Raw genomic sequence first — 103757 nt, forward strand, 5'->3', positions numbered from 1 at the left:
GCTGCGGACTTCGTCGTCGGGAGTCAGTGACATGCAACGAAAGTACCTTGCGCCTCCTGCCTCAGAGCGCTTGACGAGCAATAGGAGCATCAACGGCGTCCGGGCGAGGGGGCGGAGCGCGCGACGACCGTCCGCAGGCTCCTGATCCCCGCTGTGCGGGGAGTCCGGGGCGCCTGCGGCGGTCGGCTCGTGGTCCTCAGCGACGTTCGCGGGCGAGCTGCTCGTAGTGGTGCAGCAGGTCGAGGTTGTCGATCGAGCCCGGGTTCACCGCCTTCTCCAGCGGAGTGCCCTGGAGGAGGCGCTTGACCGGGACCTCGATGCGCTTGCCGGTGAGGGTGTGCGGGACGCCCGGCACCTCGATGATCTCGTCGGGGACGTGGCGTGGCGAGAGCTGCTCCCGGATCGTCTGCTTGATGCGGTTCAGCAGTGCCTCGTCCAGGACGGCGCCGGGGGCCAGGTGCACGAACAGGGGCATCCAGTAGCCGCCGTCGGGCTGTTCGATGCCGACGACGAGGGACTCCCTGATCTCGGGCAGGCGCTCGACGGCCTCGTAGATGTCGGCCGAGCCCATGCGGACGCCCTGGCGGTTGAGCGTCGAGTCGGAGCGGCCGTGGATGACGACGGAGCCGCGGGAGGTGATGGTGATCCAGTCACCGTGGCGCCACACGCCGGGGTAGGTCTCGAAGTAGCTGTCCCGGTAGCGGCTGCCGTCGGGGTCGTTCCAGAAGTAGATCGGCATCGACGGCATGGGGTTGGTGACGACGAGTTCGCCGACCTCGTCGACCAGGGGTTTGCCGCTGGGGTCCCAGGACTGCAGGTCGGTCCCGAGGCCGGGGGCCTGGAGCTCGCCGATGTGGACCGGGAGCGTCGGCACGGCTCCGGCGAAACAGGAGCAGACGTCCGTGCCGCCGCTGACGGACGCGATCCACAGGCCCGCGCCGCTCTCGGCGAACTCGTCGTGCAGCCAGCGGAAGCCGTCGGGCGGCAGCGGTGAACCGGTGGTGGCGACGCACTGCACCGCGGAGAGGTCGAAGTCACGGGCGGGGTGCACGCCGGCCTTGCGGCAGGCCATGACGTAGGCGGCCGAGGTGCCGTAGACGGTGGCCCGGGTGCGCTCGGCGATCCGCCACTGGGCGGCCGTGTCCGGGTAGCCCGGGCTGCCGTCGTACAGGACGATCGTGGTGCCCGTCAGGAGGCCGGAGACGAGGAAGTTCCACATCATCCAGCCGGTGGACGTGTACCAGAAGAAGCGGTCCTCGGGGCCGAGGTCGCAGTGCAGGCCGAGCTGCTTGAGGTGCTCGACCAGGATGCCGCCCTGGGACTGGACGATGGCCTTGGGCAGGCCGGTGGTGCCGGAGGAGTACAGCACCCACAGGGGGTGGGCGAAGGGGACCTGCTCAAAGACGGGCTCGACGTCCGCGCCGGTCAGGGCGGACCACTCCAGCGCGCCCTCGGGGGCCTCGGTGCCGAGCAGGGGGATGTGGACCACGGCCCGCAGGGTGGGCAGTTCGCGGCGCAGTTCGGCGACGATGCCGCGGCGGTCGTGCTCCTTGCCGCCGTAGCGGTAGCCGTCGACGGTGAACAGGACGACCGGCTCGACCTGCTGGAAGCGGTCGAGGACGCTGCGCGCGCCGAAGTCGGGGGCGCAGGACGTCCAGACGCCGCCCACGGCGGCCGTGGCGAGCAGGGCGACCACGGCCTGCGGGATGTTCGGCAGGTAGCCGCTGACGCGGTCTCCCGGGCGTACGCCCAGGGCGCGCAGCTCGGCGGCCAGCGAGCCGACCTGGCGGCGCAGCTCGGACCAGCTCACCGGGGCCGGCTCGTGGGTCTCGTCGACGTACAGGAGGGCCGGTTCGTCCGGGCGGGTGGCGGCCGCGCGCAGGGCGTGCTCGGCGTAGTTGAGCGTCGCCCCGGGGAACCATTCGGCGCCCGGCATGGAACGGTCGCCGAGCACCCGCGCGCACGGCGTGGAGAACCGTACGTCGAACCACTCGGTGACGGCTTTCCAGAAGGTCTCCAGCTCGTCGACGGACCAGCGGTGCAGTGCCGCGTAGCCGCCCTCGGACGGGGCGCCGTGCCGTTCGGCGGCCCAGGCCTGGAACTTCGTGACCTGTGCGCGCGCGATACGCTCCGGATCGGGCTGCCAGAGGGGCTGGGGGTTCTCGGTCGACATGGGGCGGCTCCCGGGCTGTGCGCGTCGTGTGCGTCCTCCGCGCACGGGCTGGGGTGTGCGCGTGACGCGGCTGACACGGACGATGCCATGTGATCGACTTCCGCACCAGGGCGGGGCCCACATAGTCGCTGTCATGAAGATGTGGCCCAGGCACGGGTGAACGGCAGTTGAACGAGCCGCGCGCGCGGGATGGGCAATGGCAGGCTGAGCAGCATGGACGGTCGTGACCTGGTGCGTTCGGTGAAAACGGTTGGTTCGGCGGGGGCGGCGCAGGGGCTGCGCCTCGTACGGGCCGCTTGGCGGAGGCGGCGTGCCGACGCCGGCGCGCTGCCGCCGCGGGGCGCCGAGCGCGCACGGGTGCCCGGCCCGGTGCGGGAGGTGGAGCCGGGCCCGGGGGGCGGTGTGATCCGGTTCGCCCGCTCCGAGCTGCGGATCGTGGTGGCCGTGAGCGGGGCGGTCTTCTGGGGCTGGGACGGGGCGGGCCCCGAGCCCTCGTACGCGCTCGCCGGCCGCTGCCCCGAGCCGGATCCGCGGGCGGTGCTGGAGCCCGACAAGGACGGCGGCTGGCGGGTCGTGGCCGAGCGCGCGACGGTGGCCGTCTCGCGGCACGGCGCGGTGGAGGTGCTCACGCCGGGTGGTGTGCCCGTGCGCCGTGATCTGCCGCCCCGCTGGTGGGAACCGGTCGGGGGCGGCGGCGCGCGCTGGATGCAGCGGACCGAGGTGCCCGCCGACGCGCGGTTCTTCGGGCTCGGCGGGCGGGCGTCGGGGCCACGGCTGCGCGACGGCACGTACCGGCTGTGGAACACCGATCCGGGCCGCCCGTTCGGTCCGGGCGACGATCCGCTGTACATCACGATGCCGGTGCAGCTGGTGGTGGCCGACGCGGCCACGCACCTGGTGTTCCACGACACCTCGTGGGACGGGACGGTGACCCTGCGCGAGGGGGAGGAGGGCGCCGGTTCCGGGCACGACCGGGCGGGGACGTCCGAGCTGCGGGTGGACGGCGGGCCGCTGCGCTGCTGGGTGATGGTGGGCACGCCCGCGCGCGTGCTGCTCGCCTGGGCCTCGCTGACGGGTGCGCCGGCGCTGCCGCCCGCGTGGGCGCTCGGGCATCACCACGCGCGCCGGGGCTTCGGCAGCGAGCAGGAGGTGCGCCGGATCGTCGCGGGTTACCAGGAGCGCGACCTGCCGCTGGACGCCGTCCATCTGGACATCGACCACTACGACGGGCATCAGGTGTTCACGGTCGACGAGGACCGCTTCCCCAAGCTGCCGGTGCTCGCCGACGAGCTGCGCCGGGACGGGATACGGCTGGTGTCCGTCGTGGACCCGGCGGTGAAGGCCGCGCCGGGCAACGCCGTGTACGACGCCGGGGCGCCCGCGGACGCGTTCGTGCGGGACGCGTCGGGGCGGGTGGTGCGCGGTGTGGCGTGGCCCGGAGACGTGGTGTTCCCGGACTTCACGCACGCGCGCGTGCGCGAGTGGTGGGGCGGGCTGTACGAGGAGCGGCTGGCGCAGGGGTTCGCCGGGTTCTGGCACGACATGAACGAGCCCACCTCCTTCGCCGCCTTCGGCGAGACGACGCTGCCGCGGTCGGCCAGGCACTCCCTGGAGGGACGCGACGGCGACCATCGTGAGGCGCACAACGTCTACTCCCTGTGCATGGCCAGGGCGGCCTACGAGGGGCTGCGCGGGCTGCTGCCGCAGGAGCGGCCGTTCGTCTTCTCGCGCTCCGGGTGGGCGGGCATGCAGCGCTACGGCGGGTCGTGGTCGGGCGGCGTGGCGACCGGCTGGCCGGGGCTGCGGGCCTCGCTGTCCCTGGTCCTGGGGCTGGGGCTGTGCGGGGTGCCGTACTCGGGGCCGGACGTGGGCGGCTTCGACGGACATCCGTCCCCCGAGCTGTATCTGCGCTGGTTGCAGCTGGGCGCCTTCATGCCGCTGTTCCGCACCCACGCGAGCGTGCGCGCGGGGCGCCGGGAACCCTGGGAGTTCGGTGCCGAGGTGCTGGAGCACGCGCGCGTGGCGCTGGTCGAGCGCCGGCGGCTGCTGCCGTACTTCGTGACGCTGGCGCATGTGGCCCGGCGCACCGGTGCCCCGTATGTGCGGCCGCTGTGGTGGGGGTCCCCGGAGGACCGCGCGCTGCGCGACTGCGAGGACGCGTTCCTGCTGGGCGACTGCCTGCTGGTGGCGCCGGTCCTCGATCCGGGCACGGAGCGCCGTGCGGTGCGGCTGCCGCGGGGCCGGTGGTACGACACGGTGACGGAGCGGGCGTACGAGGGGCCGGGGCAGGTGGTGGTGGACGCTCCGTTGTCGCGGATACCGGTGCTCGCGCGCGCGGGTGCCGTCATTCCCGTGCGCGGGGCCGGTGGCGGGCTGGAGCTGGAGGTGTGGGCGCCGGGCCGGGGGCGGGCCGGGGGCTGCCTGGTGGTGCCCGACGCGGGCGACGGATGGGCGGAGCCGGAGCCGGAGCGGTACGTCTCCCGCTGGGAGGGCGGACGGGTGGTGGTGGAGCGGGAGGGCGAGAACGGCGTGAGCGAACCGCCCTACCCGGTGCGTGTACGCGGGCTTCAGGAGAGCTGAGTCAGATGTACCGGCCTTCGAACCAGGCCCGGACGGCCAGTGTGTGCAGGGGGAAGGCGAGTTCCTCGGGCCTGCGCAGGAGGTGCCAGCCCTCCGTCTCGTCGGTGGCGGCCGGCTGCGGCAGGCCTTCGGCCGGGCGTTCGGGGAGGAGACCGAACAGCAGCAGGTGCCCGTCGGGTGAGGTCATGGCGTCGATGAGCCGTACGTCGCGGCTCGCCGCGTCGATGCCGGTCTCTTCCTTGAGCTCGCGGACGACGGCCTGCCGCCAGTCCTCGCGGTCGTCGATGTAGCCGCCGGGCAGTGCGACGCCTCCTGGTGCGGGGGCGACGGTTCGGGTGATGACGACGAGGGCCGTGCCCTGCGTGTCGTACACGGGCTGGATCGCGACCGCGACCGGCAGCGGGTTGCGGTAGGCCACGGCGTGGCAGGCCGCGCAGGTGCGGGGCCAGCCGGTGACGCCCTCTCCGTAGGGCGCTCCGCAGCTCGAACAGTGGGAGCCGGGCGCGGAGTTGGGGGTGGAGTGCTGAGTTTCGGACACGCGGCGGAGCGTATCCGATCACGGGGAGGGAGTTACCGGGGGGCGGCTCAGCGGGGGCCGGCGAGCGACTTCGAGGACACCGGGAAGTCGAAATAGGTGTCCGGGTGGGGCTCGGGTTTGAAGGTGTAGTGCCACCATTCCTCGGCGAGGTTCACGAATCCGAGGCCCTCCAGGGTGTTCTTGAGAAGCATGCGGTTGGCCCGCTGTACGCCCTGGACGCGCGGGTCGAGGGTGTGCGCGAGGGTGTCGAAGCAGTCGTAACCGGTGCCCATGTCGACGGAGTTGTCGGGGAACCGCTCGCCCTCGGGGGCGTAGCAGGGCACCAGCGGCTCTCCGGGGTGGTACGGCCTGGTCGGCAGGGCCGGGAGCTTCACGATGGTGAGGTCCATGGTCGAGCCGCGGCTGTGGCCGGATTTATCCGCGATGTACCCGTCCGCGAAGAGGCGGGTCTTGTCGACGTCCGGGTAGAACTCGGCCTTCATCGCCTGGTCGTCGAGGTCCTCCGCCCAGCGCACGAAGTGGTCCACGGCACGCTGCGGCCGGTAGCAGTCGTAGACCTTGAGGGTGTAACCCTCGCGCAGGAGCTCGGTCTGGGCCCGGTGGAGGGCCTCGGCCGCGGGGCGGGTGAGGATGCAGATCGGCTGCCGGTAGCCGTCGACGCGTTCCCCCACGAAGTTGTGCGGGGTGAAGTAGCGCATCTCCTGGAGGATCGTCGGGTCGACGGTGCTGAGCGCGACGAAGTCCTCCGGGGCCCTGGGCTCGGTGTCCGCGCGGGCGGTGGCGCCGGCGGCGGTCAGGCAGAGCAGGGCCGCGAGCACGGTGAGCGGGCCGCGTAAGACGGTGGTGAGTCGTGTCATGTCTCTGCCTCTGCCCATCTCCGGTCCACCATGACACACTTCTGACGTTCCGTCAGGTCCGATGTGCGGGAGGAACCGTGAGGCGTGAGCACACACCCGTGATGGCGGGCTGGTTCGCCGGCGACGGCGACGGCTTCCACCTCCTCGGCACCCGCTGCGCCGTCTGCGCCTCGGTCTTCTTCCCGCGTGAGGACGTCCAGTGCCGAAACCCCGACTGCGCCGGCGGCGAGCTGCTCGAGGTGCCGTTGTCCCGGCACGGACGCGTCTGGTCGTACACGGACAGCCGGTACCGGCCTCCGTCACCCTATGTGACCGATCCGGAACTTCCGTGGGAGCCATACACGTTGATCGCTGTGGAACTGGAGGCCGAGCGGATCGTGGTGCTGGGGCAGGCGGCTCCCGGCGTCACCGTCGCCGGCCTGACGGTGGGCATGGAGGTCGAGGTCGTCCCCGGCGTGCTGAGCGAGGACGCGGAGACGGTCTGGACGACGTGGCACTGGCGGCCGACGGGGGTGCGGGCATGACGGGCGAGGTGGCGGTGCTCGGCGCGGGCATGCACCCCTGGGGCAAGTGGGGGCGCGGCTTCGTCGAGTACGGGATGGCGGCGGCCCGCGCGGCGCTCGCCGACGCCGGGCTGGAGTGGCGGGAGGTGGGCTCGGTCGTCGGCGCGGACACCGTGCGCGGGGGCTATCCGGGGTACGTGGCGGGTGCGACGTTCGCCAGGGCGCTGGGCTGGCAGGGAGCCCGGGTGGCGAGCGTGTACGCGGCGTGCGCGTCCGGGGCGCAGGCCGTCGACGCCGCGCGGGCGCAGATCCTGTCGGGTCTCGCGGACGTGGTGCTCGTGGTCGGGGCCGACGCGGCGCCCAAGGGGTTCTTCCGTCCGGCCGGCGGGGACCGGCCGGACGATCCGGACTGGCTGCGCTTCCGGATCCTCGGGGCCACGAACCCGGTGTACTTCGCGCTCTGGGCGCGCCGCCGGATGGCCGTGCACGGGGACACGCTGGAGGACTTCGCGCAGGTCAAGGTGAAGAACGCGGCCGTGGGCGCGCTGAATCCGTACGCGCGCTACCGCAAGCGGGTGACCGCACTGGAGGTCGCCGCCTCCGCGGTGGTCGCCGACCCGCTGCGCCTGCTCGACATCTGCGCGACGTCGGACGGAGGGGCGGCGCTGGTGCTGTCCAGCATGGAGTTCGCGCGTCGGCACGGCCGGGCCGAACCGGTGCGGATCCGGGCGGTGTCGACGGTGACGCCGCGCTACCCCGCCACCGTGCCGGACCTGCCGGACATCGCGACGGACTCCGCGGCGGCGGTGGCGCCCCCGGCCGGCACATTCCGGGCGTCGATCGCGCGGGCCGCGTACGAGGAGGCCGGCGTCGGTCCCGAGGACCTTTCCCTCGCCGAGGTCTACGACCTGTCCACGGCACTGGAGTTGCAGTGGTACGAGGACCTGGGGCTGTGCGGCGAGGGCGAGGGGGCGAAGCTCCTGCGGGAGGGCGCGACGGCTCTGGGCGGGCGCATACCCGTCAACACCAGCGGTGGGCTGGCCTCGTTCGGGGAGGCGGTCCCGGCGCAGGCCATCGCCCAGGTCTGCGAGCTGACATGGCAGTTGCGACGGCAGGCGGGTGACCGTCAGGTGGCGGGCGCGCGGGTGGGGATCACGGCGAACCAGGGGCTGTTCGGGCACGGGTCGGCGGTGATCGCGGTGCGGTGAGGGGACCGAGCGGAGGACGGCGAGGACCAGGTTCGCGCGTGCGTGCCTGAACCCGCGGCGGCCCGGACCCGCGGCCGGCGGGGGTGCGGACCGCTCGCGGCGCCTCAGGTGGTGACGGCCTGCCGGCCCCGGGCGCTGTAAGCCATCGCGTGCTGGACGACCCCGACGAGGATCGCCTTGACCGACTCGCGGTCGCGGGCGTCGCACAGCAACAGCGGCACGCCCTCGTCCAGGTCGAGCGCCTGGCGGACCTCCTCCACGGGGTAATGGGCGGCGTCCTCGAAGCAGTTGACGCCGACCACGAACGGGATGGAGCGCCGCTCGAAGTAGTCGACGGCGGCGAAGCAGTCCTCCAGGCGGCGGGTGTCGGCGAGCACGACGGCACCCAGCGCACCCTCCGACAGCTCGTCCCACATGAACCAGAAGCGCTGCTGGCCGGGGGTGCCGAAGAGGTACAGGACAAGGCCCTCGCGCAGCGTGATACGGCCGAAGTCCATGGCCACGGTGGTGGTGTGCTTGCCCTCCACGCCGCTCGTGTCGTCATAGGGCCGTCCGGCCTCGGTGAGCAGCTCCTCGGTGCGCAGCGGCCTGATCTCGCTGACCGCCCCGACGAGAGTGGTCTTGCCCACGCCGAAGCCGCCCGCCACCAGGATCTTGAGCGTGACGGGCTCGACCGGAGGCTTGCCGCGCTCAGAACGCCCGAAGATCATCGATTTCTTCTCCTGCTCGATGGGGGTGGGACGGCGGCGGCCCGTAACCTCCGCCGCCGGGTGTCTCGATGACGAGTACGTCGCCGGGGCCGACGTCCGCCGAGTCGCTTCCGGCCAGAACCGTGACGGTGCCGTCCACGCGCTCCACACGGTTGGCGCCCAGCGCGCCCGGCTCGCCGCCCGCCATGCCGTACGGCGGCACCCGGCGGTGCTGGGACAGGGTGGAGACGGTCATCGGCTCCAGGAAGCGGATGCGGCGTACGGCGCCGTCCCCGCCGCGCCACCGTCCGGCTCCGCCGCTGCCGCGCCGGACGGCGAACTCCTCCAGCAGCACCGGCAGCCGCCATTCCAGCACCTCGGGGTCGGTGAGCCGCGAGTTGGTCATGTGCGTCTGGACGACCGGCGCGCCGGGGAAGCCGTCGCCGGCGCCGGATCCGGAGGCGACGGTCTCGTAGTACTGGTGGCGTTCGTTGCCGAAGGTGACGTTGTTCATGGTGCCGGAGCCCTCCGCCTGGACGCCGAGCGCCGCGTAGAGGGCGCCGGTGATGGCCTGGGACGTCTCGACGTTGCCCGCGACGACGGCGGCCGGGGGGGCGGGCGCGAGCATGGAACCGGGCGGCACGACGATGTGGAGGGGGCGCAGGCAGCCGTCGTTGAGCGGGATGTCGTCGGCGACCAGGGTGCGGAAGACGTACAGGACGGCCGCGTTGACGACCGAGAAGGGGGCGTTGAAGTTGCCGGCCAGCTGCGCCGAGGTGCCGCTGAAGTCGATGGTGGCGGACCGGTTGCCGCGGTCCACTCGCACGCGTACGCGGATGACGGCGCCCGAGTCGGTCTCGTAGGCGTACTCACCGTCGTCGAGGGCGTCGACGACCCGGCGGACCGCTTCCTCGGCGTTGTCCTGGACGTGCCTCATGTACGCCTGCACCACGTCGAGGCCGAAGTCGTCGATCATGCGGGCGACCTCGTCGACGCCCTTCTGGTTGGCGGCGATCTGGGCGCGCAGGTCGGCGAGGTTGGTCTTCGGGTTGCGGGAGGGGTAGGGCGCCTCGGTGAGCAGGCGCAGCGTCTCCTCCTCGCGGAAGCGGCCGTTCTCGGCGAGCAGCCAGTTGTCGAAGAGGACGCCCTCCTCCTCGATGGCGCGGCTGCCGGCGGGCATGGAGCCCGGGGCGATGCCGCCGATCTCCGCGTGGTGGCCGCGGGAGGCGACGTGGAAAAGGATCCGGTCACCCTCCGTGTCGAAGACCGGGGTGATGACGGTGACGTCCGGCAGGTGCGTGCCGCCGTGGTACGGGTCGTTGACGGCGTAGGTGTCGCCGGGCCGCATGGAGGCGCCCCTGCGCCGTACGACCTCCTTGACGCTGGTGCCCATCGACCCCAGGTGCACGGGGATGTGCGGGGCGTTGGCCACCAGGTTTCCGTCGGGGTCGAAGAGGGCGCAGGAGAAGTCCAGGCGCTCCTTGATGTTGACGGACTGGGCGGTGGACTCCAGGCGGGCGCCCATCTGCTCGGCGATCGACATGAAGAGGTTGTTGAAGACCTCGAGCAGGACCGGGTCCGCTTTCGTGTCCAGACCGGAACTCTGCGTGACCGCCACGCGTTCCATGACCAGATGCCCGTCGTCCCGCGCCACGGCCCGCCAGCCGTCGTCGACGACGGTCGTCGCACTGGCCTCGGTGATGATCGCGGGTCCGGTGACGGTGTGGCCGGGGGGCAGGTCCTCGCGGCGGTGCAGCGGTACGTCGTGCCAGGCGCCGTGGGTGTGCAGGCGCACGGTGTCCGGGGCGGCGGGGCGGCCCTCGTACGGGGCGAGGGCGGACAGATCGGGGGGTTCGGTGATGCCGGTGGCTTCCACTGACAGGGCTTCGACGACGATCGGCCGGTCGAGGGTGAAGGAGTACGTGGCGCGATGACGTTCTTCGAAGGCGTGCTTCATCGCGTCGGGCTCGGTCAGCTCGACGGTGAGGGTGGTGTCGGTGCCGTCGTAGCGGAGCTGGGCGCGGCGGGTGACCCGGATGCGGTCGTCGGGCACGTCCTCGGCGAGGAGCTCGGCGCGGGCCGCCGTTTCCAGGTCGTCGGCGGTCTTCCGGACGCCGGGCATCGAGGCGGGCCGCAGCGGCGCCTCGACGGACTGCTCGCGCATGGCGGTGGTGTCGGCGAGACCGATGCCGAGCGCGGACAGGACACCCGCCATGGGCGGTACCAGGACGGTGCGGATGCCGAGCGAGTCGGCGACCATGCACGCGTGCTGGCCGCCCGCGCCGCCGAAGGTGGTGAGCGCGTAGCGGGTGACGTCGTGGCCCTTCTGGACGGAGATCCGCTTGACGGCGTTGGCGATGTTGGCGACGGCGATCTGCAGGAAGCCCTCGGCGACCTGCTCGGGGGTGCGGTCGTCGCCTGTCGTCTCGCGGATCTCGTGCGCCAGGGCGGTGAAGCGTTCGCGGACGAGCGCGTCGTCGAGGGGCTGGTCGCCGCCGGGGCCGAAGACGCTCGGAAAGTGGGCGGGCTGGATGCGGCCGAGCATGACGTTGGCGTCGGTGACGGCGAGCGGGCCGCCGCCGCGGTAGCAGGCGGGTCCCGGGTCCGCGCCGGCCGAGTCGGGTCCGACGCGGTAGCGGGAGCCGTCGAAGTGGAGGACGGAGCCGCCGCCCGCCGCGACGGTGTGGATGTCCAGCATGGGGGCACGCAGCCGGACACCGGCGATCTGCGCGGTGAAGACGCGCTCGTAGTCGCCGGCGAAGTGGGAGACGTCGGTGGACGTGCCGCCCATGTCGAAGCCGATGACCCGGTCGAAGCCGGCGAGCTGCGACATGCGGGCCATGCCGACGATGCCGCCCGCCGGGCCGGAGAGGATGGCGTCCTTGCCGCGGAACTGCCCGGCCTCGGCGAGGCCGCCGTTGGACTGCATGAACAGCAGGCGGACGCCCGTGAGTTGGTCGGCGACGTGCTGGACGTAGCGGCGCAGCACGGGCGACAGGTAGGCGTCGACGACGGCGGTGTCCCCGCGCGGGACGAGCTTCATCAGCGGGCTGACCTCGCTGGACAGCGAGATCTGCGGGAAGCCGATGCGGGCGGCGAGCCGTCCGACGGCCTGCTCGTGGGCGGGGTGGAGGTGGCTGTGCATGCACACGACGGCGACGGCGCGGATCCCGTCGTCGTAGGCCTGCTGGAGCGGGCCGGCGAGGGAGTCGGGGTGGAGCGGGCGCAGGACGGTTCCGTCGGCGGCGATGCGCTCGTCGGCCTCGACGACCCGCTCGTGCAGCAGCTCGGGCAGTTCGATGCGGCGCGCGAAGATGTGCGGCCGGTTCTGGTAGCCGATGCGCAGGGCGTCGCGGAAGCCCCGGGTGACGACCAGCAGGGTGCGCTCGCCCTTGCGTTCCAGGAGCGCGTTGGTGGCGACCGTGGTGCCCATGCGGACGGCCTCGACGGGGTCCTGGGAGCCGCCCAGGAGTTCGCGCACGCCCGCGACGGCCGCGTCGGAGTACCGGGCGGGGTTCTCCGACAGCAGTTTGTGCGTCAGCAGGCGGCCGTCCGGGCGACGCGCGACGATGTCGGTGAAGGTGCCGCCTCGGTCGACCCAGAACTGCCAGCCTGTCACGTCAGTACCCCGCTTCCGCGCCGCTCACAGCGCCCGCAGGCCGTTGATCACGTCGCGCAGGATACTCTCGTCCACCAGCTCGGCCGGGGGCACGGGCCGGTTCACGTGCACGAGTTCCGCGTCCACGAGGTCCCCGACGAGGACCCGTACCACGCCGATGGGCAGGTCGAGCTCAGCCGCGAGCTCCGCGACAGACTGCGGGGCGTCGCGGCACAGCCCGACGATGTCCACGTGTTCCGGGGACAGCGTCGGGTCCGCTTCCGGGTCGTCGGCGTGGGGTTCGGCGACGACGACCGCGATCAGGTCGAGGCGGTGCTGGCCGGGGCTCGAGGTGCGGCCGCGCGTCATCGCGTACGGACGGACGACCGGTCCGGCCTCGTCGTCGAACCAGTGGCTTCTTCCCTGACCGTCAGCACTCATGACATTCCACTACCCGCCCGCGGGCAGATCGGTGCGCGGAGCCGCGCCCAGATGCACTCCGACCCGCTTGACCAGCAGCGTCATCTCGTAGGCGACCTGGCCGACGTCCGAGTCGGCGTCGGAGAGCACGGCGAGGCAGCTGCCGTCGCCGGCGGCCGTGACGAACAGGAAGGCGTCGTCGAGCTCGACGACCGTCTGACGGACGTCGCCCGCCTCGAAGTGGCGGCCCACGCCCTTGGCGAGGCTGTGGAAACCGGAGGCGACGGCGGCGAGGTGCTCGCTGTCCTCCCGGGACAGGTCCTTGGACACGCCGGTCGCCAGGCCGTCGCTGGACAGGACGACGGCTTTGCGGATGCTCGCGACCCGGTCCACGAGTTCGTCCAGGAGCCAGTTCAGCTGCCCGTTCCTGTCGGTCGCGGTGTGGCCGGTCGCCTTCGGTGCGGTCATCGACCGTCCCCCTTGTTCGTTCCTTGTGCTGTGCCGCCGTGGGCGTCGTCGCCCGCGGCGTTCTCCTCGCGGCCGCGCTGCCAGCCGCGCTGGAGTGCGGCCATACGGCTGCGTACCTCGTCGGCGTCCCGGTCCGCCAGCTCGGTGGTGTCCCGCGTCCGCCGGTCGGGGCCCTGCCTCAGCTGCGGGGCCAGATTGGCCTGCCGGACGCGCCGGGGCAGCGCCCCCGCCCCCGCGCCGGAGCCGGGTTCCCGCGCGTCCGCGGAGGCGTCGCGGGGGGCGGCCGCGGCGCGGCGGCCCCGCCCGGGAAGTGCGGGGACGTCCCCCGTGTCGCGGGCGCCGCGGCCCGACGGCGCCGCGGGCGCGGTCTGCCCGCCGGACCGGTCGGCTCCGCCCGCGCCGGGGCGCAGCGGGGAGGCGCCGCGCCGGCGGGTCGGCAGCGGTGGCGTGCCGTCCTTCTCCGGCCGGGCCGGTCCACCGTCGGCCGGCGGCTCCTCGCCGAGGCGGCGCGCCGGTCCGGCGGCCTGTGCCTGGGACCTGGCCGGGCCGATGGTGCGCCGGTCCCCGGCGTCCTCGCGGCGCGACCACTGCTCGACGACCGGGCGGCCGTGCGAGCTGACCAGCTTGGGCGCGCGGCGGCGGGGCAGCGGGACCGCGGCGTCGGCAGCCACGTCGCCGCCGGTGGCGTCGTGAGCCCCGCGGCGGGCGTCGGCTGCCTCGTGGAGCGGGTCGCCGTGCGGGCCCGTGGGCTCCTGGTCCGCGAGGGTGAGGGAGCGGCGGGGACGGAACAGCCCGCCGCGTTCGCCGTCCTCGTCGTCGAGGGCGTCGGGGAATTCCCCGATGGCCTCCAGGTCGACGGGGGCCTCCAGCTCGACGGGGCCGTCCAGCAGCGAGGCGGTCAGGCCGGGCAGTTGGACGGGCGCCGGGGAGAGCGCGCCTCGGCGGCCCTCCTCCGGCCCGGCCTCCTTGGTGCGGTGCGGGCGGTCGAGCCGGAAGCCGATGCCGTTGGTGTCCGGGACGTCGTCCGTCAGCAGCGCGTCGGGGATGAAGACGACGGCGGTGGTGCCGCCGTACGGCGACGGCTGCAGGGAGACCCGGACGTTCTGCCGCTGGGCGAGCCGGCTGACCACGAACAGGCCGAGCCGGTCGGTGTCGGACAGCTCGAACTCCGGTGTCTCGGCGAGCCGGAGGTTGGCGTCCAGGAGCGCGTCGGCCGCCATGCCGAGGCCGCGGTCGTGGATCTCCAGGGTGAATCCGTTGGCGACCCGCTCCCCCACCACCTGCACGGCGGTGTGCGGCGGGGAGAACACCGTGGCGTTCTCGAGGAGTTCGGCGACGAGGTGGGTGAGGTCGGCGACGGCCGGTCCGGTGACGGCGACCCGTGGCAGGCGCCGCACCTCGATGCGTTCGTAGTCCTCGACCTCGGCGACGGCGGCCCGTACGACGTCCATGAGCTGGACCGGCTTGCGCCACTGCCGGGAGGGGGCGGCGCCGGAGAGGATCACCAGGCCCTCGGCGTGCCGGCGCATGCGGGTGGTCAGGTGGTCGAGGCGGAACAGGTCGGCGAGTTCCTCGGTGTCCTCGGTGCGGCGCTCCATGGTGTCGAGCAGGGTGAGCTGCTTGTGCAGCAGGACCTGGCTGCGGCGCGCGAGGTTGACGAACACCTCGGAGACGCCGGCGCGCAGTTCGGCCTGCTTGACCGCGGCCTCGACGGCGGCCCGCTGAAGGGTGTTGAGGGCCTGGCCGACCTCGCCGATCTCGTGCTTGTCGTACTCCAGGCGCGGGACCTCGGTCTCCACGTCGACCTGTTCGCCCGCGGACAGCCGGCGCATGACGCTGGGCAGCCGGACGCCTGCCGCGTCGTGCGCGTCCAGACGCAGTTGCCGCAGGTCGCGGATGAGGCCGCGGCCGACCCGGACGGACAGGAAGAGCGACAGGAGCAGGGCTACCAGTCCGAGGACTCCGGCGACGGCCGCCTTGGCGATGACGTCCATGGCGACCGGACGGACCCGGTCCTGGTAGCGGTCGCCGGCCTGGTCGTTGAGGGCGCCGAGTTCGTCGAGCACGTCCCCGGCGGCGGTGTCCCAGCTCTTGGCGCTCACGTCGTGTGGGACGCCGGGCCCGGAGGAGACGGCCGCCTCCTCGGCGACGCGCAGCGGGGCGGTGGCGGCGTTCTTCCAGAACCCTTCGTACCGCTCGCGTTCCGCGGAGGGCAGCAGCGGCAGGCTGACGTCGTAGAGCAGGGTGCGTTGCGCCACGAGGTCGGAGACGTCGCGGATCTCGCGGCGGGAGAGCTTGCCGACGATCAGGGCGGAGCCGAGGAGGGCGTCCTCGCGGGAGAGCAGTTCGCGGGCGCGGGCTAGGTTGACGAGCGCGCGGTACTGCTTGTCCATCTCGACGTTGTCGACGACGTGGAGATTGGCGAGCAGGACGTAGCAGGGGTCGACCAGGCGGTTGTACAGGTCGAGGGCCTGGGCCCGGCTGACGGTGCCGTCCTCGACGCTGCGGCGCAGGGAGTCGATGCCGTCGAAGGCGTCCAGTACGGCCGTCAGCCGCTCGCCGGCGGCGTCCCCCAGGGCGTCGCGGACGTCGGAGTCCTGGGCGTTCTTGCGGATCTCCGAGACGGCGTCGTCGGTGACGCCCCGGCTGCGCCGGAGGTCGGCGAGTCCGTCCGAGGCGCGGGGGTCGGCGAGGTAGACGAGGGTCTGGCGGCGCTCCTGCTGCAGGACGCGGACGGTGTCCTCGATGGGATAGCCGATCTTCTCCACCACGTCCGACACGTCGAAGAGCTGTTGGGCCTCGCGTCCCGTGAGCACCGTGGTGAAGCCCCAGATCGCGGTAAGGGACACCAGCGGCACGAGGAGCAGCGCCACGATCTTCCGGCGGATCGACTTCCCGCGAAAGCGCATGGCCTCCCCCAGCTCGACCCCCAGCGGCCGGGGGCACGGACGTGCGTAATAAACGGCGCGAGCCTACTACCGACGCGCGGCTATCTCGAAGAGCCGTCCGGAGGATGAACTTCCGCTTGAGTGGCGAGAGATACGGAGTTGTCCGGCCATTGCGGGAGATTGCCTCCCGCGATCCCCGCGCCGGGCGACGGAACCGCTCCAGGCGGATCACCGGCCAGTTGGCCGAAATTATCTGGTCCTCGGGAATCTTCGGGACGTGCAGTTCGTCCTTGTACCTGGGAGACGGGGCGGAATCGGCCACAGGAGCCGCATCCCGCGCCGGGGCTGCGTGAAACAGCGCAAGCCGGGCAATCACAGGGGAGCCGTGCGGTCCGGGCACGGGGCAGGCGGTCTGCTGGGGATGGGGAGTGACACGTTGATGGGCACGGCGGAGCGGCATCAGACGCACCGGGGCGGTGTGGCGGCACAGGGGGCGAAGCTGCGGGGCCCCGGAGCACCGGAGCAGCACATCGCGGCGGCCGTGCCGCCGCAGGCGCGGCCGTTGTGGGTGGAGGAGCCGGCCCGGCGGCGCCGGCTGCCCGATCCGGTGCGGACCTCGGCGGTGCGGGCGGTGCTCTTCATCGCGGTGACGCTGATACAGGCGATGGTGGCCTTCCTGTGCACCATGGCGGGCTCGTGGCTGGCCTTCCCCATGGTCATCAGCAGCGTGGTCAGCACCATCGCGGCCACCTGGGGCGCGCTCGACGTCTGGGTGACGCGTCAGGTCTGGAACCAGCGCAACGGCGTGGTGTCGACGCCGAGCAGCACGGCCCGCGCCCTGCGGCGCGAGCGGCGCCGCGCCCGGCGCCAGGCCAGGGCCGCGGAGCGCGCCCAGGCGCGGATACGCAGGCGGGGCGGTGCCGGACGGCTGTCCCATCCCTGAATCCCCGGGCGGCGGAACCCCTGGGCGGCGACCGACTCCCCGAGAGGCGTCCGTTCAGGACAGAAGGGGCGGGCAGCCGCGCCGGGTCCGTCCCACCGCCCCGCCCCGTCGCTACGGAGCGCTGGGCGTCGGCCGTTTGAACATCCGGGTCGCTGTGATCTCGCTGTGCACCGCTTCGCCCTCTCCGGCCGGGGCCGGCTGCGGAAGGCCGGGGCGCAGATGTTCCTCCACCCTGATGTACTTCAGGCCGGCCCTGAGGTCGGCGTCGTTGCGCAGCCGGATGACCAGCGGGAACTCGGCGAGCGCGGTGGTGTCGAACAGGCCGGTGGTGTAAAGGAGCTGGACGCCCAGCGCGTCGGACACCGCCCGCTGGAGCTCCAGCAGGTAGGTCGCGTTGGCGCGGCCGATGGGGTTGTCCAGGAACAGCGTGCCGGCGTGCCGGTGCCTGTCGCGGCCCCGGTCGTTGCTCCTGAGCGCCGCCATCGTGCAGTACAGGGCGATGGCCGCGGTCAGCAGCTGGCCGCCGGAGAACACGTCGCCCATCTGCCCGACGGGGACGCGCTCGGCGCGCAGCACGGCATCCGGCTTGAGGATCTCCACCGCGACGCCCTTGGGCTCGAGGGCGGCCGCGACCCCGCGCAGCAGCAGGGACACGCCGTCGCGCCGCAGGTCGGAGTTCTTCTTCACGGCCGCCCGGGTGGCCTCGTCGATGACCTCGCCGAGCCGCTCGGTGAGCGTGGCCTGGTCGGGCTCCTCGAAGCGGATGCGCAGGAATTCCTGCCCGGACCACTCGCCGAGCCCCTCGGGCAGCCGGGACAGCCGCTGGGCGGAGTGCAGCGTCGCCAGCGCTGACTCGACCAGGCCCCGCAGCCGGTCCACGATCGAGTCACGGTTGCGCTCCAGCTGCGCCAACTCGTCGGTGAGGACACGCAGTCGGGGCGCGAAGGCGTCCGCCCAGCGCTGTGCGTGCTCGGGCAGCGCGGACGCGGGCAGCTCGCGGATCTGCTGGCGGGCGGGGGTGCGGACCTGCTCGTAGCGCGTGGAGTTGGCGTGCCGGACGAGGACGTCGCTCGCCTCGCGCACCGCGGCCTCGGCGGCCGACAGGTCGGCGGCGCAGCCGCGCAGCGAACGGCGGGCCTCGGCGGCGGACTGCCGGGCCTCCTCCAGGCTGCCGGGATACGGCTCGGGTTGCTCCGGTTCCTCCTCGCTCGCGTGCTCGCGCATCAGGTCACGGAGCATCGCGGCCGTCTCGTCGAACCCGCTCGCCGCGTCCTCGGCGGCGCGGTGGGCCTCCAGCAGTTCGGCGTGCGCTTCCCGTGCCTGCGTCAACGCCTCGGTGCGTGAGGCTAGTTCGGCGGTCGCCGTACGCAGCAGCGCCTGGGCGTGCTCGGCGTCGCGCGGGACCAGCTCCTCGGGCAGCCCGGTGTGCGCCTCGCCGTCCTCGGGCGCGTGCCGCTCCGTCTCGCCGCGCAGCCGGCCGAGTTGCTCGCTGGCGCTGGACACGCGGGTCTCCAGCAGCTGCACGAGTTCCTCGGCACGGGCCGCGGCGGCCTGCCGGGACGGTCCGTCGGACCCGTCGGGCGACTGCAGCAACTGCTCCGCCCGCGTGCGGACCTTGTTGCTCAACCGGTCCAGCTCGGCCCGGGCCGCGCTCTCGTCGCTCTCCGCGCGGGCCTGCTCGGCCCGCAGGTCGGCGCCGACCCCGACCTTCTCGTACACCTGCGAAGCGGCCCGGTAGGCCTCGCGCAGGGCGGGCAGGGACGTCTCGGACCGGTCTCCGTCGGTGTCCGGTACGTCGTCGGGGGCGCCGGCGATCTCGGCGCGCTCGGCGCGCAGCGCGCGGGCGGTGCGGCGGGCGTCGTCGGCGGCCCGCTGGGCGGCGCGCCGGTCCTCGTCGGCGGCGCGGGCGCGCTCCAGGCACGCCTGGGCACGGGCCTCCGACTCGGCCGCCTCGTCGGCGAGTTCACGCAGCCCCGCCTGCCAGCCGGCCCGCTCGCGCAGCCGGAAGGCGAGCCCGGCGAGGGCGTCGGCGGCGCGCCGGGCCTTCTGTGCGGTCTCCTGCCGCTCGTCGCGCATCTGGGCGGCCTCGGCGGCGGCTTCGTCGGCCTCGGCCCGGACCGTGCGCGCCTCCGCCAGCTCGGCCTCGGCCTCCTTCGCGAACACGCGCGCGTCGTGCGCGGCCCGCGCGAGTTCGGCGAGCCGTCCGGCCGGGCAGCCCGTCCGCCAGGAGGCGAGCCGCGCCGCCAGCTCCCGGTCCTTGCCGAGGCGGGCGGCGAGGGCGCGGATCTCGCCGTCCCGCTCGGTGGCCCGGGCGCGCAGTGCCTGCCGCTCCTCGTCGGCGGCGTGCTCGTCGTGCATGGCCGGGTTCGGCGGTACGAGGAACACGTCCCCTTCCCCGGCGTCGGGTGCCGGCGTCGGTGCGAGCAGGGCGGCGGCGGTGCCGACGGCCACGGCGGAGCGCGGGAGCAGGGCGGCGTCGGAGAGCGCCTCACGGGCACGCGCGTGCGTGCCGGGGTCGGTGATGATCACGCCGTCGACCAGCTCCGGCCGCGCCGCGAGGACGCGCGCGTGGTCGGCGGGGTCGACGGCCTGGGCGAGATACCGCCAGCCGGGCAGGGCCGGGATGCCGTGCTCGCCGAGGAACTCCACGGTGGCCAGCACGTCCGGGCCGGGCGGCAGCAGTCCCCCGTCGCCGAGCGCTCCGAGGATGCGGGCGTCGTCGGCGGCCACGGTGCGCAGGTCGAACAACTGCCGTTCGGCGGAGGCGACGGCGTCGTCGAGGAGTTCGCGCAGTTCGTCGGCGAAGCTGTCCAGTTCCTCGGCGGTGAGGGCCGCCTCGTCGTCCTCGGCCGCGGCGCGCGGGTGCGGGACCGCGGGCCGTACGGCGCCCCCACCGCCACCGCTGCCACTGCCACTGCCACCGCCGCTGCCGCTGCCGGACAGGCTCAGCAGTTCCGCGAGCCGCTCCTCGGCGGCCAGTGCCTCGGCGATGCGGCGCTCGGCCTCGTGGGACCGCTGGGTGGCCGTGGCGGCGTCGGCCGCGCGGGCGGCCGTCAGCTCCGCGCGGGACTCCGCGGCCGCTGCCTCGCGGGCGTGGTCCGTGGCCCTGCGGGAGGCTTCCCGGGCGGCGTCCCAGGCGGCGACGGCCGTCTTCTCCGCGTCGCTGGCCGCGAGGGCGGCGCGGGCCGGGTCGGCGTCGGGCGCGCTGTCGTCGAGCCAGCCCGCGCGGACCGCCTCGGCGGTCTCCTGCTCGACCTCCGACAGGCGCTGCCGCAGGTGCCCGGCCTCGCTGCGGGCCCGCTGCGCGTCCGTGGCGGCGGCGGTCGAGTCGCGGTACGCCGACTCGCCGACCTCCTGGAGGGCGGCGGACCGCTCCTCCTCCTCGTTGGCGAGGGCCTCGGCCCGCTCCGCGGCCGCGTGCAGGGCCCGTACCAGGTCCACGGCGGCCTTGGCGCGGGCGGCCAGGGCGGGGGCGGCGTCCCGCTCGGCCTCCTGGATGGCGGCGGCCACGCGCGCGACCCGGTCGGCGGCCGCTCGGTGGCGCAGCACGGCCTCGGCGGCCTGCCAGGCGGCGTGCAGGGTGCGCGCGTCGGCGAGTTCGCGCTTCTGCGCGGCGGCCGACTTCTCGGCCGCGGCGAGCGCCAGGGAGGCGTTGCGGTAGGCCAGTTCGGCGGCGATCAGGGCGCTGCGCCCGCGGGCGGCGTCGGAGTGCGTGACCGCGTACGCGGCGGCGGTGACGCGCTGGGCGAGGTCGGCGGCCCGGACGCGCTCCCGCACGCCCCGCGCCGACAGCCGGCGGGCCAGCGTGCGGGTGCGGCGCTCGGCGGCGGCGTGCACGTCACGCGCGCGGGCGCGGGCCTCGGCGGCCTCCACGATCCGTCCGAGCAGGTCGACCGACCCGGCGGTGAAGTCGCGTTCGGCGATCAGCTCGGCCCGGCGCCCCAGCTTGTTGCCGAAGCCGCTGACCAGGTCGGCGAGCCCGTCGGTGTCCCGGGTGTCGGTCACGGCGCGCAGCAGCAGGTCGGTGAAGTCGGAGTCCTTCTTCACCGCGAACAGGCCGGCCGCCTCGCCCTCGTCGGCGTTCATCTCGCGCTGGTAGCGGAAGAGTTCGGGGTCCAGGCCGAGGTCGCCGAGGTGCTCGATCCAGCGGTCGTGGATCTCCTCCCAGTGCACCTCCAGGTGCGGATAGGCCTTGCCCGCCTCGGTGAGGGCGTCCCGGAAACCCTTCATGGTGCGCCGGCGGCCCTGTGCGCCCGAGCTGCCCTCGACGGGCGGCCGTACGGCGGTGGACTCGGCGACGGGCAGGTTGTCGAGGCTCAGCCCGGGGCCGGGCCGGAAGGAGTACCAGGCCTCGGCGAACTTCCGCGGATCGCTGGAGACCTGGCGTCCGCGCCACTCGCTGGCCTTGCCGACGACGACGCACTCGCCGGTCTGCACGTGCTGCCACTCCAGGGCCACGTGCCCGCAGTCGTCGGCGAGGAGGAACTTGCGCAGCACGCCGGAGCTGGCGCCGCCGAGGGTGTTGCGGTGGCCCGGCAGCATCACCGAGAAGATCAGCTTCAGCAGGACCGACTTGCCGCCGCCGTTCTCCAGGAAGAGCACGCCGGCGGGCGCGGGCCGACGCGGCGGGCCGACGGGCTCGTCCTCGAAGAACTCCGCCTGGGTGGGCGCGGGGTCGGGCACGACGGCGCCCACGCCGCGCAGGTCAAGCACGGTGTCGGCGTAGCGCGCACCGGCGGGCCCGATGGAGTAGAGGCGGACCCGGGACAGCTCGTACATGGCGGACTCTCGTGAGTATGGGGGGAAGTGCGGTACTTCAGGTGCTTCAGGAGTGGAACGGCAGCCCGGCGTCGGCCACCAGCTCCAGGTCGTCGGTCTGCTCGGCGGGCAGGAGCGTCGGCGTGCCGTCGGTCACCGGGACCACGCCCAGCTCGAGCAGCTCCGCCATCGCGGCGCTGCCCGCCATGTCCCGCACCTGGAGCTGGTAGCGGGCCGTGGTGCGGTAGGTGCCGCCGTTGTCGTCGCCGGTTCGCTGCAGGAAGCCGGAGTCGGTGAGGAAGGCGACCGCCTTGCCCACGATGCCGGTCGTGGAACCGGCGAGTCTGCGCGCGTCCTTGGTGGCGCCGGTCGCGCTGCGTCTGGCCCAGACCCGCCAGGCGGCCTCCAGGCCTGGCGTGTCGGTGGCCGGGTCGGTGTTCTCGCCCTGCTCCTCGGCCCGTTCCTCCAGCCGGCGGCAGGCCTGCCGTACGAAGGTGTCGACGCCGTTGACCGTCACGCGTCCGATGTACCCGTCGTCGGCGAGGTCCTCGGGGCGCGGGAAGGCCAGGGCGGCGACGGCGAGATGGGCCAGCCCGTGCAGGAAGCGGTCCCCGCCGTCGGCCGAGGTACGACGGGCGTAGTCGCTCATGCGGACGGCGAACACCGAGTCCTCGGCGGCCGTCACGGCCATCCCCGCGCGCGGGGACACCTCGAGGACGACCAGCCCGAGGCCGGCCGCCACGGCGTCCGCGAGCCGTGCGAACGGCGGGTCCTCGCGGTAGCGGCGCAGCAGCTCCGCGTACTCCTGGTCGCGCGCGGGCTGCAGTTTGGGCTGCAGGCCGAAGGCGACGAGCCGCGCCGCGTCGGCGGCGTCGGCGGGCGTGACGGCGCCGTTCGCCGGCGGGGCCGGGGCCGGGGCGTCCGCGTCGCTCCACTCGGCGTGCTCGGTCACGGCTGTGGCTCCTTGTCGCGCTCGTGCTCACTCATGCTGCTTCCGTCCGGTCGGCCGCCATTCCCGCCGCGTCGAGCAGTGCGGTGCCGACTATCAGGTCGGCTCCGCCGAACTCCGGGTCGTCCAGTTCGGTCCCGTCGTCGACGGCGAACAGCAGCTTCTCCTCGCCCTGCCGGTAGGCCGTCCCCACCGGCGGGCTGGCGGCGTGCACGGCCAGCAGCGCCACCAGGTACGGCAGGTCGGGGTCCTGCCGCCGGGCCTGCGCCAGCAGCCCGGACAGCCGGCGCGGCGCGTCGGCCGGCAGGTCCAGCAGTTCCATGGCGGCGGCGAGCTGTTCCTCACTGAAGCGGCTGTCGTCCGGGGTGGCGACGAGGTCGGGCTCCGGCATCTCGGCGCCGAGGTGCTCGCGCTCCACCGGGGGTGTCAGCAGCAGGTCGACGAGGTCGCCCACCCGCACCGACGCCGGCGTACGCAGTCCGGTCCCCCGCGTGAAGAAGGCGTCCGTGACGCGGACGGCCTGTTCCAGGGGCAACGGCATTACCGGGGATACCAGTTGGCCGTACAGGTCGATCCCGGACGTCGTCGTGGGTGTGGCGAAGGCCTGCCGGTCCTGCTCGGCGCGGAACAGCGGGCCGGCCTCCAGCAGGCGCGACTGCAGCTGGGTGTGGCGCCGGATGCAGTCCTTGACGATGTCGACGAGTTCGGCGGCGCGCCGCTTGTGCTCGGGGTCCTCGGTCTCGTCCCTGGCCTTGCGAATGTTGGTGAGGATCGCGTTCTCGTGGCGGTAGCGGTCGGCCACGTGGTCCAGGGCCTCGGCGATCATGTCCGGGACGGAGTTGAGCCAGTCCACCGCGCGGACGTTGCGCCGGGTGGCGTCCAGGGCCCTGCGCAGCGTCTCCGAGTACTGCACCGTGCGGTAACGGGCCTGTTCGGCGGCGAGCTGGGCGTCGGCGAGGCGGCCGCGGCTGATCAGTACCTCGAGCTTGACCTCGGCGGCGATCTGAGCGCTGGTGACATCGGTGTCCAGGGCGCCGACCAGGACGTTGACCGCCTCGTCGGTGGTGCGCAGGTAGACGGTGCCGCCGGGGCCCGGGACCTCCTCGACCAGCTTGAAGTCGTAGTCGCGGCGGACGTAGCTGCCGTCCGGCGCGAAGGTGCCGTACACGGCGCGGAAGCCGCGGTCGACGCTGCCGACGTTGATCAGGTTCTCCAGGACCCAGCGGGCCACGCGCTCGTGCTCGGCGGCCGGGCGCTGCGGGGCCTGCGCGGCGATGCGGGGGACGAGGCGGGCGACGATCTGCTCGTGGTCGGCGCCGGTGTCGAAGTCCATGTTCAGGGTGACCAGGTCGATGGCGGCCAGGGCCACCTCCGCCATGCCGTAGACCGAGTACTCGCCCGCGAGGCTGCCCTTGCGGGCGTCCAGGTCGTGCAGCGGGGCGGTGCAGGCGAGCGCGCGCAGCCGCCGCGCCAGTCCCTCGTCGGCGGCCGGGCCCGGCGCGGGGCGCGGCCCCGCGCTGAGCTGGGGCGGAACGCTGTCCGTCGATGCTGGCGAAGTCACGGTGCACAGACTAGGTCCTAGGTCTGACAACGGCCCAAACGGCACAGACGCAGCCCATGGTCCCGGTCACACCGTGGCGGGCGTCGTCTCAGCCGTCGTCGCCGACCCGGCGCCGGTAGACCTCGACGACCCGCTCCAGGGAGTCCCGCAGGTACACCGCGAGCAGCCTCTCGGCCTCGCCCCGGTCGCCCTCCCGCAACGCCTGGAGGATCTGCAGGTTGCGGGCCAGGTAGGGCTCGTGCAGGCGCCTGGGCTCGTCCACGACGTGGAAGGCGAGGCGGAGTTCGGCGAAGACGCTGCGCATCAGCTCGTCGGTGCGGGCGCTGCCGGCGAGCGCGACAAGTTCCCGGTGGAAGTGGATGTTGGCGGTACCCAGGCCTTTCCAGTCATCTTCGCGCGCGGCCCGCTGCCCCTCCTCGACCGCCTCGGTGAGCGCGTCCAGAGCGTAGGGCGGCTCGCCGAGGCCGCGGACGACGGCGCACTCGACGAGGCCGCGGGTGCGGTAGATGTCCTCCACGTCCTCCACGGTCAGGACCCGCACGAACACGCCCCGGTTGAGCTCGTGGACGAGCAGCCGCTCGTGCGTGAGCAGCCGGAACGCCTCGCGCAGCGTGTTGCGGGAGACGCCGAGCGCGCCGCCGATGCTGTCCTCCGACAGCCTCGTGCCGGGCGGGAAGAACCCCTCGGCGATGCGGCTTCGGAGGATGTCCGAGACCCGCTCCGCGGTGCTGGTGCGCCCCAGGAGGGCCCGGTCCTCGGCGAGTGAGGTCAGCTGCTCTGCCATGCCGGAATTCAATCGCAGAGAACAAGAACGAAACAACACGGGTATTGAGGGATCGTTGAACAATCCTCTACGGTGCTCTCTGCGTGGCGCCGTTCCCTCAGTACGGCGCCACCGCTTCTCGCACACGCACGGCACGGCTCGGTTCCCGCACCCTTCGTCCTCCCTCTGCGAGGTGCCCATGAGCACGACCCCTCCTCCACAGGCCCTGGCCACCGGCCCACGGGCCGCCGAACCCACCGGTCATGACGGAGCGCTGGGCTGGCTGCGCGCGCTCGGCCCACGCGGCCGCCGCGCCTTCGCCGGCGCGTTCGGCGGCTATGCCCTGGACTCGTACGACTACTTCACGCTGCCGCTGAGCATGGTCGCGCTGGCCGCGTACTTCGGCCTGGACAGCGGTCAGACCGGTCTGTTCACGACCGTCACGCTCGTGGTCTCCGCGGTCGGCGGCGCCCTCGCGGGCGTGGTGGCGGACCGGGTGGGCCGGGTCAGGGCGCTGATGATCACGGTGATCACGTACGCCGTCTTCACCGTCGCCTGCGGTTTCGCGCCGAACTACGAGACGCTGCTGGTCTTCCGGGCTCTCCAGGGCCTCGGCTTCGGCGGCGAGTGGGCGGTCGGCGCGATCCTCGTCGCCGAGTACGCGAGCGCCCGGCACCGCGGCCGTACGCTCGGCGCGATCCAGAGTTCCTGGGCCGTCGGCTGGGCGCTGGCCGCGATCGTGTACACGCTGGTCTTCTCGTTCACCGGCGACGAACTGGCCTGGCGCATCATGTTCTGGACGGGCGCGCTGCCCGCGCTGCTGGTGATCTGGATGCGGCGCCGGGTGCACGACGCCCCGCAGGCGGTCGCCGTACGCGAGCACAGCCCGCGGAGGGGCTCGTTCACGGCGATCTTCAAGCCCGGTCTGCTGCGCACCACCGTCTTCGCGGGCCTGCTGTCCACCGGCGTCCAGGGCGGCTACTACACGCTCGCCACCTGGGTGCCGACGTACCTGAAGACCGAGCGCGGCCTGTCGGTCGTCGGCACCGGCGGATATCTGACGTTCCTGATCTCCGGCGCCTTCCTCGGCTACCTGACCGGCGGCTACCTCACCGACCGGCTCGGCCGCCGGCGCAACATCTGGCTCTTCGCCCTGCTGTCGGCCGTCTGCATCCTGGCGTACGCCAACATCCCGAGCGGCGCGAACACCCTGCTGCTGGTGCTCGGCTTCCCGCTCGGGTTCTGCATGTCGGCGATCTTCAGCGGCTTCGGCTCCTACCTGAGCGAGCTGTACCCGACGGCGGTGCGCGGCACGGGTCAGGGCTTCACGTACAACACCGGACGCGCGGTGGGCGCGGTCTTCCCCACCACGGTCGGGTTCCTCGCCGACAGTTGGGGCGTGGGCGGCGCGCTGGTGTTCGGCGCGATCGGCTACGGCATCGCCGCGCTGGCGCTGCTCGGCCTGCCGGAGACGCGCGGGAAGGAGCTCGTGTGAACCGGACCGAGGACCGCCCGCTGACCCTGGTCGACGAGCAGGCGCACACGTGGAGCCCGAAATCCGCCCGGGCCCGCTTCCGCCAGGGGCTCACGGGCCCCACCGCCGGGGTCGCCGCCGGCCACACCCAGGCGAACCTGATCTCGGTGCCCGCCGAATGGGCGTACGACATGCTGCTGTTCTGCCAGCGCAACCCCAAGCCCTGCCCGGTGCTCGACGTGACGGACGCCGGCTCGTACACGACCGTCCTCGCGGACGGCGCGGATCTGCGCACCGACCTGCCGCGCTACCGGGTGTGGCAGGACGGGGAGCTGGTGGCGGAGCCCACGGACGTGCGCGCGCACTGGCGCGAGGACCTGGTGTCGTTCCTGATCGGCTGCAGCTTCACCTTCGAGTGGGCGCTGACCGGGGCGGGCGTCCCGATCCGCCATGTCGAGCAGGGCCGCAACGTGCCGATGTACGTCACCGGCCGTGCGTGCCGTCCGGCGGGGCGGCTGCACGGCCCGATGGTGGTGTCCATGCGCCCGGTGCCGCCGGAGCACCTGGCGGCGGCGATCCGGGAGAGCAGCCTGCTCCCGGCGGTGCACGGCAGCCCCGTACACTGCGGCGATCCCGCCGGGCTCGGCATCGACGACCTCGGCCGGCCCGACTTCGGCGACCCGGTGGACGCCGAGCCGGACGACATACCGGTGTTCTGGGCCTGCGGCGTGACCCCGCAGGCGGCGGTGATGGCCTCCCGTCCGCCGTTCGCCATCACCCACGCGCCGGGACAGATGTTCCTCACCGACGCCCGCGACGAGCAGTACCGCGTGGCCTGAGAACCGCGGTCCGAGAACCACGCGGCCCGAGAACCGCGCGGTCCGAGAACCGCGCGGTCCGAGAACCACGTGGCCTGAGAACCGCGTGGCCTGAGAAGGAGACACGAAGGACCCATGACGCCCATCGATCTCAACGCCGACCTCGGCGAGGGCTTCGGCCGCTGGCAGCTGACCGACGACGAACAGCTGCTGTCGGTCGTCACCAGCGCCAACGTGGCCTGCGGCTTCCACGCCGGGGACGCGGCCACCATGCGGCGGGTGTGCGAGCTGGCGGCCGAGCGCGGCGTCCGGATCGGCGCCCAGGTCTCCTACCGCGACCTCGCCGGGTTCGGGCGGCGCGCCATGGACGTACCGCCCGAGGAGCTCGCGGCGGAGGTGGCGTACCAGATCGGCGCCCTGGAGGTCTTCGCGCGTGCGGCGGGCACGCGCGTGTCCTACGTCAAGCCGCACGGCGCGCTCTACAACCGCGTCGTGCACGACGAGGAGCAGGCGGCGGCCGTCGTGGACGGCGTGCTGCTGGCCGACGCCACGCTGCCGGTGCTCGGCCTGCCCGGCTCGCGCCTGCTGGAGCTGGCCGGGAAGGCGGGGCTGGGAACCGTCACGGAGGCGTTCGCCGACCGCGCGTACACCGAGCAGGGCACGCTCGTGCCGCGCGGCCGGGACGGCGCCGTCATCACCGACCCGGAGGCCGTCGTGGAGCGCTCGGTGACGCTGGCCCGCTTCGGCACGGTCACCTCCCACTCGGGCGCCCGCGTCGACGTACGCGCGCGCTCGCTGTGCCTGCACGGGGACACGCCCGGCGCCGTGGAGCTGGCCCGGCGGGTGCGGCGGCGGCTGCAGGAGTCGGGCGTCCGGGTGGAGGCCTTCGCATGAGGGTGCTGCCCGTCGGCGACGACGCCCTGCTCGTCGAGGTGTCCTCGGACGAGGAGGCGTGGGCGCTGCACGCCGAGCTGTCGCGCCGCCGCGCCGACGGCGCGCTGTCCGCCCGCGAGATCGTCCCCGCGGCCCGCACCGTGCTCCTCGACGGACTCGACGAACCGGAGCGGCTGGCCCGGGAACTCGCCGCGTCCGACGTCCCGCCCGCTCCCCCGCGCGCGCGTGCCGCGGTCGAGATCCCGGTGCGCTACGACGGCCCCGACCTCGCCGACGTCGCCGAGCACTGGGGCGTCTCGACGCGGGAGGCGGCCCTGATCCACGCGGAGACCGAGTTCAGCGTCGCCTTCTGCGGGTTCGCGCCCGGCTTCGGCTACCTCACCGGTCTGCCGCCGCGCTACGACGTCCCGCGCCGGGCCACCCCGCGCACCGCGGTCCCGGCCGGTTCGGTGGCGCTGGCGGGCCCGTACACGGGCGTGTACCCGCGCTCGTCGCCGGGCGGCTGGCAGCTGATCGGGCGGACGGACACCGTGCTGTGGGACCCCGCGCGCGTGCCGGCCGCGCTGCTGTCGCCGGGCACGCGGGTGCGCTTCGTCCCGGTGGGGTGCCCATGACGGACCGCGCACTCGTCGTCGTCCGGGCCGGCGCGCTGACCACCGTGCAGGACCAGGGGCGCCCCGGACACGCCCACCTCGGCGTGCCCCGCTCCGGCGCGCTGGACGGGCCAACGGCGGCGCTCGTCAACCGGCTGGTCGGCAACCGGCCCGGGGCGGCCGTGCTGGAGACCACCGTCACCGGCTGCGCGCTGCGGCCGCGTTCGGCGGTCACGGTGGCCGTCGCGGGCGCCCCCTGCCCGGTCACGGTGGACGGCCGGCCGGTGGCCTGGGGCGCGCCCGTGCGGGTGCCCGCCGGCGCGGTCCTGGACGTCGGAACCGCCACTTCCGGCGTACGCGGCTACGTGGCCGTCTCCGGGGGCATAGCCGTCGAGCCGGTGCTCGGCAGCCGTTCCACGGACCTGCTGTCCGGGCTCGGCCCGGCGCCGCTCACGGACGGTGCGGTGCTGCCCCTGGGCACTCCGGAGAACCCGCACGCGCGCGTGGACGTCGCCCCGTGTCCGGCGCCGCCGGCCGAGCTGGTCCTGCGGGTGACGCCGGGACCCCGCGACGACTGGTTCACGCCGGAGGCGGTCCGCGTCTTCACCTCCCGCACGTTCCGGGTGTCTGCCGCCGGCAACCGCATCGGACTGCGTACCGAAGGACCGGTCCTGGAGCGTGCCGTGCCCGGCGAGCTGCCCAGCGAGGGCATGGTGCTGGGCGCGGTCCAGGTTCCGCCGGACGGCAGGCCCGTGGTCTTCCTGGCCGACCACCCGACCACCGGGGGATATCCGGTGATCGGGGTGGTCCGCACCGACGATCTCCCGCGGGCGGCACAGGCGGTACCGGGCACACCGGTGCGCTTCGTGACGGTACGACGGCGCTGAGGCTCAGTCCTCGGGGGAGGCACCGCGCCCCAGGTCACACGGCGTCCCCGGTCACGGCGCCCCCGGACACACGGCGCCTCCGGTCACACGGCGTCCCCGGTCACACGGCGTCCGCGCGTTCCGCCGCCGACAGCGCGGCCAGGGCCGCCGACACCGCCGCCGACGCCCGCGCGTCGAGGCGGGCGCCGGTGCCCCGCGCGCGGTGGCGCGTCTCGTCGGCGGCCAGCCGCAGCAACTGCGGCAGCAGGTCGGTGCACCGCCGGGCCACCCAGCCGGTGCCCGAGGTGGCCAGCCAGCGCAGGTTCGCCGCCCGGCTGGGCGCCGGAGATTCCGGTTCGGCCGAGGGCGCGGCCCCCGTCGCCAGGCCGGCCTCGGCGAGCAGTGCGTGAAAACGCACGGCCAGCGCCCGGTGGCCCCGCTCGCCGGGATGGAGCCGGTCCACGCTCCACATCGCGCGGTCGGTGAGCCAGCCGCCCTCGCACGCGTGCAGGTGCACGGCGCCGTACCGGTCGGACAGGGCGTGGACGACCCGGTTGACCGCGCGTTGCCGCCGGGCCAGCGGACGGGCCAGCGCTCCCGGCAGCCCGAGCATCGCGCCGGGATCGGGCAGGCAGGCCGTGAGCAGCACCGCGCCCCGGCCGGTGAACGCGGCGTACACCTCGTCGAGCCGTTCGGCCACGGCGCGGATGTCGAAGGTGCGGCGCAGGGTGTCGTTGACGCCGACGACCACCGACACGACGTCGGGCCGCAGGGCCAGGCCCGCGGGTGTCTGCCGCTGGAGCACCTCCCGGGTCTGGGCGCCGCTGACCGCGAGGTTGGTGAACGCCACGCCGTCCTCGGCGAGCCCGTCGGCCAGCAGCGCGGCCCAGCCGCGCCACCCGCCCCCGACGGGGTCGCCCACGCCCTCGGTCAGCGAGTCGCCGAGGGCGACGAACCGCAGGGGTGCCATGTCACGCTCCCGGCACATGCGGACGCACCGGTACCGTCGCGTCGTGCGCGGCGAGGAACGCGTCGACGGCCGTGTTCCAGCCGAAGCACTCCGCACGCGCGCGTGCGGCCTCGCGCCGTGCCCGCTCGGGGAGGTCCAGCAGCATCTCGACGGCGTCCGCGAAGGCGTCGCCCCGGTCGGCCGCGACGGCTCCCGCGGGCCCGATGACCTCGGGCAGCGCGGAGGAGACGCTGGCCACCACGGGCGTCCCGCACGCCATGGCCTCCAGCGCGGCGAGCCCGAAGGTCTCGGCGGGCCCGGGTGCCAGACACACGTCGGCGACTGCCTGCAGGGCGCCGAGCGCGCCGCGGTCGCCGACGTGCCCGAGGAAGGTGACCGGCAGCCCGCGCTCGCGCGCCCGGTGTTCGAGGCGCGGGCGCAGCGGCCCGTCCCCGGCCACCACCAGGACCGCCTTCCTGCCCCGCCGCAGCAGCACCTCCACGGCGTCCAGCGCCGTGCCGGGGCGCTTCTCGACCGACAGCCGGGTGCACGTCACGAGCAGCGTCTCGGACGTGTGCGCGTACCGGGCCCGCAGCCCCGCGTCCCGCAGTGCGGGGTGCCGTTCCACCAGGTCGACGCCCAGCGGGGCCCGTACGACGTTGCGCGCGCCGATCCGCACGAACTCCCGCTCGGCGAACTCCGTCGTGCAGACCACGCGCGCGTACGTGTGCGCCGTGCGGACGTTGAGGGCGTCGGCGGCGCGCCGCGCGGCGCCCTCCGGCACGCCCCAGGTGCGCAGCACGCCGTCCGCCGTCTCGTGGGACACCATCACGGCGGGCACCCGGGCGCGCCGGGCCCATTTGCCGGTCCACCGGAGGGTCGTGCGGTCGGACACCTCCAGGCGGTCGGGCGCCAGTTCCTCCAGCAGCCGTGCCACGCGCCGCTTGTCGGTGAGCACGCGGTATCCGCCGGTGCCCGGCAGGAGCGGCCCGGGCAGGGTGATCACCCGCCCCTGCTCGGTCTCCCGGTCGTCGGCGCGTTCGCCCGGCACCACGAGCACCGGGTCGTGCCCGGCGGCCCGGAAGCCCTTGCCCAGTTCCCGCAGGGCGGTGCGCAGCCCGCCGGACGCGGGTGCGACGAAGTTGGCCAGCCGCACGATCCGCAGCGAGGTCATGCCGCCACCGCCGTTCTGCGGGCGGCGAGCACGGCACGGTAGTGCTCGATCAGCTGGTCGCCGACGGCCGCCCAGGTGCGCCCCTCGACGGTGGCGCGCGCGGCGGCGCCGTAGGCGGCCCGTGTGCCGGGTTCGGCGGCCAGGGCCCGTACGGCGTCCCGTACCGCGTCCGCGTCGCGCGGTGGCACCAGGAGCCCGGTGCTCCCGTGGTCGACCAGGTCGAGGGGTCCGCCGGCCGCGGGCGCCACGACGGGCACGCCGCTCGCCATGGCCTCCTGCACGGTCTGGCAGAAGGTCTCGAAGGGACCCGTGTGCACGAAGACGTCGAGCGAGGCGAAGATCCGGGCGAGGTCCTCGCCGGTGCGACGGCCCAGGAAGACGGCGCCCGGCAGTTGCTGCCGCAGCCCGGGCAGGCTCGGCCCGTCGCCCGTCACCACGACGCGGACGCCCGGCAGGCCGCAGACACCGGCCAGCAGTTCGACCTGCTTCTCGGGGGCGAGCCGCCCGACGTAGCCGACGATCAGCTCGCCGTCCGGGGCGAGTTCCCGGCGCAGCGCCTCGTCGCGCAGGTCGGGGCGGAAGCGGACGGTGTCCACGCCGCGCTGCCACAGCCGCACCCGGGGCACGCCGTGCGCCTGCAGGTCGTCCAGGGCCGCGCTGGAGGGCGCGAGGGTGAGGTCGGCCGCGGAGTGGACGGAGCGGATGCGCCGCCAGGCGGCGGCCTCGCCGGCGCCCATGTAGGTGCGGGCGTATCCGGCCAGGTCGGTCTGGTAGACGGCCACGGCGGGCACGCCGAACCGGGCCGCGGCGGCCATGCCGCGGACGCCGAGGACGAAGGGGCTGGCCAGGTGGACGACGTCGGCACGGTGCTCGACGAGGGCCGCGGCGAGGCGCCTGCTGGGCAGGGCGACGCGCACCTGGGGGTAGCCGGGCAGCGGGAGGGAGGGGACGCGGACGACGGGGCACGGCGCGAGGGCGTCGAACGTGTTCCCGTCGGACTTGGTACCGGGAGCGGGGGCGGGGGCGACGACGACAGGGGTGTGACCGCGATCTACGAGGTGCCGGGCGGTCTGGAGCGCGCAGTGTGCCACGCCGTTCACGTCTGGGGGAAAGGATTCGGTCACGATGACGACACGCATACGGGTGTTCTCGCCGGACCGGACGTGCCCGCGTCAACGTGGATCTTTCCGGGCGAGGAACGTCCCATGAGCGTTGCGGGCCGCACCCGCGCGGGTCAGGCCGTGTCCACGACCGCCTGACCCGCGGGTCACCCGTCGTTCATCCGCGGACCGCGCCGGCACCCGGTCCGCTGCCGCACGACCCGCTCCCGAGCCCGCTCCCGAGCCCGCTCCCGTTCCCGAGCCCGCTCCCAGGTCCCCGTTCACCCGCCGAGGCTCACACGCCGGCTCCGTCGGGTCCGATGCGGCTGCGTACGGCGGTCTGGACCTCGGCCTCCTCGGCCGGGTCGGCGGCGAGCCGGCGGAGTTGTTCGACGACGCGGGCGTCTCCGGTCTCGGCGTGCCGGGCGGCGATCTCGCGGGTGGACTCCTCGCAGTCCCACAGGCACTCGACGGCGAAGCCGGCCGGGAAGGAGGGGTCGGTGGCGGCCAGGGCGCGGGCGGCCCGGCCCCGCAGATGGGAGGAGGCGGTCTCGCGGTAGATGTGGCGGAGCACGGGGGCGGCGCAGGCGATGCCGAGCCGGCCGGTGCCGTCGACGAGGGTCCACAGCGTGGGCGCGTCGGGTCCCTCGCCGCGTACGGCCTCGCGGAGCGCCCCGAGGACGAGGTCCTTGTCGCGGGTCCCGCCCCGGCAGGCGAGGACCCGGCCGGCGGCGGCGCCCAGCGGGTCGGGCCGGTGGGCCCAGCCGCGTGCCCGGTCGACGGCGGCGACAGCGCTCATCCGCTCGAAGGCGTCCACGGCGGCCTCCGCGACGGCCGCCGAGCCGGTGACCACCGCGCCCTCGATCAGGTCCAGGGCGGCTGGATCGTTGCGGTCGGCGAGGTAGCGCAGGGCGGCGCAGCGGGCTCCGTCGGCGCCGCCGGCGGCGGCGCGCAGGATCTCGGGCCGGTCCTCGGGACCCGCCACGGCCATGAGGCAGCGGGCGGCGGGGACGTGCAGCGCGGCACCGCGTTCGGTGCCCTGCTGAGCCCAGTCGAGGACGGCCCGCACGCTCCACCCTGGACGGGGCCCGGCCGGTCGCATCTGCCGCTGCCAGCGGTCGAAACAGCCGGCCTCCTGGGCGGCACGCACGCGCGTGGCGACGGATTCCCGGGGATCCTCGGCCCACAGCCGCCATGGCCGGGGCTCGAACGCGTCACGCACGGCGACGGCCAGCTCGGCCTCGCCCTCCGGGTCGGTGGCGAAGCGCGCCAGCACGGGCGCCGCGAGGGCCCGCAGGCCGGCGTCGTCGTCGCGCAGCGCCAGCTCGTCCAGGGCCCAGGCCCAGTTGGAGCCGGAGGCCGCGTATCTGCGCAGCAGCTGGAGGGCGTCCCGCCTGCCGTAGGAGGCGAGGTGACCGAGCACGGCCAGCGCGAGGCCGGTGCGGGACTCGTCGGTGTCGAAGACGTCCTCGGTGTCGAAGAGGTGTGCCTCGATCTCGTCCAGCTCGCCGTTGAGGTCGAGGAAGAGACGGGCGTAGTAGAGGGAGCGGTTCTCCACCTGCCAGTCGTGGCGGGGGTCGCGCAGCACACAGTGGTTCAGGGCCGCCAGCGCTTCCGCGCGGGGGGCGGTGAGTGCGTGCAGCGTCCCGTCGCCGCGGCCCCGCTGAAGCAGGCCGAGCAGGGTACCGCTGGGCGCTATGACCGGATCGAACATGGGAAACAGCCTCACATCAAGCGTCGACGCAACCGGGGACGTGCACTACCTGGCCGCGTGACAACACGTCGGGGCGCCCGCCGTTTCCTGCTTGCTGTAGACCATCTTCCTCTGCCTCTCGTCGGTGGCCCATGCGGACCGCATCACGGTCCGCGCGGTGCGGCAACACCTGCCCAGCCCTCGCGTCCGTGAATCACTTCGTCATGATGACTCGGCGGTCCGACCTGCCGCGACCGAAATTTCCGCGGCCCTGCACCGCCTCCCCCGTTTCCCGTGTCTTCGCTGATCAGAACATGCGACAGACCGTGCCGGTCAGTGCGCACCGAACAACTCGAGCAGTTCCCTCTTGCCGAACATCCGGGCCGTGTCGACGGCCGACGGGGTGCCGGCGGCGGGGTCGGCTCCGGCTTCCAGCAGGACCTGGATCACTTCCGTCTCGCCCTTGAAGACGGCCCCGGCGAGCGGGGTCTGGCCCCGGTCGTTGACCCGGTCGGCCTGGGCTCCCCGGGCGAGCAGCGCGCGCACCGCCTCCGCGTGCCCGTGATAGGCGGCGAGCATGACGAGCGAGTCGCCGCGGTCGTTGGTGAGGTCGGCAGGTACGCCCGCGTCGACATACGCCACGAGTGCCTCGGTCTGCCCTCGCCGGGCCAGATCGAAGATCTTGGTCGCCAGCTCCACGACCTCGGGGTCGGGGGCTTCAGTCATCGCGCCTCTCCTCACAACCGTTCAGGTGAATCGCCAGGGTACTGGCTCGTACGGCCCGGGGCCGGACGCGCCGGGGTAAGCATCACTCGGGGACCCGGCCCGGCGGGCACGCCCTGGCTCGTCCGGTAGGTCCGGCCGGTCCGGCGCGCGGCCGCTCGGCCACCTGGGGGAAATCGCGAGTATTTCACCCGTTTGCACCTTTTATCGTATGGATACATGCTGTGATCCTGGAAGTACTCATGGTGACTGTCCCCACGAACCAGGAGACCCAAATGATCCTGTCCATCTCAGGCGTGTTCCTGCTCGGCGTCATCGTCTTCCTCTTCTTCCGGAAGGACGGGCTCAAGGGCTCGCACGCCACGGTCTCGGTCCTGTTCGGCTTCTACCTGTCGAGCACGGCCATCGCCCCGAGCATCAAGGCCGGCGGCGAGAGTCTGGCAAGCCTGCTCGGCGGCATGAAGTTCTGACGCCGTCCCTCCCGCCCGTACGCACCCACAGGAGACAGCAGTGGCCCGGCGCCCCCTCCCCCGCATCCTGAGCACAGGCAGCGCGCACCTCGCCCGGAGCCGGGAGCTGGCCCGGACGGCGGCCGACAGCGCCACCGACGTCCTCCACCCGCTGCTGACGATCATGCGCGGACTGCGCCGGCTGGCCTCGGCCGGGCGGCGCAAGTGGACCGGCACGCCCAGTGACCGACGTGGACCGCTCCTGTTCCTGGCGGCGTCGGTGGTCCTGGTCGTGGCGCTCATGCCGTACGGCCCGCTGCTCGCCGCCGTCACCCTGATGACGGCGGCGGCCTGGCACGGCCGGGACCGCGTCCCGGCGGCCCCCGAGGGACCCGACGAGCCGCAGATGCAGCGGCTGCGGTCGCTCTACGAGGCCCTGGTCCCCTGTTTCTCGGTCGCCGAGGATCCCGCTCCCCTGTACGCGCACGGCGGCGAGTGGGAGACGGTGTTCCCCGAGTACGAGTTCGACGCTTCGGGCCGGGTCACGTACCTCGTGGTCCGGTATCCGGCCTACTTCCCGGACGGGGAGGCCGAGTCCCGCGCCCGGATCGAGCACCTGCTGCACGCCAAGTCGGGCCGCAGCCGTGAGTACCGCTTCACCTGGGACGAGGAGGGCAACGAGCTCACGGTCAGCGCGCTGCCCCCGCTGCCCACCGGCATCGCCGCCCAGCGGTTCGTGACGGCGCCCGGCGAGACGGTGCTGGGCTTCACCGATCCCTCCGAGGTCCAGCGCACCCTCCCCCTCGCCTACGGTGACGAACAGCGCGACATGCCGCCGGTCGTCTGGCGCACCGGAATCCGCTCCACCGAGCCGCATCTGCTGGCCATGGGCCAGCCGGGCAGCGGGACCTCCACCCTCCTGCGCTCCCTCGCGCTGCAGGCGCTCCAGTACGGCGACATCGTGATCGTCGACGGCGGCGCCACCGGCGAGTACGCGTGCCTGACCGGCCGGGACGGCGTCCTGGCGGTCGAGTGCGCACTGCCCGGGGCGGTGGCCAGCCTGGAGTGGGCCGCCGCCGAGACCGAGCGCCGGCTGATCGAGGCCAACCGCGCCCGTCAGGCCGGCAATCCACCGCCGGACGACACCAGGCGGCCGCTGTGGATCATCGTGGACCGTCCGAGCGCCTTCACCCATCTGGCGGACGCGGACGGCCGCAAGGACCCGCAGGCCCTGCTGCAGGTCCCGCTCCGGCACGGACGCGCGGCGAACGTGACCGTGGTGGTGGCCGAACAGTTCGACAGCGCGGACGCCCTGAGCGAGGCGGTGCGCCGGCACACCCGCGCGCGCGTCGTGCTGGGCGCCGCCACGGCGGAGCAGCTGCGGACGGTCCTCGGCGCCCCGCCGCACACCACCCCGATCGCGCAGGTCCCGCCGGGCCGCGGCTACGCCCGCCTCGGCGCGGGCCCGGTCCACCGTCTCCAGGTGCCGGCGACGCCGGACCCGTACGACGACGCGACGAGCGACGCGGACCGGCAGGCCGTACTGGCGCTGCTGCCGCCGCGGACCACGCCGGCCGACGGGGCGGCCGTGCCGTCGCTGGAGAAGAGGGAGCAGTTCGACAAGGAAAGGAAGGGGGAGAACGGGGAACAGGCGGAGAAGGCGGAGGAGGCGCAGAAGACGCTGCTGACGAAGAAGACGGAGCAGACGGAGGAGGCGCAGTCGGCAGCCGAGGTCGAACCGGCGCCCTTGAACGCGGCACCGGTACCGGTACCCGCGGAAGCCGGGGCGGCCGAGCGGTCGTAGCCGGGGTTCCGGCCGCCGGGGATCCGACCGGCAAGGCCCGCGCCGCAGCCGACGCACCCCGCGGCCCGCCCGACCCTGCGGCCCCCGCGACCGGCGTGCCCCTACGCCACGAACGTGCGCGGTGCCTCGCCCGCTCCCGACGCGCCCGTCTCCACCGCCCGCGCCGCCGCGGCCAGCCGCACCGCCGCCTCCTCGGCCACCGCACCACCCACCGTGAACGGCAGCCGCACATATCCCTCGAAGGCGCCGTCGACCCCGAACCGCGGCCCCGAAGGCACCCGCACGCCGACCCGCTCCCCCATCTCCGCGAGCCGCGATCCCGACAGTCCCCCGGTCCGCACCCACAGCGTGAGCCCGCCCCGGGGCACCTCGAACTCCCAGTCCGGCAGCTCGCGGCGCACCGCGGCGACCAGGGCGTCCCGGTTGTCGCGGGCCTGGATCCGCCGTACCTGCACGGCCTGTTCCCAGCCCCCGGTGCCGAACAGCCAGTTCACCGCCAACTGCTCCAGCACGGGCGTCCCGAGATCGGCGTACGCGCGCGCGGCGACCAGGCTGCGGATCACGTCCGGCGCCGCCCGCACCCATCCGATGCGCATCCCCGCCCAGAAGGCCTTGCTGGCCGAGCCGACCGTGATCACCGTGGAGCCGGCCGGGTCGAAGGCGCACACCGGACGGGGCATCGAGACGTCCTCGTCCAGCCACAGTTCGCTCATCGTCTCGTCGGCGATGAGCACCGTCCCCGCCGACCGGGAGGCCTCCACGAGCCGCCGCCGCTGGTCCTCGTCGGCGAGGGCGCCGGTGGGGTTGTGGAAGTCGGCGACCACGTAAGCGATCCGGGGCGCCGCGTCGCGCAGCACCTGCCGCCAGCGGTCCATGTCCCAGCCGGCCAGCCCCTCGGCCATCGCGACGGGGACGAGCCGCGCGCCCGCCTCCCGCATCAGCTGGAGGATGTTGGCGTACGACGGCGACTCCACGGCGATGCGCTCGCCGCGGCCCGCGAACAGGTGACAGATCGCGTCCATCGCGCCCATGGCGCCCGTGGTCACCATGATCTGCTCGGGCATGGTGGGGATACCGCGGGCGGTGTAGCGCTCGGCGATCATCGAGCGCAGCGCGGGCAGCCCGGCCGGATAGTCGCCGTGCGTGTGGGCGTACGGCGGCAGTTCCTCGAGGGCGCCCTGGACGGCGCGGGTCAGCCACGGTTCGGGGGCGGGCAGCGCGGCGCAGCCCAGGTCGATCATGGAGCCGAGGGCCTCGGGCGGCAGGGGTTCCAGACCGCGTGCCGGGAAGGGGTTGCCGGCGGGTACGGCCGTCCAGCTTCCGGCGCCGCGCCGGGACTCCAGGAACCCCTCGGTGCGCAGCGCCTCGTAGGCGGCGGCCACCGTCGTACGGCTCACCGACAGCGCCAGCGCCAGCTCGCGTTCGGCGGGCAGCCGGGCGGCCACCGGCACCCGCCCCTCCAGGACCAGCAGCCGGATGCCGTCGGCCAGCGCCCGGTAGGCGGGCGGACGCCGGGAACCGGGGCCCGCCGGGCGTTCCTGCTGGGAGTTGAGCAGCCGGGCGAGCTGTGCCACACCCATCGCCGAAGTCCACTGCGCCACAGAAATCAGTCCACCTTCCCCGGATTGGCCATGGATGGCGTTTCTCCCCGGGCCACAGGGTGTCATGTGTCAGGCCACTACCACCACGCGGGGGGCACCGTTGTCCGCAAGAAGCCGTCTCGGGCGGCGATTGATCCAGCTGTACTCCGGACTCGTTCTGTACGGGGCCAGCTCCGCGCTCCTGGTCGAGGCGGGGCTGGGGCTGGAGCCGTGGAACGTGCTGCACCAGGGACTGGCCGAGCTCACCGGCCTGACGATCGGGGTGGTGTCGATCGTCGTCGGCGCCGCGGTGCTGCTGCTGTGGATCCCGCTGCGTCAGCGCCCCGGCCTCGGCACGGTGTCCAACGTGTTCGTGGTGGGCATCGCGATGGACGGCACGCTCGCCCTGGTCCCGGACGCGCACTCGCTCGCCGTGCGGGTGCCGCTGCTGCTCGCCGGTGTCCTGCTCAACGGCATGGCCACCGGCCTGTACATAGCCGCCCGCCTCGGTCCGGGTCCGCGCGACGGACTGATGACCGGGCTGCACCGGCGCAGCGGGCGCTCGATCCGGCTGATCCGCACGGCGCTCGAGGTGGCCGTCGTGGCGACCGGCTTCGCCCTCGGCGGCACGGTCGGCGTCGGCACCGTCCTGTACGCGGTGTCGATCGGCCCGCTCGCCCAGCTCTTCCTGCGGGTGTTCGACGTCCCGTCGGCATCCGGCGGCAGCGCGGTCGTTGCCGAGGGGCAACCGCTGGGCGCGATACTGCGTCCGTGACCACGCGGATACGCCACCCCTATCTCGACCATCCCGGCCCGATCGCCTTCGCCCACCGGGGCGGGGCGGCGGACGGGCTGGAGAACACCGTGCTGCAGTTCCGGCGCGCGGTGCGGACGGGTTACCGGTACATCGAGACCGATGTCCACGTCACGGCGGACGGCAGGCTGGTCGCCTTCCACGACGAGACGCTCGACCGGGTCACGGACGGCGCGGGGCGCATCGCCGACCTGCCCTGGCGGGAGGTGGCGGGCGCGCGTGTGGCGGGAACCGAGCCGGTGCCGCTGTTCGAGGAACTGCTGGAGACGTTCCCCGAGGTGTGCTGGAACGTCGACCTGAAGGCGGAAGCCGCACTGCACCCCTTCCTCGCCCTCGTCGAACGCATGAACGCCTGGGACCGGATCTGCGTCGGCTCGTTCTCCGAGGCTCGCGTCGTGCGGGCGCAGCGCCTCGCCGGGCCCCGCCTGGCGACGTCGTACGGGACGCGGGGCGTCCTGGGCCTGCGGCTGCGGTCCTGGGGAGTGCCGGCCGCGGTGCGCCGCTCCGCCGTCGCCGCGCAGGTGCCCGCGGCGCAGTCCGGCGTCCAGGTCGTCGACCGCCGCTTCGTGCGCACCGCCCACGCGCGCGGGCTGCAGGTGCACGTGTGGACCGTCAACGAGCCGGAGCGCATGCACCGGCTGCTGGACCTGGGCGTGGATGGCATCATGACCGATCACATCGACACGTTGCGTGAGGTCATGGAGGAACGCGGCGTCTGGGTCTGAGGATCCGGCACGCCGTCCCGTGCCTTCGCACGGCACCTTCAGCGGGGAAGCGAGGGCACGGGTGACCATCGACACCGTGCGGGCGGAGCCCACCGACCGGCGGCGCGAGCAGCGCGGCTGGTACTTCTACGACTGGGCCTGCTCCGTCTATTCCACCAGCGTGCTCACGGTGTTCCTCGGCCCGTACCTGACGTCGGTCGCCGAGTCGGCGGCGGACGCGGACGGGTTCGTGCACCCGCTGGGCATCCCGGTGCGCGCCGGGTCGTTCTTCGCGTACGCGGTGTCCCTGTCGGTGATCGTGGCGGTGCTGGTGATGCCCCTGGTGGGGGCCGCGGCAGACCGGACCGGCCGCAAGAAGCCGCTGCTGGGGGCGGCCGCCTACGTGGGGGCCGCGGCGACGACGGGCATGTTCTTCCTGGCCGGCGACCGCTATCTGCTCGGCGGGCTGTTGCTGGTGGTCGCGAACGCGGCGCAGTCCGTGGCGATGATGCTGTACAACTCCTACCTGCCCCAGATAGCCCCGCCCGAGGAGCGCGACGCCGTCTCCTCCCGGGGCTGGGCCTTCGGGTACGCGGCGGGCTCGCTGGTCCTGGTCGTGAACCTCGTCCTCTACACCGCGCACGACACCTTCGGCCTGACGGAGACCGCGGCCGTGCGCGTCTGCCTGGCCTCGGCGGGCCTGTGGTGGGGCGCGTTCACGCTCGTGCCCCTGCGGCGGCTGCGCGACCGCCGGTCCCGGCCGGAGCAGGCGACGGCCCCCGGTCTGCGACAGCTCGCGGCGACCGTGCGCGGCATGCGCCGCCATCCGCTGACGCTCGCCTTCCTGCTGGCGTACCTCGTCTACAACGACGGCATCCAGACGGTGATCTCGCAGGCCTCGGTGTACGGGTCCGAGGAACTGGGCCTCGGCCAGTCGACGCTCATCGGGGCCGTGCTGCTGGTGCAGGTGCTGGCGGTGGCGGGAGCGCTGGCGATGGGCCGGCTGGCCCGGATTTACGGCGCGAAGCGCACGATCCTCGGATCGCTGGTGGCGTGGACGGTGACACTGGGGGCCGGGTTCTTCCTGCCGGCCGGGGCGCCGTTGTGGTTCTTCGTGCTCGCGGCCGGGATCGGCCTGGTGCTGGGCGGCAGCCAGGCGCTGTCCCGGTCCCTGTTCTCGCACCTCGTCCCGCCGGGCAAGGAGGCCGAGTACTTCTCGGCGTACGAACTGAGCGACCGCGGCATGAGCTGGCTGGGTCCCCTGCTGTTCGGGATCACGTACCAGCTCACCGGGAGTTACCGGGACGCGATCCTGTCGCTGGTGGCGTTCTTCGTGATCGGGTTCACTCTGCTCGCGCGGGTTCCGGTGCGCCGGGCGATCAGCGACGCGGGCAATCCCGTTCCCGAGAGGATTTAGCGCTCACGGCCAAAGAGCGGTAGTGTACGCGTTTGGCCTGCCAGGCGTACCGTTACTGCGCGTCAATGATGCCGAAGCACTGGGTGACATCTCATATCAGATGTGACAAACCGGGCGCGGGTGGGTAGAACAAGGGCGGCTACGACGGCGACGCATGACCCGGAACGGGACTCGGAACGGGAATCTTTACCGCCGACCGGACGTTGACCGGATGACGACGACAGCGACACCTGTCCTGTGGGCGACAAGCCCGGGAGGCACGATTCATGAGTGAGCGAGCTCTTCGCGGCACGCGCCTCGTGGTGACCAGCTACGAGACGGACCGCGGCATCGACCTGGCCCCGCGCCAGGCCGTGGAGTACGCATGTGAGAAGGGGCACCGTTTCGAGATGCCCTTCTCGGTCGAGGCGGAGATCCCGCCGGAGTGGGAGTGCAAGGTCTGCGGGGTCCAGGCACTCCTGGTCGACGGCGACGGCCCGGAAGAGAAGAAGGCCAAGCCCGCGCGTACGCACTGGGACATGCTGATGGAGCGGCGCACCCGCGAGGAACTCGAAGAGGTCCTCGAGGAGCGTCTGGCGGTACTGCGCTCCGGCGCGATGAACATCGCAGTTCATCCGCGGGACAGCCGCAAGTCGGCGTAAGACCTCACGGTCAGGCGGACGACGACAACAGCACACGAACACGGCTGCGGGCGCTCGCGTGGAACTCCACGTGGGCGCCCGCAGCCGTGTGGCGTGCGACGGGCTCAGCGGGTCAGCGGCGGCCGGGGGCCCGGCTGCGCGTCCCGCGGCTCGTCGTCACGGATCACCTCGCCCTGCACGACCTTGCCGTCGGGGCGGTGGATGCGGGCCTGCTGGAAGGCGTCGCCGATGCTGCCCGGGGAGGCCGTGCGCAGCTTGCGCTCCAGGGTGCGTTCCGTGTAGCGGCCGAGGGCCTTCTGGACCGGCGGGACCAGCAGCACCAGGCCCGCCGCGTCCGAGATCAGGCCGGGGAGCATCAGGAGCAGGCCGCCCAGCATCAGCAGGCCGTTGCCGCCGCCGCGTGAGGGGCTGCCGCCGCGCTGCAGCGCCTCGTTCAGGTTCTGGAAGGCGCGCCGTCCGGCCTTCTTGATCACCGCGGAGCCGAACACGACGCCCGCGAGCAGCAGCAGGAACACGACGAACCCGCTGGACGCGTCGGCCACCACCGTCAGCAGCCAGATCTCCAGCACCAGCCAGGCCGCGATGCCCAGCGGCAGCCAGGTCCGCAGCCGGGAGCGCCGGGGCCGGGGCCGGGCGGGGTACGTGGGGGTCGAAGCGCCAGTCGTCATGACTCCAGTGTGCCTGGGCCCGGCTCAGCACGGGATAAACCGCGGCCTCCCGGGCCCCGGGGCAGCCGAGGGCGGTGCTAGGACTTCTTGTCGCGTCCCAGGACCTTGCCGACGCGTTCGGTCGCACCCCATGCCGTGACCCGCCACAGCGCCTCGACCAGGATGTCCCGGCTCATCTTGGAGTCGCCGAGTTCGCGCTCGACGAAGGTGATGGGGACCTCGACCACCTGGTAGCCGGCCTTGACCGCGCGGCGGGCGAGGTCGACCTGGAAGCAGTAGCCCTGGGAGGCGACGTCGTCGAGGCCGAGGCCCTCCAGGGTCTCGCGGCGGAAGGCGCGGTAGCCGCCGGTGATGTCGCGCAGCGGCAGGTCGAGGGCGAGCCGCGAGTAGAGGCTGCCGCCGCGGGAGATGAACTCCCGGCTGCGCGGCCAGTTCACCACCCGGCCGCCGGGCACCCAGCGGGAGCCGAGGACCAGGTCGGCGGTCTTGAGCGCGGTCAGCAGGCGGGGCAGCTCCTCGGGCTGGTGGGAGCCGTCGGCGTCCATCTCCACCAGGACGCCGTACCCCTTCTCCAGGCCCCAGCGGAAGCCCGCGAGGTAGGCGGCGCCCAGCCCTTCCTTGCCCTTGCGGTGCAGCACGTGGACGTGGTCGTCCTCGACGGCCAGTTCGTCGGCGAGCTTGCCGGTGCCGTCGGGGCTGTTGTCGTCGGCCACGAGGACGTGCGCCTCGGGAACGGCCTTGCGCACCCGGCCGACGATCGCCTTGATGTTCTCCGCCTCGTTGTAGGTCGGAATGATCACCAACGCCGTGCCGAGCGGGCCGAAGCGCCTCTCCTGGGCCCGTGCCGCCTGGGTCCCGTCGCCGTCGTTCACTGCTGCCCCTTCATCTCCGTGGAGCTCCACCATAGTGGCCAGGGCCTGCGATGACGTGACAGAAGGTTCGTACGGTGGTGTCGTTTCCGCAAAAGCGGGGTAAGAACGCGCTCCGGTGACCGCACGCTGCGGATGGGGGCCCGGCGCCCTTCGGGCCGACCTGGGACCCGCCGGCTGCGGATCGACCTGAAGCCGTTGTCTACTGAGCACCCGGGCCCCACCCGGGTCACACCTCCCCGACCGGCCGGAACCTTCCCTCGTCGCGGCGCGGGCACTGAGCCTGGCTGCCAGCGACGGCGCCCCGGTGCGGGACCCCGTCCCTGACCCAGCGGCGCCGCGGCGACTGCGCGGACGTTCCCCGGTCGGGCGTCCGGTGGTGGACCCGGCCGAACCTACCGGCCCCCTGCCGCCGCCTGTCAACAGCCGTCCCACCTGCGGTTTCTCGGACAGAGCCCTGGTCAGGGCGGAGGATGCGCAGGTCGTGCGACCGGGTGGCGGCGGCCTCGCGCGCCCGCACCGCGGCCGTAGATCACTCGCCCGGCCGTACGAACACCGTCCGTCCGCCGACCACGGTGCGCAGGCAGACGGGGAGGTCCCGGCCGGGGGTCAGGTCGGGCAGGCCGGGGGTGCCGGAACGGGGGTCGGTGGACCAGCGGGCGACCCGGTCGTCGGGGGCCTGGACCACCAGTTCGTCGGTGCGCCACACGGCGTAGTCCGCGGGCGCCCCCGGTACCAGGACACCCGCGTCGTCCCGGCCGACCGCCCGCCAGCCGCCCCGCGTATGGGCGGTGAACGCCGCCCGCACGGAGACGCGGTGCCCGGGCGTGCGGTGGAAGGCGGCGGCGCGGACCGTGCCCCACGGGTCGAGGGGCGTGACCGGGCTGTCGGAGCCGAAGGCGAGCGGGACGCCGGCCCGCAGCAGCGCCGCGAACGGATTGAGGGTGCGCGCCCGCTCCGCCCCCAGACGCTGGGCGTACATGCCGTCGTCGCCGCCCCACAGCGCGTCGAAGGCGGGCTGCACGGAGGCGGTCAGGCCCAGTTCGGCGAAGGCCGCGACCGTCTCGGGGGTGAGCATCTCGGCGTGTTCGACGCGGTGGCGGGCGGCGCGGACGCGGGCGAGGCCGACCTTGTCGGCGGCGGCGCGCACCCCTTCGACGACCGCGGTGACGGCCGCGTCGCCGATGGCGTGGAAGCCCGCCTGGAGACCGGCCTCGGTGCAGGCGGCGACGTGGGCGGCCACGGCCGCCGCGTCCAGGTAGGCGGTGCCGGTGTGGTCGGCGTCGGCGTAGGGCCGGTGCAGGCAGGCGGTGTGCGAGCCGAGTGCGCCGTCGACGAAGAGGTCGCCCGCGGCGCCGGCCGCGCCCAGTTCCCGGGCCCTGGCGACCCCCTCCTCGCCCTGCTGGGCCCAGTAGCCGACGACACGCGGTGCGGTCTCCTCGGCCGCGAGCCGCAGCAGGCCGGTGAGGTCGTCCTCCGAGGAGATCTCGGGGCCGGCGCACTCGTGGACCGAGCCGATGCCGAGGGAGGCGGCACGGGCGAGGGCGGCGCGCTGGGCCTCGGTGCGCTGCCGCGGCGTGATCGCGGCGAGGGCGGCGGCGCGTACGGCGTGGTGGGCGTCGGCGGTGAGCGGGCCGTCCACCGGGCCGAGGTCGCGGCCCACCAGGTCGAGCAGCGCCGTCGTGACGACGGCCGAGTGCACGTCGATGCGGGACAGGTACAGCGGGCGTCCGCCGGTGGCCTCGTCGAGTTCCGCGCGCGTGGGCGGGCGCCCGCCGGGCCAGCGGGCGGCGTCCCAGCCGTGGCCGAGCAGGACGCGGTCGTCCGGGCGGGCGGCGGCGAAGTCGCGTACCCGGGCGAGGGCCGCATCGAGGGACGGGGCGTCGGACAGGTCGAGGCCGGTGAGCGCGAGGCCGGTGGCGGTGGTGTGCACGTGTGCGTCGGTGAACGCGGGGGTGACCAGGGCGCCGTCCAGGTCGACGGTCTCGTCCACGCCGTCCGCGAAGGCGTCGGCGGCGCCCTCGGAGCCGACCCAGGCGACCTGGCCGCGCTCGACGACCATCGCGGTGGCGAAGGGGTCGGCGGGGCTGTGGATCTCGCCGCGGCGGAGCAGGACGGTCTCGGGCTGGTCGGTGCGTTCGCTCATGACCGACAGTTTCTCGCGCGGCGGCGCCCGGCCCGCACCTGGGGCGGGTCCGCGGGGCGGGAGACCCGACCTCGAAACTTAGATGCGCGGGGGCCGGGCCTCGTACGGGGTGGACAGGACGACGGTGGTCCGGGTGGACACCCCGGCCAGGGAACGCAGCCGGGCCAGCAGTTCCTCCAGCTCGTGCGGGGTGGCCACGCGCACCTTGAGGATGTAGTTCTCGTCGCCGGCCACGCTGTGGCACGCCTCGATCTCGGGAACGCCGGCCAGGCGGTCCGCGATGTCGTCGGGGGCGCTGGGGTCGAACGGTTTCACCGAGATGAAGGCGGTCAGAGGCAGCCCCACGGCCTCGGGGTCGACGACCGCGGCATAGCCGCGGATGACGCCACGCTGCTCCAGCCGGCGCACCCGCTGGTGCACGGCCGACGTGGACAGGCCCGTGGCCTTGCCCAGGTCTGTGTAGCTCATCCGCCCGTCCTTGACGAGCAGCTGCACGATCTGTCGGTCCAGCTCCTCCATGGCGCAAGAACCTACAGTGCGCTTGATCTCCTCCGATACCTGAGCAGCCCAGGTCATACCCGGTTCGTGATGTGGACGGGAGCGGGATGTGAGCCGCCTGTGGGACAAAACGTCCGCCACGGGCACCGGCGGGCGGCATGTGACGAACACCACAGCCACCGGGCGCTCTCCGTGATGTTCTCGTGATTACCGCCGGTGGCGGAGGGGAAATGCTTGCTGTGGTCGAGGCCGCAGCGCCTTCACGGCCCAGCCCGAGGGGGAGAATCCCATGCAGAGTCTTAAGCGTCCTGGTCGTACCGCACCCAAGCGTCTCCAGGCGGTCGTCGAACCCGAGCCGGAGGGCGTCGAACCCGACGCCTACGACGACGAGTTCGACGCGTACGACACCTTCGAGATGTACCGGGTGGTCTGCCCGGACTGCGCGCAGCCCATCGCCCTGCTGGCGGACGAGGAGGTCCTGCCCGAGCACGCGCTGTGCGCCTCGCCGTGGAACCCGTTCGGCCTCACGGTCTGCGCCGGCACGGGCCGCGACGCCGCCGACGCCCGCCCCGCGGACGAGTCGGTGAAGCCGCAGGAACAGGAGACCGCCCTGCTGCTGACGCTCCCCCAGGGACTCGACTGGCGGATGCAGCCCTTCTCCCACGTCGGCGGCCCGGGCTCGCGCCCCATCCGGGTCCCCGTGATGCGGCGTCAGGCAGCCTGAACGCCCGCCGGGACGGGTCGTCGCGCCTTCCCGGTCACCCGGTCACCCCGGTCATCCAGGTTTCCCGGTCACCCCGGTCATCGTCCTGCACCAGGTCCGGCAGAGCGCCGTGGTGCAGGTTCGCCGTGCCCGGATCCGCCGGCCCGGCGGCCGTGACGCGGTTCGCCGGGCACTCGTGGACGCACGGCCGAATCCACCGACGGTGACCTGGACGCCGTCCGGCACGTTGTTCCGGCATGACCGCCACCTACCGAGCGACTGGGCGTCTGCGCCGGGTGTTCGTGCCGCCGCCCGCGGGAACGGTTTCGCCTGCGCCGTCGGCGCCCCACGACCCGCCCATCTACCGTGACCTGATGCGTACCTGGGCCGACCGGGGCCGCACCCTGCCGGGGCGCCACGACCCGGAGTGGGTCCGGCTCGCGGCGCCGCAGGTCAGACCGGGTCAGTTCAGCGGGTCTCCGGACCCGCGAGATGACGGGCGATGACCATCCGCTGGATCTGGTTGGTGCCCTCGACGATCTGCAGGACCTTGGCCTCGCGCATGTAGCGCTCCGCCGGGAAGTCGGCGGTGTAGCCGTATCCGCCGAGGATCTGCACGGCGTCGGTCGTCACCTTCATCGCGGTGTCGGTGCAGTGCAGCTTCGCCATGGCGGCCTGCTTGGCGAACGGCCGCCCCGCGTCGCGCAGCCGCGCGGCCGCCAGGTACAGCGCGCGGCCCGCCTCGATCTGGGTGGCCATGTCGGCGAGCATGAAGCGCAGCCCCTGGAAGTCGGCGATGGGCCGGCCGAACTGCCGCCGCCCGGTGGCGTAGGCGACCGCCTCGTCGAGTGCGGCCTGGGCGACGCCGATCGCGCAGGCGGCGATGCCGAGCCGGCCGGAGTCGAGGGAGGCCAGCGCGATGGCGAAGCCCTGGCCCTCCTCGCCGATGCGCCGGTCGTCGGAGACCCGCACGTCGTCGAAGTGGACCTGCGCGGTGGGCGAGCCCTTCAGGCCCATCTTCTTCTCCGGCGCGGCCCCACTGAGGCCCTCGGCGTCGCCGGGAACCAGGAAGGCGGTGATCCCGCGCGGGCCCTCCTCGCCGGTACGCGCCATGACCGTGTAGAAGTCGGCGATACCGCCGTGCGTGATCCACGCCTTGGTGCCGGTGATCACCCAGTCGTCGCCGTCGCGGACCGCCTTCGTACGCAGCGACGCCGCGTCCGAGCCGGACGCGGGTTCGGACAGGCAGTAGGCGCCGAGCAGCCCGCCGCCGAGCATCGCGGGCAGGTGCTCGACCTGCTGCTGCTTGGTGCCGTAGGCGGCGAGCGCGTAGGAGGCGAGGGTGTGCACGCTGACACCGAGGCCGACGGTGAGGCGGGCCGCGGCGAGTTCCTCGAGGACCTGGAGGTAGACCTCGTACGGCTGGTCACCGCCGCCGTACTCGGAGCCGTAGGGCAGGCCGAGCAGGCCCGCCTCGGACAGCAGGGAGAAGACCTCGCGCGGGAAGCGCCCGGCGTCCTCCTCCGCGGCCGCCTCGGGGGCGATCTCACGCTGCGCGATGTCGCGGACGAGCGAGATCAGATCCCGGGCCTCGTCCGTGGGCAGTTGCCGGTCCACCGGCTGCGGGGCGCGGTCGGGCATGGCGACGCTCTCCTCCCTGTCGGGCGCATGGGCGGACGTGCACCTTGGGTGGGGGCGGCGCCGCCGGCTGGTTCTTCGGGCGCGGCCGGTGCCCGCGCTTCCGGGTCACGGAAGCTGCTGACCAGCGGCTGCGCGCTGTGAGTATGCCCGATCGGCGACACCGCGTCACCAGTTAACGACCGCTTACTTCAAGAAAATCGTACAGCCGGGGGCCCGGCGGCACCATCGCTCCAGAACGGTCAGCCCCTCCTGCGATCAGCAGTGCGCGGCCGAATTGTCATAGCCATGACAGCTTTTGAGCGGCTGCCCGCCGGCCCGCCGTCGGCCCTGGTCAGCCGTCGCGGCGGGCGGGCCGCGGGGCCGGGTAGGCGGGGTCGAGTTCCTCGATGGCGCGCATCGCGCCGCCCAGCGTCTTGACGAGCAGCTCGCACATCACCTCACGGCTCAGCTCCGGGCGGGCGATCCAGTCGAGGGTGGCGCCCTCCACACTGCACACCCAGGCGAGCAGGGCCACGCGCGCCAGCGGGGCGATGTCACCGTGGCCGTACGCCCCCTCGGCCACGGTCGCCACGATCGTCTCGCGCACGCCGTCCCGGATGGCGTGCACCTCGGTGTCGAAGCCGACGCCGCCGCTGACGATCGTGCGGTAGGCGGCGTGGTTGTGCTCGGCGTAGCGGAGGTAGCCGTCGATGGTGCGGTGCACCCGGTCCACGGGCGGCAGTTCGAGGCCGCTCGCCGCGAAGGCGACCAGGTCGGCGACGGAGTCCTGGACGATCGCCAGGTAGTAACCGCGCTTGGACCGGAAGTAGTAGTAGATCAGCCCCTTGGCGACCCGCGCCTGCCGGGCGATGTCGTCCATGGAGAGCGCGTCGTACGAGGTGTCCGCGAACAACCTCCGCCCGATGGCGATGAGTTCGGCACGACGAGCGACCGACCGCTCGGTGCCGCGGGCCGGGAGGCGTACGGTGTCGCCCTGCTGGCTGATGTTCAATTTCGACCCTGATGTCCGAGGGGCGGCGGGACATCCGCAGTATGGCAGGTCGGGCACGGATCGGATCACCGCTCACACGCGCTCGCCACGGAGCGCTCGGACGCCCGTCCGTCAGTTCGACGGATCCATGAGACGTCGCATCAGGTTCCGCGCCTCCTCGGTGGCCTCACGCACCGTCTCACCGAGGAACGGACGTTCCTCGGTGACCGGCGCTCGTCCACGTCAGCGGATCCCGACGCTCCGGAGAGCGCGGCGCTGACTCGGTGCCGGGTCGGCCGGGAAGTAGAGGTAGCAGACGCCGCCGGTGCCGCTTCTGACGCGGCCGTTGGCGTCGTACCTCTTGGTGCGCAGCCAGATGTTCTCGAACTCCCTGCGCAGGTAGACCCGTCGCACCGCCTCGTCGCTCGGGGAGGCCGGGTCGTTCGCGATCACGTCGCCGTCGGCGGTGAAGCCGATCACCGTCATCAGGTGCCCGGAGGTGCCGTAGCCCGCGCCCGTGAGTTCCGTCGCGAGGAAGGACTGTGAGGTGATGGCCGGGATGCCGGCCGCGATCAGCGTCTCCAGGTCGGTGAGCGAGCCGAGCCGGGTGACCACGCCCCGGATGCCGTGGAAGGTGCCCGCGTAGGCCGCGTTGAACGGCCAGTTGCCGCAGCCCTGGTACTGGTGGTCGTAGGTGGACCGGGCCGCGTGGCAGATCTGCGGGTCGGCGTACGACGGGTCGACCCAGGCCAGTTGCTCCGGGGTGAGCCGGCCGCCCCAGTACTCGATGATCATCTGCGAGGAGGTGGGGCTGCACCAGGCCTCGCCGCCGTTGTCGTACTCGGGGTACTGGCCCTTGTGGATCTCCTGCGAGTAGCGCGGCACGGCCAGCTCCCGGGCGATACCGGGCACGGAGGCGGGGACGGTGAAGCGGTCGGGGATGTCGGAGCCCATCGCGCCGAGCCGCCGGACGATGGGGGTGAGCCAGGTGCCGGGCCGGCGGTAGAGGGTGAGCCGCAGCCGGTACGACGTCAGGCGCAGGCCGCCGGTGGCGTCGTCGATGGCGAAGGTGTCGGTCCAGATGCTGCTCTTGCCGTCGGTCTGGTCGTCCACCGAGGTACGCCTGATGTCCTGGTCGCCGGCCGCCCAGCGGCCCATCACGTACCAGGGGGTGTCCGTGCCGTCGGAGTACGTCCCCTTCAGCTCGACCTGGAGCCAGGTGCCGGCCGGGGTGTGCGCGTTCCAGGAGGCGATCACCTCCGTGGACGGCACGGAGAGCTCGTGGACCGGGGAGGTCCAGGTCGCGTACTCCCACGCGGCCGTCGTCCCGGTGTGCGGGTCCGTGTAGTCGGTCGTGCCGACGGGTGCGGCGATGGCCACGCCGGGACAGGGGCCGGCGACGGTGCGGACGCCCTGCGCGGTGCCGCTGCGCCAGTCGGCGTGCGTGGTCCAGGCCCGGTTGTCGACCTGACGGTCCGGGGCCGTGGCCGTTGCCGCGGCCACGGCGGGGACGGCGGTGGCCACGGGTACGGTCACCGCCGCCGCCATCGCGGCGGCCAGGACTGTTCTGCGGGACGGCTGTTCGGCTCTGCTCATGGACGGAATGACCCCCAGGTGATCGGTCGGGGCAGGTCCCCCGCACGGTCGTGCCGCACGGCCGTACCGCACGGTTGTGCCGCACGGTCGTACCGCACGGTTGTGCCGCACGGTCGTACTGCACGGTTTTGCGCCAACTATGGCCGCAGGCGGCAGGTCGTGCCAGCGCTTCAGGGCATGCGGCGGCCACCAATATTGGCCTGGACCACTGGCATTGCCTTCGGCCCGGCGGGCCTCACACCAGGTCCATCGCCGCGACCTCGTCGGGGCGGCCGTAGCTGACCGGCCCCCGGAAGCGGCGCCGGGCGGTGGCCAGCCACCACACCGTGGCGACGATCAGCACCACGGCCAGGGCGACCGGCGCGTAGTTGAAGGAGTCCACGGTGATCGGCGCGGCCTGCGGGAGCATGAACAGCACGCTGCTGAGCACGATCCAGGTCACCGCGACCACGCCGACCGGCCGGCTCCAGCGGCCCAGGTGCCACGGCCCCGGCCGGAACTCCGCGCCCAGCTTCAGCCGGAGCAGGATCGGGACGGCGTAGGCGAGGAACAGCCCGACGACGTTGACGCTGACGATGGCGGTGAACGCCGTGTGCGACCACCAGCCGGGCAGGACCAGGGCCAGCGAGCAGCCGACGGCGAGCCAGACGGCTTTGACGGGGGTGCGGGTGCGCGGCGAGACGGAGTGCCACCAGCGCGAGCCGGGCATGGCGCCGTCCCGGGAGAAGGCGAAGATCTGCCGGGTGTTGCTGGTGAGGTTGGCCAGCCCGCAGAACAGCATCGCGCCGATCACGATCAGCAGGAGGGCCTTCGCGGCGCCGAGTCCGAGTCCGTCGATGAGAATCCGCACGGGCGGGGCGGCGGCGCCCGCCACGGCGTCGTAGTCGCGAATGCTGTAGATCAGCGCGAGCATGAGGATCAGCCCGGTGATCGCCGAGCAGGCGATCGCCCGGGTGATTCCCTTCGGCGCGTTCACGGTGGCCCGCACGGTTTCCTCGGACATGTGGAAGCTGCCGTCGAAGCCGGTGAAGGTCCAACTGGTGACGAGCAGGCCGAGGGTTCCGCCGTAGAGCCCGTTCGTGAATCCGGTGTTGTTCGCGAAATGCGTGACGAACGACGCCGGCCGGTGCTGGTCGGGGCCGGCGGTCAGGGCGCCCACGATGACCACCAGCCCGATCAGCAGCCACCACACGGAGATGCGGTTGAGGACGGCCACCAGGTGGACGGTGTAGGTGTTGGCGAGCCCCTGCACCACGATGATCAGCGCCGTGATCAGCACCGTCTGCTGAGCGGTAGGCACGTAGGACGGCCACTGCAGGGCGACCAGGGCCTGGACGAACGTGGCGGCGGCGTAGCCGGTGGCGGCCGTGCCGCCGACCTGGCCCACGAAGTTCAGCCAGCCCGTGTACCAGGACCACGCCCCCTTGTGCCGTCTGGCGAGTTTTCCGGCGGAGAAGTACAGCGCGCCGCTGGTCGGATAGGCGGAGGCGATCTCCGCCATGGCGGCGCCGACGAACAGCACCATGACGGAGACGCCGATCCAGCCGAAGACGAGAACGCGCGGACCGCCGGCGTTCAGGCCGAATCCGAAGCCCGAGAAAATGCCGGAGATGATGTTGATGATGGTGAAGGAAATGGCGAAATTGTCGAACGCCTGGAAACGACGGGTGAGTTTACGCGGATAACCCATCGCATGCAGTGTGGCATCGTCGTCGATGGCTTCGGGAGTGCCTTTTCGGCGGGTTCTCGCACGCGGGCTGGATGTCCGGTCCGACATTTTCCGGCCTTTCTCTCTACGATTCTCTTCACGAGGGGACGGGGAGGCCGCAGGCGCGGCGGGCGCGGGAGAGCTGCTCCTCCGGGTCGCCGAAGGCGCTCCACGGCATCCGCGAGGCGTACGGGCCCATGACCTCGAAGACCGCCCGCGCCTGCGCCGTGCGCCCGCCCATGACCAGCGCATGCGCCAGGTACGCCAGGTCGAGGACCGGCGTGAAGCGGTAACCGGCCACCGCGGGAAGCCAGTTGTGGTGGATCGCGAGGGCGGTGGAGCGCCACTGCGGCTGCTGCCAGACGCGGTCGGCGAGCAGCCCGGCCGGGTCGTGGCTCGCGATGAGGGCGACGAGCGGCAGCAGACGGAGCGCGGAGTCGGCGGGCGCGCGCTGGGCGAGGAACGCGGCGACGTCCCAGGCGGCGTTGACGGAGCCGCCGTGGCGGGTGAAGAAGCAGGCGAGGAAGCGGTGGTGGGCCTCACGGTGCCAGGGGTCGAGGGACAGGACGTGCGCGAACAGCCGCCACGGACCGGGCGGCGCGGTGAGCAGACCTCGCGGGGCGGCGTCGCGCAGTCGGTGCAGCCTGGCCATGGCCAGCCGGGCGACCCAGGGGGTGGGGTCGGCCGGGGCCTCGGCCGCGGCCCGGTCACAGGCGGCCAGCGCGATCCGCTCCAGCGCCCCGGCCCGCTGGTCGTGCGCGTCGGCGGCGCGCAGCGCCCGCAGCACGGCCACCCGGGCCCACATCAGCGCGGCCTCGGGGCTCGGCTCCTCGGCCAGCCAGCGCTCGACCAGGTCGGAGTCGGCGGCCTCCGAGGCCAGCACGAGGGAGCGGTGGGCGCGCAGCGCGAAGTCGCCGCGGGTCTCCGCCAGGGCCTCGCGTGCGCTCAGGCAGCGGCCCGCGCGCACGTCGACGCACACGCTCGCGAGGACGCGGTCGTCGGCTGCCGGATGCCACACGTACTGCCCTTGGAACAACCCCGCGGCCATCTTCCCCTCGCCCGTCCCCGTAACGACGCCTCGCAGTTGTGCATCAGGCACCCTACTCAGCCGCGGAGGCCACCGGAACGCCGTTTTCGACCGGGCCACGATTTTTCCCGGCCGGAATACGGGACGGCTGATGGCCGGTCAACCGATGGTTCAATTCGGCACTATTTCCGCAGGCCCCGCTAGAATGTTCCCGGAGAATATGCCGAGCCCGTGTCCCGCCTCTCCCGAGGAACCGTCATTCGCCTTCTCGCCTCCCGGCTCCGTCGCCTTCGCCCGTCCTGCGGGCCGGTCCGCCTGATCGGCGTCGACGGGCACGCCGGGTCCGGAAAGTCCACGTTCGCCGGGCAGTTGGCCCGGGAGCTGGACGGTGCGCCGGTGCTGCACCTGGACGACCTCGCCACGCACGACGAGCTGTTCGAGTGGACCGGGCGGCTGCTGACCCAGGTGGTCGCTCCGCTCCGCCGCGGCGAGACCGCGCACTACACCCCCTACGACTGGCGTGCCCGCGGCTTCGCGCCGCCCCGCCCGCTGGTTCCCGCTCCGGTGGTGCTCGTCGAGGGTGTCGGCGCGGGCCGCCGCGAGCTGCGGCCCCATCTGGCGCATCTGCTGTGGATGGAGCTGCCCGAGGAGGAGTCGTGGACGCGAGGCAGGGCGCGGGACGGGGAGGAGCAGCGGGAGTTCTGGGACGGGTGGGTCCGGGCGGAACGCCGGCACTTCGCCGAGGACCCTTCCAGGCCCTTCGCCGACCTGCTGGTACGGCAGTCGACCGGCGGATATGAGGTGCTTCCAGGGCCGGTGACCACCGTGTCGCCGGACCGGTGAGTCACGCAGGGTGACGAACCGTCCGCAATGTGGTGAACCTGTGAAAGGGCTTGCGGGCGAACTTCCCGGAGTGCTTCAACTCGGCTTGACCGGGGGGCCATACAGGTCTTACGTTCTCAATGAGCGGCCGATCGGGCCGCCCACAGACGCGAAGCCCCCGGTTGTTCCCCCGTGACCGGGGGCTTCGTTCTGCCCTCCGGCTCCGCTCCGGACGCTCTGCGGCGCGGCCCTCTCACCCTCCGTCACCGTCCGAGATCCGCCCCAGGTGCTCCCACCTCGCCGAACGGCCTGTGCGGCACCCTACGGCGGGCGACACCACCGCAGGTACGATGCCCTCGGTGCGACCGGCGGACGCCGCTCCGCGCACCGTTGCAACTCCGGTCCGCGGCACAGCCGTTGGACCAAGGCGGCCGACGGGCGACGGCCCGGCGGTGAACCGACGGGGGCACGGTTTGTGGGGGACGTGATGGACTTCGGCACGCGGGGCCCCGAGGCCCCGGCCGACCTCGCCTGGCTGCGAGGCGTGGACGCCTACACCATGGGGGCCTACCCGCAGGCGGAGGAGGAGTTCCGGGCCGCGGTGCGGATGGACCCCGGGATGGCCGACGGCTGGCTGGGGCTGCACGCGCTGCGCGTCGACACGACGACCGCCCTGCTGCGGATGTTCCGGCACCGCGAACGCTTCGGCGAGCAGCGCGCCCGGCACCGTCGGGCCCTCAACTCCTGGTACTGGCTGGGCTGGTGGGTGCAGCCGGTGCTTGAGAGCCCACGCGACCTGCTGCTCGCGCACGCCTCCCACTGGCTCGACGGCCGCCACGTCCCGGAGCTGGACCGGGCCCTCGCCGGACTGCCGCCCGTGGACACCGACCCCCAGGTCCGCTTCCTGCACGCCTGCCGCGCCTACCTGGTCAAGGACTGGGAACAGTTGGTCCGCCACACCGACCCGCTGATCGACGACTCCCTGCTCGGCATCGAGGCGGGCCTGTTCGGCGGCATGGCCCGGGTCCGGCTGGAGATGTACGGCCAGGCCGAGCCCCTGCTGGCGGCGGCCCTGATGCGCTGCCGCAGCGAGCAGCCGCAGCGCAAGGAGCTGCGGTACTGGCTGGCCCGGGCGCACGAGGGCACCGGCCGCAGCGCCGCCGCCCTCCCGTTGTACCGGGCCGTGCACCGCGTCGACCCCGCCTTCATGGACACCTCGGCACGGCTCGCGGCGATCGCCGAGGGCGACGGCTACGACGAGTCGGCCGACCTCGCCGCGATCACGCTCTCCGGCGGCCAGGACGCCCTGGAGGGACCGGACACCCTCGACCCGCTCTTCGGCATCGAGGGCCGTGACCTCCGTCTTCCCGACGCCGACCTGCCCCCGGCCGGCCCCCTGCCGACGGTGACCGATCCGGCGGTGCGCGAGAAGAACGCGGCGGCGTCCACGCTGCCCGCCGGCCCGACCGATCCGGTGCTGCTCGAGGAGGCGCTCGCCGAACTGGAGCGCATGGTGGGTCTGGAGCCGGTGAAGCGTCAGGTGAAGGCGCTGTCCGCGCAGCTGAACATGGCGCGGCTGCGGGCCGCGCAGGGGCTGCCGGTCCAGCCGCCGAAGCGGCACTTCGTCTTCTCCGGTCCCTCCGGCACCGGCAAGACCACGGTGGCCCGCATCCTGGGCCGCGTCTTCTACGCCCTCGGCCTGCTCGGCGGCGACCACCTCGTGGAGGCGCAGCGCGCCGATCTGGTCGGCGAGTACCTGGGGCAGACGGCGGTGAAGGCGAACGAGCTGATCGACTCCGCGATCGGCGGGGTCCTCTTCGTCGACGAGGCGTACTCGCTGTCCAACTCCGGCTACGGCAAGGGCGACGCCTACGGCGACGAGGCGCTGCAGGTGCTGCTGAAGCGGGCCGAGGACAACCGCGACCACCTGGTGGTGATCCTGGCCGGCTACCCCGAGGGCATGGACCGCCTGCTGGCCGCCAACCCCGGCCTGTCCTCCCGCTTCACCAGCCGTGTCGACTTCCCGTCCTACCGCCCCCTCGAACTGACCGCGATCGGCGAGGTGCTGGCGGCGGAGAACGGCGACGCGTGGGACGAGGAGGCCCTGGACGAGCTGCGCTCGATCGCCGGTCACGTCGTGGACCAGGGCTGGATCGACGAACTGGGCAACGGGCGGTTCCTGCGCACGCTGTACGAGAAGAGCTGCGCCTACCGGGACCTGCGCCTCACGACGTACCCGGGGACGCCGTCGCGGGACGATCTGGCGACGCTGCGGCTGCCGGACCTGATGCAGGCGTACGGGGAGGTGCTGTCGGGGCGGGGGCCGCAGGATCCGTCGGCGACGTGACACCCGCGGCCCCGCCCGTCGGTCAGCCGGCCAGCGCCTGCTCCGGGGCCCCGCTCCCGCGCGGCTCCGTCACCTTCACCTCGGGCAGGTCCCGGTGCGCCGGGTCCCGTACCTCGCCGACCAGCAGCTCCAGCACGTCCTCCAGCGCGACCAGGCCGAGCACCCTGCCGGAGGCGTCGGCCACCTGAGCGAGGTGGGTCGCCGCGCGGCGCATCACGGTCAGGGCGTCGTCCAGGGGCAGGTCCGAGCGGAGCGTCGTCATCGGACGCCACAGCTGCTGCGGCACCGCCCGTTCCGAGTCCTCCAGGTCGAGGACGTCCTTGACGTGCAGGTAGCCCATGAAGGCGCCGGTGTCCGCGGCGACGGGGAAGCGGGAGTAGCCGGTGCGGGCGGTGAGCCGCACGATCTCCCCCGGCGTGACCGAGGGGCTGACCGTGATCAGCGACTCGCGCCGCAGCAGCACGTCCGTCACCGGGCGGGAGCCCAGCTCCAGCGCGTCCTCCAGACGCTCCTGCTCCTCCGGGTCCAGCAGGCCGGCCTGGCCGGAGTCCTCCACCAGCCGGTTGAGCTGCTCACTGGTGAAGACGGCCTCCACCTCGTCCTTCGGCTCGACGCGGAACAGCCGCAGGATGCCCCGGGCGCAGGCGCCGAGCGCGACGGTGACGGGCCTGCACAGGCGGGCGAACGCGACCAGACCGGGGCTGAGCCAGAGCGCCGCCTTCTCCGGGGCCGCCATGGCGAGGTTCTTCGGGACCATCTCGCCGACCACGAGGTGGAAGAAGACGACGGCGACGAGCGCTATGACGTAGCCGAGCGGGTGGATCATCCCCTCGGGGAGGCGCACCCAGGCGAAGACCGGCTCCAGCAGGTGCGCCACCGTCGGCTCGGCGACCGCGCCCAGGGTCAGCGAGCAGACGGTGATGCCGAACTGGGCGGCGGCCATCATCTGCGGCAGCCGCTCCAGCCCGTACAGCACCTGGCGGGCCCGGGCCGTGCCCAGTGGCTCGATCTGGCTGCGGCGCACCGAGACCAGCGCGAACTCGGCGCCGACGAAGAAGCCGTTGGCGAGCACGAGCAGCCCGGCGAACAGCAGTTGCAGCACGCTCATCGGACGACCTCCATGACCGGGCCGGTCCTGACCAGCCGGACCCGCTCGGCGCGGTAGTGGCCGACCCGGCGCACCGTCAGCCGCCAGCCCGGCAGTTCGGCCTTGTCGCCGACGGCCGGGATCCGGCCCAGCAGGTCGGCGACCAGACCGGCGACGGTCTCGTACGGTCCCTCGGGCACGTCGAGGCCGATGCGGCGGAGGATGTCGACCCGGCAGCTGCCGTCGGCGTCCCACGCGGGGCGGCCGTCCTCCGGCGGCGCGGCCGCGAGTTCGGGCAGGTCCTGCCCGTCGTGCTCGTCGCGGACCTCGCCGACGAGCTCCTCGACGATGTCCTCCAGGGTCACCACGCCCGCCGTGCCGCCGTACTCGTCGACGACGACGGCGATGGGCTGCTCGCTGCGCAGCCGCCCCAGCAGGGGCTGCACCGGCAGGGTCTCGGGGACGAGCAGCGCCGGGCGCGCGATGTCGCAGACGGGCGTGCGCAGCCGGTCCGCCGCCGGGACGGCCAGCGCGTCCTTGAGGTGGACCATGCCGACGACCTCGTCGATCTTCTCCCGGTACACGGGGAAGCGGGACAGGCCGGTGGCGCGGGTGAGGTTGACCACGTCCTCGGCGGTCGCCGAGGACTGCAGCGCGCTCACCTTCACGCGCGGGGTCATCACGTGCTGCGCGGTCAGCTCGCCGAGGGAGAGGGTCCGCACGAAGAGGTCGGCGGTGTCCTGCTCCAGGGCGCCGGCCTGCGCGGAGTGCCGGGCGAGGGAGACCAGCTCGCCGGGGGTGCGGGCGGAGGCCAGCTCGGCGGTGGGTTCGACGCCGAGTGTGCGGACGAGCCGGTTGGCGACCGCGTTCAGCACGGCGATGACCGGGCGGAACAGGCGCGCGAACACGTGCTGCGGGCCCGCGACGAACCGGGCGACCTGAAGGGGCCGGGACACCGCCCAGTTCTTGGGCACGAGCTCGCCGATCACCATCTGCACCGCGGAGGCCAGCAGCATGCCGACCACCACGGCGATGCCGGACACCGCGCCCGCGGGCAGGCCGACGGCCGTGAACGGGCCGTGCAGCAGCTCGGCGAGCGCCGGTTCGGCGAGCATGCCGACGACGAGGGAGGTGATGGTGATGCCGAGCTGGGTGCCGGAGAGCTGGAAGGACAGTTCCTTCAGCGAATCGACGACCGTGCGGGCCCGTCGGTCGCCCTCGGCGGCGGCCTTCTCGGCGTCCGTGGGTTCGACCGTGACCAGGCCGAACTCGGCGGCCACGAAGAATCCGTTGGCGAGGATCAGCAGAAAGGCGGCGGAGAGCAGGAGCAGGGGGATGGTCATGCCGCCGCCTCGAAGGGCCGGGAGGTGGCGGCGCAGGTACTACAGGACGATCCGTCCATCGCTGGAGGGAGTCACTCCTCGGGTAGCAGGAAGCCTCCGACGGGCCGGCGGGCCCGTCGCGGCGGAGACGTCTCGAACGACGTCTCCCCCAACAGATTAATCAAGACATGGGTCCGGACGGCAGGGTGAACGCGGGTGAACGCCCCGAGTCAGCCCCGAGGCGGCTCGGGATCCCTGGCACAGCGGGCGTCGGCCAGCGCGCGCAGGGCCCGCGCGTCGGCGATGGCGCGCTGCCTGGCGATGCCCGGCTGGATGCCGAGCGCGGGCAGGCTGGTGCCGTCGCTGAGGTTGAGGAAGACCCAGGGGTCGCCGGGGCGGAGGTTGACCTGGACGATTTCCGCCCAGTCCAGGCGCCGCCTGCTGACGATGTTGACGACGGTCACCCCGGACTCGTCCGCGACGACCTTCACCCGGGCGAGCAGCGCGAGCACCGCGAACAGGATCGCCCCGGTGAGGATGAAGCTGAGGCGTTCGCCGGAGCTGAGCTGCTCCAGCAGGAACGCGACCGTCGTGATGACGGCGAAGATCGCGGCACCGGCGCTGAGCAGGACGATCCTGGTGTGGCCGGGCCGGAACGTGACGGGGAGAGCGGGCAGGTCGGACATCTGCGCGGCCTCTCAGAGACGGCAGGCGTGGATCGCGGTGGTCAGGATGGCCCGGGCGCCGATCGCGTACAGGTCGTCCATGATGCGCTGGGCGTCCTTGGCGGGCACCATGGCGCGGACGGCGACCCAGCCCTCGTTGTGCAGGGGGGAGATCGTCGGGGACTCCAGGCCGGGAGTCAGGTCGACGGCCTTCTCCAGCTGCTCGACCCGGCAGTCGTAGTCCATCATCACGTACGTGCGGGCCACCAGGACGCCCTGCAGGCGGCGCAGGAACTGCTGCACCTTGGGCTCCTCGGCGTCGGCGCCGACGCGGCGGATGACGACGGCCTCGGACTGCATGATCGGCTCGCCGATGACCTCGAGGCCGGCGTTGCGCAGGGAGGTGCCCGTCTCGACGACGTCCGCGATGACCTCGGCGACGCCGAGTTCGATGGCGGTCTCGACGGCGCCGTCGAGGTGGACGACGGAGGCGTCGATGCCGTTGTCGGCGAGGTGCCCGGCGACGATCCCCTCGTAGGAGGTGGCGACCGTCATGCCGGTCAGGTCCCGCACGCCGTTCGCCGTGCCCGGCTTGGTGGCGTAGCGGAAGGTGGAGCGGGCGAAGCCCAGCGGGAGGATCTCCTCGGCCTTGGCTCCGGAGTCAATCAGCAGGTCGCGGCCGGTGATGCCGATGTCGAGGCGGCCGGACGAGACGTAGATCGCGATGTCGCGGGGGCGCAGGTAGAAGAACTCGACCTCGTTCACCGGGTCGACGATCCTGAGCTCCTTGGACTCCCGGCGCTGCCGGTAGCCGGCCTCATGCAGCATCTCCGCCGCAGGGCCTGACAGGGAACCCTTGTTGGGGACGGCGATGCGCAGCATGAGGTCGGCTTCCTTTGCGTGATGGCGTGACGGGGTGACGTGGGTGGTGCGTGTCTGACGGAGCTGGGGGCCCGAGGGGACCGGGGGCTACAGGTGGGCGTAGACGTCGTCCAGGGAGATCCCGCGGGCGACCATCATCACCTGGACGTGGTACAGCAGCTGCGAGATCTCCTCGGCGGCCGCCTCCTTGCCCTCGTACTCGGCGGCCATCCAGACCTCGGCGGCCTCTTCGACGACCTTCTTGCCGATGGCATGGACGCCCTTGCCGACCAGTTCTGCGGTGCGGGAGGTGGCGGGATCGCCGTGGGCGGCCTTGTGCTGGAGCTCGGTGAAGAGCTCCTCGAACGTCTTCTTGGACATGGTGGTCCTTACCCTACGCGCAAGCCGGGGTTCCTCAGCGCCAGGGTTCGGATACTGAGCGGAGGGTGGCAGCGGTGGCCACCGCCGCCGTCACCGCTTCGTGCCCCTTGTCCTCGTTGGAGCCCGGAAGGCCGGCCCGGTCCAGCGCCTGCTCCTCGGTGTCACAGGTCAGCAGGCCGAAGCCGACGGGCACGCCGGTGTCGACGGAGACCTGGGTGAGGCCCTGGGTGACGCCCTGGCACACGTAGTCGAAGTGGGGGGTGCCGCCGCGGATGACGACGCCGAGGGCGACGACCGCGTCGTAGCCGCGGCCGGCGAGGACCTTGGCGACCACCGGGAGCTCCCAGCTGCCGGGTACCCGCAGCAGGGTCGGCTCGTCGATCCCGAGGTCGTGCAGGGCGCGCAGGGCGCCGTCCACCAGACCGTCCATCACCTTCTCGTGCCACTGGGCCGCGACGACGGCGACCCGCAGGTCGCCCACGTTGCGTACGGACAGTTCCGGTGCGCCCTTGCCGCTCACGTTCTCGTGTCTCCTCGGTGTGTTCTCACTGGTTGCTGCAGGTCGTCGCCGTGCCCGCGCCGGCCGTCTCCAGCCAGGGCAGGTCGTGGCCCATCCGGTCCCGCTTGGTGCGCAGGTAGCGGAGGTTGTGCTCGCCGGCCTGCACGGGCATCGGCTCGCGGCCGGTGACGCGCAGGCCGCCTCGCAGCAGCGCGTCGGTCTTCTCGGGGTTGTTGGTCATCAGGCGCACGCTGCGCACGCCGAGGTCCCGCAGGATCCGGGCGCCGGCGCCGTAGTCCCGGGAGTCGGCGGGCAGGCCGAGTTCCAGGTTGGCGTCGAGGGTGTCGCGGCCGCGCTCCTGGAGTTCGTACGCCCTCAGTTTGGACAGCAGGCCGATGCCGCGGCCCTCGTGGCCGCGCAGGTAGACCACCACTCCCCGGCCCTCGGCGTGGACGCGGTCCAGGGCGGCGTCGAGCTGGGGGCCGCAGTCGCAGCGCAGGGAGCCGAAGACGTCGCCGGTCAGGCACTCGGAGTGGACGCGCACCAGGACGTCCTCGCCGTCGCCGATGTCGCCGTGGACGAGGGCGATGTGCTCGACGCCGTCGGCGGTGGAGCGGTAGCCGAAGGCCGTGAAGGTGCCGTGCACGGTGGGCAGGCGGGTCTCGGCCTCGCGGCGGACGAGGGGCTCGGCGGCGGGCGTCTGCTGCGCGGGAACGCCCGCGTGTTCGGCGGCGCGGCGGTAGGCGATCAGGTCCTCGATGGAGATGATCGTCAGGCCGTGCTTGCGGGCGAAGGGGAACAGCTCGGGCAGGCGCAGCATGCGGCCGTCCTCCCCGGCGATCTCGACGATCGCACCGGCCGGGCGCAGGCCGGCCAGGCGGGCCAGGTCGACGGCTGCCTCGGTGTGGCCGTCGCGGACGAGCACGCCGCCGGGCCGGGCGCGCAGCGGGAAGACGTGGCCGGGGCGGACCAGGTCGGCGGGCTCGGCCTCGCCGCCCGCGAGCAGCCGCAGCGTGGTGGCGCGGTCGGCGGCGGAGATGCCGGTGGTCACGCCGTGGGCGGCGGAGGCGTCGACGGAGACGGTGAAGGCGGTCTTCATCGACTCGGTGTTGTCCTCGACCATCTGCGGCAGCTTCAGCCGGTCCAGTTCCTCGCCCTCCATGGGCGCGCAGATCAGCCCGCGGCACTCGCTCATCATGAAGGCGACGATCTCGGGGGTGATCTTCTCGGCGGCGACGACGAGGTCGCCCTCGTTCTCGCGGTCCTCGTCGTCGACGACGACGATCGGGCGGCCGGCCGCGATGTCGGCGATGGCCTGCTCGACAGGGTCGAGCGACCAGTCCTCGATGCCGTCTGTGCTGTCCGTGCCGTACAGGATCGGTGCCGTGGTCATGCCGGCGCTCCTTCCATGACGGGCCGCGCGTCCTCGCGGGAGCGCAGCCACCAGTCGCGCATGCCCCACAGGACGAGTGCGCCGTAGATGACGTAGACGAAGCCGGAGAAGGCGTAGCCGTTGGCGAAGTTGAGGGGCACGCCGACCACGTCGACGAGCAGCCAGGCGAACCAGAACTCGACCATGCCGCGGGCCTGCGCGTACATGGCGACGACGGTGCCGACGAAGATGTAGGCGTCCGGCCAGGGGTCCCAGGACAGGGACGGGTAGGCCTTGAAGAGCAGGGCCACGGCGACCGTGCCCAGGGCGGCGGCGCCGGCCATGGCGGCGCGCTCGCGCCAGGTGGCGAACCGCGGCACGATCTGGCCGTCCCCTGAGCGGTCCTTGTCGCGGTTCCACCGCCACCAGCCGTACAGGGCGACGACCATGACGACGACCTGCTTGCCGGCGCTGCCGGCGAGGTGGCCGTAGAAGGCGATGAAGAGGACCATGCCGGAGAGGAACTGCACCGGCCAGGTCAGCAGCGAGCGCCGCCAGCCGAGGGCGAGGGTGATGAGGCCGAGGATGTTGCCGATGGTGTCCGACCAGATGATGTGCTGGCCGAGCAGGGTGAAGGCCTCGGAGTTGAGCCAGTTCACCGGGTGGCCCCCTGACCGGCCGCGAGCAGCCGCTCGACGTACTTGGCGACGACGTCGACCTCGAGGTTGACCGGGTCGCCGGGCTGCTTGCGGCCGAGCGTGGTCAGGGCGAGGGTGGTGGGGATGAGGCTGACGGTGAAGTGGTCGGAGCCGGCGTCCACGACGGTGAGGCTGATGCCGTCGACGGTGATGGAGCCCTTCTCGACGACGTAGCGGGCGAGTTCGGCGGGCAGCGAGATCTTGACGATCTCCCAGTTCTCGGACGGCTTGCGTTCCAGTACCTCGCCGGTGCCGTCGACGTGGCCCTGCACGATGTGCCCGCCGAGGCGCGCGCCGACGGCGGTGGGACGTTCGAGGTTGACACGGGAACCGACGGTGAGGGCGCCCAGGCTGGAGCGGTTCAGGGTCTCGGCCATGACGTCGGCGGTGAACTCGTCGCCCTCGTGCTCGACGACCGTGAGACACACGCCGTTGACGGCGATGGAGTCGCCGTGCTTCGCGCCGTCCGTGACGACGGGGCCGCGCAGCCGGAAACGGGAGGCGTCGCCGAGGTTCTCGACGGCGGTGACTTCACCCAGCTCTTCGACGATTCCGGTGAACACTTCCCGGGTCCTCCCTGCCTCATTCGGGCACGGACTCCGGGGCTGTCGAGACGACAGAATGTACGAACGGGAACACCGGGGGCGACGCCGGACGGGGTTCGTCGACTTGGACGAACCGGTACGGCGGCGCGCACGAATGCCCGCCCGCCGCGCACTGCCTCCCATCCGGACTTTAACCGTCGGTCCAGGAATTTCACCTGGTCAACCGGCCGCTGGAGGCGGCCGGGTCGCGGACTGTAACCGCCGGTTCGGACTTTCACCGACCCCGGAGTGCGCTGCTGCTAAAAGGTACAGGCTCAGTGTGCCATGCCCCATCGGCGTCCATCTGGGTGAGGGGCTGTGGAGTGGCTCACACGGGCGCCCGCCGGATTCGCCGCATCCTCGCGGATCCCTTACGAAATCCTCACGGATTCCTCGCGGATTCTGGCGGATTCCGGCGGATTCCTCGCGGCCGGACCCGGACGACCGGCCCGGCGGCGGGCCCCGTCAGCCCCTCAGCGCCCTCAGCCCCGTCAACGCCCGTCCTCAGACACCTCAGCCCCGCCGGCCGTCGCCGAAGCGCCGGGCCAGAAAGTCCTCGAAGGTGCCCTTGCCCACGACCTGTTGCGGGGCGAGGTGGCCGCCGGAGCGGAAGGCGCGGTAGGCCTTGCCCCACAGGGGGACGTTCACCACCGCCCGCCGGCGGCCCGTCGCCCGCAGGTACGCGCGGGCCAGCGACTCGACGGTGCGCGCCTCGGGGCCGCCCATGTCCGCGGCCCGCCCGGCGGGTGCGGCGAGGGCCAGCTCGGCGAGGCGGTCCGCGACCTCCGCCACCTCCACCGGCTGGTCCCGCACCCCGGCCGGCAGCAGCATCACCGGCAGCCTGGCCAGGGACCCGAGGACGGTCACGAGCAGGTCGTGGAACTGGGTCGCCCGCAGCACGGTCCAGCCGAGCCCCGACTGCTCGATCTGCCGCTCCACGGCGAGCTTGGTCCGGTAGTAGCCGAACGGCACCCGGTCGACGCCGACGATCGAGATGTAGACCAGATGGCCCACCCCGGCCCGCCGTGCCGCGGCGATCAGGTGCCCGGCCGCCTTCTCGTCCCCGCCGGTCTGGGAGGTGGCGCAGTGCACGATCGTGTCCACGCCGTCGACGGCCCGGTCCAGGCCGGGGCCGCCCGCACGCAGGTCCACGGCGTACGGCTCGGCGTGCCTGCTGAGCACCCGTACCTCGTGGCCGTCCGCCCGCAGCCGCTCGGTGACGAGCCGGCCGAGGGTTCCGGTACCGCCGGTCACCAGGATCGTGGTCATGCTGTCGAGTCCCTTCGGACGCCGGACGCCCCCGGACGGAGCGCCCTTCCTCCGACTGGGACGGACCGGCCCCCGCGAAACGTGACACGCCCCCGGTCGCACATGCCCGCCGTGACTCAGACCCGCCGTCGCACAGGCCCCCCATCGCGCTTGCTCGCCGCTCGTTCAGGCCCGCCGTCGTTCAGCGCGCCGGCGGGAACAGTTCGTCCTGCGCGCGGTCCCGGGCCGTCAGCAGCGCCCCGCGCAGGACCGCGCCGCCGCCCAGGGTGCTGGGCCGTACCTCCGTGGGCAGCGGCGACATCCTGCGCAGCCGCCGGGCGACCCGGCCGGCCAGCGCCTCGCCGCCGGCCTGCCCGATCTCGCCGCCCAGCACCACGCAACCGGGGTCGAGGATCGACACGACGGAGGCGACGCCGACGGCGAGCCGGCCGGCGAGGGCGTCGAGGAAGTCCGCTGCGGCCGGCGCGGCGGGCCCCGGCCCGGCGGGCGGTGCCGCCACCAGGCGCACCGCCTCCCGTACCGCCCCGGCGGCCCGCGGTTCGTGCCCCGTCGCCCCGGCCGTCAGCCCGTACTCCTCCGCCAGCCGGGCGACCGCCGCGGCGCCGGCCAGGGAGTGGAAGCCGCCCTCGCAGTCCGTGGCAGACGGCAGGCCGGCCGTGCCCGGCACCGGCAGGAAGCCGATCTCGCCGGTGCCGCCGGAGGCGCCGCGGCGCAGGGCGCCGTCGAGGACCACGGCCGCGCCGGTGCCGTGGCCGAGCCACAGCAGGACGAAGGTGTCGCGGTCCCGCGCCGCGCCGTCGCGCTGTTCCGCCAGCGCGGCGAGGTTGGTCTCGTTCTCGACGCTGACCCGGGCCCCGGGCAGCCGTTGCTGCAGGGCCGCGACCAGGCTGCGGTGCCAGGCGGGCAGGCCGGTGGTGTCGCGGAGTTCGCCGCCGGCGGGGTCGATCAGGCCGGGCGCGCCGATGCCGACGGTGTGCAGCCGGTCGGCGTCGGCCTCCTTCAGCGCGTGCTCGACCAGGGTGACCGCGCGTTCCACGGCGGTGCCCGTCCCGGTGCCGCCGCCGATCGGCACGGAGGCCTCGGCCAGCACCCGGCCGACCAGGTCGGACACCAGCACCGCGACGCTCTCCGTGCGGATGTCCAGCGCCGCGAGGTGCGCGCGGTCGGCGACGATGCCGTACAGCTTCGCGTTGGGGCCTCGGCGCGCCTCGCCCGCCTCCCCCACCACGGTGATCAGACCGCAGGCGGTGAGCCGTTCGACGAGGTCGGCGACGGTGGGCCGGGACAGGCCGGTCAGCTGCTTCAACTGCCCTGCCGTCAACGGGCCCTCCTGCTGGAGCAGACGCAGGGCGAGCCGGTCGTTGATGGCCCGGGCGGTGCTCGGGGACGCGGGCATGCCGGGATCCTTCCAGATGCGCCGGGGGGCGCGGCACGCGGTCGGCGCCTCCGGTCGTCGTGCGGGGCTGATTGCGCTCTATCTATCAGGCAGGGTTCCTGATAGTTTACGGCGCCGGGGGAACAGCAGCCATGGGCCGGGAGTGCGGGAGGGCCGGAGAATGAAGGACGTGGTCCACGACCAGCGCGAGGTGAGGCACGCCCGGTACGCGGTGGCGGCGGTGTTCGCGGTGCACGGCGCCGTCACCGGCTCGTTCGCGACCCGGGTGCCGTGGATCCAGGACCACGCCGCGCTCGGCGCGGGTCAGCTCGGCTTCGCCCTGGCCTTCACGGCGCTCGGCGCCTCCTGCGCGATGCCGCTGGCCGGCCGTGTCACCCACCGCTTCGGCAGCCGGACCACCCTGCGCGCCCTGCTCGCCGCCTGGACGGTGTCGCTGGTCCTGCCGTCGCTCTCGCCGAACCTGCTCACGCTGTGCCTGGCGATGTTCACGTACGGGGCCACCGCGGGGATGGCCGACGTGGCCATGAACGCGCTCGGCGTCGAGGTCGAGCGGATGCTCGGCAAGTCGATCATGTCCGGCCTGCACGGCATGTGGAGCGTGGGCGCGCTGATCGGCTCGGCGGCCGGCACGCTCGCCGCGCACCTGGGCTCGGACGCCCGGCTGCACCACGCGCTGGCGGCGGCGGTGCTCACCCTGCTGGGCGTGCTGGCCTGCCGCTGGGTGCTCGACCTGCAGCCCGCCGAGGACGAGGAGCCGCCGCCGCGGTTCACCCTGCCGCCCCGGTCGGCGCTGCTGATCGGCGCGGTCGGCTTCTGCGCGGTGTTCGCGGAGGGCGCGAGCCTCGACTGGTCGGCGGTCTACCTGCGCGACCGGCTGGAGAGCTCGGCGGGTCTGGCGGCCGCGTGCACGACCGGCTTCATGCTCACCATGGCGATCGCCAGGCTGGTGGGCGACGCGGTGGTCGACCGCTGCGGCGCCGTGCGCACCGTCCGGGCCGGCGGCGCTCTCGCCGTCCTCGGCGGAGCGCTCATCGTCGCCGCCGGTCACCCGGCGGTGGCGATCGGCGGGTTCGCCCTGGTGGGCCTGGGCATCGCGGTCGTCGTGCCGCTGTGCTTCGCGGCGGCGGGGCGCAGCGGCCCGAACCCCAGCCAGGCCATCGCGGGCGTCGCGACCATCACCTACACCTCGGGCCTGGTCGCGCCGAGCGCGATCGGCGGGCTGGCCCAGGCGACCAGCCTGACGGTGTCGTTCGGGCTGGTGACGGTGCTGGCCTTCGGTCTCGTGGCCTTCGCGGGGGTGCTGCGCCCCGGCGAGCGGGACCGTGCGAGGGTCAGCTCTCCGGGCGCAGCAGTTCCCGACCCGCGGCCCTGAACGTCTCGCTCCACGGCGCCGGCCGCAGCGTCTCGGCGTCCAGCCGGACCAGGACACGGGTGCCGCGCGCGTACGTCGTCGAGCCGTCCGGCGAGCAGAACCGGAAGCCGTAGGTCAGGCCCGTGGTGCCCAGCCGCTCCAGCCACAGGTGGACGGCGTACGTGCCGGGCCGGGTGACGGGCGCCTCGTAGGTGACGCGGAGTTCCTTGACCGCGTTGCAGGCGTCGCCGGCCGCCGCCCAGTCGCCCTCGAAGTGGATGCCGTGCCCCTGCCACAGCTCGGTCCACGCCTGCTCGACCTTCAGCGGGTAGCGGGCGTTGTGCAGCAGGCCGAGCGCGTCCAGGTCGTCGAAGTGGACGGTGACGGGGATCAGCCGGCCGTAGGACAGGGCGGGGGCGGTCGGGGCTTCGGCGGTCACGGGCTGGGCTCCTGAGCGTTGCTGGTGCGGCGCCGGGGCGCCTCGGGGTGCACTCCATCCTAAGCGGATGCTCAGCATGCACCGCCGGGAAGGGCCTGGTCAGGCGGCCGGGCGAGGGGCGTCGGGGTGGGGCGGGTGCGGGTGGACGGCCGGCACCACCGACAATGGGTCCGGAACAAGCTGCACAGTACAGAGAAAGCGAAACCCCATCATGGACCTCGGCGTGCGCTGGAAGCTGCACGGAGACGGGCGTACGCCCGCGCCCGGAGCGGTGGTACGCCCCGACGAACGGCTCTCCTGGCCCCGCACGGTCGGACTCGGCGCCCAGCACGTGGTGGCGATGTTCGGCGCGTCCTTCGTGGCCCCGGTCCTGATGGGCCTGGACCCCAACCTCGCGATCATGATGTCGGGCGTCGCGACCGTGATCTTCCTGCTCGCCACCCGCGGCCGGGTCCCGAGCTACCTGGGCTGCTCGCTGTCCTTCGTGGGCGTGGCGGCCGTCATCCGGGCACAGGGCGGTACGAGCGCCACCGTCACCGGCGCCGTGTTCGTCGTCGGCGTCGCGCTGTTCCTGGTGGGACTCGCCGTGCAGCGCTTCGGGGCGCGGATCATCCACATCGCGATGCCGCCGGTCGTCACCGGCGCGGTCGTGATGCTGATCGGCTTCAATCTCGCGCCCGTCACCGCCTCCACCTACTGGCCGCAGGACCAGTGGACCGCCCTGCTGGTGATGCTGTTCACCGGTCTGGCGGTGGTCGGCCTGCGCGGTTTCTGGTCCCGCATCGCGATCTTCCTCGGCCTGGTCTTCGGGTACGCCGCCTCCTGGGCGTTCGACCGGATCTTCGGCCGCATCCACTCGGCCGACGCGAGCGGGAAGATCACCGACCACTGGCGCCTGGACCTCTCCGGCGTCTCCCACGCCGACTGGTTCGGGCTGCCGTCCTTCCACGGCCCGTCGTTCCAGTGGTCGGCGATCCTGGTGGCCCTGCCGGTCGTCATCGCCCTCGTCGCCGAGAACGCCGGACACGTCAAGGCGGTCGGTGAGATGACCGGCGAGTCGCTGGACGAGAAGCTGGGCACGGCGATCTCCGCCGACGGCATCGGCTCCATGCTGTCCACCGCGGTCGGCGGCCCGCCCAACACCACCTACTCCGAGAACATCGGCGTGATGGCCGCCACCCGCGTCTACTCCACCGCCGCCTACTGGGCCGCGGCCGGCTTCGCGCTGCTGTTCGGCCTGTGCCCGAAGTTCGGCGCGGTGGTGGCCGCGATCCCGGGCGGTGTGCTCGGCGGCATCACGGTCATCCTGTACGGCATGATCGGCCTGCTCGGCGCGCAGATCTGGCTCAACGCCAAGGTGGACCTGCGCAACCCGCTGAACCTGGTGCCGGCCGCGGCGGGCATCATCATCGGCGTCGGCAACGTCACCATGAAGTTCACCGACACCTTCTCGCTCAGCGGCATCGCGCTCGGCACCCTGGTCGTCATCACCGGCTACCACGCGCTGCGCGCGCTCGCGCCCGCCCACCTCAAGCCGCAGGAGCCACTGCTCGACGAGGGCACGTCCTCCTACGACGAGGCCGCCTCGTAGGCGTACGACGGTCTGAAGGCCCCCGCCCGTAAGAGCCGGGTGGCGGCGGGTACGTGGGGCCTGGCAAGGTGCTGCTCCCCTCCCACGCGGCGGGCGGGTTCCCCCGTTCCGGCGAAGCGCCGGGTCCGCCGCCACCCGGGCCGGGCTGAGCCTGGGACGCTTCCGGCATGGCGCGAAGCGAACAGTTCACCACTCCCGTCGACGCGGTCGTCTCCCGGATGCGCGCCCTGGACGCGGCCCTGCCGGAGCGGGACGGCGTCGCGGTCTTCAACCGCGTCTACCTCACCGTCACCGAAGCCGTCGACCGGTCCATCGACGCCGGGCGGTTCGGGGACCGGCGGGCGGCGATCACGCTGGATGTGCGGTTCGCCGAGCGCTACCTCGCCGCCGTCGACGCGGTGGCGGACGGGCGGCGGCCACCGGCCTGCTGGCGGCCCCTGTTCCAGCTCCGCCGCCACCCCGGCGTACGGCCGCTGCAGTTCGCGCTGGCGGGCGTCAACGCGCACATCGGCCACGACCTGGCGCTCGCCGTCGTGGACAGCTGCCGTACGCTCGGCTGCGAACCGGCCGACCTGGAGGACGAGTTCGACCGCGTGGGCGACCTCCTCGTCTCGCTGGAGGAGCGGGTCCGCGAGGACCTGATGCCGGGCCCGGACCTGTTGCAGATCGCCGACCCGCTCACCCACCTGCTCGGCTCGTGGAGCCTGGAGCGCGCCCGCGAGGCCACCTGGTCGGCGGCGCGTGCCCTCTGGGCGCTGCGCCGGGTGCCCGACGTGGCCGAGGAGTTCACCGAACGCCTCGACGCGGCGGTCGGCTTCGCGGGCCGAATCCTCCTCACACCGCTGGCGGACTGCCGCCGGGGCCGTGGCTAGCTAGTCCTCCGGCAGTTCCACGGGGGCGATCTCGTCGTAGACGTCTCCGGGGCCCGGGTTGGACGCGTCGGTGGCGCCGCCGAGGTGGTGCATGACGCCCCAGACCGCGTTCAGCGCGGTCTGGACCGCGCCCTCGGCCCAGCCGGCCGTCCAGGAGATGTCGTCGCCGGCGAGGAAGACGCCCCGCTTGTCCTCGGGCAGCCGGTCCTGCATGAAGTGGGTGAACAGCCGCCGCTGGTAGCGGTAGTGGCCGGGCAGGTTGGCCTTGAACGCGCCCATGAAGTAGGGCTCGTTCTCCCAGGAGACGGTCACCGGGTCGCCGATGATGTGCTTCCTGATGTCGACGTTCGGGTAGATCTCGCCGAGCGACTTCAGCATGACCTCCATCCGCTCGTTCGCGGACAGCGGCAGCCACTTGAGGCTGTCGTCGCACCAGGTGTAGGAGAGGCAGATGACGGCGGGCCGGTCCGGGCCGTCGTCGAGGAGGTAGGTGCCGCGGGTCATGCGGTCGGTGAGCGTCATCGACATGACGTCCCGGCCGGTCGGGTCGCCCTTGTCGTCGACGGCCTTGTCGAGCCAGAAGGGCCGGTCGACCGGCACGAACAGCTTGCTGGACTCCATGTAGTGGGTGCGCTCGATCGCCGTCCAGTGGTCGATCGGGAACAGCGAGTCGTCGCAGGCGATCTTCGACAGCAGCATCCAGGACTGGGCGGTGAAGATCGCCGCCCGGTAGGTGCGGATGGCGCCGCTCGCGTCCGTCACGGTGATGCGGTTGCCGGCGGTGCGGTGCAGCCGGGTCACGGCCGGGCGCGGCTCGCCGTCCACGTGCAGGGACTTCAGCGAGGTGCCGTACGGCCAGTGGACGATCTTCTCCGGCTCGCGCTCCCACAGGCGCAGCGGCAGCTGCTGGGAACCCCCGACGATGCCGCGGTGGTGGTCGTCGGCCTCGGTGTAGACGACGCGCAGGATCTCCAGGATGGAGTTGGGGAAGTCGGTGTCCCAGCCGCCCGTCCCGAAGCCGACCTGGCCGAAGATCTCGCGGTGCCGGAAGGACTTGAACGCCTCGGAGTCGCAGAGGAAGCCGTAGAAGGTCTGGTTGTCGAGCTTCTCGACCAGCCTCGCCCAGATCTCGCGGATGCGGGGCACGTCGCGCTCGCGCAGGGCGCGGTTCATCGCGGAGAAGTCGGCGCCCTCCTCGAGGCACGCGTTCCAGGCCGCGGCGACGTCCCGGTACACCTGCGGCAGGTCGTCGATCGTCTCGGCGTAGTGCGACTCGCCCTTGAGGTCCACGACGGTCGAAGGCGTGGCCTCGGCGAGGGGGTTGGGGAAGGGACGGGTCTCCAGGCCCACCAGGTCGATGTAGTGCTGCAGCGCCGTGGAGGACGGCGGGAAGCGCATCGCGCCCATCTCGGCGGTGAGGGAGGGGTCGCAGCCCTCGAAGCCGACGGTGCGCAGCCGCCCGCCGATCCGGTCCGCCTCGTAGACGACCGGCTTCAGGCCCATCTTCATCAGCTCGTACGCGGCCACGATGCCGGACAGGCCGCCGCCGATCACCGCGACCTCGGTGCCGTGCTCGGTCGCGGGTATCTGACCCAGGCCCGCCGGGTGGGCGAGGAAGTCGTCGTACGCGTACGGGAAGTCCGGGCCGAACATGGTGATCGGCGGCTGCTGCTCGGCTGCGTGCTCGACGGCGTTGGGCACCGTGGACGTCATGGGGTGCGGACTCCTTGCGCGAGAAGAAGAGAGAAGAAGAGAGAAGAGCGGGGAAGGGCGAACGGGGCGGACGACAGGAACCGGACCGCGTCAGACGAGGGACCCGTACAGGCCCGGGCGGCGGTCCGTCAGATACGGGTTGGCCGCGCGGGAGGCGTCCAGGAAGGCCGGGTCGACGTCGGCGAGGACGAGTTCCTCGCCGCGGTCGGCCCGGGTGCGGGCGACTCCGTCGGGTCCGGCCAGCGTGGACAGGCCGACGAAGTCGAACTCCCCTTCCCGGCCGACCCGGTTGACGTACGCGACGTACATCTGGTTCTCGAAGGCGCGCACCGGGATCAGCGACTCGGGGACGAACTGGTACGGGTGCATCTGCGCCGTCGGCACCACGAGGAGGTCGGTGCCGGCGAGGGCGTGGGCGCGGACGTTCTCCGGGAACTCCACGTCGTAGCAGATCATGAGGCCGACGCGGAGGCCGTTCAGCTCGGCCTGCACCACCGGCTGCTCGCCCGGCGTGAAGTGGGCGCGCTCGAAGGGGCCGAAGAGGTGGGTCTTGCGGTAGTGGGCGAGGCGGTCGCCGCCGGCGGAGACCAGCTGGGCGGAGTTGAAGACGGCATCGCCGGCCCGCTCGGGGTAGCCGTAGACGACCGCCACGCCGTGCCGCCCGGCGATGCCGGCGACCGCCTCCGCCGAGGCGCCGTCGGCGGGCTCGGCGAGGCGGGCGATGTCGTCGCCGATCGCGTACCCGGTCAGGAACATCTCCGGCGCCACCAGCAGCCCGGCGCCCGCGGCGGCGGCACGGCCCGCGGCCTCGTCGAGGACCTCCAGGTTCTCCTCGACCGATCCGGGACGGCCGGAGCTCTGGAGCAGGGCGGTGCGCATGGGTGTTCCTCACCGGTACGGAAGGGGGGTCGGGGGGCCAGAAAGACGGTACGTTCGGCGTCCTCGGCCGGACAAGAAGCAGCCGTTGCGCACCGCCGGGCCGATCGTTGCGCGGAACGGCGGTGCGGCGGCGATTCGTTGCACGCCCTCCCTTCCGGGCGCGGAAAGCGCGGTCACGGGGTGCCGTTCGTGCGGGTGAGGGTCAGAAGCAGGGCCGTCACCAAGTAGCGCTCGGCGAACACCGCGAACCCGGTCCGGCCGCGATTCGATGCAGACCCCCGCACAGACCCGCACAGACCCGTGACTACGGGGCGGTCTTCTCGCGCTGCGAGGAGCGGGTGACGGCCAGCAGGGCGGCCGTCATCAGGTACGGCGCGGCGGACACCGCGAACGCGGTGCCGTGGGTGGTCCGCGTGGCGACGGCCGCGTAGCCGGCGAAGACGACGATCGTGGCGAGTTCGGTGCCCAGGCCTGTGACCGACGTCAGGCCACAGCAGCAGCCGCCGGGAGACGGCCTCGGCCCAGGCCCCGGAGGGCACCTCCAGCAGGACGCCGGTGGCCGACCACAGGGCGAAGAGGGACGAGATCTGCCAGACGGACAGTCCGGTGTCGCTGAACAGCAGCGCGTACACCGGGTAGAGCAGGACGAAGTCGTCGAGGAACGCGTAGCCGTACAGCGTGGCCGTGAGCCGCCGGACGCCGGCGGGCGCGCGCACAGGGGTGCGTGTCATTTGGGCCTTCCCGCAGGGACGGATCGGATGCCGGGGGTACGGCGTCCGAGGCGGCCCTCGGGAGGCACGGCGGGGGGATCAATGGCGCCAGGTCATGTCACCGATGCTGGACAGGCCCGGCGCGCGCGTCCGCCGATCATCGCGGCGCCCTACGTCGGCGAACCCGACGAGAAGCGGCGAAGCAGCGGGGACAGCACCAGCACAGACTTGGTGCGCTCGACGAACGGCTCCCCGGCGATGCGCTCCAGGACCCGTTCGAAGTGCCGCATGTCGGAGGCGAAGACCTGCACGATCGCGTCCGCGTCGCCGGTGACGGTCGACGCGGCGACGACCTCCTGGTAGCGCTCCAGGCCCCGTCGGATGGTCTCCGGCGAGGTGTTGTGGCGGCAGTAGATCTCGACGAACCCCTCGGTCTCCCAGCCGAGGGCCGACGGATCCACCCGTACGGTGAAGCCGGTGATGGCCCCGGTGGCGCGCAGCCTGTCCACGCGCCGCTTCACGGCGGGCGCGGACAGGCCGACCGACTGCCCGATGTCCGCGTAGGAGCGGCGGGCGTCCTCGGCGAGGGCGTGCACGATGCGTTCGTCGAGTTCGTTCAGCACTGCGGGCGGTTCACTTCACTTCTGGCGCGGTGAGACGGGACGGCGGTGGCCGTACCGGAAGTAGAACACGAGCCCGACGTCCGCCGGACCCCCGGAGACCGCCCGGGTCCGGTTCAGTTCCAGCTGGCGTGCAGCGGCTTGCCCTCCGCGTAGCCGGCCGCGCTCTGGATGCCGACGACGGCCTTCTCGGCGAACTCCTCCAGGGAGCCGGCGCCGGCGTAGGTGCAGGAGGAGCGGAGGCCCGCGATGATCGAGTCGATCAGGTCCTCGACGCCCGGGCGGGCGGGGTCGAGGTACATGCGGGAGGTGGAGATGCCCTCCTCGAACAGCGCCTTGCGGGCGCGGTCGTACGCCGATTCCTCGGAGGTGCGGTTGCGCACCGCGCGGGAGGACGCCATGCCGAAGGACTCCTTGTAGAGCCGGCCGTCCGCGTCCTGCTGGAGGTCGCCCGGCGACTCGTACGTGCCCGCGAACCAGGAGCCGATCATCACGTTGGACGCTCCGGCGGCGAGCGCCATCGCCACGTCGCGCGGGTGGCGGACGCCGCCGTCGGCCCACACGTGCTTGCCGTACTTGCGCGCCTCGGCCGCGCACTCCAGCACCGCCGAGAACTGCGGCCGGCCGACGCCGGTCATCATGCGGGTGGTGCACATGGCGCCGGGGCCGACGCCGACCTTGACGATGTCCGCGCCGGCCTCAATCAGGTCGCGCACGCCCTCCGCGGCGACGACGTTGCCGGCCACCAGCGGCACCCGCGGGCCGAGGTCGCGCACCAGCTTGATCGCGCTGATCATCGACTCCTGGTGGCCGTGCGCGGTGTCGATGACGAGCGTGTCCACGCCCGCGTCGAGGAGCTGCTCGGCCTTGCCCGCCACGTCGCCGTTGATGCCGACCGCGGCCGCGACGCGCAGCTTGCCCCGCGCGTCGGTGGCCGGCGTGTACAGCGTGGCGCGCAGCGCGCCCTTGCGGGTGAGGATGCCGGCGAGGCGGCCGTCCGGGCCGACCACGGGGGCGTAGCGGCGGTTGGCCGCGTCGAGGGTGTTGAAGGCCTCGCGCGGATCGATGCCGTCCTCCAGGAGCAGCAGGTCCTTGGACATGACGACCGCGAGCTGGGTGAAGCGGTCGACGCCGGTCAGGTCCCGGTCGGTGACCACGCCGACGGGCCGGCCGCCCTCGTCGACGACCACACCGGCGTTGTGCGCGCGCTTCGGCAGCAGCGACAGCGCGTCCGCGACGGTCTGGTGCGGGGTGAGCACGATCGGGGTGTCCAGCACGAGGTGACGGCTCTTCACCCAGCCGACGACGTCGGTGACGACCTCGATCGGGATGTCCTGCGGGATGACCACCAGCCCGCCGCGCCGGGCGACCGTCTCCGCCATGCGGCGGCCGGCGATGGCGGTCATGTTGGCGACGACCAGCGGGATCGTGGTGCCCGTGCCGTCCGGGGAGCTGAGGTCGACGTCCTGCCGGGAACCGACCGCGCTGCGGCTCGGGACCATGAACACGTCGTCGTAGGTCAGGTCGTACGCGGGCTGGACGTCGTTGAGGAAACGCACGTGCTGCACATCCCAGTCGTTCAGAGGTGGCCCCCGGGCAGGTCAGCCAGGGGGAAGAGCACGTACTTCATTGTCCCATGGCGGCCGCCGTGCGCTGCCCGGTCGGATCGTCCGAGCAGGTGGGGGCGGGTCAGGAGGATCCTCCAAGGGCGAGCGCCACGGACAGCTCCGGCGCACGGTCCACCGCCTGCGCGAACACCTCCCGCGCGGTCCGCCACTCCGCGGGCCGTGCCTCGGCGTACGGCCGCCAGTTCCGCACGACGACCAGCAGCCCGCGCTCCGGTGCGCCCTCGGGCCAGACGGTGGGGTCGGAGAGACTGTCGACGAGGGCGTCCCAGTTGCGCCCGAACCAGTCGGGCAGGTCCAGCGCGCGGGCGCAGCGGTCCATCAGGCCCGCCTTGTCCGTGACGCCGTCGAGGTCCAGCGTGACGACGTGTTCCGTCATCTCAGCACCGTCCTGTGGGGGTTGTGGTGATCGCCGGTGTAGTAGATCCCGCCGCCGCGTCTCATGACAACGCGCCGGGCCCCGCGGTCGCGTGGGCCCGGCGCGTGACGAGGTGTGCCGGTCCTTGTGGGCCTGACGTGTCGTCAGGGGCCGTCGGGGTCGGTCCTGTTGAGGGCGGGCTTGGGCGGGGAGCCGGCCGTCATCAGGTAGTCCGCCGCCGAGGTGTCCGTCACCAGGCTGGTGACCAGCCCGGAGCGCAGCACCGCGTCGATCGCGGCCGCCTTGCGCTGCCCGCCTGCTATCGCGACCACCTCGGGGATGCGGCGGAGCTGGTCCGCCTTGACCGTGATGCACCGCTCGCCGAGGTCGCGTCCGATGCGGCGGCCCTCGGCGTCGAAGAGGTGCGCGGACATCTCGGCGGCGACGCCGAGCGAGGCGTAGTGCGCCCGCTCCTCGTCGCTGAGCATGTCGTGCACCGTGGAGATGCCGGGCTCCCAGGAGCCGATGGACACGCAGGCGACCGTGACCTTGTCGAAGTACTCGAAGGCCCGCGCGATCCCCGTCTGGTGGCGCAGCGCCGCCGCGGTCGCCGCGTCCGGCAGCAGCATCGGCGCGTAGATGGGGTGCGCGTCGCCGCCGGAGACCTGGGCGGCACGGCGCACGGCCTCCACCGAGCCGCGCTCGGCGGTCCCGGCGTCGTACACCCCGGTGAGCTGCACCACCGTGCACGGCGGCAGCCGGTCCAGGGCCGCGGCCATGTGGATGGTGGAGCGGCCCCAGGCGAGGCCGAGGATGTCGCCCTCGTTCACCAGTTCGCCGAGCAGGTCGGCGGCCACCTCGCCGAGGTTCTCCGGGTCCGGCGACTCCTGGGCCTCGGCGGGCGACTCCACCACGACGGCGTGCCTGAGGCCGTAGCGGGCGCGCAGCGCGTCCGAGCGCTCGGCGTCCAGCTCGGCCGGGACGCGGATCTCGATGCGTACGAGATCCCGTTCGAGGGCCGTCTCCAGGACCCGGGCCACCTTGAAGCGGCTGACGCCGAACTCCTCCGCGATCTGGATCTTGGACTTGCCCTCGAGGTAGAAGCGGCGGGCCATGGCCGCCGCCTGCACCAGCTCAGCGGGTCCCATCCGCACTGCTGACCGGCCCGCCGACATACCCGACACGGCGATCTCCTCACTGCTGTTCACACTCTGGATTCGCCGTTCATCCTGTCAGATCCGGCGCGGTCGATCCGCCCTGATGGACGGCGTTCACGTTCCCTTGGTTCAGTGGTCGGTTCAGTGGCCGCACGCCCACGACGCCTGCGCGGTCACCGCCTCGGCCCGCTCGCGCAGCGCACGGACCGCAGCGGACGGATCGGCCGCCCCGTACACCGCGGATCCCGCCACGAAGACGTCCGCGCCCGCCTCGGCGCAGCGCTCGATGGTGCCGTCCGAGACACCGCCGTCCACCTGGAGCCACAGCTCCAGACCGTGCTTGCTGATCAGCTCGCGGGTGCGGCGGATCTTCGGCAGCATGATGTCGAGGAACGCCTGGCCGCCGAAACCCGGCTCCACCGTCATGATCAACAGCATGTCGAGTTCGGGGAGGAGGTCCTCGTACGGCTCGATCGGCGTCGCGGGCCTGAGCGCCATGGAGGCACGGGCGCCCTTGGCCCGGATCTCGCGGGCGAGCCGGACCGGAGCGGTGGCCGCCTCGACGTGGAAGGTGACCGAACCGGCCCCCGCCTCGACGTACTGGGGCGCCCACCGGTCAGGTGCCTCGATCATCAGATGGCAGTCCAGCGGGGTGTCCGTCGCACGGGCCAGGGACTCCACGACCGGCACGCCGAGCGTGAGGTTCGGGACGAAATGGTTGTCCATGACGTCGACGTGGAGCCAGTCGGCTCCGTCGACCGCCTTCGCCTCGTCCGAGAGGCGGGCGAAGTCGGCGGACAGGATGCTGGGGTTGATCTGCACGGCCATGACCCAAGCCTGCCATGTCCGGGCACGTTTGTTCGCGCCGGTGCTGACGCAGGCCGTTTCCCGGGTGTGGTACCGCCTCGGCGCCCCGGGCGCCGGCCGCTCCGCCGGGGCGTCCCGGCACCCCCGGCCACGGACGGCCCGGCCCCGCTCACGGCCGGTGCGGAGCGGGCCGCGGGCGGTGCGGAGCGGGCGCGGGCGGGGCGGGTCAGCCGGTCTTGCGGATGAGCGCCAGGTACATGGCGTCGGTCCCGTGCCGGTGCGGCCACAGCTGCACGTCGGGACCGGCGCCGAGGTCCGGCACGCCGGGCAGCAGCGGGCGGGCGTCGACGAGTTCGGCGTCGGGGTGCTGCTTGAGCAGGTCGTCGACGACGGCCCTGGTCTCCGCGAGGTGCGGGGAGCAGGTCGCGTAGCCGACGATCCCGCCGACGCGCACGGACTCCAGCGCGGTGTCCAGCAGGGCGCGCTGCAGCGGCGCGAACCCGTCCAGATCCTCGGGACGGCGACGCCAGCGCGCCTCGGGCCGCCGCCTGAGGGCGCCGAGCCCGGTGCAGGGCACGTCCATCAGCACGCGGTCGAAGGAGCCTGAGCGCCACGGCGGCCGGGTCCCGTCCGCGGCGATCACCTGGTACGGCCCCGGGTTGCCGTGCAGCGCCCTGGCCACCAGCCCCGCCCGGTGCGGCTGCTTCTCGGCGGCGAGCAGCACGGCCCCGCGCTCGGCGGCGAGCGCTCCGAGCAGCGCGGCCTTGCCGCCGGGCCCGGCGCACCCGTCGAGCCACTTCTCGTCCCGCCCCTCCAGCGGCGCGTTGGCCAGGGCCAGCGCGACGAGCTGGCTGCCCTCGTCCTGCACGCCCGCGCGGCCCTCGCGTACGGCCTCGATCGCGCCGGGCTCGCCGCCCTCGGCCAGCCGCACGGCGTACGGCGACCAGCGCCCCGGCACGGCGGCCTCCTCCTGGAGCAGTTCCCCGGTCGTGGCCCGGCCGGGGCGCGCCACCAGGGTCACCTCGGGCCGCTCGTTGTCGGCCTCCAGCAGCTCCTCGATGTCGGCCCGGCCGCCGCCGAGCGAGTCCCAGAGCGCGGAGACCACCCAGCGCGGGTGCGAGTGCACGACGGCGAGGTGGTCCTCGGGGTCCTCGTCGTAGGGCGGGGCGACCTTCTCGATCCACCCGGCGAGGTCGTCCTGGGCGACCTTGCGCAGCACCGCGTTGACGAACTTGGCCCGCCCGTCGCCGAGCACCACGCGGGCGAGCTCGACGGAGGCGGAGACGGCGGCGTGCGTGGGGATCCGCGTCCCCAGCAGTTGGTGCACGCCGAGACTGAGCACGTCGAGCACCGGCGGGTCGACCTCCCTGAGGGGCCGGTCCACGCAGGCGGCGATGATCGCGTCGTACGTCCCCTGCCGGCGCAGCGTGCCGTACACCAGCTCGGTCGCGAGCGCCGCGTCCCGCCCGTCGAACCGGTCGGGCCCCTCCTTCTCCCGCGCCTTGCGCAGCAGGGGCGGGAGGACGAGGTTGGCGTACGCGTCCCGCTCGTCCACGGCCCGCAGCGCCTCGAAGGCGAGGATGCGGACGGGGTCCTTCTTGGGCCGGCGGTAGGGCTTGCGGGGGCGGCGGGGCTGGTCGCTCACGAAAAAGGTGCTCCGGATGTCAGGCGGGAATACCCGTCAAGCGTACGTCGGCCCGGGTGCCCCACCTCGCCTTCCCCGCCCTGTTCGCCTCGCCGTTGCCCGCCTTGAGGGTGCCGGGAGCTCGCCGTTGCTCGCCTTGGGAGTGCCGGGACCTCGCCGTTCCCCGTCTTCGTGCTAGCCGCCGAGGGTCTCGCCGTCGGCGATGCGCACGCCGCGCGCCCAGTCCGCGGCCCGCATCGGCTTCTTGCCCTGCGCCTGCACCCACAGCAGCTCGACGGCGTAGGAGCCGGTACCGACGTGGACGCTGTTCTTGCCGACGGACGGCTGTCCCGGCACGAGGTCGGTGCGCTCCGGCACCGGCCTGACCTGCGTGATCTTCAGCCGCTCGCCGCGGAACGTGGTCCAGGCGCCGGGCGCCGGGGTGCATCCGCGCACGACCCGGTCGACCCTGAGCGCCGGGGCCGCCCAGTCGATCCGGGCGTCCTCGACGGTGATCTTCGGGGCGAGGGTGACGCCCTCCGCGGGCTGCGGCACGGCCTTGAGAGTGCCGTCCTCGATGCCGTCCATGGTCGCGACGAGCAGTCCCGCTCCGGCGAAGGCGAGCCGGGTCAGCAGGTCACCGCTGGTGTCGGTGGGCCGGACCTCCTCGGTGACCGTCCCGTAGACGGGCCCGGAGTCGAGGCCCTCCTCGATGAGGAAGGTGGAGGCGCCGGTGATCTCGTCCCCGGCCATGAGGGCGTGCTGCACGGGCGCGGCGCCCCGCCAGGCGGGCAGCAGCGAGAAGTGCAGGTTGACCCAGCCGTGCACGGGGATGTCGAGCGCGACGCGCGGCAGCAGGGCCCCGTAGGCGACGACGGGACAGCAGTCCGGGCCGATCTCCCGCAGCCGCTCCAGGAATTCGGGTTCCCGTGGCTTGGCCGGCTTCAGCACCTCGATGCCGGCCTCCGCCGCCCGCTCGGCGACGGGCGACGCCACCAGCCTGCGTCCCCGCCCGGCCGGCGCGTCGGGCCGCGTGACGACGGCGGCCACCTCGTGCCGCCCGGAGTTGATCAGGGCGTCCAGAGCGGGAACGGCGACCTCGGGGGTACCGGCGAAGACGAGCTTCATGGGTGGGTTCGGGCCTCTCCGGACGGTGACGACGGCGGCCACCAAGTCTATGGCCCACCACCGCGACCCGCCGCCGAGGAGGCCCGCGGGCATGGAGCCCCCTCACAGAGCCGTCTCGCGGAGCCGCCTGCCGGACCCGCACGCCGGACCCGTTTGCCGGACCCGTTTGCCGGACCCGTCCGCCGGCCGCGGCGCTCCCGGTCACGGGGGCGTACGCATATGCCCGTACGCCCCCGATGCGTGACCTGCGGCGCTGATCGGCGTTGGTCAAGGAAGAGTTGACCCCCAAGGGCCGCACATCGCGCTGCCCGATCCGTTTCAACGCCGGTTCGAGAGGCTTGTTCATGGCCGACCACGCAACTCACGACGCCCAGGCTCGGGCCAGCCTGCAATTGCTGGTGCGGGACATCGAGCGGGTCCGCCGGCAGGTGGACGCACTGCGCACGCTCACCGCCCAGTTGGGCAACGTCTACCGCCCGCGCCGCTCCGGCCCCGCCACGGGCTTCGTCGTCTACGGGCGCGCCCCCGCCCCGACGGTCCGCCTCGCGCAGGAACTCCGCGACAGCGTCGAGACCCTGGTCACGGCCGCGGTCGACTTCGACCGCTCACTCGGCTTCTCGTGGGACGCGGTGGGCTCCGCCCTCGGCGTCACCAAGCAGGCGGTGCACCGCCGTTACGGTGCGCGCCGCGCGGGGGCCCAGGCGTCCGCCGAGGGCGAGCGGACCACCGAGCCGTCCGGCAGCCGGACGGTCGGCGTCAACTCCGGCGTCAATTCAGGCATCCCGACGGTCCCCGCCGCCCGTTCCATGCCGTCGCAGCCGACGGCGGGCAGCCCCGGCCTGCGCGACGGCGCCAGGCCGACGGCCTTCCCCGGCCCACGCAACGGCTGAGCCGCCGTCCGCTCCCCTCCCCCTGCCCTTCCCGGCCCTCCCGGCGTCCCCGGGAGGGCGGCTCCCCCCGGCGCGGACCACACAGGCTCCGGACCACACCGCTCCAGCCTGACTCGGCGGCTCCTCCCGCCCGGCTCCCCACCCGGCTCCCCGACCGGGCCCGTCCGGACGCCGAGCGTCGGCCCCCGCCCGAGCCCCGCGCGTCACCTCACCCGCGCGTCGTCCGCGCGTCACCCGATGTCCGGCGGATCGATCCGGACCCGTACCGGCGCCTCCCCGCCGCCCCGCGCCATCCGTGCCGCCTGCGCGGCCTTCAGCGCGGCGGCCAGGGCGGGCCCGCTGCCCGGCGGCACCCTCACGAGCGCGCGCTCCCAGAGCTCGCCGGGAGGCGGCGCACCCGTCCTGCGGGGGCGTCCGGGCGGCGTGACCGGCAGCGGCACCGGCCCCAGCACCTCCGCCTCGGGCGGCAGTCGCACCGTGGACAGGTAGTCCGCGACCGCCTCCGGCACCCCCGACACGGCCGCCATCCGGGACACCGGCGGGAAGCCCAGCTCGGCCCGCTCGGCGAGCTCCCGCACCGCGTGCCCGACGGGATCCCAGCGCACCAGGGCCTGCACGGGCCGGAGCGTCGGCTCGGCGACCACCACGACCGTCCCCCCGGCGCCGTGCGGACGGACGAGCGCCGCCGCCCCGATCCACCGCCGGAGCGCGTCCTCGCCGGCCCGCAGATCCGGCCGCCCGAGCATGGCCCAGCCGTCCAGCAGCAGGGCCGCCGCATAGCCGCCGTCGGCGACGGGCTCGGCCCCCGGCGTGCTCACCACCAGCGCGGGCGTGTCCGGGACGGTGTCCAGCACCTGCTCGCGGCCCGAGGTGCGCACCGGCACCGCCGGGAACGCCCGCCCCAGCTCCTCGGCGGTCCGCCGCGCCCCCACCACCTGGGCCCGCAGCCGGAACGACCCGCACTCCGGACAGTGCCAGGCACCCTCCGCGCGCCCGCACCACCCGCACCGCAGCGCCGCCCCCGACTCCTGCCCCTCCAGCGGTCCGGAGCAGTGCCGGCACCGAGCGGGCGCCCGGCATCCGGCGCACGCCATCCGCGGCACGTATCCCCGCCGCGGCACCTGCACCAGCACGGGCCCGTGCCGCAGGCCCTCCCTGACGGCCTGCCAGGCGAGCGTCGGCAGCCGGGCGGCGCGCGCCGCCTCGTCCCGGGCGAGGTCCCCGTCACCGACGGTCCGCACGAGCGGCGCGGCGGCCCGCACCTGCTCACGGGCGGCGACGAGCGGCCGCGCCCAGCCCGTCTCGACGAGCTGCGCGGCCTCCACGGTGCAGCTCCAACCGCCCAGCAGAAAGCCGCACTTGTCGTGCGCGGCCCGCAGCAGCAGTACCTCCCGGGCATGCGGCTGCGGCGCGTGCGGCTCACTGTGGCTGTCGTCGCCGTCGTCCCAGACGGCGACCAGCCCCAGGTCCCGCACCGGCGCGAACATCGCGGCCCGCGTGCCCACGACGGCCCGCACGGAGCCCCGTCGCACGGCCAGCCACTCCCGGTAGCGCTTCTCGGGCCCGGCGTCGGCGGTGAGCACCGCGTGCCGCCCCGCACCCAGCAGCGCGGTCAGCGCCGCGTCGACCCGGGCGACCGCCCGCCCGTCGGGCAGGACGACGAGCGCCCCGCGCCCGGACGCCAGCGTCGCCGCCACGGCCCTCGCCAGCTCCTCGCTCCACTCGGGACCGGGCAACGCGTTCCACACGGCGCGCGGTGAGCCCCCGGAGGCCAGTGACCGGAGAAACCCGGGTCCCCGCTCGTAGCGCGTCCAGGATCCCGCCTCCGGCGCGCCGGGCGGCGGCAGCGGCTCGGGCGAGGGCCGCTGCTCGGCCCGCGCGCTGCGCGGCGGCACGGCCAGCTGCAGCACGTCGGCGAGGCTCCCCGCGTACCGGTCGGCGACGGCCCGGGCGAGCCCGAGCAGTTCCTCGCTCAGCACCCGCTCCGGCGAGACGACCTGGGCCAGCGCGGCGAGCGGCCCGGAGTAGTCGGACTCGGCACGCCGCTCGACGAGGAACCCGTCGATCAGCCCGCCGCCCTCGCGGCGGCCTTCGCGCACCCGGTGCCGCCCGGCCCCGAACCGCACCCGCACCCGCACCCCGGGCTGCGCGTCGGCGTCCAGCTCCTCGGGGACGGCGTAGTCGAAGTAGCGGTCGAGATGCAGCACACCCTTGTCGACCAGCACCCGCGCGACGGGCAGCTCCCCGGCCAGCGCGGCCCCCCGCCAGGTCCGCGGCTTGGCCCGCGGTTCCCTGGCCCTGCGCACGCTCTCGCGGATCAGCGCGAGCTGCTCGGGCGGCGCCGACCGCGCCTCGTCGCCCTGCCCGTTCTCGCTGCTCACGCTTGCATTCTTACCAAACGCCACTGACAACCGCCGCGCGTCCGGGATGCCCGGGGGCGCTCCCCGACTCCCGGGACGCCCTGGACGCCGCGACTCACGGGACGCCCGGCGGCCGCCGTCACCGCGGGCCGACGTCGGGCCCGCCCCGGATGCAGCGAGCCGGCCTCAGACCCGCCCCGGACACAGCGAGCCGGCGTCATGCCCCGCCCCGGGACATGAAGACGCCCCCGGGCTCCGCAGAAGCTCGGGGGCACTTCTGGCACGCCGGCGTGGGCGCTTACAGGCCGGCGGCCTGCCGCAGCGCGTCCACGCGGTCCGTCCGCTCCCAGGTGAAGTCCGGCAGCTCACGGCCGAAGTGGCCGTATGCCGCGGTCTGGGCGTAGATCGGACGGAGCAGGTCGAGGTCGCGGATGATCGCGGCGGGGCGGAGGTCGAAGACCTCGTCGATGGCCTTCTCGATCTTCTCGTGGTCGATCTTGGCGGTGCCGAAGGTCTCGACGAACAGGCCGACCGGCTCGGCCTTGCCGATCGCGTACGCGACCTGCACCTCGCAGCGGGAGGCCAGGCCGGCCGCCACGACGTTCTTCGCCACCCAGCGCATCGCGTACGCGGCCGAGCGGTCCACCTTGGACGGGTCCTTGCCCGAGAAGGCGCCGCCGCCGTGGCGGGCCATGCCGCCGTACGTGTCGATGATGATCTTGCGGCCGGTGAGGCCGGCGTCGCCCATCGGGCCGCCGATCTCGAAGCGGCCGGTCGGGTTGACCAGCAGGCGGTAGTTCTCGGTGTCGAGCTTGATGCCCTCGTCCAGGAGCGCCTTCAGCTCGGGCTCGACGACGAACTCGCGGATGTCGGGCGCCAGGAGGGAGTCCAGGTCGATGTCGCTCGCGTGCTGCGAGGAGACCACGACCGTGTCCAGGCGGACCGCCTTGTCGCCGTCGTACTCGATGGTGACCTGCGTCTTGCCGTCCGGGCGCAGGTAGGGGATGGTGCCGTTCTTGCGGACGTCGGACAGGCGCTTCGACAGGCGGTGGGCCAGGAAGATCGGCAGCGGCATCAGGGTCGGCGTCTCGTCGCTCGCGTAGCCGAACATCAGGCCCTGGTCGCCGGCGCCCTGGCGGTCGAGTTCGTCGTCGTCGCCCTCGACACGGGTCTCGTACGCCGTGTCGACGCCCTGCGCGATGTCCGGGGACTGGGCGCCGATGGACACCGAGACGCCGCAGGAGGCTCCGTCGAAGCCCTTCTTGGAGGAGTCGTAGCCGATCTCGAGGATCTTGTTGCGGACGAGGGTCGCGATGTCCGCGTAGGTCTTGGTCGTGACCTCTCCGGCCACGTGCACCAGGCCGGTGGTGATCAGCGTCTCGACGGCGACCCGGGAGGTCGGGTCCTCGCGCAGGAGCGCGTCGAGAATGGTGTCGCTGATCTGGTCAGCGATCTTGTCGGGGTGACCCTCGGTCACGGACTCCGAGGTGAACAGGCGACGGGACACAACGCTCCCTGGGGTTGCAGCGGCTGCTGGCTGATCATTGGCGGACGCGCCCGGGGGCTGCGCCCGACGTCGTCCGAGAACAGTTTATCGGTCACACCTGGCCACCGGCCCCCCTGTCTCGCCTCTCGGGAGCGCTGTGACCTGCGGCACGGGCATTCTGCCCAATCACCCGGGGGCTTGGCCAGGGGCGCCGCACCCCCCGAGTGCGTGGTTCGAACGGACCGGGAAGTGAATGAAGCACTCAGTGCAGGCGCTGCGCCACCAGGTCCCACACGATTTCGGCCAGGGCCTCCTTGGGGCCGTACGGCACGGGCGTCTCGCTGCCGTCGGCGCCGAGCACCACGGCCTCGTTCTCCTCGGATCCGAACGTCTTGCGCTCCCCCACCTCGTTCACCACGAGCAGGTCGCAGCCCTTGCGGACCAGCTTGGCTCGGCCGTTGGCGAGGACGTCGTCGGTCTCGGCGGCGAAGCCGACGATCACCTGTCCGGCCCGCGCCCGGTCGGCGGACACCTCCGCGAGGATGTCCGGATTCCGTACCAGGACGACGGGCTCGGGGTCCCGGCCGTCCTGCTTCTTTATCTTCCCGGCCGCGTACTCGGCCGGGCGGAAGTCGGCGACCGCGGCGGCCATCACGACGGCGTCGGCGTCCGCCGCCGCCTTCAGCACCGCCTCGCGCAGCTGCACCGCGGTGCCGGCCCGGACGACGTCCACGCCCGCCGGGTCGGGCAGGCCGGTGTTGGCCGCGACCAGCGTGACCCGGGCGCCGCGCGCGGCGGCGGTGCGGGCGAGGGCGTAGCCCTGCTTGCCGGAGGAACGGTTGCCGAGGAAGCGGACCGGGTCGAGGGGCTCGCGGGTGCCGCCCGCGCTGACCACGACGTGCCGGCCGGCGAGATCCGGCTCCCGCGCTCCCCTGGCGAGCACCCGGCGGCAGACCTCGAAGATCTCGGCCGGGTCGGGCAGCCGTCCCTTGCCGGTGTCCACGCCGGTCAGCCGGCCGACGGCCGGCTCGATGACGACGGCGCCGCGGCGGCGCAGTGTCGCCACGTTCTCCTGGGTGGCCGGGTGCTCCCACATCTCGGTGTGCATCGCGGGGGCGAAGACCACCGGGCAGCGGGCCGTGAGGAGGGTGTTGGTGAGCAGGTCGTCGGCGAGGCCATGGGCCGCCCTGGCGAGCGTGTCGGCGGTGGCGGGGGCGACCACCACCAGATCGGCCTGCTGGCCGATGCGCACGTGGGGCACCTCGTGGACGTCGTCCCAGACCTCCGTGGCGACGGGGTGCCCGGACAGCGCGGACCAGGTCGCGGCGCCGACGAAGTGCAGCGCGGAGGCGGTGGGCACGACGCGCACGTCGTGTCCCGACTCCGTCAGCCTCCGCAGCAGCTCACAGGCCTTGTACGCGGCGATGCCACCGCTGACCCCCAGAACGACCTTCGGCTTGTCCACCGTCTCTCCCCGGCCTCGGAAACGTACGTCTCACGTACGCCTTACATGCTGCATCACGCCGCGGGGGCGACCCCCGCACCCCCGAGCAGACCACAGGCCCGGCGGACGTGCCGCCGGGCCTGTGGAAAAGCCAACCGCGAAGCTGCTGATATTACTGCGCCGGGCCCTCGATGGCCTCGGACGTCAGCAGACCCGCGTTGATCTCGCGCAGGGCGATCGAGAGCGGCTTCTCGTGCACGTGGGTGTCGACGAGCGGACCGACGTACTCGAGGAGGCCCTCGCCGAGCTGCGAGTAGTACGCGTTGATCTGGCGGGCCCGCTTGGCCGCGTAGATCACGAGGCTGTACTTCGAGTCGGTGGCCTCGAGGAGCTCGTCGATCGGCGGGTTGATGATGCCCTCGGGCGCGGAGATGGAAGAGGACACGCTCTACCTTCCGATGGGTGGGAAAGAAATGTGCGGTGACCGAAGCCGGTCAGACCACATCCATCAAGGCTAGCAGCTCGCGCGCCACGTCCTCGACGGAGGTGTTGACCAGGGTCGTGTCGAACTCCGGCTCGGCCGCCAGCTCGATCTTCGCGGCGGACAGCCGGCGCTCGATCACCTCGGGCGGCTCGGTGCCCCGCCCGGTGAGCCTGCGCACCAGCTCGTCCCAGGAGGGAGGAGCCAGGAACACCAACCGGCCCTCGGGCATGGTCTCGCGGACCTGCCGGGCGCCCTGGAGATCGATCTCCAGCAGGACCGGGACCCCGGACTCCAGGTGCTCCAGCACGGCCGCGCGCGGCGTGCCGTAACGGTTGCCGGCGAACTCGGCCCACTCCAGCAGCTCGCCGTTGGCGATCAGCTTGTCCATCTCGTCGTCGGTGACGAAGAAGTAGTGGACACCGTGCCGCTCGCCGGGGCGGGGCTTGCGGGTCGTCGCCGACACCGAGAGCCAGACCTCGGGGTGTTCCTTGCGCATATGGGCGACGACCGTGCTCTTGCCGACCCCGGAGGGGCCGGAGAGCACGGTCAGCCGCGGACGTTCGCTCATGCAGCGATTATCCAGTACTCGCGGTGTGCCCGGGACTCCAGGTCCGCAGCACCCGGACTCAGGAGCCGGTGCTGCCGAACTCGCGCTCCAGGGAGGCGATCTGGTTGGACCCGAGACCCCGCACACGGCGGCTCTCGGAGATGCCGAGTCGCTCCATGATCTGCTTGGCGCGGACCTTGCCCACGCCCGGGAGGGACTCGAGCAGGGCGGAGACCTTCATCTTGCCGATGACGTCGTTCTCCTGGCCCTGCTTGATGACCTCGTGCAGGGAGGCGCCGGAGTGCTTGAGTCGATTCTTGACCTCGGCCCGCTCCCGGCGAGCCGCGGCGGCCTTTTCGAGCGCGGCTGCGCGCTGTTCAGGGGTAAGGGGCGGAAGAGCCACGCCTACGTCACCTCGGATGTCGAACTGTCGGATACGGACCGGTGAGGAACCTAGTCGCCCCACACCTGGGGAGCCGCGAGCAACACGCTGCCCGTTCTCCCCCACTGGTTGGAGGGCGTGGGTGCCGCCCTCACTCGTCGGAGACTAGCGGGCAAGTCCGCCGGAGTCAGCGAGAACAGCGGAAAAGTCCTGGTCAGCCTCCGCCAGGGCGGACATTTAGGACATAATGCCCCGGATTTGAGCATGTATTCAGACTCAAGCGGGCCCGCGCACGGCGGCCGGAGGGCTCGGACGGGCGGCTCGAGCCCCTCTGACGCCCGTCACGAAAGCCTCACGCGCCGGCCAGCGCGGCGCGGATCTCCTCCGCGAAACGCTCGGCCGCCGAGCGCAGCGAGCCGACGTCGGGACCCTGCCGCAGCACGCCCCTGCTGACGTTCGGGACGACGTTGCGGATCGCGCTGCCGAAGACCCGGGGCAGATCGGCCGGCGTGGCCCCCTGGGCGCCGACGCCGGGCGCCAGCAGCGGACCGTTGATGTCGAGGTCGTACAGCGACAGGTCGCCCAGCGTGGCGCCCACGACCGCCCCGAAGGACCCCAGGGGCTCCTCCCCCACGTTCTCGGCGGCCAGGTGGGCCAGCATCGTCGCGCCGACGTCCCGCCCGTCCGCGCGGACCGCGTGCTGCACCTCGCCGCCCTCCGGGTTCGAGGTCAGCGCCAGCACGAACAGGCCCGTGCCGCTCTCCCGCGCCAGCGCGACCGCTGGGCTGAGCGAGCCGTAGCCGAGGTACGGGGAGACGGTCAGCGCGTCGGAGAACAGCGGTGAGTCCTTGCGCAGGAACGACTCGGCGTAGGCGGCCATGGTCGAGCCGATGTCGCCGCGCTTGGCGTCCATGACGACGAGCGCGCCGGCGGCCCGCGCCTCCTCGACCGTCTTCTCCAGGACGGCGACGCCGCGGGACCCGAAGCGCTCGAAGAACGCGCTCTGCGGCTTCAGCACGGCAATCCGGTCGGCCAGCGCCTCGACCACCGTGCGGCTGAACCGCTCCAGGCCGGCCACGTCGTCGTTCAGGCCCCACTCGGTGAGCAGGGAGGCGTGCGGGTCGATGCCGACGCACAGCGGGCCCCGCTCGTCCATCGCGCGGCGCAGCCGGGCGCCGAAGGGTTCCAGGGTCATGCGGACCTCCTCACGTCGGCGCCGACCGCGTCGGCGAGGGTGGCGTACGGGCTCGTCCGCAGCCGGGCGGCGAGGCCCTTGTGGACGGCGCGGCTCCAGAACGGGCCCTCGTAGACGAAGGCGCTGTAGCCCTGTACCAGCGTGGCACCGGCCAGGATGCGCTGCCAGGCGTCCTCGGCCGTCTCGACGCCGCCGACGCCGACGAGCGTGATGCGGTCGCCCACGCGCGCGTACAGGCGGCGCAGCACCTCCAGGGAGCGGGCCTTCAGCGGTGCGCCGGACAGGCCGCCGGTCTCCTTCACCAGCGAGGGCGGGGAGGTCAGACCGAGTCCTTCGCGCGCGATGGTGGTGTTCGTGGCGATGATGCCGTCCAGGCCGAGGTCGACGGCCAGGTCGGCCACCGCGTCGATGTCCTCGTCGGCGAGGTCGGGGGCGATCTTCACCAGCAGCGGCACGCGCCGGGCGGGGACCGCGCGGTCGGCGGCCTCGCGGACGGCGGTCAGCAGCGGCCGCAGCGCCTCGGTCGCCTGGAGGTTGCGCAGGCCGGGCGTGTTCGGGGACGACACGTTCACGACCAGGTAGTCGGCGTACGGCGCCAGCCGCTCGGCCGACTTCACGTAGTCGTCGGCCGCCTCGGCCTCCGGCACCACCTTTGTCTTGCCGATGTTGACGCCCACGACGGTCCGGAAAACCGGGTTGCGGGAGGCGAGGCGGGCGGCGACGGCCAGCGAGCCCTCGTTGTTGAAGCCCATGCGGTTGATCAGCGCGCGGTCCGGCACCAGGCGGAACAGGCGCTTCCTGGGGTTGCCGGGCTGGGCCTCGCCGGTCACCGTGCCGATCTCGACGTGGTCGAAGCCGAGCATCGCCAGGCCGTCGATGCCGACCGCGTTCTTGTCGAAGCCGGCGGCTAGCCCGAACGGGCCGTGCATCCGCAGGCCGAACGCCTCCGTGCGCAGCTCCTTGTGGCGGGGCGCGAGGGCGGCCGCGACGAAGGTACGGAGCACCGGGACGCGGGCGGCCAGCCGGATCCAGCGGAAGGCGAGGTGGTGGGCCCGCTCGGGGTCCATCCGTCGGAAGAGCAGACGGAAGAAAAGCTTGTACATGTCTCGTGTCCTCATGAAGAGGGGGACACCGTTTCCGGTGTCCCCCTCGTGGCTGCTAGTCGCGGGCCGCGGTCAGGTGCTCGGCGTGTTCCTGGAGCGAGCGGACGCCCACGTCACCGTGGTTGAGGGCGTCGATGCCCTGGACGGCGGCGGCCAGCGCTTGGACCGTGGTCAGGCACGGGACCGACCGCGCGACGGCCGCCGTGCGGATCTCGTAGCCGTCGAGCCGGCCGCCGGTGCCGTACGGCGTGTTGACGATGAGGTCGACCTCGCCGTCGTGGATGAGCTGGACGATGGTCTTCTCGCCGTTCGGGCCGGTGCCCTCGGACTGCTTGCGCACGACGGTGGCGTTGATGCCGTTGCGCTTGAGCACCTCCGCCGTGCCGGACGTGGCGAGCAGCTCGAAGCCGTGCCCGACCAGTTCGCGCGCCGGGAAGATCATCGAGCGCTTGTCGCGGTTGGCGACCGAGATGAAGGCGCGGCCCTTGGTCGGCAGCGGCCCGTAGGCGCCCGCCTGCGACTTGGCGTACGCCGTGCCGAAGACCGAGTCGATGCCCATGACCTCGCCGGTGGAGCGCATCTCCGGGCCGAGGACGGTGTCGACGCCGCGTCCGGAGGTGTCCCGGAAGCGGCTCCAGGGCATCACGGCCTCCTTGACGGAGATCGGCGCGTCCAGCGGCAGCTCGCCGCCGTCGCCGTTCTTCGGCAGCAGACCCTCTTCGCGCAGCTCGGCGACGGTCGCGCCGAGCGAGATCCGGGCGGCGGCCTTCGCCAGCGGCACCGCGGTCGCCTTCGAGGTGAAGGGGACGGTGCGGGAGGCGCGCGGGTTGGCCTCCAGGACGTAGAGGATGTCGCCGGCCAGCGCGAACTGGATGTTGATCAGGCCGCGCACCCCGACGCCGCGCGCGATGGCCTCGGTGGAGGCGCGCAGGCGCTTGATGTCGAAGCCGCCCAGGGTGATCGGCGGCAGCGCGCACGCCGAGTCGCCGGAGTGGATGCCGGCCTCCTCGATGTGCTCCATGACGCCGCCGAGGTACAGCTCCTCGCCGTCGTAGAGGGCGTCCACGTCGATCTCGATCGCGTCGTCCAGGAACCGGTCGACGAGGACCGGCCGGGAGGGGCTGATCTCGGTCGACTCGGCGATGTAGGACGACAGCCGGGACTCGTCGTAGACGATCTCCATGCCGCGGCCGCCCAGCACGTACGACGGGCGGACCAGGACCGGGTAGCCGATCTCGTCGGCGATGGCCTTGGCCTCGGCGAAGGTGGTGGCGGTGCCGTGCTTGGGGGCCGGCAGGCCCGCCTCGGCGAGCACCCGCCCGAACGCGCCGCGGTCCTCGGCGGCGTGGATGGCCTCCGGGGAGGTGCCGACGATCGGCACGCCGTTGTCCTTCAGCGCCTGCGACAGGCCCAGCGGGGTCTGGCCGCCGAGCTGCACGATCACGCCGGCGACCGGGCCGGCCTGCTGCTCGGCGTGCACGATCTCCAGCACGTCCTCCAGCGTCAGCGGCTCGAAGTAGAGGCGGTCGGAGGTGTCGTAGTCGGTGGAGACGGTCTCCGGGTTGCAGTTGACCATCACCGTCTCGTACCCGGCGTCGCTCAGCGCGAAGGACGCGTGCACGCAGGAGTAGTCGAACTCGATGCCCTGCCCGATGCGGTTCGGCCCGGAGCCGAGGATGATGACGGCCGGCTTCTCGCGGGGCGCGACCTCGGTCTCCTCGTCGTAGGAGGAGTAGAAGTACGGCGTCTTCGCGGCGAATTCGGCGGCGCAGGTGTCGACCGTCTTGTACACCGGGCGGATGCCGAGGGCGTGCCGCACCTCGCGGACGACGTCCTCGCGCAGGCCGCGGATCTCGCCGATCTGCTGGTCGGAGAAGCCGTGCCGCTTGGCCTCGGCGAGCAGCTCGGGGGTGAGCTCCGGGGCCTCGGCCAGCTCGTCGGCGATCTCCTTGATGAGGAAGAGCTGGTCGACGAACCAGGGGTCGATCTTCGTGTACTCGAAGACCTCCTCGGGGGTGGCGCCCGCGCGGATGGCCTGCATGACGGTGTTGATCCGGCCGTCGGTGGGCCGTACCGCGGCCGCCAGCAGCTCGTCCTTGTCTCCGGCGGGCTCGCCGACGAAGGTGAACTGGCTGCCCTTCTTCTCCAGCGAGCGCAGCGCCTTCTGGAAGGCCTCGGTGAAGTTGCGGCCGATGGCCATGGCCTCGCCGACCGACTTCATGGTGGTGGTCAGCGTGGAGTCGGCGCTCGGGAACTTCTCGAAGGCGAACCGCGGTGCCTTGACGACGACGTAGTCGAGCGTCGGCTCGAAGGAGGCCGGGGTCTCCCGCGTGATGTCGTTCGGGATCTCGTCGAGGGTGTAGCCGACGGCGAGCTTGGCGGCGATCTTGGCGATCGGGAAGCCGGTGGCCTTGGAGGCGAGGGCCGAGGAGCGCGACACGCGCGGGTTCATCTCGATGACGATGACCCGGCCGTCCTCGGGGTTCACCGCGAACTGGATGTTGCAGCCGCCGGTGTCGACGCCGACCTCGCGGATGATCGCGATGCCGACGTCGCGCAGGATCTGGTACTCGCGGTCGGTCAGCGTCATCGCGGGGGCGACGGTGATCGAGTCGCCGGTGTGCACGCCCATCGGGTCGAAGTTCTCGATGGAGCAGACGACCACGACGTTGTCGTGCTTGTCGCGCATCAGCTCCAGCTCGTACTCCTTCCAGCCGAGGATGGACTCCTCCAGGAGCACCTCGGTGGTCGGCGAGAGGGTGAGGCCCTGCCCGGCGATGCGGCGCAGCTCCTCCTCGTCGTGCGCGAAGCCGGAGCCGGCGCCGCCCATGGTGAAGGACGGGCGGACGACGACCGGGTAGCCGCCGAGGGTCTCGACGCCCGCGAGGACGTCGTCCATGGAGTGGCAGATGACGGAGCGGGCGGACTCGCCGTGCCCGATCTTCTTGCGGACCTCCTCCACGACCTCCTTGAACAGGTCGCGGTCCTCGCCCTTGTGGATCGCCGCGACGTTGGCGCCGATCAGCTCGACGCCGTACTTGTTCAGGACGCCGTTCTCGTGCAGGGAGATCGCGGTGTTCAGGGCCGTCTGGCCGCCCAGGGTGGGCAGCAGGGCGTCGGGCCGCTCCTTGGCGATGATCTTCTCGACGAACTCCGGGGTGATCGGCTCGACGTAGGTGGCGTCGGCGATCTCCGGGTCGGTCATGATCGTCGCCGGGTTGGAGTTGACGAGGATGACGCGCAGGCCCTCGGCCTTGAGCACGCGGCACGCCTGGGTGCCGGAGTAGTCGAACTCGGCGGCCTGGCCGATGACGATCGGGCCGGAGCCGATGACCAGGACGGACTGGATATCGGTGCGCTTAGGCACGCTGGCCCTCCATCAGTGCTGTGCTCATCAAAGACGTGAAGCGGTCGAACAGGTAGGCGGCGTCGTGCGGGCCGGCGGCCGCTTCGGGGTGGTACTGGACGCTGAAGGCCGGGCGGTCGAGGAGCCGCAGGCCCTCGACCACGTTGTCGTTGAGGCAGACGTGGGAGACCTCGGCGCGGCCGTAGGGGGTGTCGGAGACCTTGTCGAGGGGGGCGTCGACGGCGAAGCCGTGGTTGTGCGCGGTGACCTCGACCTTGCCGGTGGTGCGGTCCTGCACCGGCTGGTTGATGCCGCGGTGGCCGTACTTGAGCTTGTAGGTGCCGAAGCCGAGGGCGCGGCCCAGGATCTGGTTGCCGAAGCAGATGCCGAACAGCGGCGTGCCGCGCTCCAGGACGGTTCGCATGACGGAGACCGCGTGGTCGGCGGTGGCGGGGTCGCCGGGGCCGTTGGAGAAGAACACGCCGTCGGGGTTGACGGCGTAGACGTCCTCGGCGGTCGCGGTCGCCGGGAGCACGTGCACCTCGATGCCGCGCTCGGCCATGCGGTGCGGGGTCATGCCCTTGATGCCGAGGTCGACGGCGGCGACGGTGAACTTCTTCTCGCCGATCGCCGGGACGACGTACGCCTCCTTGGTGGCGACCTCGGCGGACAGGTTCGCGCCCTGCATCTCGGGGGCCTGGCGGACCTCGGCGAGCATGGTGCCCGCGTCGGGCAGCGCCTGGCCGGAGAAGATGCCGACGCGCATGGCGCCGCGCTCGCGCAGGTGGCGGGTGAGCGCGCGGGTGTCGATGCCGCTGATGCCGACGACGCCCTGGTGGCGCAGCTCGTCGTCGAGGGAGCGGCGGGAGCGCCAGTTGGACGGCACGCGGGCGGGGTCGCGGACGACGTATCCGGCGACCCAGATGCGCTTGGACTCGGGGTCCTCGTCGTTGACGCCGGTGTTGCCGACGTGCGGGGCGGTCATCACGACGACCTGGCGGTGGTACGAGGGGTCGGTGAGGGTCTCCTGGTAGCCGGTCATGCCGGTGGAGAACACGGCTTCGCCGAAGGTCACCCCCACGGCCCCGTAGGCACGGCCGCGGAACATCCGGCCGTCCTCCAGGACGAGTACGGCGGGAACCCTGGCAGCTCCCCTGGTGGAGGTTGTCATCGTGCGCCTTCCGTCTTGTTGATCATCTCGTTCAGGGTGTCGACCCACTCGGTGTGCTCGGCCGCCCGGTCGGAGCGGAACCCGGAGTCGATCAGGCGCTCGCCGTGCGCCCAGGTCACCACGAGCAGGCCGCCCTCGGTCAGGACCTTGCCGGCGATGCCCTTGTCGAGGCGGGCCCCGCGCAGCCGCTCGGCCGGGACGAAGAAGTCGGTCGCGCCGGGGCGTACGACGTCCAGTCCCGCGTCCGTCAGCGTGAGCTCGACCAGGCTGCGGGTGCCGAGGCCGTGCGCCACGATCCGGTCGAGCCACTGTCCGGCGGTGGTGGAGCCGTGGTAGCGGCCGCTCATGGTCAGTTTCGGCTCGCCGGGCTCGTCCGGCGCGCTGGGCAGCTCGGGCAGGTCGCCCTGGAGCGTGCCGCGCCACTTCCAGCCCTCGCGCATCAGCCAGTAGACGAGCGCGACGAACAGGGCGAGGCCGACGAGCCAGCCGACGCGGGCGGCCCAGTCGGTGACCTCGGCCGACTTCTTCTCGGCCGCGAGCAGGATTACAGGTGTCACGTGAGCTTCCCGTCGACGAGGGTGGCCTTGCCCCTCAGCCACGTGTGCGTCACACGGCCCGGCAGCTCACGCCCCTCGTACGGGGTGTTGCGGCTGCGCGAGGCGAAGCCCGTGGGGTCCACCGTCCCACGGTATGCCGTGTCGACGAGGGTGAGGTTGGCGGGCTCACCAGCCGAGACGGGACGCCCGTGACCGGTGGCCCGGCCGATCCTGGCGGGCGTGAAGGACATGCGGTCGGCGACCTGCGCCCAGTCCAGCAGGCCGGTCTCCACCATGGTCTCCTGGACCACCGAAAGGGCGGTCTCCAGCCCGACCATGCCCATGGCGGCCGCGGCCCACTCGCAGTCCTTGTCCTCGTGCGGGTGGGGGGCGTGGTCGGTGGCGACGATGTCGATCGTGCCGTCGGCGAGCGCCTCGCGCAGGGCATGCACGTCGCGCTCGGTGCGCAGCGGCGGGTTGACCTTGTAGACCGGGTTGTAGGTGCGCACCAGTTCGTCGGTGAGCAGCAGGTGGTGCGGGGTGACCTCGGCGGTGACGTCGATGCCGCGGGACTTCGCCCAGCGGACGATCTCGACGCTGCCCGCCGTCGACAGGTGGCAGATGTGCACGCGGGAGCCGACGTGCTCGGCGAGCAGCACGTCCCGCGCGATGATCGACTCCTCGGCGACCGCGGGCCAGCCGCCGAGGCCCAGCTCGGCGGAGACGACGCCCTCGTTCATCTGGGCGCCCTCGGTCAGCCGCGGCTCCTGCGCGTGCTGGGCGACGACGCCGCCGAACGCCTTCACGTACTCCAGCGCCCGGCGCATGATCACGGCGTCGTCGACGCACTTGCCGTCGTCGGAGAAGACGGTGACGCCGGCCGCCGACTCGTGCATGGCGCCCAGTTCGGCGAGCTTGCGGCCCTCGAGGCCGACGGTGACGGCGCCGATGGGCTGCACGTCGCAGTAGCCGTGCTCCTGGCCGAGCCGGTAGACCTGCTCGACGACGCCGGCGGTGTCGGCGACCGGGAAGGTGTTGGCCATGGCGAACACGGCGGTGTAGCCGCCGCTCGCGGCGGCGCGGGTGCCGGTCAGCACGGTCTCGGAGTCCTCGCGGCCGGGCTCGCGCAGGTGCGTGTGCAGGTCGACCAGGCCCGGCAGCAACACCTTGCCGGCCGCCTCGACGACCTCCGCGCCGTCCGCGCTCAGTCCCGCCCCCACCTCGGCGATCGTCTGGCCGTCGATCAGCACGTCCTGCGGCTCGCCGCCGAGCACCTTCGCACCACGGATCAGGATCTTGCTCATGGGTCTTACTTCTCCTCGGTACGGGTGTGGGTGACGGCGGGCTCGTTGCCTCCGAGCAGCAGGTACAGGACGGCCATCCGGATGGACACTCCGTTGGCGACCTGCTCAACGGCGGTGCAGCGGCCGGAGTCGGCGACCTCGGCGGTGATCTCCATGCCGCGGACCATCGGCCCGGGGTGCATCACGATCGCGTGCTCGGGCATCCGCGCCATGCGGTCGCCGTCGAGGCCGTAGCGCCGGGAGTACTCGCGCTCGGTCGGGAAGAAGGCGGCGTTCATGCGCTCCCGCTGGACGCGCAGCATCATCACCGCGTCGGACTTGGGAAGCGTGGAGTCGAGGTCGTACGACACCTCGCAGGGCCAGTGCTCGACACCGACCGGCACCAGGGTGGGCGGGGCGACCAGGGTGACCTCGGCGCCGAGGGTGTGCAGCAGGTCGACGTTGGAGCGGGCGACCCGGCTGTGCAGGACGTCGCCGACGATGGTGATGCGCTTGCCGGACAGGTCCTGGCCGAGGCCTGCGTCCCGGCCGACCAGGCGGCGGCGCATGGTGAACGCGTCGAGCAGCGCCTGGGTGGGGTGCTGGTGGGTGCCGTCGCCGGCGTTGATGACCGCGGCGTCGATCCAGCCGGAGTTGGCGAGGCGGTAGGGGGCTCCGGAGGCGCCGTGCCGGATGACCACGGCGTCGACGCCCATGGCCTCCAGGGTCTGCGCGGTGTCCTTCAGGGACTCGCCCTTGGACACGCTGGAGCCCTTGGCGGAGAAGTTGATGACGTCCGCGGACAGGCGCTTCTCCGCGGCTTCGAAGGAGATCCGGGTCCGGGTGGAGTCCTCGAAGAAGAGGTTGACGACCGTGCGGCCGCGCAGGGTCGGGAGTTTCTTGATCGGCCGGTCGGCGACCCGGGCCATCTCCTCGGCGGTGTCGAGGATCAGGACGGCGTCGTCGCGGGTGAGGTCGGCGGCCGAGATGAGATGACGCTGCATCTGTCAGGCTCCGTAAGGCAGTTCAGGAGATTTCGGGCAGGCGGGGGCGCGACGGTGCGCGCGTACGGCGGTGACGTACGCGCGTGCGCTACTGCTGCGCGCCCGGAGCGGTCCGCTTGGCGCCGAGCAGCACGGTGTCGCGACCGTCCTCCTCGGCGAGCTGGACCTTGACCGTCTCCCGCAACGACGTGGGGAGGTTCTTGCCGACGTAGTCGGCGCGGATGGGCAGTTCGCGGTGGCCGCGGTCGACGAGGACCGCGAGCTGCACCGCGCGCGGGCGCCCGAGGTCGTTCAGGGCGTCGAGGGCGGCGCGGATGGTGCGGCCGGAGAAGAGCACGTCGTCGACGAGGACGACCAGCCTGCCGTCGAGGCCGTCACCGGGGATCTCGGTGCGGGCCAGCGCACGCGGCGGGTGCATGCGCAGGTCGTCGCGGTACATGGTGATGTCCAGCGACCCCACCGGGATCTTGCGGTCGGTGATCTCCTCGAGCTTCGCGGCGAGCCGCCGGGCGAGGAAGACGCCTCGGGTGGGAATGCCGAGGAGCACCACGTCGTCGGCGCCCTTGGCGCGCTCGACGATCTCGTGGGCGATGCGGGTCAGGACCCGGGCGATGTCGGGGGCCTCGAGAACGGGCCGCGCATCGGATGCTGAGGTGTCCATGAGAAACGGACCTCCTTCTCCGCCTCACGGGACGGACCTTAAAGGACGTCGGATTTGCGCCATCCACGGTAGCAGGCGCACGCGACGTCCCTGATCACCCCCCTGGCGTATTCAGCCACCGTCGCCACGGAAGGGTCGGGGTGGACCATTCGGCTTGACGCGCGAGAGTCACGCTGCGTAACCTCACAGTGAGTTACCAGACGCGCGGCGCGGACCCACCGCAGCCGCGTCGACACAGTGTCCGGGGAGCCATATGTCCAGCGAATACGCCAAACAGCTCGGGGCCAAGCTCCGGGCCATCCGCACCCAGCAGGGCCTTTCCCTCCACGGTGTCGAGGAGAAGAGCCAGGGACGCTGGAAGGCGGTCGTGGTCGGGTCCTACGAGCGCGGCGACCGCGCCGTGACCGTGCAGCGCCTCGCCGAGCTCGCGGATTTCTATGGCGTTCCCGTGCAGGAGCTGCTGCCGGGCACCACTCCGGGCGGGGCCGCCGAGCCGCCGCCGAAGCTGGTCCTGGACCTGGAGCGGCTGGCCACCGTGCCGGCCGAGAAGGCGGGCCCCCTGCAGCGGTACGCGGCGACGATCCAGTCGCAGCGCGGTGACTACAACGGCAAGGTGCTGTCGATCCGCCAGGACGACCTGCGCACACTCGCCGTCATCTACGACCAGTCCCCGTCGGTCCTGACCGAGCAGCTGATCAGCTGGGGCGTGCTGGACGCGGACGCGCGGCGTGCCGTCGCGGCCCACGAGGAGAGCTGAGTCCCGGGCGCCTCAGCAGAAACGTGCCGCCGGGGTGGCCGGAACTTCGCGGTTCCGGCCACCCCGGCGGTTTTCTGTGGCCTCCGACACCTGCGCGGGAAACGCCGGAGGGCCCGCGGCGGTCGTGCCGCGGGCCCTCCGGCGTGGTGCGTCGCTGGTGCCCCTCACGCCTCTTCGCGGCGCAGCGAGGGCTTGAGGTCCTTCAGCCGGCCGAGCAGGCCGTTGACGAACGAGGGCGACTCGTCCGTGGAGAACTCCTTCGCCAGCTGCACCATCTCGTCCAGGACGACGGCGTCCGGGGTCTCGTCGACCCAGATCAGCTCGTAGGCGCCCAGGCGCAGGATGTTGCGGTCGACCACCGGCATCCGGTCGAGCGTCCAGCCGACCGAGTACTGCGCGATCAGCTCGTCGATGCGCTTCGCGTGCCCCGCGTAGCCCTCGACGAGCTGCATCGTGTACTCGCTGACCGGCGGCTGGCGGGTGTCGCTCCGGGACAGCCGGATCCAGTCCGCGAGGACCGTCAGGACGTCGGCGCCGCGCTGGTCGCCCTCGAAGAGGATCTGGAAGGCGCGCTTGCGGGCCGTGTTGCGGGCAGCCACGGTTAGCTGTTCACCCGGCCGAGGTAGTCGCTCGTACGGGTGTCGACCTTGATCTTCTCACCGGTGGTGATGAAGAGCGGGACCTGGATCTGGTGGCCGGTCTCCAGCGTGGCGGGCTTGGTGCCGCCGGTGGAGCGGTCGCCCTGGACGCCAGGCTCGGTCTCCGCGACCGTCAGCTCGACGGCGGCCGGGAGCTCGACGAAGAGCACCTCGCCCTCGTGCTGCGCGACGGTGGCGGTGAAGCCCTCGATGAGGAAGTTGGCGGCGTCGCCGACGGCCTTGCGGTCGACCATGAGCTGGTCGTAGGTCTCCATGTCCATGAAGACGAAGTACTCGCCGTCCATGTAGGAGAACTGCATGTCGCGCTTGTCGACGGTGGCCGTCTCGACCTTGACACCGGCGTTGAAGGTCTTGTCGACGACCTTGCCGGAGAGCACGTTCTTGAGCTTGGTGCGCACGAATGCCGGGCCCTTGCCGGGCTTGACGTGCTGGAACTCGACGACGGACCAGAGCTGGCCGCCTTCGAGCTTGAGCACCAGGCCGTTCTTGAGGTCGTTCGTGGAAGCCACGGTTGCGGAATCTCCTGGACTGACGTGGACGACCCCGGGGCACGCACCTATAGCGCGAGCAGCTCCTTGGTCGTGATGGTGAGTAGCTCGGGTCCGCCGTCCGCCTCGGGGCGGACGACGAGCGTGTCATCGATCCGGACGCCGCCCCGGCCCGGGAGGTGGACCCCCGGTTCGACGGTGACCGGCACGCAAGCGTCCAGTTTACCCATGGAAGCGGGGGCCAGCTGCGGGTCCTCGTCGATTTCGAGTCCGACACCGTGTCCGGTCAGGGCCGGGAGGGCCTCCGCGTAGCCCGCCGAGTCCAGGACCTGCCGTGCCGCGCGGTCCACGTCACGGTGGGCGGCGCCGGGCGCCAGGGTCTCGCGGCCGGCCCGCTGGGCGGCGAAGACGAGGTCGTACAGCTCGATCTGCCAGTCGGCGGGGGTGGTGCCGATGACGAAGGTGCGGCCGATCTCGCAGCGGTAGCCGCGGTACATGGCGCCCAGGCAGACGGAGAGGAAGTCGCCCTCCTCGACCCGCCGGTCGGTGGGCCGGTGGGCGCGGCGGCCGGCGTTCGGGCCGGTGGCGACGGAGGTGGGGAAGGCGGGGCCGTCGGCGCCGTGGTCGACGAGGCGGCGTTCGAGTTCCAGGGCGAGGTGGCGTTCGGTGCGGCCGACGAGGATGGACTCCAGCAGCTCGCCGAGGGCCTGGTCGGCGATCTCGGCGCCGATCCGCAGGCAGGAGATCTCCTCCTCGTCCTTGACCACTCTGAGCTGTTCGACCGCGGCTGAGAGGTCCGCGAAGCGCAGCCGCGGCGCGACGGAGGCGAGGGCTCGGTGCCGGGAGACGGTGAGGTGGTGTTCCTCGACGGCGAGGGAGTCGGCGCGCTGGGCCTCGGCCAGGCCGGCGGCGGCGACCGCGGGGTCGCCTCCGGCGCCCATGAGCGTGTGCACGCGCAGCGTCTCGTCGGGGCGCCCCGGCGTGGGGCGGTCGTCCAGCGGGCCTGGACAGACCAGCAGGTCCTCGGTCCTGCCCAGCAGCAGGACGCTACCGCGCGGGGCGGCGCCCGCGAGGTAGCGCACGTTGGCGGGGCGGGAGACGAGCGCTGCCGCGTTGCCGGCCGCGTTGCACTGCTCCCTGAGCCGGGTTCGGCGGATGGCGTGCATCTCTGACATGAGATGAGCCTAGGAGCGATGACCGCTTTGTGCCGGTTGGGAGGGCGGGAAGGGTGCCGAACGGGGGACGGCCCTGCGGACCCCGGCCCGGCGGACCCCGGCGGGGGGGGGGGGGGGGGGGGGGGGGGGGGGGGGGGGGGGGGGGGGGGGGGGGGGGGGGGGGGGGGGGGGGGGGGGGGGGGGGGGGGGGGGGG

The 103757-nt window shown here is 73.0% G+C and carries 88 protein-coding genes, 2 pseudogenes and 1 riboswitch; of the genes and pseudogenes, 23 read left to right on the plus strand and 67 right to left on the minus strand.

All coding sequences use genetic code 11. From position 1 onward, the window contains the following. Positions 1-196: 196 nt before the first annotated feature. Positions 197-2173, minus strand: coding sequence for an acetoacetate--CoA ligase (locus tag ACZ5GT_RS25140; protein WP_469030293.1), 1977 nt, complete (start codon positions 2171-2173; stop codon positions 197-199). Positions 2174-2386: 213 nt separating this feature from the next. Here ACZ5GT_RS25140 and ACZ5GT_RS25145 point away from each other — a divergent pair, with 213 nt between their 5' ends. Further along, on the plus strand, positions 2387-4753 hold the full coding sequence (locus ACZ5GT_RS25145; RefSeq protein WP_469030300.1) for a glycoside hydrolase family 31 protein: 2367 nt from the start codon (positions 2387-2389) through the stop codon (positions 4751-4753). A gap of 1 nt (position 4754) precedes the next feature. Here the strand turns inward: ACZ5GT_RS25145 and ACZ5GT_RS25150 are convergent, their stop codons facing one another. Both ACZ5GT_RS25150 and ACZ5GT_RS25155 read right to left on the minus strand, forming a co-directional pair. Then, positions 4755-5291 carry an NUDIX domain-containing protein gene (locus tag ACZ5GT_RS25150; protein ID WP_469030303.1) on the minus strand — a complete coding sequence of 179 codons (537 nt, stop codon included), beginning with the start codon at positions 5289-5291 and terminating at the stop codon, positions 4755-4757. A gap of 47 nt (positions 5292-5338) precedes the next feature. Next, positions 5339-6148: a M15 family metallopeptidase gene (locus tag ACZ5GT_RS25155; RefSeq protein ID WP_469030308.1), complete on the minus strand. Its 810-nt coding sequence runs from the start codon at positions 6146-6148 to the stop codon at positions 5339-5341. 98 nt (positions 6149-6246) lie between these two features. Here ACZ5GT_RS25155 and ACZ5GT_RS25160 point away from each other — a divergent pair, with 98 nt between their 5' ends. Then, positions 6247-6672: a Zn-ribbon domain-containing OB-fold protein gene (locus tag ACZ5GT_RS25160; RefSeq protein ID WP_469030647.1), complete on the plus strand. Its 426-nt coding sequence runs from the start codon at positions 6247-6249 to the stop codon at positions 6670-6672. Further along, complete coding sequence (locus ACZ5GT_RS25165) at positions 6669-7859, plus strand: lipid-transfer protein (protein WP_469030310.1); 1191 nt, start codon at positions 6669-6671, stop codon at positions 7857-7859. Before ACZ5GT_RS25160 ends, ACZ5GT_RS25165 begins: the two co-directional genes overlap by 4 nt. Before the next feature lie 104 nt (positions 7860-7963). Here the strand turns inward: ACZ5GT_RS25165 and ACZ5GT_RS25170 are convergent, their stop codons facing one another. From ACZ5GT_RS25170 to ACZ5GT_RS25190, 5 genes are read right to left on the minus strand one after another with little or no spacing between them, the layout of a single operon-like run. Continuing rightward, positions 7964-8569 carry a GTP-binding protein gene (locus tag ACZ5GT_RS25170; RefSeq protein WP_469030313.1) on the minus strand — a complete coding sequence of 202 codons (606 nt, stop codon included), beginning with the start codon at positions 8567-8569 and terminating at the stop codon, positions 7964-7966. Continuing rightward, the gene (locus ACZ5GT_RS25175; protein ID WP_469030316.1) at positions 8550-12167 is read right to left on the minus strand and encodes a hydantoinase B/oxoprolinase family protein; all 3618 of its coding nucleotides are present in this window, start codon (positions 12165-12167) and stop codon (positions 8550-8552) included. Before ACZ5GT_RS25175 ends, ACZ5GT_RS25170 begins: the two co-directional genes overlap by 20 nt. A 24-nt stretch (positions 12168-12191) precedes the next feature. After that, a complete protein-coding gene (locus ACZ5GT_RS25180) occupies positions 12192-12587 on the minus strand; it encodes a DUF742 domain-containing protein (RefSeq protein WP_469030319.1) in 396 nt (131 codons plus the stop codon). A 9-nt stretch (positions 12588-12596) separates the two neighbouring features. Continuing rightward, the gene (locus tag ACZ5GT_RS25185) at positions 12597-13034 is read right to left on the minus strand and encodes a roadblock/LC7 domain-containing protein (protein WP_469030322.1); all 438 of its coding nucleotides are present in this window, start codon (positions 13032-13034) and stop codon (positions 12597-12599) included. Further along, positions 13031-15943, minus strand: coding sequence for a nitrate- and nitrite sensing domain-containing protein (locus ACZ5GT_RS25190; protein ID WP_469030325.1), 2913 nt, complete (start codon positions 15941-15943; stop codon positions 13031-13033). The genes ACZ5GT_RS25185 and ACZ5GT_RS25190 overlap by 4 nt, the downstream gene beginning before the upstream one ends. Positions 15944-16361: 418 nt before the next feature. Here ACZ5GT_RS25190 and ACZ5GT_RS25195 point away from each other — a divergent pair, with 418 nt between their 5' ends. After that, complete coding sequence (locus ACZ5GT_RS25195; RefSeq protein WP_469030328.1) at positions 16362-16865, plus strand: hypothetical protein; 504 nt, start codon at positions 16362-16364, stop codon at positions 16863-16865. Positions 16866-16976: 111 nt separating this feature from the next. On the opposite strand, the gene ACZ5GT_RS25200 is transcribed toward ACZ5GT_RS25195, so the two are convergent. The 4 genes from ACZ5GT_RS25200 to ACZ5GT_RS25215 form a co-directional block, all read right to left on the minus strand. Beyond that, positions 16977-21644 carry a hypothetical protein gene (locus ACZ5GT_RS25200; RefSeq protein ID WP_469030331.1) on the minus strand — a complete coding sequence of 1556 codons (4668 nt, stop codon included), beginning with the start codon at positions 21642-21644 and terminating at the stop codon, positions 16977-16979. A 46-nt stretch (positions 21645-21690) separates the two neighbouring features. Continuing rightward, entirely contained in the window at positions 21691-22575 is an 885-nt protein-coding gene (locus ACZ5GT_RS25205) for a hypothetical protein (RefSeq protein WP_469030334.1), read from the minus strand. Between the two features lie 31 nt (positions 22576-22606). Further along, positions 22607-24133 (minus strand): hypothetical protein, encoded by a 1527-nt coding sequence (locus ACZ5GT_RS25210; RefSeq protein WP_469030337.1) that lies wholly within the window; start codon positions 24131-24133, stop codon positions 22607-22609. An 88-nt stretch (positions 24134-24221) separates the two neighbouring features. Continuing rightward, positions 24222-24917 carry a GntR family transcriptional regulator gene (locus ACZ5GT_RS25215; protein ID WP_469030340.1) on the minus strand — a complete coding sequence of 232 codons (696 nt, stop codon included), beginning with the start codon at positions 24915-24917 and terminating at the stop codon, positions 24222-24224. A gap of 178 nt (positions 24918-25095) precedes the next feature. On the opposite strand from ACZ5GT_RS25215, the gene ACZ5GT_RS25220 reads away from it, so the two are divergent. The 5 genes from ACZ5GT_RS25220 (at position 25096) to ACZ5GT_RS25240 (ending at position 29562) form a co-directional block, all read left to right on the plus strand. Beyond that, positions 25096-26391 (plus strand): MFS transporter, encoded by a 1296-nt coding sequence (locus ACZ5GT_RS25220; protein WP_469030345.1) that lies wholly within the window; start codon positions 25096-25098, stop codon positions 26389-26391. Next, positions 26388-27209, plus strand: coding sequence for a putative hydro-lyase (locus ACZ5GT_RS25225; RefSeq protein ID WP_469030348.1), 822 nt, complete (start codon positions 26388-26390; stop codon positions 27207-27209). The genes ACZ5GT_RS25220 and ACZ5GT_RS25225 overlap by 4 nt, the downstream gene beginning before the upstream one ends. Before the next feature lie 114 nt (positions 27210-27323). Continuing rightward, positions 27324-28082 (plus strand): LamB/YcsF family protein, encoded by a 759-nt coding sequence (locus ACZ5GT_RS25230; protein ID WP_469030353.1) that lies wholly within the window; start codon positions 27324-27326, stop codon positions 28080-28082. Continuing rightward, entirely contained in the window at positions 28079-28696 is a 618-nt protein-coding gene (pxpB, locus tag ACZ5GT_RS25235) for a 5-oxoprolinase subunit PxpB (protein ID WP_469030361.1), read from the plus strand. The genes ACZ5GT_RS25230 and pxpB overlap by 4 nt, the downstream gene beginning before the upstream one ends. Further along, positions 28693-29562 (plus strand): 5-oxoprolinase subunit C family protein, encoded by an 870-nt coding sequence (locus tag ACZ5GT_RS25240; protein ID WP_469030364.1) that lies wholly within the window; start codon positions 28693-28695, stop codon positions 29560-29562. Before pxpB ends, ACZ5GT_RS25240 begins: the two co-directional genes overlap by 4 nt. A 100-nt stretch (positions 29563-29662) precedes the next feature. Here the strand turns inward: ACZ5GT_RS25240 and ACZ5GT_RS25245 are convergent, their stop codons facing one another. From ACZ5GT_RS25245 to ACZ5GT_RS25265, 5 genes are all read right to left on the minus strand, one after another. Next, positions 29663-30511 (minus strand): SGNH/GDSL hydrolase family protein, encoded by an 849-nt coding sequence (locus tag ACZ5GT_RS25245; protein WP_469030369.1) that lies wholly within the window; start codon positions 30509-30511, stop codon positions 29663-29665. 1 nt (position 30512) lies between these two features. Beyond that, positions 30513-31664: a glycosyltransferase gene (locus ACZ5GT_RS25250; protein WP_469030374.1), complete on the minus strand. Its 1152-nt coding sequence runs from the start codon at positions 31662-31664 to the stop codon at positions 30513-30515. Then, entirely contained in the window at positions 31661-32803 is a 1143-nt protein-coding gene (locus ACZ5GT_RS25255; protein ID WP_469030380.1) for a glycosyltransferase family 4 protein, read from the minus strand. Before ACZ5GT_RS25255 ends, ACZ5GT_RS25250 begins: the two co-directional genes overlap by 4 nt. Before the next feature lie 256 nt (positions 32804-33059). Then, entirely contained in the window at positions 33060-34478 is a 1419-nt protein-coding gene (locus ACZ5GT_RS25260) for a HEAT repeat domain-containing protein (protein WP_469030383.1), read from the minus strand. Positions 34479-34790: 312 nt separating this feature from the next. Continuing rightward, positions 34791-35183, minus strand: coding sequence for an ankyrin repeat domain-containing protein (locus ACZ5GT_RS25265; protein WP_469030386.1), 393 nt, complete (start codon positions 35181-35183; stop codon positions 34791-34793). Positions 35184-35455: 272 nt separating this feature from the next. Here ACZ5GT_RS25265 and ACZ5GT_RS25270 point away from each other — a divergent pair, with 272 nt between their 5' ends. Continuing rightward, positions 35456-35650: a hypothetical protein gene (locus ACZ5GT_RS25270; protein WP_469030389.1), complete on the plus strand. Its 195-nt coding sequence runs from the start codon at positions 35456-35458 to the stop codon at positions 35648-35650. 40 nt (positions 35651-35690) lie between these two features. Further along, the gene (locus ACZ5GT_RS25275; protein ID WP_469030392.1) at positions 35691-37433 is read left to right on the plus strand and encodes an ATP-binding protein; all 1743 of its coding nucleotides are present in this window, start codon (positions 35691-35693) and stop codon (positions 37431-37433) included. A gap of 101 nt (positions 37434-37534) precedes the next feature. Here ACZ5GT_RS25275 and ACZ5GT_RS25280 read toward each other — a convergent pair whose 3' ends face one another. Further along, a complete protein-coding gene (locus ACZ5GT_RS25280; protein ID WP_469030396.1) occupies positions 37535-39034 on the minus strand; it encodes an SCO1417 family PLP biosynthesis transcription factor in 1500 nt (499 codons plus the stop codon). 64 nt (positions 39035-39098) lie between these two features. Here ACZ5GT_RS25280 and yczE point away from each other — a divergent pair, with 64 nt between their 5' ends. From yczE to ACZ5GT_RS25300, 4 genes are all read left to right on the plus strand, one after another. After that, a complete protein-coding gene (gene yczE, locus ACZ5GT_RS25285; protein ID WP_469030402.1) occupies positions 39099-39788 on the plus strand; it encodes a membrane protein YczE in 690 nt (229 codons plus the stop codon). After that, positions 39785-40552 (plus strand): glycerophosphodiester phosphodiesterase, encoded by a 768-nt coding sequence (locus ACZ5GT_RS25290; RefSeq protein WP_469030404.1) that lies wholly within the window; start codon positions 39785-39787, stop codon positions 40550-40552. The genes yczE and ACZ5GT_RS25290 overlap by 4 nt, the downstream gene beginning before the upstream one ends. Positions 40553-40613: 61 nt before the next feature. Beyond that, a complete protein-coding gene (locus ACZ5GT_RS25295) occupies positions 40614-41948 on the plus strand; it encodes an MFS transporter (protein WP_469030408.1) in 1335 nt (444 codons plus the stop codon). 266 nt (positions 41949-42214) lie between these two features. After that, positions 42215-42589 carry an RNA polymerase-binding protein RbpA gene (locus tag ACZ5GT_RS25300; RefSeq protein WP_046709182.1) on the plus strand — a complete coding sequence of 125 codons (375 nt, stop codon included), beginning with the start codon at positions 42215-42217 and terminating at the stop codon, positions 42587-42589. A 104-nt stretch (positions 42590-42693) separates the two neighbouring features. Here ACZ5GT_RS25300 and fxsA read toward each other — a convergent pair whose 3' ends face one another. The 4 genes from fxsA to ACZ5GT_RS25320 all read right to left on the minus strand — a co-directional run bounded on the left by fxsA (position 42694) and on the right by ACZ5GT_RS25320 (position 46791). Next, the gene (fxsA, locus tag ACZ5GT_RS25305; protein WP_469030419.1) at positions 42694-43257 is read right to left on the minus strand and encodes an FxsA family membrane protein; all 564 of its coding nucleotides are present in this window, start codon (positions 43255-43257) and stop codon (positions 42694-42696) included. A gap of 77 nt (positions 43258-43334) precedes the next feature. Next, positions 43335-44129, minus strand: coding sequence for a polyprenol monophosphomannose synthase (locus tag ACZ5GT_RS25310; RefSeq protein WP_469030425.1), 795 nt, complete (start codon positions 44127-44129; stop codon positions 43335-43337). A 529-nt stretch (positions 44130-44658) separates the two neighbouring features. Continuing rightward, positions 44659-46272 (minus strand): amidohydrolase, encoded by a 1614-nt coding sequence (locus ACZ5GT_RS25315; protein ID WP_469030431.1) that lies wholly within the window; start codon positions 46270-46272, stop codon positions 44659-44661. Positions 46273-46350: 78 nt separating this feature from the next. Further along, on the minus strand, positions 46351-46791 hold the full coding sequence (locus ACZ5GT_RS25320) for an Lrp/AsnC family transcriptional regulator (protein ID WP_018548954.1): 441 nt from the start codon (positions 46789-46791) through the stop codon (positions 46351-46353). Between the two features lie 268 nt (positions 46792-47059). On the opposite strand from ACZ5GT_RS25320, the gene ACZ5GT_RS25325 reads away from it, so the two are divergent. Next, on the plus strand, positions 47060-47494 hold the full coding sequence (locus tag ACZ5GT_RS25325; protein ID WP_469030438.1) for a hypothetical protein: 435 nt from the start codon (positions 47060-47062) through the stop codon (positions 47492-47494). A 447-nt stretch (positions 47495-47941) separates the two neighbouring features. Here ACZ5GT_RS25325 and ACZ5GT_RS25330 read toward each other — a convergent pair whose 3' ends face one another. From ACZ5GT_RS25330 to ACZ5GT_RS25350, 5 genes are all read right to left on the minus strand, one after another. Beyond that, positions 47942-49114 carry an acyl-CoA dehydrogenase family protein gene (locus ACZ5GT_RS25330; RefSeq protein ID WP_469030441.1) on the minus strand — a complete coding sequence of 391 codons (1173 nt, stop codon included), beginning with the start codon at positions 49112-49114 and terminating at the stop codon, positions 47942-47944. A 331-nt stretch (positions 49115-49445) separates the two neighbouring features. Next, on the minus strand, positions 49446-50105 hold the full coding sequence (locus tag ACZ5GT_RS25335; RefSeq protein WP_469030443.1) for a TetR/AcrR family transcriptional regulator: 660 nt from the start codon (positions 50103-50105) through the stop codon (positions 49446-49448). A 222-nt stretch (positions 50106-50327) separates the two neighbouring features. Further along, positions 50328-51680 carry a peptidase C39 family protein gene (locus ACZ5GT_RS25340; RefSeq protein WP_469030449.1) on the minus strand — a complete coding sequence of 451 codons (1353 nt, stop codon included), beginning with the start codon at positions 51678-51680 and terminating at the stop codon, positions 50328-50330. A 235-nt stretch (positions 51681-51915) separates the two neighbouring features. After that, positions 51916-53457, minus strand: a complete 1542-nt coding sequence (locus tag ACZ5GT_RS25345) for an amino acid permease (protein WP_469030454.1) — start codon at positions 53455-53457, stop codon at positions 51916-51918. A 28-nt stretch (positions 53458-53485) separates the two neighbouring features. Further along, the gene (locus ACZ5GT_RS25350) at positions 53486-54436 is read right to left on the minus strand and encodes a hypothetical protein (protein WP_469030461.1); all 951 of its coding nucleotides are present in this window, start codon (positions 54434-54436) and stop codon (positions 53486-53488) included. 210 nt (positions 54437-54646) lie between these two features. On the opposite strand from ACZ5GT_RS25350, the gene ACZ5GT_RS25355 reads away from it, so the two are divergent. Both ACZ5GT_RS25355 and ACZ5GT_RS25360 read left to right on the plus strand, forming a co-directional pair. Then, positions 54647-55258 carry a uridine kinase family protein gene (locus ACZ5GT_RS25355; protein ID WP_469030467.1) on the plus strand — a complete coding sequence of 204 codons (612 nt, stop codon included), beginning with the start codon at positions 54647-54649 and terminating at the stop codon, positions 55256-55258. A 466-nt stretch (positions 55259-55724) separates the two neighbouring features. Then, positions 55725-57584 (plus strand): AAA family ATPase, encoded by a 1860-nt coding sequence (locus ACZ5GT_RS25360; RefSeq protein WP_469030470.1) that lies wholly within the window; start codon positions 55725-55727, stop codon positions 57582-57584. Positions 57585-57606: 22 nt separating this feature from the next. Here the strand turns inward: ACZ5GT_RS25360 and ACZ5GT_RS25365 are convergent, their stop codons facing one another. The 11 genes from ACZ5GT_RS25365 to ACZ5GT_RS25415 all read right to left on the minus strand — a co-directional run bounded on the left by ACZ5GT_RS25365 (position 57607) and on the right by ACZ5GT_RS25415 (position 67718). After that, entirely contained in the window at positions 57607-58692 is a 1086-nt protein-coding gene (locus ACZ5GT_RS25365) for a hemolysin family protein (RefSeq protein WP_469030474.1), read from the minus strand. Further along, entirely contained in the window at positions 58689-60014 is a 1326-nt protein-coding gene (locus tag ACZ5GT_RS25370) for a hemolysin family protein (protein WP_469030478.1), read from the minus strand. The genes ACZ5GT_RS25365 and ACZ5GT_RS25370 overlap by 4 nt, the downstream gene beginning before the upstream one ends. Before the next feature lie 209 nt (positions 60015-60223). Beyond that, positions 60224-60679: a PH domain-containing protein gene (locus ACZ5GT_RS25375; protein ID WP_469030483.1), complete on the minus strand. Its 456-nt coding sequence runs from the start codon at positions 60677-60679 to the stop codon at positions 60224-60226. Positions 60680-60691: 12 nt separating this feature from the next. Beyond that, positions 60692-61540: an ATP phosphoribosyltransferase gene (gene hisG, locus ACZ5GT_RS25380; RefSeq protein WP_469030488.1), complete on the minus strand. Its 849-nt coding sequence runs from the start codon at positions 61538-61540 to the stop codon at positions 60692-60694. 87 nt (positions 61541-61627) lie between these two features. Then, positions 61628-61900, minus strand: a complete 273-nt coding sequence (locus tag ACZ5GT_RS25385; RefSeq protein WP_007491392.1) for a phosphoribosyl-ATP diphosphatase — start codon at positions 61898-61900, stop codon at positions 61628-61630. 34 nt (positions 61901-61934) lie between these two features. Further along, positions 61935-62420 (minus strand): 6,7-dimethyl-8-ribityllumazine synthase, encoded by a 486-nt coding sequence (gene ribH / locus ACZ5GT_RS25390; RefSeq protein WP_360750950.1) that lies wholly within the window; start codon positions 62418-62420, stop codon positions 61935-61937. Between the two features lie 25 nt (positions 62421-62445). Next, positions 62446-63792, minus strand: a complete 1347-nt coding sequence (locus ACZ5GT_RS25395; RefSeq protein ID WP_469030501.1) for a bifunctional 3,4-dihydroxy-2-butanone-4-phosphate synthase/GTP cyclohydrolase II — start codon at positions 63790-63792, stop codon at positions 62446-62448. Continuing rightward, positions 63789-64430, minus strand: coding sequence for a nicotinamide riboside transporter PnuC (gene pnuC, locus ACZ5GT_RS25400; protein ID WP_469030507.1), 642 nt, complete (start codon positions 64428-64430; stop codon positions 63789-63791). Before pnuC ends, ACZ5GT_RS25395 begins: the two co-directional genes overlap by 4 nt. Continuing rightward, a complete protein-coding gene (locus ACZ5GT_RS25405) occupies positions 64427-65032 on the minus strand; it encodes a riboflavin synthase (RefSeq protein ID WP_469030512.1) in 606 nt (201 codons plus the stop codon). Before ACZ5GT_RS25405 ends, pnuC begins: the two co-directional genes overlap by 4 nt. Before the next feature lie 147 nt (positions 65033-65179). After that, positions 65180-65310, minus strand: a riboswitch (FMN riboswitch). Between the two features lie 256 nt (positions 65311-65566). After that, the gene (locus ACZ5GT_RS25410) at positions 65567-66322 is read right to left on the minus strand and encodes an SDR family oxidoreductase (RefSeq protein ID WP_469030517.1); all 756 of its coding nucleotides are present in this window, start codon (positions 66320-66322) and stop codon (positions 65567-65569) included. Between the two features lie 181 nt (positions 66323-66503). Further along, on the minus strand, positions 66504-67718 hold the full coding sequence (locus ACZ5GT_RS25415; RefSeq protein WP_469030522.1) for an ROK family transcriptional regulator: 1215 nt from the start codon (positions 67716-67718) through the stop codon (positions 66504-66506). A 160-nt stretch (positions 67719-67878) separates the two neighbouring features. Between ACZ5GT_RS25415 and ACZ5GT_RS25420 the strand changes: the two genes are divergently transcribed. Next, positions 67879-69090, plus strand: coding sequence for an MFS transporter (locus ACZ5GT_RS25420; RefSeq protein WP_469030527.1), 1212 nt, complete (start codon positions 67879-67881; stop codon positions 69088-69090). On the opposite strand, the gene ACZ5GT_RS25425 is transcribed toward ACZ5GT_RS25420, so the two are convergent. Then, on the minus strand, positions 69050-69508 hold the full coding sequence (locus ACZ5GT_RS25425; RefSeq protein ID WP_469030530.1) for an acyl-CoA thioesterase: 459 nt from the start codon (positions 69506-69508) through the stop codon (positions 69050-69052). The two genes, ACZ5GT_RS25420 and ACZ5GT_RS25425, sit on opposite strands and share 41 nt — an antisense overlap. A gap of 211 nt (positions 69509-69719) precedes the next feature. Here ACZ5GT_RS25425 and ACZ5GT_RS25430 point away from each other — a divergent pair, with 211 nt between their 5' ends. Both ACZ5GT_RS25430 and ACZ5GT_RS25435 read left to right on the plus strand, forming a co-directional pair. Continuing rightward, on the plus strand, positions 69720-71099 hold the full coding sequence (locus tag ACZ5GT_RS25430; protein WP_469030536.1) for a uracil-xanthine permease family protein: 1380 nt from the start codon (positions 69720-69722) through the stop codon (positions 71097-71099). A 167-nt stretch (positions 71100-71266) separates the two neighbouring features. Continuing rightward, positions 71267-71971 carry a DUF5995 family protein gene (locus tag ACZ5GT_RS25435; protein WP_469030543.1) on the plus strand — a complete coding sequence of 235 codons (705 nt, stop codon included), beginning with the start codon at positions 71267-71269 and terminating at the stop codon, positions 71969-71971. Here ACZ5GT_RS25435 and ACZ5GT_RS25440 read toward each other — a convergent pair whose 3' ends face one another. From ACZ5GT_RS25440 to fmt, 11 genes and pseudogenes are all read right to left on the minus strand, one after another. After that, positions 71972-73684 carry a flavin monoamine oxidase family protein gene (locus ACZ5GT_RS25440; RefSeq protein ID WP_469030546.1) on the minus strand — a complete coding sequence of 571 codons (1713 nt, stop codon included), beginning with the start codon at positions 73682-73684 and terminating at the stop codon, positions 71972-71974. It abuts the gene before it with no gap. 90 nt (positions 73685-73774) lie between these two features. Further along, entirely contained in the window at positions 73775-74563 is a 789-nt protein-coding gene (locus tag ACZ5GT_RS25445) for a carbon-nitrogen hydrolase family protein (RefSeq protein WP_469030551.1), read from the minus strand. 488 nt (positions 74564-75051) lie between these two features. Further along, positions 75052-75294: pseudogene (locus tag ACZ5GT_RS25450) on the minus strand (MFS transporter); the annotation flags it as partial. A 149-nt stretch (positions 75295-75443) separates the two neighbouring features. After that, positions 75444-75896, minus strand: coding sequence for an Lrp/AsnC family transcriptional regulator (locus tag ACZ5GT_RS25455; protein WP_351884364.1), 453 nt, complete (start codon positions 75894-75896; stop codon positions 75444-75446). A gap of 113 nt (positions 75897-76009) precedes the next feature. Then, on the minus strand, positions 76010-77452 hold the full coding sequence (locus tag ACZ5GT_RS25460) for a GuaB1 family IMP dehydrogenase-related protein (RefSeq protein WP_469030650.1): 1443 nt from the start codon (positions 77450-77452) through the stop codon (positions 76010-76012). Positions 77453-77582: 130 nt separating this feature from the next. Further along, positions 77583-77897, minus strand: coding sequence for a barstar family protein (locus ACZ5GT_RS25465; RefSeq protein WP_469030556.1), 315 nt, complete (start codon positions 77895-77897; stop codon positions 77583-77585). Then, positions 77894-77998: pseudogene (locus ACZ5GT_RS25470) on the minus strand (guanyl-specific ribonuclease); the annotation flags it as partial. The pseudogene ACZ5GT_RS25470 and the gene ACZ5GT_RS25465, both read right to left, overlap by 4 nt. Before the next feature lie 42 nt (positions 77999-78040). Beyond that, entirely contained in the window at positions 78041-79084 is a 1044-nt protein-coding gene (locus tag ACZ5GT_RS25475; RefSeq protein ID WP_469030559.1) for a sugar-binding transcriptional regulator, read from the minus strand. 90 nt (positions 79085-79174) lie between these two features. Beyond that, positions 79175-79861 carry a ribulose-phosphate 3-epimerase gene (gene rpe, locus ACZ5GT_RS25480; protein ID WP_469030562.1) on the minus strand — a complete coding sequence of 229 codons (687 nt, stop codon included), beginning with the start codon at positions 79859-79861 and terminating at the stop codon, positions 79175-79177. 205 nt (positions 79862-80066) lie between these two features. Continuing rightward, positions 80067-81485: an RsmB/NOP family class I SAM-dependent RNA methyltransferase gene (locus ACZ5GT_RS25485; RefSeq protein WP_469030569.1), complete on the minus strand. Its 1419-nt coding sequence runs from the start codon at positions 81483-81485 to the stop codon at positions 80067-80069. 174 nt (positions 81486-81659) lie between these two features. Continuing rightward, entirely contained in the window at positions 81660-82592 is a 933-nt protein-coding gene (gene fmt / locus ACZ5GT_RS25490) for a methionyl-tRNA formyltransferase (RefSeq protein WP_469030572.1), read from the minus strand. A 344-nt stretch (positions 82593-82936) separates the two neighbouring features. Here fmt and ACZ5GT_RS25495 point away from each other — a divergent pair, with 344 nt between their 5' ends. Continuing rightward, on the plus strand, positions 82937-83482 hold the full coding sequence (locus tag ACZ5GT_RS25495) for a hypothetical protein (protein ID WP_469030575.1): 546 nt from the start codon (positions 82937-82939) through the stop codon (positions 83480-83482). 230 nt (positions 83483-83712) lie between these two features. On the opposite strand, the gene ACZ5GT_RS25500 is transcribed toward ACZ5GT_RS25495, so the two are convergent. The 14 genes from ACZ5GT_RS25500 to pyrR form a co-directional block, all read right to left on the minus strand. Next, positions 83713-85863: a primosomal protein N' gene (locus ACZ5GT_RS25500; RefSeq protein ID WP_469030580.1), complete on the minus strand. Its 2151-nt coding sequence runs from the start codon at positions 85861-85863 to the stop codon at positions 83713-83715. Between the two features lie 277 nt (positions 85864-86140). Then, entirely contained in the window at positions 86141-87349 is a 1209-nt protein-coding gene (metK, locus tag ACZ5GT_RS25505) for a methionine adenosyltransferase (protein WP_469030585.1), read from the minus strand. Positions 87350-87590: 241 nt separating this feature from the next. Then, positions 87591-88793 (minus strand): bifunctional phosphopantothenoylcysteine decarboxylase/phosphopantothenate--cysteine ligase CoaBC, encoded by a 1203-nt coding sequence (gene coaBC, locus ACZ5GT_RS25510; RefSeq protein WP_469030590.1) that lies wholly within the window; start codon positions 88791-88793, stop codon positions 87591-87593. 151 nt (positions 88794-88944) lie between these two features. Continuing rightward, positions 88945-89217, minus strand: coding sequence for a DNA-directed RNA polymerase subunit omega (rpoZ, locus tag ACZ5GT_RS25515; RefSeq protein WP_003977348.1), 273 nt, complete (start codon positions 89215-89217; stop codon positions 88945-88947). Positions 89218-89266: 49 nt separating this feature from the next. Next, on the minus strand, positions 89267-89824 hold the full coding sequence (gene gmk, locus ACZ5GT_RS25520; protein WP_469030595.1) for a guanylate kinase: 558 nt from the start codon (positions 89822-89824) through the stop codon (positions 89267-89269). Positions 89825-89882: 58 nt separating this feature from the next. After that, the gene (locus ACZ5GT_RS25525; RefSeq protein ID WP_003977346.1) at positions 89883-90206 is read right to left on the minus strand and encodes an integration host factor; all 324 of its coding nucleotides are present in this window, start codon (positions 90204-90206) and stop codon (positions 89883-89885) included. A 331-nt stretch (positions 90207-90537) separates the two neighbouring features. Then, positions 90538-91380 carry an orotidine-5'-phosphate decarboxylase gene (gene pyrF / locus ACZ5GT_RS25530; RefSeq protein ID WP_469030600.1) on the minus strand — a complete coding sequence of 281 codons (843 nt, stop codon included), beginning with the start codon at positions 91378-91380 and terminating at the stop codon, positions 90538-90540. Beyond that, entirely contained in the window at positions 91377-92483 is a 1107-nt protein-coding gene (locus tag ACZ5GT_RS25535) for a quinone-dependent dihydroorotate dehydrogenase (RefSeq protein ID WP_469030603.1), read from the minus strand. Before ACZ5GT_RS25535 ends, pyrF begins: the two co-directional genes overlap by 4 nt. 55 nt (positions 92484-92538) lie before the next feature. Further along, positions 92539-95850 carry a carbamoyl-phosphate synthase large subunit gene (carB, locus tag ACZ5GT_RS25540; protein ID WP_469030609.1) on the minus strand — a complete coding sequence of 1104 codons (3312 nt, stop codon included), beginning with the start codon at positions 95848-95850 and terminating at the stop codon, positions 92539-92541. Then, positions 95843-97000, minus strand: coding sequence for a glutamine-hydrolyzing carbamoyl-phosphate synthase small subunit (gene carA / locus ACZ5GT_RS25545; protein ID WP_469030614.1), 1158 nt, complete (start codon positions 96998-97000; stop codon positions 95843-95845). Before carA ends, carB begins: the two co-directional genes overlap by 8 nt. Further along, positions 96997-97557, minus strand: a complete 561-nt coding sequence (locus ACZ5GT_RS25550; RefSeq protein ID WP_469030619.1) for a PH-like domain-containing protein — start codon at positions 97555-97557, stop codon at positions 96997-96999. Before ACZ5GT_RS25550 ends, carA begins: the two co-directional genes overlap by 4 nt. Continuing rightward, a complete protein-coding gene (locus ACZ5GT_RS25555) occupies positions 97554-98840 on the minus strand; it encodes a dihydroorotase (RefSeq protein ID WP_469030625.1) in 1287 nt (428 codons plus the stop codon). The genes ACZ5GT_RS25550 and ACZ5GT_RS25555 overlap by 4 nt, the downstream gene beginning before the upstream one ends. A 5-nt stretch (positions 98841-98845) precedes the next feature. Further along, positions 98846-99823 carry an aspartate carbamoyltransferase catalytic subunit gene (locus ACZ5GT_RS25560; RefSeq protein ID WP_351884414.1) on the minus strand — a complete coding sequence of 326 codons (978 nt, stop codon included), beginning with the start codon at positions 99821-99823 and terminating at the stop codon, positions 98846-98848. Between the two features lie 88 nt (positions 99824-99911). After that, positions 99912-100484, minus strand: a complete 573-nt coding sequence (pyrR, locus tag ACZ5GT_RS25565) for a bifunctional pyr operon transcriptional regulator/uracil phosphoribosyltransferase PyrR (protein ID WP_469030628.1) — start codon at positions 100482-100484, stop codon at positions 99912-99914. A gap of 253 nt (positions 100485-100737) precedes the next feature. On the opposite strand from pyrR, the gene bldD reads away from it, so the two are divergent. Continuing rightward, on the plus strand, positions 100738-101241 hold the full coding sequence (gene bldD, locus ACZ5GT_RS25570; RefSeq protein WP_043498969.1) for a transcriptional regulator BldD: 504 nt from the start codon (positions 100738-100740) through the stop codon (positions 101239-101241). Between the two features lie 164 nt (positions 101242-101405). On the opposite strand, the gene nusB is transcribed toward bldD, so the two are convergent. Genes nusB through ACZ5GT_RS25585 form a run of 3 tightly spaced genes read right to left on the minus strand, consistent with a single transcriptional unit; the run spans position 101406 to position 103563 of the window. Next, positions 101406-101840 (minus strand): transcription antitermination factor NusB, encoded by a 435-nt coding sequence (gene nusB, locus ACZ5GT_RS25575; RefSeq protein WP_469030634.1) that lies wholly within the window; start codon positions 101838-101840, stop codon positions 101406-101408. 2 nt (positions 101841-101842) lie between these two features. Beyond that, positions 101843-102409 carry an elongation factor P gene (gene efp / locus ACZ5GT_RS25580; RefSeq protein WP_469030640.1) on the minus strand — a complete coding sequence of 189 codons (567 nt, stop codon included), beginning with the start codon at positions 102407-102409 and terminating at the stop codon, positions 101843-101845. Between the two features lie 47 nt (positions 102410-102456). Beyond that, positions 102457-103563: an aminopeptidase P family protein gene (locus ACZ5GT_RS25585; RefSeq protein ID WP_469030644.1), complete on the minus strand. Its 1107-nt coding sequence runs from the start codon at positions 103561-103563 to the stop codon at positions 102457-102459. Between the last annotated feature and the right edge of the window lie 194 nt (positions 103564-103757).

It is taken from the genome of Streptomyces sp. NPDC031340 (genome assembly GCF_055569945.1).

Bases quoted from the DNA above. Each gene is read 5' to 3' on its own strand.
- ACZ5GT_RS25385 (WP_007491392.1), bottom strand. From the start codon at position 61,900: ATGTCCAAGAAGACGTTCGAGGAGCTCTTCACCGAGCTCCAGCACAAG.
- ACZ5GT_RS25560 (WP_351884414.1), bottom strand. From the start codon at position 99,823: ATGCAGCGTCATCTCATCTCGGCCGCCGACCTCACCCGCGACGACGCC.
- ACZ5GT_RS25155 (WP_469030308.1), bottom strand. From the start codon at position 6,148: ATGACACGACTCACCACCGTCTTACGCGGCCCGCTCACCGTGCTCGCG.
- ACZ5GT_RS25250 (WP_469030374.1), bottom strand. From the start codon at position 31,664: ATGACCTCGCTGCGGATCGTGCGGCTGGCCAACTTCGTCGCACCCGCG.
- ACZ5GT_RS25365 (WP_469030474.1), bottom strand. From the start codon at position 58,692: ATGAGCGTGCTGCAACTGCTGTTCGCCGGGCTGCTCGTGCTCGCCAAC.
- ACZ5GT_RS25320 (WP_018548954.1), bottom strand. From the start codon at position 46,791: ATGGAGGAGCTGGACCGACAGATCGTGCAGCTGCTCGTCAAGGACGGG.
- yczE (WP_469030402.1), top strand. From the start codon at position 39,099: ATGTGTCAGGCCACTACCACCACGCGGGGGGCACCGTTGTCCGCAAGA.
- ACZ5GT_RS25395 (WP_469030501.1), bottom strand. From the start codon at position 63,792: ATGACCACGGCACCGATCCTGTACGGCACGGACAGCACAGACGGCATC.
- ACZ5GT_RS25535 (WP_469030603.1), bottom strand. From the start codon at position 92,483: ATGTACAAGCTTTTCTTCCGTCTGCTCTTCCGACGGATGGACCCCGAG.
- ACZ5GT_RS25345 (WP_469030454.1), bottom strand. From the start codon at position 53,457: ATGTCGGACCGGACATCCAGCCCGCGTGCGAGAACCCGCCGAAAAGGC.
- ACZ5GT_RS25440 (WP_469030546.1), bottom strand. From the start codon at position 73,684: ATGACGTCCACGGTGCCCAACGCCGTCGAGCACGCAGCCGAGCAGCAG.
- ACZ5GT_RS25195 (WP_469030328.1), top strand. From the start codon at position 16,362: ATGGGCACGGCGGAGCGGCATCAGACGCACCGGGGCGGTGTGGCGGCA.
- ACZ5GT_RS25420 (WP_469030527.1), top strand. From the start codon at position 67,879: ATGAAGGACGTGGTCCACGACCAGCGCGAGGTGAGGCACGCCCGGTAC.
- bldD (WP_043498969.1), top strand. From the start codon at position 100,738: ATGTCCAGCGAATACGCCAAACAGCTCGGGGCCAAGCTCCGGGCCATC.
- ACZ5GT_RS25190 (WP_469030325.1), bottom strand. From the start codon at position 15,943: ATGCGCTTTCGCGGGAAGTCGATCCGCCGGAAGATCGTGGCGCTGCTC.
- ACZ5GT_RS25145 (WP_469030300.1), top strand. From the start codon at position 2,387: ATGGACGGTCGTGACCTGGTGCGTTCGGTGAAAACGGTTGGTTCGGCG.
- ACZ5GT_RS25180 (WP_469030319.1), bottom strand. From the start codon at position 12,587: ATGAGTGCTGACGGTCAGGGAAGAAGCCACTGGTTCGACGACGAGGCC.
- ACZ5GT_RS25170 (WP_469030313.1), bottom strand. From the start codon at position 8,569: ATGATCTTCGGGCGTTCTGAGCGCGGCAAGCCTCCGGTCGAGCCCGTC.
- ACZ5GT_RS25300 (WP_046709182.1), top strand. From the start codon at position 42,215: ATGAGTGAGCGAGCTCTTCGCGGCACGCGCCTCGTGGTGACCAGCTAC.
- ACZ5GT_RS25325 (WP_469030438.1), top strand. From the start codon at position 47,060: ATGCAGAGTCTTAAGCGTCCTGGTCGTACCGCACCCAAGCGTCTCCAG.
- ACZ5GT_RS25445 (WP_469030551.1), bottom strand. From the start codon at position 74,563: ATGCGCACCGCCCTGCTCCAGAGCTCCGGCCGTCCCGGATCGGTCGAG.
- ACZ5GT_RS25465 (WP_469030556.1), bottom strand. From the start codon at position 77,897: ATGACGGAACACGTCGTCACGCTGGACCTCGACGGCGTCACGGACAAG.
- pyrF (WP_469030600.1), bottom strand. From the start codon at position 91,380: ATGACCCTGGAACCCTTCGGCGCCCGGCTGCGCCGCGCGATGGACGAG.
- ACZ5GT_RS25430 (WP_469030536.1), top strand. From the start codon at position 69,720: ATGGACCTCGGCGTGCGCTGGAAGCTGCACGGAGACGGGCGTACGCCC.
- ACZ5GT_RS25140 (WP_469030293.1), bottom strand. From the start codon at position 2,173: ATGTCGACCGAGAACCCCCAGCCCCTCTGGCAGCCCGATCCGGAGCGT.
- ACZ5GT_RS25495 (WP_469030575.1), top strand. From the start codon at position 82,937: ATGGCCGACCACGCAACTCACGACGCCCAGGCTCGGGCCAGCCTGCAA.
- hisG (WP_469030488.1), bottom strand. From the start codon at position 61,540: ATGCTGCGCATCGCCGTCCCCAACAAGGGTTCCCTGTCAGGCCCTGCG.
- ACZ5GT_RS25410 (WP_469030517.1), bottom strand. From the start codon at position 66,322: ATGACCACGATCCTGGTGACCGGCGGTACCGGAACCCTCGGCCGGCTC.
- ACZ5GT_RS25165 (WP_469030310.1), top strand. From the start codon at position 6,669: ATGACGGGCGAGGTGGCGGTGCTCGGCGCGGGCATGCACCCCTGGGGC.
- fmt (WP_469030572.1), bottom strand. From the start codon at position 82,592: ATGAAGCTCGTCTTCGCCGGTACCCCCGAGGTCGCCGTTCCCGCTCTG.
- ACZ5GT_RS25435 (WP_469030543.1), top strand. From the start codon at position 71,267: ATGGCGCGAAGCGAACAGTTCACCACTCCCGTCGACGCGGTCGTCTCC.
- ACZ5GT_RS25240 (WP_469030364.1), top strand. From the start codon at position 28,693: ATGACGGACCGCGCACTCGTCGTCGTCCGGGCCGGCGCGCTGACCACC.
- fxsA (WP_469030419.1), bottom strand. From the start codon at position 43,257: ATGACGACTGGCGCTTCGACCCCCACGTACCCCGCCCGGCCCCGGCCC.
- ACZ5GT_RS25200 (WP_469030331.1), bottom strand. From the start codon at position 21,644: ATGTACGAGCTGTCCCGGGTCCGCCTCTACTCCATCGGGCCCGCCGGT.
- carA (WP_469030614.1), bottom strand. From the start codon at position 97,000: ATGACAACCTCCACCAGGGGAGCTGCCAGGGTTCCCGCCGTACTCGTC.
- ACZ5GT_RS25260 (WP_469030383.1), bottom strand. From the start codon at position 34,478: ATGTTCGATCCGGTCATAGCGCCCAGCGGTACCCTGCTCGGCCTGCTT.
- ACZ5GT_RS25555 (WP_469030625.1), bottom strand. From the start codon at position 98,840: ATGAGCAAGATCCTGATCCGTGGTGCGAAGGTGCTCGGCGGCGAGCCG.
- ACZ5GT_RS25415 (WP_469030522.1), bottom strand. From the start codon at position 67,718: ATGCCCGCGTCCCCGAGCACCGCCCGGGCCATCAACGACCGGCTCGCC.
- ACZ5GT_RS25265 (WP_469030386.1), bottom strand. From the start codon at position 35,183: ATGACTGAAGCCCCCGACCCCGAGGTCGTGGAGCTGGCGACCAAGATC.
- ACZ5GT_RS25220 (WP_469030345.1), top strand. From the start codon at position 25,096: ATGAGCACGACCCCTCCTCCACAGGCCCTGGCCACCGGCCCACGGGCC.
- ACZ5GT_RS25255 (WP_469030380.1), bottom strand. From the start codon at position 32,803: ATGCGTGTCGTCATCGTGACCGAATCCTTTCCCCCAGACGTGAACGGC.
- ACZ5GT_RS25185 (WP_469030322.1), bottom strand. From the start codon at position 13,034: ATGACCGCACCGAAGGCGACCGGCCACACCGCGACCGACAGGAACGGG.
- gmk (WP_469030595.1), bottom strand. From the start codon at position 89,824: ATGAGCGAACGTCCGCGGCTGACCGTGCTCTCCGGCCCCTCCGGGGTC.
- ACZ5GT_RS25230 (WP_469030353.1), top strand. From the start codon at position 27,324: ATGACGCCCATCGATCTCAACGCCGACCTCGGCGAGGGCTTCGGCCGC.
- rpe (WP_469030562.1), bottom strand. From the start codon at position 79,861: ATGGCCGTGCAGATCAACCCCAGCATCCTGTCCGCCGACTTCGCCCGC.
- ACZ5GT_RS25375 (WP_469030483.1), bottom strand. From the start codon at position 60,679: ATGTCCGACCTGCCCGCTCTCCCCGTCACGTTCCGGCCCGGCCACACC.
- ACZ5GT_RS25315 (WP_469030431.1), bottom strand. From the start codon at position 46,272: ATGAGCGAACGCACCGACCAGCCCGAGACCGTCCTGCTCCGCCGCGGC.
- ACZ5GT_RS25270 (WP_469030389.1), top strand. From the start codon at position 35,456: ATGATCCTGTCCATCTCAGGCGTGTTCCTGCTCGGCGTCATCGTCTTC.
- ACZ5GT_RS25350 (WP_469030461.1), bottom strand. From the start codon at position 54,436: ATGGCCGCGGGGTTGTTCCAAGGGCAGTACGTGTGGCATCCGGCAGCC.
- ACZ5GT_RS25245 (WP_469030369.1), bottom strand. From the start codon at position 30,511: ATGGCACCCCTGCGGTTCGTCGCCCTCGGCGACTCGCTGACCGAGGGC.
- ACZ5GT_RS25340 (WP_469030449.1), bottom strand. From the start codon at position 51,680: ATGAGCAGAGCCGAACAGCCGTCCCGCAGAACAGTCCTGGCCGCCGCG.
- pxpB (WP_469030361.1), top strand. From the start codon at position 28,079: ATGAGGGTGCTGCCCGTCGGCGACGACGCCCTGCTCGTCGAGGTGTCC.
- ACZ5GT_RS25370 (WP_469030478.1), bottom strand. From the start codon at position 60,014: ATGACCATCCCCCTGCTCCTGCTCTCCGCCGCCTTTCTGCTGATCCTC.
- ACZ5GT_RS25330 (WP_469030441.1), bottom strand. From the start codon at position 49,114: ATGCCCGACCGCGCCCCGCAGCCGGTGGACCGGCAACTGCCCACGGAC.
- ACZ5GT_RS25585 (WP_469030644.1), bottom strand. From the start codon at position 103,563: ATGTCAGAGATGCACGCCATCCGCCGAACCCGGCTCAGGGAGCAGTGC.
- pyrR (WP_469030628.1), bottom strand. From the start codon at position 100,484: ATGGACACCTCAGCATCCGATGCGCGGCCCGTTCTCGAGGCCCCCGAC.
- ACZ5GT_RS25360 (WP_469030470.1), top strand. From the start codon at position 55,725: ATGGACTTCGGCACGCGGGGCCCCGAGGCCCCGGCCGACCTCGCCTGG.
- ACZ5GT_RS25215 (WP_469030340.1), bottom strand. From the start codon at position 24,917: ATGGCAGAGCAGCTGACCTCACTCGCCGAGGACCGGGCCCTCCTGGGG.